Source organism: Enterococcus sp. AMC1623 (assembly GCF_058216495.1).
The window spans coordinates 1629801-1732500 of the sequence record NZ_CM177096.1 but is presented as its reverse complement, the minus strand read 5'-3'; the positions used below and the strand labels follow the sequence as shown (position 1 = coordinate 1732500).

97 protein-coding genes, 3 tRNA genes, 2 pseudogenes, 1 riboswitch and 1 other annotated feature (1 of these 104 running past the window's edge) are annotated in these 102700 nt (G+C 35.5%); of the genes and pseudogenes, 51 read left to right on the top strand and 51 right to left on the bottom strand.

Features of this window, described 5'->3' with window-relative positions; translation table 11 throughout:
- The 8 genes from AC4BC7_RS08510 to AC4BC7_RS08475 all read left to right on the top strand — a co-directional run.
- Positions 1–703: the 3' portion of an HAD-IIB family hydrolase gene (locus AC4BC7_RS08510; RefSeq protein WP_490502616.1), read on the top strand. Its footprint begins 53 nt before the window's first position; the window shows 703 of its 756 coding nt (coding positions 54–756); its start codon lies off the left edge, out of view; its stop codon occupies positions 701–703.
- Positions 704–787: 84 nt separating this feature from the next.
- Positions 788–860, top strand: a tRNA-Thr gene (locus AC4BC7_RS08505).
- A gap of 356 nt (positions 861–1216) precedes the next feature.
- The gene (locus AC4BC7_RS08500) at positions 1217–1663 is read left to right on the top strand and encodes an organic hydroperoxide resistance protein (protein WP_490502615.1); all 447 of its coding nucleotides are present in this window, start codon (positions 1217–1219) and stop codon (positions 1661–1663) included.
- A gap of 96 nt (positions 1664–1759) precedes the next feature.
- Positions 1760–2461 (top strand): Crp/Fnr family transcriptional regulator, encoded by a 702-nt coding sequence (locus AC4BC7_RS08495; RefSeq protein WP_490502614.1) that lies wholly within the window; start codon positions 1760–1762, stop codon positions 2459–2461.
- 251 nt (positions 2462–2712) lie between these two features.
- Positions 2713–3387 carry a C39 family peptidase gene (locus AC4BC7_RS08490; RefSeq protein WP_490504422.1) on the top strand — a complete coding sequence of 225 codons (675 nt, stop codon included), beginning with the start codon at positions 2713–2715 and terminating at the stop codon, positions 3385–3387.
- A gap of 307 nt (positions 3388–3694) precedes the next feature.
- A tRNA-Asn gene (locus AC4BC7_RS08485) sits at positions 3695–3768 on the top strand.
- 153 nt (positions 3769–3921) lie between these two features.
- Positions 3922–4161, top strand: coding sequence for an AbrB/MazE/SpoVT family DNA-binding domain-containing protein (locus AC4BC7_RS08480; RefSeq protein ID WP_207941450.1), 240 nt, complete (start codon positions 3922–3924; stop codon positions 4159–4161).
- The gene (locus AC4BC7_RS08475; RefSeq protein WP_490502613.1) at positions 4158–4571 is read left to right on the top strand and encodes a type II toxin-antitoxin system death-on-curing family toxin; all 414 of its coding nucleotides are present in this window, start codon (positions 4158–4160) and stop codon (positions 4569–4571) included. Before AC4BC7_RS08480 ends, AC4BC7_RS08475 begins: the two co-directional genes overlap by 4 nt.
- 403 nt (positions 4572–4974) lie before the next feature.
- Here AC4BC7_RS08475 and AC4BC7_RS08470 read toward each other — a convergent pair whose 3' ends face one another.
- Positions 4975–6351, bottom strand: coding sequence for a PH domain-containing protein (locus AC4BC7_RS08470; RefSeq protein WP_490504388.1), 1377 nt, complete (start codon positions 6349–6351; stop codon positions 4975–4977).
- A complete protein-coding gene (locus tag AC4BC7_RS08465; protein WP_207941447.1) occupies positions 6348–6737 on the bottom strand; it encodes a GntR family transcriptional regulator in 390 nt (129 codons plus the stop codon). The genes AC4BC7_RS08470 and AC4BC7_RS08465 overlap by 4 nt, the downstream gene beginning before the upstream one ends.
- A gap of 164 nt (positions 6738–6901) precedes the next feature.
- On the opposite strand from AC4BC7_RS08465, the gene AC4BC7_RS08460 reads away from it, so the two are divergent.
- The 4 genes from AC4BC7_RS08460 (at position 6902) to AC4BC7_RS08445 (ending at position 11916) form a co-directional block, all read left to right on the top strand.
- A complete protein-coding gene (locus AC4BC7_RS08460) occupies positions 6902–7906 on the top strand; it encodes an acyltransferase family protein (RefSeq protein ID WP_490504387.1) in 1005 nt (334 codons plus the stop codon).
- A 67-nt stretch (positions 7907–7973) separates the two neighbouring features.
- Entirely contained in the window at positions 7974–9302 is a 1329-nt protein-coding gene (locus AC4BC7_RS08455; RefSeq protein WP_490504385.1) for a C1 family peptidase, read from the top strand.
- A 420-nt stretch (positions 9303–9722) separates the two neighbouring features.
- Positions 9723–11114 carry an L-cystine transporter gene (locus AC4BC7_RS08450; protein WP_207941444.1) on the top strand — a complete coding sequence of 464 codons (1392 nt, stop codon included), beginning with the start codon at positions 9723–9725 and terminating at the stop codon, positions 11112–11114.
- A 64-nt stretch (positions 11115–11178) separates the two neighbouring features.
- The gene (locus AC4BC7_RS08445) at positions 11179–11916 is read left to right on the top strand and encodes an acyl-ACP thioesterase domain-containing protein (RefSeq protein ID WP_490504384.1); all 738 of its coding nucleotides are present in this window, start codon (positions 11179–11181) and stop codon (positions 11914–11916) included.
- A 105-nt stretch (positions 11917–12021) separates the two neighbouring features.
- On the opposite strand, the gene AC4BC7_RS08440 is transcribed toward AC4BC7_RS08445, so the two are convergent.
- Positions 12022–12990 carry an asparaginase gene (locus AC4BC7_RS08440; RefSeq protein ID WP_207941442.1) on the bottom strand — a complete coding sequence of 323 codons (969 nt, stop codon included), beginning with the start codon at positions 12988–12990 and terminating at the stop codon, positions 12022–12024.
- A gap of 144 nt (positions 12991–13134) precedes the next feature.
- Between AC4BC7_RS08440 and AC4BC7_RS08435 the strand changes: the two genes are divergently transcribed.
- Genes AC4BC7_RS08435 through AC4BC7_RS08425 form a run of 3 tightly spaced genes read left to right on the top strand, consistent with a single transcriptional unit; the run spans position 13135 to position 15352 of the window.
- A complete protein-coding gene (locus tag AC4BC7_RS08435) occupies positions 13135–13965 on the top strand; it encodes a DUF72 domain-containing protein (protein WP_207941441.1) in 831 nt (276 codons plus the stop codon).
- Between the two features lie 23 nt (positions 13966–13988).
- On the top strand, positions 13989–14825 hold the full coding sequence (locus AC4BC7_RS08430) for a Cof-type HAD-IIB family hydrolase (RefSeq protein WP_207941440.1): 837 nt from the start codon (positions 13989–13991) through the stop codon (positions 14823–14825).
- Positions 14826–14833: 8 nt separating this feature from the next.
- Complete coding sequence (locus AC4BC7_RS08425; RefSeq protein ID WP_490504383.1) at positions 14834–15352, top strand: pyrophosphohydrolase domain-containing protein; 519 nt, start codon at positions 14834–14836, stop codon at positions 15350–15352.
- Positions 15353–15371: 19 nt separating this feature from the next.
- On the opposite strand, the gene AC4BC7_RS08420 is transcribed toward AC4BC7_RS08425, so the two are convergent.
- Positions 15372–16721: an aspartate kinase gene (locus AC4BC7_RS08420; RefSeq protein ID WP_207941438.1), complete on the bottom strand. Its 1350-nt coding sequence runs from the start codon at positions 16719–16721 to the stop codon at positions 15372–15374.
- Positions 16722–16970: 249 nt separating this feature from the next.
- Between AC4BC7_RS08420 and AC4BC7_RS08415 the strand changes: the two genes are divergently transcribed.
- The 10 genes from AC4BC7_RS08415 (at position 16971) to AC4BC7_RS08370 (ending at position 29218) form a co-directional block, all read left to right on the top strand.
- Positions 16971–18692 (top strand): septation ring formation regulator EzrA, encoded by a 1722-nt coding sequence (locus tag AC4BC7_RS08415; protein ID WP_207941437.1) that lies wholly within the window; start codon positions 16971–16973, stop codon positions 18690–18692.
- A 119-nt stretch (positions 18693–18811) separates the two neighbouring features.
- A complete protein-coding gene (locus AC4BC7_RS08410; RefSeq protein WP_490504382.1) occupies positions 18812–19954 on the top strand; it encodes a cysteine desulfurase family protein in 1143 nt (380 codons plus the stop codon).
- Between the two features lie 11 nt (positions 19955–19965).
- On the top strand, positions 19966–21174 hold the full coding sequence (gene thiI, locus AC4BC7_RS08405) for a tRNA uracil 4-sulfurtransferase ThiI (protein WP_207941435.1): 1209 nt from the start codon (positions 19966–19968) through the stop codon (positions 21172–21174).
- A gap of 127 nt (positions 21175–21301) precedes the next feature.
- On the top strand, positions 21302–21964 hold the full coding sequence (locus AC4BC7_RS08400; protein WP_207941434.1) for a redox-sensing transcriptional repressor Rex: 663 nt from the start codon (positions 21302–21304) through the stop codon (positions 21962–21964).
- A 69-nt stretch (positions 21965–22033) separates the two neighbouring features.
- Positions 22034–22525 carry a thiol peroxidase gene (tpx, locus tag AC4BC7_RS08395; RefSeq protein ID WP_207941433.1) on the top strand — a complete coding sequence of 164 codons (492 nt, stop codon included), beginning with the start codon at positions 22034–22036 and terminating at the stop codon, positions 22523–22525.
- Between the two features lie 32 nt (positions 22526–22557).
- Positions 22558–22772: a binding site (T-box leader), on the top strand.
- 66 nt (positions 22773–22838) lie between these two features.
- Complete coding sequence (locus tag AC4BC7_RS08390; protein WP_490504381.1) at positions 22839–24029, top strand: aminotransferase-like domain-containing protein; 1191 nt, start codon at positions 22839–22841, stop codon at positions 24027–24029.
- A gap of 11 nt (positions 24030–24040) precedes the next feature.
- A complete protein-coding gene (locus tag AC4BC7_RS08385) occupies positions 24041–26680 on the top strand; it encodes a valine--tRNA ligase (protein ID WP_490504380.1) in 2640 nt (879 codons plus the stop codon).
- 57 nt (positions 26681–26737) lie between these two features.
- Positions 26738–27205: a GNAT family N-acetyltransferase gene (locus tag AC4BC7_RS08380; RefSeq protein ID WP_207941430.1), complete on the top strand. Its 468-nt coding sequence runs from the start codon at positions 26738–26740 to the stop codon at positions 27203–27205.
- 38 nt (positions 27206–27243) lie between these two features.
- Complete coding sequence (locus tag AC4BC7_RS08375; RefSeq protein WP_490504379.1) at positions 27244–28563, top strand: bifunctional folylpolyglutamate synthase/dihydrofolate synthase; 1320 nt, start codon at positions 27244–27246, stop codon at positions 28561–28563.
- Positions 28556–29218: an HAD family hydrolase gene (locus tag AC4BC7_RS08370; protein WP_207941428.1), complete on the top strand. Its 663-nt coding sequence runs from the start codon at positions 28556–28558 to the stop codon at positions 29216–29218. Before AC4BC7_RS08375 ends, AC4BC7_RS08370 begins: the two co-directional genes overlap by 8 nt.
- A 43-nt stretch (positions 29219–29261) precedes the next feature.
- Here AC4BC7_RS08370 and AC4BC7_RS08365 read toward each other — a convergent pair whose 3' ends face one another.
- The 4 genes from AC4BC7_RS08365 to AC4BC7_RS08350 form a co-directional block, all read right to left on the bottom strand.
- The gene (locus AC4BC7_RS08365; protein WP_016174378.1) at positions 29262–29462 is read right to left on the bottom strand and encodes a cold-shock protein; all 201 of its coding nucleotides are present in this window, start codon (positions 29460–29462) and stop codon (positions 29262–29264) included.
- A 155-nt stretch (positions 29463–29617) separates the two neighbouring features.
- The gene (gene radC / locus AC4BC7_RS08360) at positions 29618–30304 is read right to left on the bottom strand and encodes a RadC family protein (RefSeq protein WP_207941427.1); all 687 of its coding nucleotides are present in this window, start codon (positions 30302–30304) and stop codon (positions 29618–29620) included.
- A 53-nt stretch (positions 30305–30357) separates the two neighbouring features.
- Positions 30358–32037 (bottom strand): ribonuclease J1, encoded by a 1680-nt coding sequence (rnjA, locus tag AC4BC7_RS08355; RefSeq protein WP_490504378.1) that lies wholly within the window; start codon positions 32035–32037, stop codon positions 30358–30360.
- A 1-nt stretch (position 32038) separates the two neighbouring features.
- Positions 32039–32251 (bottom strand): DNA-directed RNA polymerase subunit epsilon, encoded by a 213-nt coding sequence (locus AC4BC7_RS08350; protein WP_207941425.1) that lies wholly within the window; start codon positions 32249–32251, stop codon positions 32039–32041.
- A 453-nt stretch (positions 32252–32704) separates the two neighbouring features.
- On the opposite strand from AC4BC7_RS08350, the gene AC4BC7_RS08345 reads away from it, so the two are divergent.
- The 3 genes from AC4BC7_RS08345 (at position 32705) to AC4BC7_RS08335 (ending at position 37741) form a co-directional block, all read left to right on the top strand.
- Positions 32705–34438 (top strand): ABC transporter ATP-binding protein, encoded by a 1734-nt coding sequence (locus AC4BC7_RS08345; RefSeq protein ID WP_490504377.1) that lies wholly within the window; start codon positions 32705–32707, stop codon positions 34436–34438.
- Entirely contained in the window at positions 34435–36192 is a 1758-nt protein-coding gene (locus AC4BC7_RS08340) for an ABC transporter ATP-binding protein (protein WP_490504376.1), read from the top strand. The genes AC4BC7_RS08345 and AC4BC7_RS08340 overlap by 4 nt, the downstream gene beginning before the upstream one ends.
- Before the next feature lie 127 nt (positions 36193–36319).
- The gene (locus tag AC4BC7_RS08335; protein ID WP_490504375.1) at positions 36320–37741 is read left to right on the top strand and encodes a glycoside hydrolase family 73 protein; all 1422 of its coding nucleotides are present in this window, start codon (positions 36320–36322) and stop codon (positions 37739–37741) included.
- A gap of 38 nt (positions 37742–37779) precedes the next feature.
- Here the strand turns inward: AC4BC7_RS08335 and clpP are convergent, their stop codons facing one another.
- Entirely contained in the window at positions 37780–38361 is a 582-nt protein-coding gene (gene clpP, locus AC4BC7_RS08330; RefSeq protein ID WP_207941422.1) for an ATP-dependent Clp endopeptidase proteolytic subunit ClpP, read from the bottom strand.
- Between the two features lie 181 nt (positions 38362–38542).
- Here clpP and AC4BC7_RS08325 point away from each other — a divergent pair, with 181 nt between their 5' ends.
- From AC4BC7_RS08325 to AC4BC7_RS08290, 8 genes are all read left to right on the top strand, one after another.
- Complete coding sequence (locus tag AC4BC7_RS08325) at positions 38543–39061, top strand: hypothetical protein (protein ID WP_207941421.1); 519 nt, start codon at positions 38543–38545, stop codon at positions 39059–39061.
- 95 nt (positions 39062–39156) lie between these two features.
- On the top strand, positions 39157–39891 hold the full coding sequence (locus AC4BC7_RS08320) for a glycerophosphodiester phosphodiesterase (RefSeq protein WP_207941420.1): 735 nt from the start codon (positions 39157–39159) through the stop codon (positions 39889–39891).
- Positions 39888–40811, top strand: coding sequence for a tRNA (adenosine(37)-N6)-dimethylallyltransferase MiaA (gene miaA, locus AC4BC7_RS08315; protein ID WP_490504374.1), 924 nt, complete (start codon positions 39888–39890; stop codon positions 40809–40811). Before AC4BC7_RS08320 ends, miaA begins: the two co-directional genes overlap by 4 nt.
- On the top strand, positions 40808–42040 hold the full coding sequence (gene hflX / locus AC4BC7_RS08310) for a GTPase HflX (protein WP_207941418.1): 1233 nt from the start codon (positions 40808–40810) through the stop codon (positions 42038–42040). Before miaA ends, hflX begins: the two co-directional genes overlap by 4 nt.
- A 191-nt stretch (positions 42041–42231) precedes the next feature.
- Positions 42232–42609: a MerR family transcriptional regulator gene (locus AC4BC7_RS08305; protein WP_207941417.1), complete on the top strand. Its 378-nt coding sequence runs from the start codon at positions 42232–42234 to the stop codon at positions 42607–42609.
- 50 nt (positions 42610–42659) lie between these two features.
- Positions 42660–44000, top strand: a complete 1341-nt coding sequence (glnA, locus tag AC4BC7_RS08300) for a type I glutamate--ammonia ligase (RefSeq protein ID WP_207941416.1) — start codon at positions 42660–42662, stop codon at positions 43998–44000.
- A 239-nt stretch (positions 44001–44239) separates the two neighbouring features.
- Entirely contained in the window at positions 44240–45841 is a 1602-nt protein-coding gene (gene pyrG, locus AC4BC7_RS08295; RefSeq protein WP_490504373.1) for a CTP synthase, read from the top strand.
- Positions 45842–46080: 239 nt separating this feature from the next.
- Entirely contained in the window at positions 46081–46950 is an 870-nt protein-coding gene (locus AC4BC7_RS08290) for a class II fructose-bisphosphate aldolase (RefSeq protein ID WP_207941413.1), read from the top strand.
- A 71-nt stretch (positions 46951–47021) separates the two neighbouring features.
- On the opposite strand, the gene AC4BC7_RS08285 is transcribed toward AC4BC7_RS08290, so the two are convergent.
- Positions 47022–47399, bottom strand: a complete 378-nt coding sequence (locus tag AC4BC7_RS08285) for a hypothetical protein (RefSeq protein ID WP_490504372.1) — start codon at positions 47397–47399, stop codon at positions 47022–47024.
- Between the two features lie 167 nt (positions 47400–47566).
- On the opposite strand from AC4BC7_RS08285, the gene murA reads away from it, so the two are divergent.
- The 3 genes from murA to AC4BC7_RS08270 all read left to right on the top strand — a co-directional run bounded on the left by murA (position 47567) and on the right by AC4BC7_RS08270 (position 50482).
- Positions 47567–48826 (top strand): UDP-N-acetylglucosamine 1-carboxyvinyltransferase, encoded by a 1260-nt coding sequence (gene murA, locus AC4BC7_RS08280; protein ID WP_207941409.1) that lies wholly within the window; start codon positions 47567–47569, stop codon positions 48824–48826.
- 2 nt (positions 48827–48828) lie between these two features.
- Positions 48829–50124, top strand: coding sequence for a transcription termination factor Rho (rho, locus tag AC4BC7_RS08275; protein ID WP_207941406.1), 1296 nt, complete (start codon positions 48829–48831; stop codon positions 50122–50124).
- 94 nt (positions 50125–50218) lie between these two features.
- Positions 50219–50482 carry a type B 50S ribosomal protein L31 gene (locus tag AC4BC7_RS08270; protein ID WP_490496821.1) on the top strand — a complete coding sequence of 88 codons (264 nt, stop codon included), beginning with the start codon at positions 50219–50221 and terminating at the stop codon, positions 50480–50482.
- A gap of 16 nt (positions 50483–50498) precedes the next feature.
- Here AC4BC7_RS08270 and AC4BC7_RS08265 read toward each other — a convergent pair whose 3' ends face one another.
- Positions 50499–51731 (bottom strand): site-specific integrase, encoded by a 1233-nt coding sequence (locus AC4BC7_RS08265; RefSeq protein ID WP_060815585.1) that lies wholly within the window; start codon positions 51729–51731, stop codon positions 50499–50501.
- A gap of 99 nt (positions 51732–51830) precedes the next feature.
- Complete coding sequence (locus tag AC4BC7_RS08260; protein WP_002405442.1) at positions 51831–52106, bottom strand: hypothetical protein; 276 nt, start codon at positions 52104–52106, stop codon at positions 51831–51833.
- Positions 52107–52268: 162 nt separating this feature from the next.
- Between AC4BC7_RS08260 and AC4BC7_RS08255 the strand changes: the two genes are divergently transcribed.
- Positions 52269–52484, top strand: coding sequence for a hypothetical protein (locus tag AC4BC7_RS08255; RefSeq protein WP_002405441.1), 216 nt, complete (start codon positions 52269–52271; stop codon positions 52482–52484).
- 405 nt (positions 52485–52889) lie between these two features.
- On the opposite strand, the gene AC4BC7_RS08250 is transcribed toward AC4BC7_RS08255, so the two are convergent.
- Together AC4BC7_RS08250 and AC4BC7_RS08245 are read right to left on the bottom strand one after the other, a co-directional pair.
- Positions 52890–53117 (bottom strand): helix-turn-helix domain-containing protein, encoded by a 228-nt coding sequence (locus AC4BC7_RS08250; RefSeq protein WP_002405440.1) that lies wholly within the window; start codon positions 53115–53117, stop codon positions 52890–52892.
- Positions 53114–53587, bottom strand: coding sequence for a sigma-70 family RNA polymerase sigma factor (locus AC4BC7_RS08245; RefSeq protein ID WP_002405439.1), 474 nt, complete (start codon positions 53585–53587; stop codon positions 53114–53116). The genes AC4BC7_RS08250 and AC4BC7_RS08245 overlap by 4 nt, the downstream gene beginning before the upstream one ends.
- A 479-nt stretch (positions 53588–54066) precedes the next feature.
- Between AC4BC7_RS08245 and AC4BC7_RS08240 the strand changes: the two genes are divergently transcribed.
- Entirely contained in the window at positions 54067–54423 is a 357-nt protein-coding gene (locus AC4BC7_RS08240; RefSeq protein WP_017370348.1) for a helix-turn-helix domain-containing protein, read from the top strand.
- 514 nt (positions 54424–54937) lie between these two features.
- Here the strand turns inward: AC4BC7_RS08240 and AC4BC7_RS08235 are convergent.
- Positions 54938–55069 carry a cysteine-rich KTR domain-containing protein gene (locus AC4BC7_RS08235; RefSeq protein ID WP_015063314.1) on the bottom strand — a complete coding sequence of 44 codons (132 nt, stop codon included), beginning with the start codon at positions 55067–55069 and terminating at the stop codon, positions 54938–54940.
- A gap of 123 nt (positions 55070–55192) precedes the next feature.
- Positions 55193–57133 (bottom strand): tetracycline resistance ribosomal protection protein Tet(S), encoded by a 1941-nt coding sequence (gene tet(S), locus AC4BC7_RS08230; protein ID WP_002405437.1) that lies wholly within the window; start codon positions 57131–57133, stop codon positions 55193–55195.
- 35 nt (positions 57134–57168) lie between these two features.
- Between tet(S) and AC4BC7_RS08225 the strand changes: the two are divergent.
- A pseudogene (locus tag AC4BC7_RS08225) lies at positions 57169–57243 on the top strand (hypothetical protein); the annotation flags it as partial.
- Positions 57244–57961: 718 nt separating this feature from the next.
- Here AC4BC7_RS08225 and AC4BC7_RS08220 read toward each other — a convergent pair.
- The 19 genes from AC4BC7_RS08220 to AC4BC7_RS08130 form a co-directional block, all read right to left on the bottom strand.
- The gene (locus AC4BC7_RS08220; RefSeq protein WP_002405436.1) at positions 57962–58879 is read right to left on the bottom strand and encodes a conjugal transfer protein; all 918 of its coding nucleotides are present in this window, start codon (positions 58877–58879) and stop codon (positions 57962–57964) included.
- Between the two features lie 16 nt (positions 58880–58895).
- The gene (locus AC4BC7_RS08215) at positions 58896–59915 is read right to left on the bottom strand and encodes a bifunctional lytic transglycosylase/C40 family peptidase (protein WP_002405435.1); all 1020 of its coding nucleotides are present in this window, start codon (positions 59913–59915) and stop codon (positions 58896–58898) included.
- 10 nt (positions 59916–59925) lie between these two features.
- Positions 59926–62142, bottom strand: a complete 2217-nt coding sequence (locus AC4BC7_RS08210) for a CD3337/EF1877 family mobilome membrane protein (protein WP_002405434.1) — start codon at positions 62140–62142, stop codon at positions 59926–59928.
- Between the two features lie 31 nt (positions 62143–62173).
- Complete coding sequence (gene tcpF / locus AC4BC7_RS08205) at positions 62174–64621, bottom strand: conjugal transfer ATPase TcpF (protein ID WP_010774562.1); 2448 nt, start codon at positions 64619–64621, stop codon at positions 62174–62176.
- On the bottom strand, positions 64605–64997 hold the full coding sequence (locus AC4BC7_RS08200; RefSeq protein ID WP_025188218.1) for a conjugal transfer protein: 393 nt from the start codon (positions 64995–64997) through the stop codon (positions 64605–64607). Before AC4BC7_RS08200 ends, tcpF begins: the two co-directional genes overlap by 17 nt.
- 47 nt (positions 64998–65044) lie before the next feature.
- Complete coding sequence (locus tag AC4BC7_RS08195; protein ID WP_005231832.1) at positions 65045–68182, bottom strand: DEAD/DEAH box helicase; 3138 nt, start codon at positions 68180–68182, stop codon at positions 65045–65047.
- Positions 68172–68981 carry a Hachiman antiphage defense system protein HamA gene (locus tag AC4BC7_RS08190; RefSeq protein WP_010774564.1) on the bottom strand — a complete coding sequence of 270 codons (810 nt, stop codon included), beginning with the start codon at positions 68979–68981 and terminating at the stop codon, positions 68172–68174. The genes AC4BC7_RS08195 and AC4BC7_RS08190 overlap by 11 nt, the downstream gene beginning before the upstream one ends.
- 133 nt (positions 68982–69114) lie before the next feature.
- Positions 69115–69615, bottom strand: coding sequence for an antirestriction protein ArdA (locus AC4BC7_RS08185; RefSeq protein WP_002405429.1), 501 nt, complete (start codon positions 69613–69615; stop codon positions 69115–69117).
- A gap of 16 nt (positions 69616–69631) precedes the next feature.
- Positions 69632–69853, bottom strand: coding sequence for a hypothetical protein (locus AC4BC7_RS08180; RefSeq protein ID WP_002405428.1), 222 nt, complete (start codon positions 69851–69853; stop codon positions 69632–69634).
- Positions 69854–69866: 13 nt separating this feature from the next.
- Complete coding sequence (gene mobT, locus AC4BC7_RS08175; RefSeq protein WP_060815082.1) at positions 69867–71057, bottom strand: MobT family relaxase; 1191 nt, start codon at positions 71055–71057, stop codon at positions 69867–69869.
- Between the two features lie 424 nt (positions 71058–71481).
- Positions 71482–71820, bottom strand: coding sequence for a hypothetical protein (locus tag AC4BC7_RS08170; protein ID WP_010774565.1), 339 nt, complete (start codon positions 71818–71820; stop codon positions 71482–71484).
- 68 nt (positions 71821–71888) lie between these two features.
- Positions 71889–72173 carry a hypothetical protein gene (locus AC4BC7_RS08165; protein WP_002405424.1) on the bottom strand — a complete coding sequence of 95 codons (285 nt, stop codon included), beginning with the start codon at positions 72171–72173 and terminating at the stop codon, positions 71889–71891.
- Complete coding sequence (locus AC4BC7_RS08160) at positions 72163–73539, bottom strand: FtsK/SpoIIIE domain-containing protein (RefSeq protein ID WP_002405423.1); 1377 nt, start codon at positions 73537–73539, stop codon at positions 72163–72165. Before AC4BC7_RS08160 ends, AC4BC7_RS08165 begins: the two co-directional genes overlap by 11 nt.
- A 3-nt stretch (positions 73540–73542) precedes the next feature.
- Positions 73543–73908 (bottom strand): YdcP family protein, encoded by a 366-nt coding sequence (locus AC4BC7_RS08155; RefSeq protein ID WP_002405422.1) that lies wholly within the window; start codon positions 73906–73908, stop codon positions 73543–73545.
- Positions 73909–73923: 15 nt separating this feature from the next.
- Positions 73924–74238 carry a YdcP family protein gene (locus AC4BC7_RS08150; RefSeq protein WP_005228395.1) on the bottom strand — a complete coding sequence of 105 codons (315 nt, stop codon included), beginning with the start codon at positions 74236–74238 and terminating at the stop codon, positions 73924–73926.
- A 147-nt stretch (positions 74239–74385) separates the two neighbouring features.
- Positions 74386–74793 (bottom strand): antirestriction protein ArdA, encoded by a 408-nt coding sequence (locus AC4BC7_RS08145; protein ID WP_002405419.1) that lies wholly within the window; start codon positions 74791–74793, stop codon positions 74386–74388.
- 2 nt (positions 74794–74795) lie between these two features.
- The gene (locus AC4BC7_RS08140; RefSeq protein WP_002405418.1) at positions 74796–74945 is read right to left on the bottom strand and encodes a hypothetical protein; all 150 of its coding nucleotides are present in this window, start codon (positions 74943–74945) and stop codon (positions 74796–74798) included.
- A gap of 69 nt (positions 74946–75014) precedes the next feature.
- Positions 75015–76094, bottom strand: a complete 1080-nt coding sequence (locus AC4BC7_RS08135; protein ID WP_172461411.1) for a DNA cytosine methyltransferase — start codon at positions 76092–76094, stop codon at positions 75015–75017.
- 90 nt (positions 76095–76184) lie between these two features.
- The gene (locus tag AC4BC7_RS08130) at positions 76185–77981 is read right to left on the bottom strand and encodes a DUF4209 domain-containing protein (protein ID WP_490504370.1); all 1797 of its coding nucleotides are present in this window, start codon (positions 77979–77981) and stop codon (positions 76185–76187) included.
- Positions 77982–78296: 315 nt separating this feature from the next.
- Between AC4BC7_RS08130 and AC4BC7_RS08125 the strand changes: the two genes are divergently transcribed.
- The gene (locus AC4BC7_RS08125) at positions 78297–79466 is read left to right on the top strand and encodes an IS256 family transposase (protein ID WP_176244453.1); all 1170 of its coding nucleotides are present in this window, start codon (positions 78297–78299) and stop codon (positions 79464–79466) included.
- Between the two features lie 114 nt (positions 79467–79580).
- The gene (locus AC4BC7_RS08120; RefSeq protein WP_002405415.1) at positions 79581–80300 is read left to right on the top strand and encodes a PmeII family type II restriction endonuclease; all 720 of its coding nucleotides are present in this window, start codon (positions 79581–79583) and stop codon (positions 80298–80300) included.
- A gap of 43 nt (positions 80301–80343) precedes the next feature.
- Here AC4BC7_RS08120 and AC4BC7_RS08115 read toward each other — a convergent pair whose 3' ends face one another.
- The 3 genes from AC4BC7_RS08115 to AC4BC7_RS08105 form a co-directional block, all read right to left on the bottom strand.
- Positions 80344–81702: a DNA cytosine methyltransferase gene (locus AC4BC7_RS08115; RefSeq protein ID WP_010783152.1), complete on the bottom strand. Its 1359-nt coding sequence runs from the start codon at positions 81700–81702 to the stop codon at positions 80344–80346.
- An 868-nt stretch (positions 81703–82570) separates the two neighbouring features.
- A complete protein-coding gene (locus AC4BC7_RS08110; protein ID WP_490504369.1) occupies positions 82571–83398 on the bottom strand; it encodes a DUF1129 domain-containing protein in 828 nt (275 codons plus the stop codon).
- 13 nt (positions 83399–83411) lie between these two features.
- Positions 83412–83747, bottom strand: a complete 336-nt coding sequence (locus AC4BC7_RS08105) for a PadR family transcriptional regulator (protein ID WP_490504368.1) — start codon at positions 83745–83747, stop codon at positions 83412–83414.
- A gap of 203 nt (positions 83748–83950) precedes the next feature.
- On the opposite strand from AC4BC7_RS08105, the gene AC4BC7_RS08100 reads away from it, so the two are divergent.
- Positions 83951–84796: a glycosyltransferase family 8 protein gene (locus tag AC4BC7_RS08100; RefSeq protein ID WP_490504367.1), complete on the top strand. Its 846-nt coding sequence runs from the start codon at positions 83951–83953 to the stop codon at positions 84794–84796.
- A gap of 633 nt (positions 84797–85429) precedes the next feature.
- On the opposite strand, the gene eno is transcribed toward AC4BC7_RS08100, so the two are convergent.
- The 3 genes and pseudogenes from eno to AC4BC7_RS08085 form a co-directional block, all read right to left on the bottom strand.
- The gene (gene eno / locus AC4BC7_RS08095; protein ID WP_490504366.1) at positions 85430–86701 is read right to left on the bottom strand and encodes a phosphopyruvate hydratase; all 1272 of its coding nucleotides are present in this window, start codon (positions 86699–86701) and stop codon (positions 85430–85432) included.
- 94 nt (positions 86702–86795) lie between these two features.
- Positions 86796–86857, bottom strand: a riboswitch (Fluoride riboswitch).
- 42 nt (positions 86858–86899) lie between these two features.
- A complete protein-coding gene (locus tag AC4BC7_RS08090) occupies positions 86900–87355 on the bottom strand; it encodes an EamA family transporter (protein WP_490504421.1) in 456 nt (151 codons plus the stop codon).
- Positions 87347–87757, bottom strand: a pseudogene (locus AC4BC7_RS08085) (EamA family transporter); the annotation flags it as partial. The pseudogene AC4BC7_RS08085 and the gene AC4BC7_RS08090, both read right to left, overlap by 9 nt.
- A gap of 122 nt (positions 87758–87879) precedes the next feature.
- Here AC4BC7_RS08085 and AC4BC7_RS08080 point away from each other — a divergent pair.
- Complete coding sequence (locus tag AC4BC7_RS08080) at positions 87880–88536, top strand: NUDIX hydrolase (protein WP_490504365.1); 657 nt, start codon at positions 87880–87882, stop codon at positions 88534–88536.
- Between the two features lie 33 nt (positions 88537–88569).
- Here the strand turns inward: AC4BC7_RS08080 and AC4BC7_RS08075 are convergent, their stop codons facing one another.
- Positions 88570–89739 carry an MFS transporter gene (locus tag AC4BC7_RS08075; RefSeq protein ID WP_490504364.1) on the bottom strand — a complete coding sequence of 390 codons (1170 nt, stop codon included), beginning with the start codon at positions 89737–89739 and terminating at the stop codon, positions 88570–88572.
- 128 nt (positions 89740–89867) lie between these two features.
- Here AC4BC7_RS08075 and AC4BC7_RS08070 point away from each other — a divergent pair, with 128 nt between their 5' ends.
- Positions 89868–90761 (top strand): LysR family transcriptional regulator, encoded by an 894-nt coding sequence (locus tag AC4BC7_RS08070; protein WP_490504363.1) that lies wholly within the window; start codon positions 89868–89870, stop codon positions 90759–90761.
- Positions 90762–90804: 43 nt separating this feature from the next.
- Here the strand turns inward: AC4BC7_RS08070 and AC4BC7_RS08065 are convergent, their stop codons facing one another.
- The 4 genes from AC4BC7_RS08065 to nrdH all read right to left on the bottom strand — a co-directional run bounded on the left by AC4BC7_RS08065 (position 90805) and on the right by nrdH (position 94554).
- Positions 90805–90930: a hypothetical protein gene (locus AC4BC7_RS08065; protein WP_490504361.1), complete on the bottom strand. Its 126-nt coding sequence runs from the start codon at positions 90928–90930 to the stop codon at positions 90805–90807.
- Between the two features lie 142 nt (positions 90931–91072).
- The gene (gene nrdF, locus AC4BC7_RS08060; protein ID WP_207941392.1) at positions 91073–92038 is read right to left on the bottom strand and encodes a class 1b ribonucleoside-diphosphate reductase subunit beta; all 966 of its coding nucleotides are present in this window, start codon (positions 92036–92038) and stop codon (positions 91073–91075) included.
- Positions 92039–92058: 20 nt separating this feature from the next.
- Entirely contained in the window at positions 92059–94218 is a 2160-nt protein-coding gene (nrdE, locus tag AC4BC7_RS08055) for a class 1b ribonucleoside-diphosphate reductase subunit alpha (protein ID WP_207941391.1), read from the bottom strand.
- A 111-nt stretch (positions 94219–94329) separates the two neighbouring features.
- Entirely contained in the window at positions 94330–94554 is a 225-nt protein-coding gene (nrdH, locus tag AC4BC7_RS08050) for a glutaredoxin-like protein NrdH (protein WP_207941390.1), read from the bottom strand.
- A 790-nt stretch (positions 94555–95344) separates the two neighbouring features.
- Between nrdH and AC4BC7_RS08045 the strand changes: the two genes are divergently transcribed.
- Positions 95345–97006, top strand: coding sequence for a peptide ABC transporter substrate-binding protein (locus AC4BC7_RS08045; RefSeq protein WP_490504360.1), 1662 nt, complete (start codon positions 95345–95347; stop codon positions 97004–97006).
- Between the two features lie 31 nt (positions 97007–97037).
- Here AC4BC7_RS08045 and AC4BC7_RS08040 read toward each other — a convergent pair whose 3' ends face one another.
- Positions 97038–97673: a DUF6198 family protein gene (locus tag AC4BC7_RS08040; protein ID WP_490504359.1), complete on the bottom strand. Its 636-nt coding sequence runs from the start codon at positions 97671–97673 to the stop codon at positions 97038–97040.
- 85 nt (positions 97674–97758) lie between these two features.
- Between AC4BC7_RS08040 and yeiL the strand changes: the two genes are divergently transcribed.
- Positions 97759–98412, top strand: coding sequence for a transcriptional regulator YeiL (gene yeiL, locus AC4BC7_RS08035; protein WP_490504358.1), 654 nt, complete (start codon positions 97759–97761; stop codon positions 98410–98412).
- A gap of 336 nt (positions 98413–98748) precedes the next feature.
- Here yeiL and AC4BC7_RS08030 read toward each other — a convergent pair whose 3' ends face one another.
- From AC4BC7_RS08030 to AC4BC7_RS08015, 4 genes are all read right to left on the bottom strand, one after another.
- On the bottom strand, positions 98749–99693 hold the full coding sequence (locus tag AC4BC7_RS08030; protein ID WP_490504395.1) for an IS3 family transposase: 945 nt from the start codon (positions 99691–99693) through the stop codon (positions 98749–98751).
- Positions 99579–100142, bottom strand: coding sequence for a helix-turn-helix domain-containing protein (locus AC4BC7_RS08025; protein WP_311055572.1), 564 nt, complete (start codon positions 100140–100142; stop codon positions 99579–99581). Before AC4BC7_RS08025 ends, AC4BC7_RS08030 begins: the two co-directional genes overlap by 115 nt.
- Before the next feature lie 26 nt (positions 100143–100168).
- Complete coding sequence (locus AC4BC7_RS08020) at positions 100169–101410, bottom strand: tyrosine-type recombinase/integrase (protein WP_490504357.1); 1242 nt, start codon at positions 101408–101410, stop codon at positions 100169–100171.
- Between the two features lie 81 nt (positions 101411–101491).
- Positions 101492–101704, bottom strand: coding sequence for a helix-turn-helix domain-containing protein (locus tag AC4BC7_RS08015; protein ID WP_490504356.1), 213 nt, complete (start codon positions 101702–101704; stop codon positions 101492–101494).
- Positions 101705–101848: 144 nt separating this feature from the next.
- On the opposite strand from AC4BC7_RS08015, the gene AC4BC7_RS08010 reads away from it, so the two are divergent.
- Both AC4BC7_RS08010 and AC4BC7_RS08005 read left to right on the top strand, forming a co-directional pair.
- A tRNA-Lys gene (locus AC4BC7_RS08010) sits at positions 101849–101921 on the top strand.
- Between the two features lie 235 nt (positions 101922–102156).
- Positions 102157–102372, top strand: a complete 216-nt coding sequence (locus AC4BC7_RS08005; protein WP_490504354.1) for a hypothetical protein — start codon at positions 102157–102159, stop codon at positions 102370–102372.
- The last annotated feature ends 328 nt before the right edge of the window (positions 102373–102700 follow it).

The window sequence follows — 102700 nt, the reverse complement described above, 5'->3', positions numbered from 1 at the left end:
TGATGCTACGATTGTTAAAGCATTAGAACAAGTGAAAAAGAGTGGTCATGAGATTATATTTGCTTCTGCTCGACCAATTCGAGATTTATTACCAGTTATTCGAAATATCGAGTATGATGCGTTAATTGGGGGAAATGGCTCGATTATTTCCAAAGATGGGAAAATAAAGGTAACCGGTTCTATCAATAAAAGCAGTTACCAACGAATTCGGCAGCTTATTCAACAGTATCAATTAGATTATATCGTGGATGACAGTTGGAATTATTCTGCAAAGGTTTCTGACGAACAACCAATCTATCGTCAGCTAGACCCCAGTCAGTTAGCTCAAAATATAAATATGATAACCATCGATCAGCCGATTAAAATTATTTTGCTCGCCATTCCAGCACAATTTTATCCTATTATTTATCAAGAACTACAGCTGGATGAAACTGTATCTGTGATTACGCATACCCAAGAAGGAAACATAGATATTACTGCTAAAGGAATCAATAAATTTACCACTTTGCAAAATTATTTTTCAACTGTTGAATATATTGCATTTGGAAATGATAGTAATGATGTAGAACTATTAGTCCATGCTGAAAAAAGTTATTTTATTGGGTCTGAAGTCTTTGCCAATCAATTAAGTTTGACTAGTAGTCAAGTCTTGTCAAAAGATAATAATCAAATTGCTAAATTGATTGAAAAACTGTGCCAGTAAATCTATTTTTACTAGCATTTTTCTTTAAAAAATATTGACAAGTTTTGTTATTTTGGGTATGCTAATACTTGTGTTAAATACTAAGCCGCCTTAGCTCAGTTGGTAGAGCACCACCATGGTAAGGTGGGGGTCGCCGGTTCAAGCCCGGCAGGTGGCTTTCATTTGGACTCATAAAACCTATTTTAATAGGCTTTATGAGTTTTTTTGTGCCAAATTTTATGTTTAAATTACAATTATATGAGCGTAGGTTTTCATCATTACTGATAGGAGTATACAACACTAAAATATATGCCTAATTTATCTTTCTCGCTATTTTTTATCTAAATAATTTTGTTATAACCGCTGAAAGCATACCTTCTTTGATTGATTGGAAACTAGCGATTCTTTGTTTAGTAGTTGTTGGTTATTAGGACACCTATTTTTATGAGATTTTTTCAAGTCTTGACCTAGGTCAAGGAGACATTGATTCAAACTTCGTATACTAAAAGTATCAAAACAGAAGGAGTGTTTTTCATGTCAGAATATGCAAAAATTTATGAAACAGGTGCGATTAATACCGGAGGACGGGATGGAGTAAGCTATTTGTCTGATGGTTCTTATGAGGTGAAAATTGCGACACCTAAAGATATGGGAGGAACTGGAGCTGGGCAAAATCCTGAACAATTATTTGCGTTAGGATATGCGGCATGTTTCCATGGTGCATTGGAGATAGTTAAAGGACAACATAAAATACGCAATAAATCACAAGTTTTTCATACGGTTTCTTTATTCAAAAAAACAGATGCGGCTGATTTTAAATTAGAAGTAGCTATTCAAGTGGGGATTCAGGACTTTTCTTTAGAAGAAACGCAACAACTTGCAGATGAAGCACATGCCATTTGTCCATACTCAAAAGCATTGAACGGAAATATTGACATTTTTGTTCGTGCCACGGATTACGATGCAAGCAAAGAAAAATAAATTACCTGTACCGTTTAAGATGAATGTCATTTTAAACGGTATATTTTTGTTTTATGATATATACTAGAAGAAATAAATTGAAATGTAGGTGTTTGAATGACCGCAAAAATTGATTTTACGAAGTATCATCACTGCATTAGCACAATGCCCTTATTTCAAAATTTGCTGTTACAACAAATTGAATTAATTCAGAGTCATATTACAGAAAAAGAGTTTTCAATAGATGAATTTTTGTATCAAGCAGGAGAAAAATCAGAAGCATTATATTTAATACAAGAAGGACAAGTCAAAATTTATCGCATAGCAGCTTCAGGAAAAGAACAAATGATTCGAGTTTTGGAGCAAGGAGATTTTGTAGGAGAAATGTCGTTATTTAATGATCGTGTTTATGATAATTATGTTCAAGCAATGACGCCCACTAAAGTTTGTGTCATTAATCGTCATGATTTTAAAGAAGTGCTACTGACAAATCCACAAATTGCTTGGGAAATATTGACAGAACTATCAAATCGTTTAACGGATTCAGAGCAACAGACTACGCTAATCACCACTACAAGTGTACTTACTCGGTTAAGTAACTACCTGCTAACTGCTTATCACAAGCAACAAAACACACAGATTCATTTGGAAGCAACAAAGAAAACAATTGCCTCCTATTTAGGGATGTCTGCAGAATCTTTTAGTCGTGGTCTAACCAAATTAACCAAAAAACAAATTGTTTCTCAACCAGCTCCCAACAAAATTGAGCTACTAGCTATCGATGAATTAGAAAAATTAGCCAATGACGACTCGTTGTAATTTCCTAAGTGAAGTTACAACGAGTTTTAATATTTATAGATATCGAAAATTTCAATTCTTCCGAAGTACAATGGATTCAACTTCCAAAAAATAAGTAAAGATTATTAAAGAACATTTACTTTTATTGACAAATAGTAAGTTGAACAGGCATACTTATCGACATAATAATAAAAAATAAAGGGCTGATGACGATTAAAAAGAAAAAATTTTATTTCACAGTTCTTTCAGCAGGTGTCTTGATTGGCAGTACGATATGGATAACGCATACGTTACGTGAGGATCCTACAATTTTGGAAAACTATTCCGAAATGCTCCATCCGACAGCTTATGATGCGTTAGATTTGATTGATGTACCTTTAGAAAATCAATTGAAGAATAATCCATTAGAAAATGGTTGTGAAATTACAAGTCTTTCAATGCTACTACGTTACTATCGTTTTGATACAACTAAGAATCAGTTAGCTGAAATGCTTGATTATGTTCCTCTAGTATCTGAAAATGGTCTTTACGGTAATCCACATAAAGGCTTTGTTGGAAATATTGAAGCAGGATATGAATCAATGGGTGTAGGCGTAGAGCCTTTAGCAAAAGTAGCAGAAGAAGTTGTGGGAAGTGATTATCAGGTAGAAGTAAGTACGACAAAAGACTTTTCTGAGATAGAAGAAAAGGTGAATGCAGGCGTTCCTGTGTTAGTCATTACCACAGTTGACTTTGAAGTACCTACAGAGGAAGATTTATGGGAATGGCAGACAGAAGAGGGGCTGGTAACGGTTAGTCCATTATGTCATGCGGTGGTTATTACTGGTATCGAAGGAGATACAGTTTATGTAAATGATCCCTATGGTTATCGTCATCGAGAAGTTGATCGCGATGATTTTCAAATAATTTACGAAAAAATGGGTCAACAATCGTTGTATCTTGCATAAAGACAGGAGTTCGTAAATGAACTCCTGTCTTTTAAATTTTAGACTGTCCTAAAAGCAACGCATCTGACAACATAATGAAACGATTGTTCTTAATCCTCTGGTGATTTTTGAAGGAACGAGGATGAATTATTTTTAAAGGTGTTATTTTTAACGGAAAAACTTCTTTTTAAATTGTGTAAAGCGCTTTATGTCAACGTGAATCTTTTTTTATTTTAAAAGTTATTTAATAATCGCTAGTTTTTTAAACAAAATGTAAAACAGGGGTTGATTAATCGAAAAAAAATTGCTATTATACATTCATAGTCATTCCGGCATAGCTCAGTTGGTAGTAGCGCATGACTGTTAATCATGATGTCGTAGGTTCGAGTCCTACTGCCGGAGTCAAAAAGAACAAAAGTCATTTCGACTTTTGTTCTTTTTTTATTCCTCTACTCGAATTATTATTAACAATTTGTTTGATAGAATTTTTACTTATTATATTATATATATAAAGATATACTGGATATACAAGGATATCCTAAATGTGGTAATATTATGAGTATTCAAGAAAGAAAATTAAGAAAAGTTGGAAATTCAGTTATGATTGCTTTGTCAAAAGATTTCTTAGATAGTATTGGAGCAACTGTTGCCGATACAGTATATGTTGACGAAGACAAGCTGAAAGAAGCTCTTGTTAAGAAAACACAAAATGAAGAACAAAAAAAACTAGAAATGCTTATAGATAAGTCAATGCAGAAACATGGCGAACTATATAAAGCATTGGTGGACAAATGAGTATATACTACTTAACAGTTGATCAAATATCTCAAATGAATGCTTTTCAGATTTTAAATTATTCTCCAAATGAAAAAATGGGAATCAAGGATTTAAGTGCATTAGAAATGGCAGTGAATCAACCGTCACAAATTGTTTTTGGACAAGAATTATATCCATCAATTGAAGAAAAAGTTGCTATACTAATGATTAATCTAGTGAAAAAGTATCCTTTTTTTAATGGTAATGAGAGAACAGCAGTAATGGCAGCCGATGTATTTTTACAATTTAATGGATATGACATTTCTTTCGAGTTAGAAGAAGGAATTGAGTTGGTTGTTGATATAGCGACTTACGAAGCTGAAGAGTTCAATCATTTAAAGAATATCGTTACTAGAATCTTCAAAAGTAAAATGGATCAACAATTATAGAAATAAAATTTTAAAGATTTTATTTGATTGATAGATTAGCACAAGAAAGAAAAATTGTTTCAACAGTGATACAGTAGTCACTATTGAAACAATTTTTTCTTTCTTCATTTTTAGTTGATACTTTTTGAAATACAGCTCGAATTTTTGTCAGCTGGTCTAATAGGACTTTTACATGTGTTTTCATTATTATAATTCTCTTCCTACTAGGTTTCCTAAATCTTGAAGCTTAACAAATTACTGTGCACTTTGTGTCATCTTTAAACTATTTGTAGTAAAAGAGAAGCAAAATGAACAAAGAGGCTAGCGTTAAAAATCAGATTTTATCTTTATATAATCAAAATAAAGACATAATCACTATTTTTTAGGATTATACATGCTAGTTGACTCCCCTTTTGAAGGGAGGTTATTGCTCAATAATTCGTTGTAACTGTTGATAAGCATCCGCAGTTTTTTGTGGTTGTTTATTTGTATAATAATAATCTCGTGTAGGTGTTACAATGTGTAAAATTTGTTTTGTTTGATGATCGACATATAATGTGGCAGCCTTCCCATCAACGGTGAATTTACCAGTTGCGTAATTATTTGTCGCGCTGCCATATAGTTTTGTTATATTATTCGGTAATTTTTCTAACAATTCCACTTTTTCAATAGTATCTAGTGGGATGTCGGAAGTTGTGACAAAGGGGGCCTTTAGTTCAATGTTAGTCGCGGTTTGCTCATATTGAAATGGATTGGCAGTAAAGTCATACAAATAGGCTGGAACTAATGTAACTACGAAAGCTACGACGATGATAATACCAGTCAAGCCCATCAATAGTTTTCCTACGGGACGACCCAAATTCAGCCCCATGTTCATACCCATTCGGCTAGGAATAAACAAGCGAGGATCATTGGGATTGTAATATACGCCAAAGCGCCAATATTGATCGTCTCCTAGATAACGGTAACTAGGCACTTGTGCAAGCAATTGGTCTTGTTTTTTTCGTAAAGAATAGAGGTACCAAAAAGAAAAAATAGTCCAGCTAATAATTAAGAGGAAAAAGAAGGCCAATAAAATCATTTCCAGTGCAGGTGCAACGCTCAAACTAATTGCTGGGATAAATAATAATGGAATCAATACCCAACTAATGGAAACCATCATCAGCGACCAATGATGTTTAGTTAAATCATTATATTGCTGATTAATTGAACGGTTATCGGTTAAGGCGCGAACTGGTAATTTTCCGACGATTAACCAACTACCAAATGAAAGGAATAAAAAGACGCCACTGAGAATAATCATCAACCAACTAGCTTCAAAACGAGAAAGCACACTATAAATACTTCCTAAAATCCAAACAAGTAATGGTGGGAGTAACCACCAACCTGAAACCATTTTTTGATTTTTAACTAATACGAGTTGTGTATCGACTAATATGGGTTTTACGGGCATCAACCAATCATTTGCAATTAATAATTCTTGCATTTTTCGTACATAATGAACTTTACAAAAAAACAACGCAATCATACTACTGAATAAAAGAATCCAGAAAAAAGTTAAAAAAATTGATTCATAGGAAATAAAGATTAAACCAATACTTAAGAAACTAAAACCAGCTGCAATTTGCATTAAGCGATTTTTGTATTCCTGTGCTAAGTTACGAATTTGTGGAGCTGCTAAGTATTCTGTTGACATAGTATTTTCTAAAATAACTTGATTATGAGGCGTCCCGGATAATCGTAGGGTACAAGCTTGAATAATATTGACTAAGATTAAAATACCGATAAACATATAACTCATGATTCATCACATCCTTTTGAGTAAGTATTGAGATAGGTTTCGACATCGTGGAGAATTTTTTCTTTAGATTGTTGATGAAGATACCCTTCTGCTAACAACAGCGCTAAACGCTGTTCGTATATTTTTTTAGCACGTGCATCAAAGTTGCTTCTTTCTGTGACAATTGTACCGTTGCGGCGGTCAGTAATTAAATAGCCTTCTTCTTTTAAAAGATTGTATGCTTTGGAAACGGTCATGGGATTAACACCTAATTCATCCGCTAACATCCGCACAGAAGGAAGCAAGTCACCAGCTTTCAATTGCTGCTGCGCAATCCCTAAAATAATTTGATCACGTAACTGTTTGTAGATAGGTTCTTCTCCTAATGGATCAATTTCTAAAATCATTTTCCTCACCTCTTTGTATTACATGATATAATACAAATGATATAAAATCAAATTTTATTTATTGAAAAAATTGTTAAGTTATTTTGAACAATTGCAACAAAATTGCAACAATTATCCTGTATACTGAAATAAAGGAAAGAATTTTATAAAGGTAGGTGAAGTATGTGCCGACAAAAAGAAGAGATCCTTTTTTTGATAATGCTAAATTTTTATTAATGATTTTAGTTGTTTTTGGACATTTATTACAGCCCTTTATTGCTGAGGCAAAGTGGAGCAATGATCTGTACTTTACAATTTATACATTCCATATGCCAGCGTTCATTTTCATTTCAGGGTATTTTGCAAAATCGTTCGATTACAAAAAAGGACAACAGGTACGTATTAGTTTTCAAAAATTTATTTTGCCATATATTTTATTTCAATGGCTTTATTCATTATTTTATTGGCTGATTGGTACAAATGATTCCTTTTCGTTTCAATTACATGTACCAAATTGGTCACTGTGGTTTTTAATTAGTTCCTTTTTTTGGCAACTTTCATTGTATTTTTTCCAAAAAGTTTCGCCTAAAGTGGGAATTACCGTCAGCATTTTACTTAGTCTGTTAGTAGGGTATTTACCTTTTATCGGTCGTGAGTTAACGCTACAGCGCACGGTTGTTTTCTTACCATTTTTTGTGATGGGCTACTATTTACAAAATGACAGTGTGGAACGATTTGAAAAAATGAAAAATCGCAAGTGGTTGGCTTTAGCATTTGTAGGTGTTTATGGGTTAATTCATTGGATTGGACCTGTTAATAAATACATTTTCTTTGGTTCGAAACCTTATGAAGATTTCTTGAACTTTCCTGAGTGGGGCGCAATGGTGCGAATTGTGACCTTGGTATTAGGTTGTATAGGTATTTTGGCATTTTTTGCTTGTGTACCAACAAAAGAAACGTTTTATACTTCTTGTGGGAAATACACGATGGTTGCGTACCTCTTGCATGGCTTTTTTGTTCAAGGTGTGCGTGGCATTTCAGGGGATTTTATTCCATTCAACGGTCTAACATTAGTTTTAATTTTCTTAGCAAGTATCGGTTTAACCTACGTCTTGGCGAGTAAACCAGTGGGAGAAGCGTATGCTGGAATTGAACAACGAATGTTAGGAACGAATCGAAAAAGCAGATAGTATGACATCGGTTGTTTTTCTAAAATAGGAGGAGTAGAATAAACAGTAGAGTAAAGGAGATGTTAGTATGTCTGAAATTACCAAAGAATTAACGCAAAAATTTGCGTCAGACTTTAAAGACAATAAGAAACAACAGGCCTTACAACGTGGGGTCGTGAAAAATGGGATTCGTGCATCAGCTGAAAATGTCAGCGCACAAGTCAACAATGTCCCTGTATTTTCTGTAGATGTAAAAACAGGGAAAGTGGCTAATCAAAAACAATCTGGACGTTGTTGGATGTTTGCGGCATTGAATACATTCCGTCATAAAATGTTAAATCAATTTAATTTGAAAGAATTTGAACTCTCTCAAAACTATACTTTTTTCTGGGATAAATATGAGAAAGCCAATTATTTTTATGAAAATATTTTAGCGACTGCCAATCAAGAATTAACTAGTCGAAAAGTTGCTTTTTTATTACAAACGCCTCAACAAGATGGCGGTCAATGGGATATGATTGTTTCGATTTTCCAAAAATATGGTGTCGTGCCAAAAACAGCGATGCCAGAAAGTAACAGTTCGTCTAGTTCACGTGAGTTAAATACGTATTTAAATAAAAAATTACGTAAAGATGCGTCTGTGTTACGTCGTTTGGTGGCTGATGGGAAAACGTCAGAAGAAATTCAAACGATTAAAGCAACCCTGTTACAGGAAGTATATAACTTTTTAGCAATTTCGTTAGGAACACCGCCAGAAACATTCGATTTTGAATATCGCGATGACGAACAAGCCTATCACTTAGATCGTGGTTTAACGCCACAAAGTTTCTATGAAAAATATGTGGGCGTTAATTTAGACGATTATGTCAGCATTATCAATGCACCTACTACAGATAAACCTTACAATCAATCTTATACGGTAGAAATGTTAGGAAATGTCGTTGGTGGCAAAGAAGTAAAATACTTAAATGTCGATATGGAAATGTTTAAAAAACTAGCTATCGCCCAATTAGAACAAGGCGAATCAGTTTGGTTTGGTTGTGATGTCGGTCAATCATCCACACGCGATACAGGCATTATGTCTTTAGATGCGTATGATGTAAATGACTTGTTTGATGTTGACTTTGATATGACAAAAGCTGAACGTCTTGATTATGGTGAAAGTTTAATGACGCATGCGATGGTTTTAACTGGTGTAGACTTAGTTGATGGTCAACCAACTAAATGGAAAGTTGAAAATAGTTGGGGTGAAAAAGTTGGGGACAAAGGATTCTTTGTCGCAAGTGATGCCTGGATGGACGAGTATACGTATCAAATCGTAGTACGTAAAGATTTATTAACGGCAGAGCAACTAGCAGCCTTTGCAGCAGAGCCAACTGTTTTAGCCCCTTGGGATCCAATGGGCGCATTAGCATAAAGAAGAAAAGCAGTCGTGAGAACGGCTGCTTTTTATTTATGATACGAAATAATTTGTAATTTGGATCATGGATTGACTGGTACTAAAACTGCTAAAGGAGATTAAACATAAAAATGAACAATCTATTTGTGCGTGATAAAGTGTAGCAGTTGAGCAGCTTTTTATATAATTTCTTTGATAACTATATGTACTGCTTTTTTACAAAGGAATCAATTTTTCTAAAAAACTATTTGGAAATAATATGAATATAAGTTCATGTATTAGACAATCGTTTCTTGCTTCGATATAATAATAACGTCACTAATGATTCTCTCACACGCATTTTCATTAGAGTGAACTGTTGGAGAATGGTCACTAGGAACCTTTACTTCCGTTGACGGACTTGTCATTTTCGCGTGAAAAAACAAAGGAGGAACACAAATGACAAATCTGCTCACAGTATTAATTATTCTTATTTTTGCTGCTATTTTATATGTCTTTTATCGGATGCAAAAGAAACATGTCAAATTCTCGACTCGAGTATTTACTGGTTTATTTGCCGGAATTATTTTTGGAGGTGCCTTACAATTAATTTGGGGAACAGAAAGCCCGATTGTAACGCAATCACTTGATTGGATTAAATTAGTTGGTAATGGATATGTTGCTTTATTACAAATGTTAATCATGCCCTTAGTTTTTGTTTCAATTGTCAGTGCGTTTACACGCATGAAAGAAAGTGGCAAAATTGGTAAAATTAGCTTTACAGTATTAGCAACGTTATTAGGAACAACTGCTATTTCAGCGTTAATTGGAATTGTCATGGTAATGGTTTTCCAATTAGATGGAGCAACTTTTACAGAAGGTGCAGCTGAAACAGCACGTATTGCGGAAATTACGCAACGTCAAGCTGAAGTTCAAAATTTATCGATTCCACAACAAATTTTATCATTTATTCCACGTAATGTATTTGCTGATTTAGCAGGAACACGTGCAACAAGTACGATTGGCGTAGTTATATTTTCTGCGTTTGTCGGAGTTGCTTATCTAGGAATTAAACGCAAATCACCAAAAGAAGCTGAATTTTTCTTTAACTTAATGGAAAGCTTGTATAAAATTGTCATGCGTATTGTAACCCTAGTGTTACGTTTAACTCCATATGGTGTATTTGCATTAATGACGAACGTTTTAGCAACCAGTGATTTTAAAGCGATTGTTAACTTAGGCGTCTTTATCATTGCTTCGTATGCGGCTTTGATTTTAGTATTAATTGTTCATTCAATTATTTTAGCAAGTGTGAAAGTTAGTCCAATTACGTACTTCAAAAAAGCGTTCCCTGCTTTAAGTTTTGCGTTTACCTCACGTTCAAGTGCAGGTACATTACCAATGAACATTGAAACGCAACGTCGTGCATTAGGTGTGGATGAAGCGACCGCTAACTTTGCTGGAAGTTTTGGGATTTCAATTGGTCAAAATGGTTGTGCCGGTGTGTACCCAGCGATGTTGGCAACTATGGTGGCACCCACTGTCGGGATTAATATTTTTGATTGGCAATTTATCGTTATGTTAATTGCAATCGTGACAATTAGTTCTTTTGGCGTAGCTGGTGTCGGTGGTGGAGCAACCTTTGCTTCATTAATCGTATTAGGTGCAATGAACTTACCAGTAGCAATCGTTGGCTTAGTTATCTCTGTAGAACCATTAATTGATATGGCGCGTACCTTGGTGAACGTAAGTGATAGTATGGTCGCTGGTGTGGTAACAAGCTCTCGAATTAACGAATTAGATCGAAGCGTGTTAAATGATCCAAATGCTGTAATTAGCGGAAACGAATAATCAGAAGAGTGCGTGTGCTCTTCTTTTTTTTGTTAGGATTATGAACAAACAAGGAGGAATTGATTTGGCAACAAAATATATGACACCACATGATGTCGTCGCTTACGAATGTGATGTCAATGGAACTATGAAATTATCCACAATGATTGCTGTAGCGATTAAAGTTTCAGAAGAGCAAAGCAATCAATTAAATCGAGGATCAGATTTCGTTCAACAATTTGGATTGACCTGGATTGTTACAAATTATCAATTTTTTATTACTCGATTACCAAAAGCAGGCGAAAAAATTAATGTAACTACACAAGCACAAGAATACAATAAGTATTTCTGTTATCGACATTTTTGGATTACGACACAAGATGGCGAAGAATTAGTGCGTATAGAAACAATTTTTGCATTAATGAATCTTGAAACAAGAAAAATGAGTAGTGTACCTAGCGAAATTATCGAACCGTATGAAAGCGAGAAAATCACAAAAATTAAACGTTATCCTAAAATCGATAAAGTTGAACATGGAGTGAGTTTACCATTTCGTGTGCGTTTTTTTGATATTGATGGGAATCAGCACGTGAATAATTCGATTTATTTTAATTGGATGATGGATGTGTTGGGCTATGATTTTTTAACGTCGCATGTACCAACATATCTGAATATTCGTTTTGATAAAGAAGTCGAATATGGTAATGAAGTTGAAAGTCATTATGAAATTCTACAAGAAGAAGGCATCAAAAGTCGTCATGAAATTCGGATTGGCGATCAAACTTATTGTGAAGCGCTAATTGAATGGCAAACAAAAGCTTAAAAAACTAGCTGAACGCTAGAGAGTGAAAACCTGCTGGATTGCAGGAGTAGTCACCCTATCGTTCGGCTAGTTTACTTTTATCCAAAATTTGGTCACAATCCCGTTTTAATGTTCCATAAAATAATGGAATTCTTCTGAAGTGAGCTGACTATTTTTAGCAATCAACAATTTAATTCGGGCTTTTTGACTATTAATACTATTGCAAAAGATAACGCCCATCTTTTGTAATTCACTGCCGCCACCTTGGTAATCATAGACTGGTTCAGCAATCCCGTTAAAGCAACGTGATACCAAAACAACAGGGATTTGTTTTGCTAACATTTTTTGAAGAGGAGGTAACGTTTCAGGGGGTAAATTTCCTGCACCTAAGGCCTCGATGACTAGACCGTCAATATCGGTTTGAACAAGTCCTTCAAATAATTCACCATGCATTCCGGCATAGGCTTTTACGATGGGAATTAGCCCATCTACCTTAGAGACATCCCAATGTGGTGTTTCGACAAGTCGTTGCATAAATAAAATTCGATTTTTGCTCACGAGGCCGATGGGACCTAATGTGGGCGTTCGGAAAGTTGCAACATTGGTCGTGTGGGTTTTTGTAACATAACGTGCAGAATGAATTTCATCATTCATTACGACTAATACACCTTGATGAATGGCTTCAGGACAGGCAGCTACACGAATGGCACTTTCAAAATTGTAGAGACCATCACTGCCTAGTTCGTTACTTGAACGCATTGCGCCAGTAATTACGATGGGGAGGTGATTTCCAATAGTTGTATCTAAAAAGAAAGCTGTTTCTTCTAAAGTATCTGTTCCATGCGTAATGACAACACTATCAATTCCTGCCAGTTTAGCCGCTTGAATCCGTTCTTTAATTTTTAACATATGTGTTGGCGTAATGTGTGGACTTGGAAGATTGAAGATATCTTCCACGATTAATTCAACATCCTCAGGAACATTAATTGTAGCGTCCATTAAAGGATTTGCTACATCTGGACTGACACCACCAGTTAAGGCATCTTCTTTCATGGCAATCGTGCCACCAGTATGGAGAACAAGTATTTTTTTCATATAAAAACCTCGCTTTTTTGACATGCAGTCTCAGTGTATCGTAAAGCTTAAAAAAAGGAAATTAAAACCACCAAAGAAAGAACTGTTGCGAAATAAATAAATTCTCTTTATAATTACTTTAACTTTCAAAAAGTAGGTGAGAGCATGATTCGCATCGGTTGTACGAGTTTTAAAGAACATACATATTTAACTGGAAAAAAAGAAACCACCCTTTATGAATACGCCGGCTATTTTCCTTTAGTTGAAATGGATACAGGCTTTTATTTTATTCCTTCGCGTTCCAATATTGAAGGGTGGCTGAAGCAAGTACCTGAACAATTTCGTTTTATTGTAAAAGTACAAAAAGTATTCACAAAGCATCAAGAATTGGAAGAAGGACAGACGCTAACCGAGCTAGCTGAGCAATTGAAAAGCAATATGGCACCGATGCTTGAATCGGGTCGTTTGTTTTGTTTATTAGCACAATTTCCCGCCACTTTTAAATGTACTAGAGAAAATGTGGATTATCTGCGGATTTTACGGCAATTATTTCAAGACTGGCCGATTGCAATTGAGTTTCGAGACCGTAGTTGGTATGAAGAGAAGTATATTGAAGGAACGCGTAATTTTATGAAAAACCATCGTTTCTCGTTAGTTGTTGTTGATGAACCTAAAAAATTATCCACAACAGTTCCACTCGATCCGTATGTAACCAATGAGGACTTTACCTTTTTCCGTTTTCATGGTCGCAATGATATGGGGTGGACTGCTACCGGACCGGATGCTCAAAAAGTTCGGACCAATTATCGTTACAATGCCGAAGAACTGACTGAATTACAACGTGCAGTCGAATCAGCTAAAGAAAAAAGTAAAGAAATAGCTGTGATCTTTAATAATAATGCAGGTGGCGATGCAGCAGAAAATGCCATAGAATTCAAACGTCGCTTAGATTTAGATTATGACGAATTGAATCCCAGTCAGTTAGAGTTATTCTAATGATAGAAGAGGTAGGTGAATAGATGATTAAAGCGATATTTTTTGATATTGATGGTACGTTGATTTCTACTAACGGTACCATATTAGATAGTACGAAACGAGCAATTGCGCAAGCTCAAAAAAATGGTATTTTGTGTGGGGTTTCTACTGGACGTGGACCAGAAAGTGTGGAGCGAATTGTTCGCGAATTGAATTTAGATATGTTTATTACATATAATGGTCAGCTGGTTTATACGAAAGATCAAACGATTTATGCACGCCCTTTTGAAAAAGCGGTGGTTGATGAAATTGTGGCGTATGCCGATAGAAATTCACGTCAATTAATGTTAGGCGGTCGATATCATATGGAAGGCAGTTTGACGATGCGTATCGGCCAATCAGGCTTTGTCCGTCGCATGATTCGTTTTGTCCCACGTTGGTTTCCGATTCGAGGGATGAAACTAGCATTACAGCGATACAGTCCGAATCGCCGTTCAAATCGGTATTCAAAGTTGGCAATTTTGAACGAGCCGATTTACCAATGTGTGATGCTAAGTGGTGAGTATGAGGTAGAAAAATTTCAACAAGCTTTTCCTCATTGTGATTTACAACGTTCTAATCCGTATACAGTAGATATCGTACCCAAGGGGGGATCAAAACTGCGTGGGATTCAATTTTTCTTAGCACATACAGGTATTGAATTGGCAGAAGCGATGGTTTTTGGTGATCATTGGAATGATATTGAGATGATTAAAGGAGTTGGAATTGGCGTTTCTATGGGCAATGGGAAGGAAGAGACGAAACAAGCCGCTGATTTTGTAACAGCGAGTAATAATGAAGATGGTATTGAAAAAGCATTACGTCATTTTCAGTTAATTTAGGAGGAATCATGAAACCATTTGAAATGACAGAAGAATTTCACCGCACATTTGATGCAAGGCAACCAGCTGTTCCTACGGCATTTAGTAAAGAAGATGCATTGCACCGAGCAGGATTTAAAGCAGAAGAGCTGGTTGAATTTTTATATGCAGCTAGTGAGAATAGTCCAGAACTTTTCTCAAACTTAGTGGATGGACTCCATCAAGCAGTGGACCAAGCCCAAGAAAAGGTCTTAAAAAAAGAAAAAATTGTTGAGCCTTTAGTGGATCAAGTGGATGCGTTAATCGATGTATTATACTTCACGTATGGTTCCTTTTCATTGTTAGGTGTCGATCCTGAACCAATTATGGAAATTGTCCATCAAGCTAATATGGGGAAATTATTTCCTGATGGTAAACCTCGTTACGACCCAGTAACCAATAAGGTGTTAAAACCAGATAACTGGGAAGCGGACTATGCACCAGAAGCTAAAATCAAAGCAGAAATCGAACGACAACAGGTAATAAAAGAAAATCAGCGTCCTCAATAAGAAGGCGCTGATTTTTTATTTATTCAAAGAATGTGTAATACAACGTACGAATAGCATCGCGTTCACGATCTTTATGAATCCCAAACATAATACTTACTTCTGAAGAACCTTGGTTAATCATGTCGATACTAATTTTCTTTCTTGCTAAGGCAGCCGCACTTTCAGCCATTGTCCCAACGCGGTGTTTCATTCCTTCACCAACGACGACAACCATTGATAAGTCATGAGTAATGCGTAATTCATCAGGATCGATTTCATAAGCAATTTTACGTAATAATTCTTCTTCTAAATATGGATTTAATTGACTTGCACGTAAGATAACTGAAATATCATCAATTCCTGAAGGCATGTGTTCATAATTCAAACCAAATTCTTTGAAAATTTGTAACACACGTAAAGTGAAACCAACTTCACGGTTCATTAAATATTTACTGATATAAATCATGCTGAAGCCTTCGTCACTAGCAATACCAACCACTGGATTTTCTAAATCGGAACGTTCATTGGTAATTAAGGTTCCTGGATGTGAGGGGTTGTTTGTATTTTTGATGACCACTGGAATTTTTGCACGGTAAGAAGGCATCAAAGCTTCTTCATGGAAGACACTAAAACCAGCGTAAGCTAATTCACGCATTTCGCGATAAGTTAATTGCGTAATTGATTCTGGTTGATGAATATAGCCTGGATGAGCGGCAAAAATACCATCCACATCCGTAAAGTTTTCATATAAATCAACTTTTAATCCTGCGGCAACAATCGCCCCAGAAATATCTGAACCTCCACGAGAGAAGGTACAAACGTCGCCGTTTTCTGTATAACCAAAGAAACCAGGAACGACTAAAATTTCTTCACTATTTCGCCATTGATAAATGGCAGTATAAGATTTTGTCAAAATGCGGGCATTTTGTGGTTCATCAGACACAATCATCCCCAATTCTTTGGGGTTAACATAACGAGCTGCTAAGCCTTCCGCTTGTAAAATACCAGCAATTAATTTTGCATTGTTATCTTCACCACTAGCTAAGACAGTATCATAAAAATGCGGATTGTTTTCAACCGGCATATCAACTAAACTTTCTAAATCTTTATGGATTTGTTTTAACGTTTCTTCATTAATACCAAAGGCAGTCCCGATTTCTTGATAGCGTTCAAAAATGGCTTGAATGACTGCATCTGTATTTTCATCTGCTAGACGTTTTTGATATAACTTAACCAACAAGTCAGTGACCTTAATGTCTTCCGAGTAACGTTTACCCGGTGCTGAAACGACGATAAACCGACGTGCAGAATCAGCTTTAATAATGTTAATAACCTTTTTTAATTGTTCCGACGATGCGAGGGAACTTCCTCCAAATTTTGCTACTTTCATGGCATTACTCCTAAATTCATGTTTTATATAGATTACAGTTTCAAAGAAAAGAAATCAAGCTTTTTTGTTTCAGAAAAAAAGTTGTGATTTTTTTAAGGGTTCTTAGTGATTGCTGTTTGTCTTTATGCTATAATTCAACTTAGATGTCTTTTGGCAAAAGAAAATGGGTGGTTCTTAATATCGTTTATAAATTTTGTGAGTCATCACGAATTGGCAAAAGTGGAACTTGGGAAATTGGAGGAACCTTAAATGGGAAGTAATTTAATCATTGGAATCGTCATTGCCATCATCGTTGTCGCAGCAGGTTTGTATGGAGCCGGTTTCTACATGCGGAAAAAGAATCAAGAAAAACTCGATCAGTTAGAAAAACGGAAAGAGTCCTTATTCGATTTACCGATTATTGAAGAAATCGACGAAATCAAAAAAATGCATTTAGTCGGCCAAAGTCAAAATACTTTTAGAGATTGGAACCAAAAATGGGCGGATATTTCAACACGTTCATTTTCAGAATTAGAGGGACAAATCTTTGAAGTAGAGAACTTGAACGAGACCTTCCGATTTTTTAAAGCACAAGCAGCCGTGTCAGAAGCAGAAGCAACCATGAACATTATGGAACAGGAAGTCCAACGTATCCGTGATGGGTTAAAAGAACTACGTGAGAGTGAAGAACGAAACTCTTTACAAGTTCAAAAAGCCCTAGATGTGTACGAAGAGTTAAAACAAAAACTTCGTGAGAACGGCGAAGCATTTGGTCCTGCTTATCCAGAAGTTCAAAAACAAATCAAAAGCATCGAAAATGAGTTCACGCAATTTGTGACATTAAATACGTCAGGAGATCCTGTAGAGGCCCGTGAAGTATTAGCGTCAGCCGAAAAGAATACGTATGAAGTAGAAGACTTAATGAATCGGGTACCAGTCGTTTTTGAAGAGCTGAACAAAGTATTCCCTTCACAACTGAAGGAAATTTCAGACAGCTACAAAAAAATGATTAACGACCACTATGTTTTCCCAGAAGAAAACTTCCAAGGAGACATCCAACGTGTCGAAAGACGAGTGGAAAATTCATTAGAAGACTTAACAAAAGTTGAAGTAGAAGTTGTTGAAATTGCCAATCGTACAACAGCAGAAGAAATTGATGGTCTATACGATGTATTAGAACGTGAAATCGAAGCAAGAAGATATGTGATGAAGAATGCTAAAGTTCTTACAGATTATATCGAACATGCTACTCGAAATAACCGTCAATTATTAATCGAATTAGATCATACTTCTCAAAGCTATGCGTTAAATCATAATGAATTAGGTCGTGCTCGTGGTTTCCAAACAGAAATCGAAGAAATTGCTCGACGCAATGAAAACATTGCGCCACAATTGGACAAAAACGAGATTCCTTATTCAGAACTACAAAACTTCTACAAAGATGCGTTTAAAATCTTAGATGACGTAGAAAGTCAACAAGTTGAAATTGATGATGCTCTTCGTGAATTACGTAAAGGCGAAAAAATTGCACAGGATAAAATCGACACATTCGAATTTAAATTGCGCAACTTAAAACGTTTTGTTGAAAAACAACGTCTGCCAGGTTTACCAGGAGAATATTTAGAATTCTTCTTCATGGCAACGGATCGTATTGAAGAATTATCAAAAGCGTTGAACAAAATTCGTGTGGATATGGAAGAAGTTAATAAATTAGTTGCTATCTGTGAAGAAGACTTAGAATTGCTTGATGAACGTACGCATGACTTAGTCGATGCTGCAGCCTTAACGGAACAAATGATGCAATACGCAAATCGTTATCGTCATTCACATCCTGAAGTAAAAGCTTCTATCGATCGTTCATTAGAATTATTTACGAACGAATATCGTTACCAAGATGCCTTGGATGAAATTGGCACGGCTTTAGAACGTGTTGAACCAGGCGCTTTCAAACGAATTGAAGATTTTTATTTCAACAATCGAGATTTAGTTTAATCAAAACAGCATTTGATGAAAATCAGATGCTGTTTTTCTTTTACAACCTTTTCAACTTGAAAGCAGAGATAGTAGCCGTTATAATAGGAAAGAATTTCAAATAGAGAGGATCATTGAACATGATTTATTTTGATAATAGTGCCACCACTCCGATTTTCCCTCAAGCATTAGATACATATTTAAAAACAAGCCAGCGAATTATCGGTAATCCATCAAGTTTGCATGATTTAGGGAACCAAGCCAACCGTTTACTGCAACAGGCCCGCAAACAAATTGCCGACCAGCTGAATGTGTCACCCAAAGAAATCTTTTTTACAAGTGGCGGAACAGAAGGAGACAACTGGGTTTTAAAAGGCACAGCTATTGAAAAAAGAGACTTTGGAAATCATTTGATTATTTCAAGTATTGAACATCCTGCGGTGAGTGAAACTGCTGCGCAATTGAAGGAACTGGGATTTGAGGTAAGTATTGCTCCAGTTACGCCAGAAGGTTTTGTTGATGTGGCAGCGTTAGAAAAATTAATTCGTAAAGAAACAATTTTAGTGTCTGTGATTGCTGTCAATAATGAAATTGGCTCAATCCAACCAATTCAAGAAATTAGTACAGTTTTAGAAAACTATCCTAAAATCCATTTCCATGTTGATGCTGTGCAAGCAATTACAAAAGTTGAGCAAAATCAATGGTTTACACCCCGTATCGATTTTGCGACTTTTTCTGCGCATAAATTTCATGGACCTCGTGGTGTCGGTTTTATTTACTGGCGTGAAGGCCGCAAGTTAGCTCCTTTAATGAACGGTGGCGGACAGGAAAGTAATCATCGTAGTGGGACTGAAAATGTTCCAGCAATTGTTGCAATGGCACGAGCATTGCGTTTAGCATTTGAGAAAAAAGTTGAAAAACCAGAACATGTTGCGCGTTTAAAAGGTTATTTATTAGAGGCGTTGCACTCGTATGAAAAAGTAACGGTCTTTTCAAAAGAGATAGACTTCGCCCCGCATATTATTTGTTTTTCATTGAAAGACATCCGTGGGGAAGTTTTAGTTCATGCCTTAGAAGAAAAGCAAATTTATACATCAACCACCAGTGCTTGTTCAAGTAAAAAACATCTAGCTTCCAGCACGCTTCACGCAATGAATGTTCCTAGTTCATTAGCCACTTCAGCGATTCGTATTAGTTTAGATGAAAGCAATACAATGGCAGAAGTGGAACAGTTTTTAATTGTATTTAATCAACTGTATCAAAAATTTTCAAAAATTAATTAAGGAGTTTTAACGTGAAATATACAGAAATTATGGTTCGTTATGGCGAACTTTCAACTAAAGGAAAAAACCGTCATGTTTTTATCGCGCGTTTAGCATCGAACGTAAAAAAAGCATTAATTGACTTTCCTCATGTCCGCGTGCATGCTGATCGTGATCGTATGCATTTACTTTTAAACGGCGAAGATAGTGATATTATTATCCCTAAATTACAAAAAGTATTTGGGATTCAAAATTTTTCGCCAAGTATTCGTGTTGAAAAAGATGTCGAAGTGATAAAAGCGATGGCACAAGATATGATGCGTGAAGTTTATACAGGAAAAGAAACGTTTAAAATCACCGCTAAACGTAGTGATCATGACTTCATCCAAACAAGTGGAGAATTGAATTTAACGCTAGGAAATGCAGTTATTGATGTTTTCCCAGAGATTAAAGCCCAAATGAAAAATCCTGATATCAATTTACGAGTGGAAATTCGTCGGGACGGTGCGTATTTATCATATGAAACGATTCAAGGTGCTGGCGGTTTACCTGTGGGTACAGGTGGTAAAGGTATGTTAATGTTATCTGGAGGAATTGATTCACCAGTTGCTGGTTATTTTGCCATGAAACGTGGTGTTGAAATCGAAGCTGTTCATTTTGCAAGTCCACCATATACGAGTGAGCAAGCATTACAAAAAGCCAAAGATTTAACTGCTAAACTCGCGCCTTATGCAGGTAGTATTCACTTTATTGAAGTTCCATTTACAGAAGTTCAAGAAGAAATTAAGAAAAAGGTTCCTCAAGGGTATTGGATGACGATTACGCGTCGTATGATGCTACGTTTAACCGATGCGGTACGTGAATTGCGTAAAGGATTAATCATTTTAAATGGAGAATCTTTAGGACAGGTCGCTTCACAAACCCTTCAAAGTATGGTTGCTATTAACGAAGTATCAAATACACCAATCATTCGTCCCGTAGCTACGATGGATAAGTTAGAAATTATTGAAGTGGCACAACAAATTGATACCTTTGAATTGGCGATTCAGCCATTTGAAGACTGCTGCACAATTTTCGCTCCACCGCAACCGAAAACACGTCCTCGTTTAGATAAAGTTCATCATTATGAAGAACGATTGGATATTGAAGGAATGATGGAACGTGCGCTAGCTGGCTTGAAGGTGGAAGAGATTACGCCTGAATCTGCTGAACAAGCGGATGAGTTTACTGATTTCTTATAAAATAACTACAAGAGACTTTTCACGAAGTCTCTTGTTTTTTTTAGAAGAACTTGACTAATGCTTGCACAACAACACATTGCATGGTAAACTTTTTATGTGAATACCTTAACAAAAAGGAGTTGGCATAGTGAAAGAGTATAAAAATAAAAAATTACCGCGCGCCACAGCAAAGCGTCTACCGTTGTATTTACGTAATTTAAAAATACTTGAGACAACTGGAGTTACTCGCATTAAATCAAAAGATTTCTCAGAAATTACACAGGTTCCTGCAGCGACAATTCGTCGTGATTTTTCTTATTTAGGAGAGTTAGGAAGAAGTGGTTATGGGTATGATGTTTCTTATCTAATTGATGTATTTAGTGATATTTTAGCAGCAGATGATGAAAAGCGAATTGCTTTAGTTGGTTTTGGAAATTTAGGAAAAGCTTTGGCTAAGAATAACTTTCGTCGCAATGATAATCTTGAAATCACATGTGTATTTGATAACAATCCTGAACTAATTGGTACAACAGTTGATGGTTTCTATATTTATGGAATGGATGAATTTAAGACAATTACTGAAAAAAATGGAGTGACGGTTGCTATTTCAACCGTTCCAAGTCAACATTCACAAGAAGCAATCGATACGATTGTTGAAGCAGGTATTACCGCTATTTTAAACTTCGCACCCGATCGCGTAACGGTGCCTAAAAATGTTAATATGCGCTATATTGACTTAACGACTGAGTTATTAACATTAATTTTCTTTGATAGCCATTATCAAAATCGTCCGTTAGTGGTAACTTCATAGGCAGATATTTTTGTAAAAATTCTATACTCCTTTATACTGAATTAGAAAGTTATTAAAGGAGTGGGAAGAATGAATATTACCCGTAAAGGTGAAGTACTAGAAGTACCTGGCACACAATTAAAGACTGGCGACAAGGCAGCAGATTTTTCATTGAAAGATTTAGGTGACAAGCAATATACCTTACAAAATTTTGCTGGTAAGCCAACGATTCTGTCGGTTGTTCCAGATATCGATACACGTATATGTGCGCTTCAAACAAAACGTTTCAACATCGAAGCAAGTCAAATTGAAGGCATCAATTTTGCGACGATTTCAAACAATACAAAAGAAGAACAAGCCAACTGGTGTGGTCAAGAAGGTGTGGAAATGGTTATGTTACATGATCCTGAAAACACATTTGGAGAAAGCTATAGTATTTTAATCCCAGAATTAAATCGTTATGCGCGTGTGATTTATGTGCTTGATCAAGAAGGCGTTATTCGCTATGAAGAAATTGTTCCTGAAATGGCGCAAGAGCCCGACTACGAAAAAGCACTTGCTGCTGCAAAAGCGTTAGTGTAAGTTGACTTTCAAAAAACTTCATTGTAGAATGAGTCCAGACGTAGAACAAGAGGAGTAGCTAGCGAACTGTTTTTAGAGAGAAAATCGTAGGGTGGAAGATTTTCAACAGCAACTAGTGAAGGTAGCTTGGGAGTTTTTGATTTGAAAGCAGAGTAGAATCAAACGATTAGTGACCGTTAATTCACTGTTGAGAGGTAGAAAATTTTCTACAATTTAGGTGGTACCGCGTAAATTTTACGTCCTAAGATGTGAGACATCTTAGGACGTTTTTATTTTGTAAAAAATTCAATCCACAGAAATGAGTGTGAACATTATGGCATTAAAATTTGCAAAACGTGTAGCAGACATTCAATCTTCAGAGGTCCGTGAATTATTAAAACTAACTGAACAACCAGATTTTATTTCATTTGCGGGTGGTTTGCCAGCACCAGAATTATTCCCTGTGGACGAAATTAAAAAAGTGAATGAAGTATTGCTAGAAAAAGATGGACAAGCTGCCTTGCAATACAGTACAACAGAAGGTTTTGAGCCTTTGCGTGAATGGATTGCTATTCGGATGAACCAACGCTTACAAACTAATTTTAACAAAGGCAACATTTTAATTACGAGTGGTTCGCAACAAGCGATTGATTTAACAGGAAAGATTTTTCTTGATGAGGGAGACATAGTATTTTGCGAAAGCCCTACTTACTTGGCTGCCTTAAATGCGTTTCGAGCGTATGGATGTGAATTTGTTGAAGTTGCTACTGATGAACAAGGGATGATGATGGAAGATTTAGAAGCTAAAATCGAGCAGTATCCACATGCCAAATTAATTTATGTCATTCCGGAATTTCAAAATCCAACGGGGTTAAGTTGGGGATTAGAACGTCGTCAACAATTAGCCAAACTATCTGCAGAACATCAAATCCCAGTTTTAGAAGATAATCCTTATGGTGAGTTACGCTTTGAAGGAGAAGCGTTTCCGTCTATTCGTCATTTTGATCAAGCAGGAACAGTTATCTGTACAGGAACATTTTCTAAAATTTTCTGCCCAGGATATCGGATTGGTTGGTTAGCTGCCGACGAAGAGATTTTACAACGGTACACAATTATGAAACAAGGAACAGATTTACACAGTAACACCAAAGCTCAACGGGAAATTGCCACTTATTTAGAGCTCTATGACATTGACACACACATTCATAAAATCCTTGAATTATATCGTCAACGCCGTGATACGATGCTCAGGAAATTGACGGAAGTCTTTCCGAAAGAAGTGCAATTCACTCGTCCAGAAGGTGGACTATTTGTTTGGGTGACTTTACCGGAACAGTTAGATGTCACACCGATTTTGCAAGATTGTCTAGCAGAAAAGGTTGCTTTTGTTAGTGGTGAAACCTTTTATCCAAACAGCAAAAAACGCAATACCTTCAGATTAAATTTTTCCAATATGCCAGAAGATAAAATCGAACTTGGCCTTGAAAAAATGGGACGCGTTTTACAAAAATATCTAGAAAACTAGGAGGAACATCCATGTCAGAAAAAAATTTATCGACAAAGTATCAACCCCAAGAAGTTGAAGCTGGTCGTTATGAAGAATGGTTAGCAAAAGATTTATTCAAACCAAGTGGGGATAAAAAAGCTCAACCGTATTCAATCGTTATTCCACCACCAAACGTAACTGGAAAATTGCATTTAGGTCATGCGTGGGATACCACATTACAAGATATGATTATTCGCCAAAAGCGAATGCAAGGATTTGACACCTTATGGCTACCAGGAATGGACCATGCCGGAATTGCGACTCAAGCGAAAGTTGAAGAAAAACTACGCGAACAAGGAGTTTCTCGTTATGATTTAGGTCGTGAAAAATTTGTTGAACAAGTTTGGGATTGGAAAGAAGAATATGCTGGACATATTCGTGAACAGTGGTCAAAACTAGGCTTGTCGCTCGATTATAGTCGTGAACGTTTTACATTGGATAGTGGGTTATCTGATGCAGTTCGCAAAGTATTTGTTACGTTATACGAAAAAGAATTAATCTATCGTGGGGAATACATCATTAACTGGGATCCACAAGCACGAACAGCTTTGTCTGATATTGAAGTTATTCATAAAGATGTAGAAGGTGCTTTTTATCATATGACGTATCCGTTAGCTGATGGTTCGGGTGTTGTTGAAATTGCGACCACTCGCCCAGAAACGATGTTAGGTGATACAGCAGTTGCCGTTCATCCTGAAGATGAGCGCTATCAAGCATTGATTGGAAAAACAGTCATTTTACCATTAGTAGATAAAGAAATTCCCATTATTGCGGATGAATACGTAGAGATGGATTTTGGAACAGGAGTTGTAAAAATTACACCTGCTCATGATCCTAATGACTTTGAAGTTGGCAATCGTCATGATTTGCCACGTGTAAATGTGATGAATGATGATGGTTCCATGAACGAACTAGCGGGGAAATATGCTGGTATGGATCGTTTTGCTGCACGTAAACAAATTGTAAAAGATTTAGAAGCGTTAAATCGTCTAGTAAAAATTGAAAAAATGGTTCATAGCGTAGGACATTCTGAACGTACGGGAGTTGTCGTGGAACCACGTTTATCTACACAATGGTTTGTAAAAATGAAACCATTGGCAGAGCAAGCGATTAAAAATCAAGGAACAGAAGATGCAGTAGAATTTTACCCACCACGTTTCAATCAAACATTTTTACGTTGGATGGAAAATATTCACGATTGGGTTATTTCTCGTCAATTATGGTGGGGACATCAAATTCCAGCATGGTATCACAAAGAAACAGGTGAAATGTATGTGGGAATGGAAGCTCCAGCAGACAGCGAAAACTGGATACAAGATGAAGATGTGCTAGATACATGGTTTAGTTCAGCATTATGGCCATTCTCAACATTAGGTTGGCCGGATGAAAACAGTGAAGATTATCAACGTTATTATCCTAATAATACATTGGTTACAGGCTATGACATTATTGCTTTTTGGGTAAGTCGAATGATTTTCCAAGGCTTAGAGTTTACAGGTCAACGTCCATTTAATAACGTGTTAATCCATGGGTTAATTCGTGCAGAAGATGGACGTAAAATGAGTAAATCGCTAGGTAACGGAATTGACCCGATGGAAGTGATTGATCAATACGGTGCCGATGCATTACGTTGGTTCTTATCAAATGGTTCCGCACCTGGCCAAGACATGCGTTTTAGTTATGAGAAAATGGATGCAGCGTGGAATTTCATTAATAAAATTTGGAATGCGTCACGTTTTGTATTGATGAACGTGGAAGGAATGACAGTGGCTGACATTGACTTCTCTGGTGAAAAATCAGTTGCGGATCGCTGGATTTTAACGCGCTTAAATGAAACAATCGAAAAAGTAACCGACTTGTTTGATCGTTTTGAGTTTGGTGAAGCGGGTCGTCAATTGTATAACTTTATCTGGGATGACTTCTGTGACTGGTATATCGAAATGAGTAAAGAAACATTATATGGCGAAAATGAAGCTGCCAAACAAGTCAATAAGAGCGTCTTAGTTTATACATTAGACCAAATCTTACGCTTGTTGCATCCAATTATGCCATTTGTTACTGAAGAAATTTGGAGTCAAATTCCTCACGAAGGAGATTCATTAGTGGTTGCCGCTTATCCAGTTGTTCGTCCAGAGTTAACTGATGATACAGCAGCTAAAGGCATGGAAGTTCTAAAAGAATTAATTCGTTCTGTTCGTAATATCCGCTCAGAAGTGAATACGCCTTTATCTAAACCAATCACCTTGCTAATTCAAACAAGTGATGAGGCAGTGGATACTTTCTTAAAAGCCAATCAAAACTATATTGATCGTTTCTGTAACCCAGAAGAATTGACGATTACTAGTGATTTAGAAGCACCAGAATTAGCAATGTCGGCAGTTTTAACAGGAGCAACGATTTACTTACCGCTTGCCGGATTGATTAATATCGAAGAAGAAATTGCTCGTTTAGAAAAAGAATTGGACAAATGGAACAAAGAAGTGAAACGTGTTCAAGGTAAATTAGCGAATGAACGTTTTGTAGCGAACGCTCCTGAAGAAGTCGTTGCTCAAGAACGTGAAAAAGAAGCAGATTATTTAGAAAAACAAAAAGTCGTAGAAGAACGCATTGCGCAATTGCGTACAATTTAATTCATTAAAAAGAGTGGGATCGTTATTCCACTCTTTTTTACCACAGGGAGAGTGAATATGAAGTTTAGATTTGCAGCTAAAGAAGATGTACCGTTGATTTTAAGCTTTATTAAGGAATTAGCCGATTATGAAAATTTATTAGATGAAGTCGTTGCAACAGAAGCTGATTTAGAAAAATCGTTGTTTGCTCAAAAACGTGCGGAAGTTCTATTTGCACTCGTCGATGAAAAAGAAGTTGGTTTTGCTTTGTTTTTCCATAACTATTCGACTTTTTTAGGGAAAGCAGGTCTGTATTTAGAAGACCTTTATATCAAACCAGATGTTCGCGGACAGGGCATCGGAAAGCAGCTACTTAAAAAATTAGCGCAAATTGCTTTAGAACGTGACTGTGGTCGTTTAGAATGGTGGTGCTTGGATTGGAATCAAACAAGCATTGATTTTTATCTTTCTTTAAATGCGGAACCAATGGATGAATGGACGTCTTATCGATTAACAGGTGAGAACTTAAAGAAACTGGCAGAGTAAAAGAATTATTTGTTATAATAACCATAGAGGTGAGTAGTGTGAGAACAGTAGAAGAAGCAATTGAGTGGATTCATAGTCGATTACCTTTTGGTTCACGACCAGGGTTAGATCGAGTAGAGGCACTTCTAGCATTATTAGACCATCCAGAAAAGAAAGTTCCTGTTGTTCATGTTGCTGGAACTAATGGAAAAGGCTCAACGGTTAGCTATTTACGGGCAATGATTCAAGAAACAGGTTTAACTGTGGGGACATTTACGTCTCCATACATTGAGAATTTTAATGAGCGTATTGCCAAAAATGGTGTAGCGATTTCTGATTCAGAATTAGTTGCTTTAGTGGAGAAAATTAAGCCACTTGTCGCACAATTGGATCAAGAAGAAGCAGTAGCCGGTATTACCGAATTTGAAGTGTTGACAGCTATGGCATTTGACTATTATGTGCAACAAGAAGTGGATATTGCGATTATTGAAGTAGGTCTTGGTGGATTGTTAGATAGTACGAACGTGGTTTCTCCAATGCTAACTGCAATCACGACAATTGGGATGGATCATACTGATATTCTAGGAGATACTTTATCAGAAATTGCTGCCCAAAAAGCAGGAATTATCAAACCTAAGATTCCTGTAGTTACAGGTAATATCCAATCAGAAGCCTTAGCAGTTATTGAACAAATTGCTGCTGAACAAGCAGCAAAAATATATCACTTTGATCAAGATTATCGAGTGGAGTATCGTCATCCGGATGCCCAATGGGGTGAAGTATTTGATTTTTATAACGAAACGGGTAAATTAACTGAATTGAAGACACCTCTATTAGGGAAGCATCAAGTAGAAAATGCGGGTTTGGCCATTCAATTATTTTATTTGTATTGTCAACAAGTCAAATTGCCGCTTAAAGAAAAATACATTCGCGAAGGTTTAAAAAAGACTTTTTGGCCCGCACGAATGGAACGCATTAGTGAACAACCACTTGTGATTTTAGATGGCGCCCATAATGAACATGCGATGAAACGTTTGATTGAAAATATGAACCAAGAATTTAGCAACTATAAAATTCATGTCTTATTTTCAGCATTAGAAACCAAGGAAATTAAAGGGATGATTCAACAATTATTGGAGCTACCAAATGCCGACATTTACATTACTACCTTTGAATATCCTAAAGCTTTACGTTTAGAAAAAAACTATCAACGAATAGATGAAAAACGACTACAAATTGCTTCATTGTGGCAATTTGGTTTAGCGGATATTTTAGAAAAAGCTGACAATGATTCCTTAGTTTTAGTAACAGGCTCTCTTTATTTTGTTTCTCAAGTACGACAACTATTACAGGAAATTCAAGGAGGAAAAAATGCGTAATTTACAAGGTGTTATTTTTGATATGGACGGATTGATTTTTGACACGGAGCATTTGTATTATCGCGCAACAAAAGAAATTGCCGATGAGTTAGCCATTGATTACGATATGGAGATTTATAAACAATATATCGGAGTTGGTGATGATGAAGTATGGGCAGCGTATCATGAGATGTATGATGACCTTCACGGCGAAGAAGTTATCGTAGAATTTATTGATCGATCATTTAATCGAACCATTGAATTATTTGAAGCTGGCGTTGCTGATTTAAAACCTGGTCTAACAGAAATACTCGACTATTTGGCAGAAAAACAAATTCCACGGATTATCGCTTCTAGTAACCAACGTCGTATTATTGATATTTTGTTGGAAAAAAATGGTTTGCAAGATGCGTTTGAACATATTGTTTCGTTTGAAGATGTGACGCGTGCTAAACCCGATCCACAAATTTTTGAAAAAGCACATCAATTTTTTGATGCACCAAAAGAAAATATTCTCATTTTAGAAGACTCTAAAAATGGTATTCTTGCGGCTCACAGTGCTGGAATTGACGTAATTATGATTCCTGATTTACTAGAACCCACTCCTGATTTAGTAGAAAAATCATTGGCAGTGTTAGATACTCTAGCCGATGTTCCTGGATTTTTAGAAAAATAAAAAGACGCTGAATGTGAAGCTCACATTCAGCGTTTTTGAGTTATTATGCTTTAACAACGTTAGTAGCTTGTGGACCACGATCTGATTCTTCAACATCAAATGTTACCGCTTGACCTTCTTCTAAAGTCTTGAAGCCGTCACCTTGAATTGCTGAAAAGTGTACGAATACGTCACTTCCATCTTCGCGAGTAATAAAACCAAACCCTTTTTCTGCGTTAAACCATTTCACTGTTCCTTGTTCCATTTCTAGTAACCTCCTCGTGCATAAGCACTCTTCAATAAATAGTTGTAACATTGCTCGTGTACGTTAGAGGTGTAACAATTTGTTTCAACTTCTACTACCAAACAAGATTACAAATTTATTCTACACTTGCAGTTATTTTTTTGCAAGCGTTGTTATTAAAATTCATTCCAAAAACCTTCTTCACGTAAACTAACATAACTTTCATTGCCAATAATCAAATGGTCTAATAATTCAATACCCATCAGCTCGCCACATTGTTTAAGGCGTTGGGTAAACAGTCGGTCGTTCTCCGACGGTTGTGGTGCGCCACTCGGATGATTATGTGCGCAAATAATTCGTGCAGCGCTGCAACGGACAGCTTCTCGGTAAATTTCACGAGGATGAGCAATACTTTGATTCAGTGATCCGATAAATAAGGTCTTGCGGTGGGTAATTTCATTTTTTGTATTCAGATACAAACAGACTAAATGTTCTTGATGGTAATCTTTATATTCTTCAATTAATTGCTGTGCCAAACCGTAACTTGATTGGACTTTGCCATATTTCGGTTGTCTGGTTTGATGGATTCGGCTGCCTAATTCCATCATCGCTTTTAATTCAATTGCCCGAATTTGTCCAACTCCACGTATCTGTTGTAGCTCATTAAGACTCGCTGATTTTAATTCATACAAATTGGGAAATGCAGCTAAAATTAAGCCTGCTAATTCTAAGACATTGTAAGGTTTCGAACCTGTACGTAATAAAATTGCCAGTAATTCTTGGTCAGATAAAGCCTTCTCTCCAAAATCAAGTAATCGTTCACGTGGTCGTGAACTTTGAGGAACCATTGTGTGTTTCTCCATAAAAAAACTCCTTTGCGTAGTATCATTGATAAATACGCAAAGGAGAGCTTATTTTATTCTTCATCTAAAGTCATAATCATAGATAATATCATTGGATGACGTTCTGTTTTTTCAAATAAGAATGGTTGTAGCGCAGCTGACATGGCTTCGCGCAACTTGTATTCGTTACAATCAGACTGACTTAATGCTTCACGTAAGGCATGGAATAAGATACTTTGCCCTTCACTAATCATTTCACCTGATTCACGCATATAGACAAATCCACGAGACAAGATATCTGGTCCTGCCAAGATTTCTTTTTTCTCAATATCAACTGTCGCGACAGCTAATACTAAACCTTCTTCAGAAAGAATGCGACGGTCGCGTAAAACGACATTTCCAATGTCACCAATACCGCTACCATCTACATAGACATCGCCGGCATTGAAATGACCTGCAAGACGCGCAGTATCTGGTGTTAAAGCGAGCATATCGCCATTTTCCATGATAAAGCAATTTTCTCTAGGAACACCAGTATCTTGAGCTAATTGGGTATGGATTTTTAACATACGAAATTCACCATGAACCGGCATAAAGAATTTTGGTTTCATTAACCGTAACATTAGTTTTTGTTCTTCTTGGCCACCGTGGCCGGAAGTGTGGATATTGTTTAATTTTCCATGAATGACTTTGGCGCCCGCTTCTAGTAACAAGTTAATCAAATGATTGACGCTGGTTGTATTACCTGGAATAGGTGAGCTTGAAAAAATAACTGTATCATCAGGGTGGACTTGAATTTGGCGATGCGTTCCGTTGGCAATACGACTTAATGCCGCCATAGGTTCGCCTTGAGAACCGGTACATAAAATCATCGTTTCATTTGCTGGTAAGCGATTGATTTCGCTTGCATCCACAAAGGTACCCTTAGGAACTTTGATATACCCTAATTTTTGTCCATTGACAATGGCATTTTCCATACTACGCCCAAAAACGGCAATTTTTCTACCTGTTGCTACCGCTGCATCCGCCGCTTGTTGCAAACGGAAGATGTTGGAAGCAAAGCTGGCAAAAATAATTCGTCCTTCGATTTTCTCGAAAATTTTGATAATTGAAGCACCAATGGTTTTCTCTGATTTTGTGAACGTTGGAATCTCGGCATTTGTACTGTCAGATAATAAACAAAGAACGCCTTCTTCACCAATTTTTGCCATTTTATGCAAGTTTGCTGGCTCACCAACTGGCGTAAAATCAAATTTGAAATCCCCAGTTGCCACGATATTACCACACGGCGTTTTAACAACAACGCCTAACGCATCGGGAATACTGTGTGTTGTACGGAAGAAACTCACAGAGGTCTTTCTAAAGCGAATGACTGTATCTTCATGAATTTCGTGTAGGATTGCGTCACGTAGTAAGCCATGTTCGTCTAGCTTGTTGGTAATCAATGCCAACGCTAACGGACCTGCGTAAATAGGAATATTTGCTTGTCTTAATAAGTAAGGAATACCGCCAATATGGTCTTCATGTCCATGTGTGACAATTAATCCTTTGACTTTTTGTAAGTTTTGGACGATATAGCTGTAATCAGAAATCACGTAGTCAATCCCAAGGAGCTCATCTTCGGGGAATTTAATTCCCGCATCAATCAAGATAATCTCGTCTTGAAATTGCACCCCATAACAGTTTTTTCCGATTTCTCCTAATCCTCCAATACCGAAAACACCAGTCTCGTTGTTTTTAAGAGATACTTTCATCTTAAAACTCCGTTAGTTGGAAATCAGCATTCTCTTTTTCATATTCTAAGTGATTTCCATCTAATTCGTAGACAAGTTCGATATTGTATGGGGTATTGTCTTCAACTAGTTGGCGTGCATCTACAGCGCTGTCTGCTTCGATATATAACACGTGCGTTTGTTCTCTTTTTGGATTGCGTTCTTTTGTTTCTTGGTAAAAAACTTTATAAATCATGTATTTATCTCCTTTATCTGCCTAGAGCAGTTTGTTATTATTTTGACGCTTGAATTCTTACGCGCAACAAACTTGCGGACTTCTTAAAAGAAGACCTGCATGCAAAAGAAACCCTTTTGAAATAAGATGCTTTTTTCAGACATAATGTGAGAAAAAAAGAGAAAGCCTCGTCTTTGCTTTCCGAATGTATAACATAAAAATTCAACCGATTCTATCGTTAGCACGATCTTTTCTCCTAGTTTATCACACAACTTCGAATAAGTATAGAAAGTAAGCGAGTTGAAAAGGTTTGTAAAAAGAATTATTCGGGAAGTTTTTTTAAATAAAAAGCTTGAAAAATTAAAAGATGATGAAAAGAGAGCGGAATTTACTGAAAGTTATTAGATCAAAGTTTTTTTAAAAAATAGAGTGTGCTATATTTAAAATAAGTGTTCATTTAAGGAGGGAATTATTTTGAAGCTAATGTTACGTTACACGATGAAAAATAAAAAGCTACTTATCATGAATTTCATCTGTGTCTTTGGATTTATTTTAATAGAGCTTGGTCTGCCAACACTTTTAGCACGTATGATTGATATCGGAATTGTCAATAACGATGCTGATTATGTAAAAAGAATCGGGTTTGCGATGATTGGGATTGTGATTGTCGGAATCATTATGAATATTTTATTAGGATACTTTACCACTCGTATCACGACAAATATGACAGCTGATATCCGTGACGATTTATTTAAAAAAATTCAAACGTATTCGCATAACGAATATGAGCAAGTGGGTGTGTCGTCATTAATTACTCGGGTAACCAATGATGCGTATCAAATCATGTTGTTTATGCAAAATATTTTGCGTATTGGTTTTATGGCACCCATGATGTTTGGAATGAGCTTGTATATGGTTTTACGTACCAGTCGCAGCTTAGGATGGTATGTGTTAGGGGCATTACCATTTCTGTTAATTGGTGTGGTGCTGATCGCACGTATCTCTGAACCCTTATCTACCAAGCAACAAAAAAATCTGGATCGGATTAATGGCATTTTACGAGAAAATCTATCTGGGTTACGGGTTATTCGTGCGTTTGTCAATGAGAAATTTGAAGAAAAACGCTTTGAAAAAGTGAACGAAGCCTATACATCAAGTTCTAAAAGCTTGTTTCGTTTAATGGCGGTCGCTCAACCAGCATTTTTCTTTTTGTTTAATATCGTGATGGTATTAATTATTTGGAGCGGTAGTTTACAAATCGAAGCGGGGCAATTGCAAGTGGGAGATTTGATTGCTTTTATTGAATATATTTTCCATGCGTTATTCTCCTTTATGTTATTTGCAACAGTGTTTATGATGTACCCACGAGCAGCGGTTTCTGCCAATCGTATTCAAGAAGCCTTTGATATTGAACCGATTATCAAAGAAGAAACAGAGGGCGTGAAAGAGACGGCCACCAAAGGCTACATTGAATTTAAAAATGTCACCTTTGCATATCCTGGACCCTCACAAACACCAGTTATTCGTAATATCAATTTTACGGCAGAACCAGGTGAGACAGTAGCTTTTATCGGAAGTACCGGGAGTGGGAAATCTACATTGATTCAGTTGATTCCGCGTTTTTATGATGTGAGTCAAGGACAAGTCTTAATTGATGGTGTAGATGTTCGTAACTATAATTTAGCTACTTTGCGTCAAAAAATTGGTTACATTCCTCAAAGGGCCTTACTGTTTTCTGGAACAATTGCTGACAATTTACGATATGGTAAAGCAGATGCAACAGTTGAAGAAATGGATCGAGCTGTTGAAATTGCGCAAGCGACAGAATTCATTTCCCGTTTGTCAGAAGGTTATGACACACCAATTGCTGAAGGCGGTTCTAATTTTTCTGGTGGACAAAAACAACGTCTGGCAATTGCTCGTGCGATTATTCGCCGTCCGGAAATTTTTATTTTTGATGACAGTTTTTCTGCGTTAGACTATGCCACAGATGCTAAATTACGTGAACGTCTACGCCGAGAAACTACAAAATCAACAACTTTAATTGTGGCGCAACGTGTGGGAACAATTATGCATGCAGACAAAATCATTGTTTTAAATGAAGGGGATGTTGTTGGCATAGGTACACATAAAGAATTGTTGGAAAACTGTTCGATTTATTACGATATTGCAGCTTCACAACTATCAGAGGAGGAATTAGCCAAATGAAATCTTTTGCTTCCTTGAAACGTTTAGGTTACTATATCAAACCATATAAAATTAGTTTTATTCTAGTCTTATTTTTTACTGTAGCAACAGTTGGTTTTAATGCAGCGATGCCTTATGTAACTGGTTTACCGATGACGGAAATTGCTCGAAATATTGCGAATGGTGACTCATTAAACTTCGATTATATTTGGAAGACGTTAGTTTGGTTGATTTTAGTCGGAATTGGTTATACGATTTCGCAATTATTGGCTGGAGTGTTGATTACCAATGTAGTGCAATCTTCTATGAAGGATTTACGTCGGGATATTGATGAAAAAATTAATCGATTACCTGTTTCGTATTTTGATACTCACAAACAAGGCGATGTATTGTCGCGCGTAACAAATGATGTCGATGCGGTTAGTGGTGCGATGCAACAAGCCTTAATTGGTATGGTTAATGCTATTTTAAGTATTATCATGGCAGTCATCATGATGTTTTATATCAATACGTATATGGCATTGTTGGCGATGATTATGATCCCAGCTTCGTTGTTCATTTCTCGTTACATCGTGTCAAAATCACAAAATTATTTCAATAATATGCAAAATGCGTTAGGCAATATGAACGGTTATGTGCAAGAAAATATGACAGGCTTTAGCGTATTGAAAGTCTATGGACGTGAAGAAGAAACGCTAGAAGGCTTTAAAAAAGTCAATCATGAATTGAAAAAATATGGATTTAAAGCGTCCTTTATTTCTGGTCTAATGATGCCTTTAGTTCAATTAACAGCCTATTTGACCTATATTGTTATTGCAGTCTTGGGAAGTTTTTACGTGATGGGCGGCGTGATTGTTGTTGGGCAATTGCAAGCGTTTATTCAATACATTTGGCAAATTAGTCAACCAATGGGGAACATTACTCAATTGTCAGCATTGTTACAAAGTGCTTCAGCAGCCTCAACTCGTGTCTTTGAAATTTTGGATGAGTCTGAAGAACCAATCAATGCGACAGATATTCCACTTCCTGAAAAAATTGAAGGGAATGTTACCTTTGAACATGTGAGTTTCGCTTATACACCGAAAAAACCATTGATTGAAGACTTGAATTTTTCAGTGAAAGCTGGACAAACGGTGGCTGTTGTTGGACCTACAGGAGCGGGGAAAACTACACTAATCAATTTATTGATGCGCTTTTATGATGTGAATGCTGGTGCGATTAAAATTGATGGAATTGACACGAAAAAAATGTCTCGCAGTGATGTTCGCTCCCTTTTTGGAATGGTATTACAAGATGCCTGGTTATATGAAGGAACTATTTCTGATAATATTCGTTTTGGGAAATTAGATGCAACGGATTATGAAGTAGTCGATGCGGCTAAAACAGCGAATGTCGATCATTTTATCCGTACAATGCCTGAAGGATATGATATGATTATCAATGCTGAAGGTGATAACATTTCTCTAGGTCAAAAGCAATTAATGACAATTGCTCGGGCGGTTATTTCTGATCCGAAAATTTTAATTTTAGATGAAGCAACTAGTTCCGTTGATACCCGACTGGAAGCCTTAATTCAAAAAGCGATGGATAAGGTAATGGAAGGACGGACAAGTTTCGTTATTGCCCACCGTTTGTCGACAATTCGTGATGCGGATTTAATTTTAGTGATGGATCAAGGTTCGATTATTGAACAAGGAAACCATGAAACTTTATTAGCGCAAGGCGGATTTTACGCAAACCTATACAACAGTCAATTTTCAGAAGAAGCTGAATAACTATAAGAGCCTAGTGTCTTTTAGATGCTAGGTTTTTTGTATGTAAATAATTCTCGAAAGGGAGTTTCTTTTTGCCCACATTTCCTGTAAAGTAAGGAAGAGACTTAGCAGGGGAAGGGTTACAAAAGTGAAAAAATGTGTGTTGAAATTAGGCGTAGCGATGAGTGTGGGGTTTGGCTTATTTTGGACCGAAGGAGTTAGTCCGCCTTTTGCAGAAATGCAATGGGTCAGTGCCGATGAGAGGGACTATGAATATGTGAGTGTGACTGGCAATAATGTCATCCTCTATAGTGATTATGGAAAAACAATTAGCTCAGCGAAAGTCACTGCCAATCAAACCTTTCACGTCAAAGAAAGTGAAACAAAAGGCATTATTACGTATTTAGGATTATACGATGAAGGTGAATTTGTGGGATATATCGATGCTTCGCAAGTGACGCCAGCAGTTGGCCCAGAAGGAATTGAAAAAATTGTTCGCCAATATGTAGAGGTTGTTGTTAACACGGCTATCTATGAAGATTTTGATTGGACGACTACCAGTGATACTAGTGTTTTAATTGGAAAAACGTACAAAGTTAAAAGTTTGTACCATCATTTGAATGGTGAAATCTATTTATCTGTGTACGATACTGCAGATAATTGGGTGGGTTACGTCGAACAAGGAGCAACTGTTTCAAGTACTCGAGAAACTTTCCAAAAAGATGCGGCAGTCGTGGAAGAAGTCAAAGAAAAACCAACAACTGATAAAACGCAGGAAAGTGCAACAATTGCCTCAAATGAAATAAAAGACACCACACAAGTGCCAGAGACCACTACAACAAGTGCAGAAACAGAGAGTTCAGAAACAACCGATTCAGCAACTGAAGATAGTGTTACTCGTTCACCGGCAGAAGATCGGGGGACAATGGAGGAAGAAATTGCTAGTGTCGCTAAAAATACAGACAAACACTTTATTACAGGGACAAGTATTTTACCTGCATTGACATCACCTGTCAAAAAAGCCAATAATGTGACCGTTAAAGATGACACAAGACGCGTCAATGCTACATCAACTTCGGAAACAATTACGTGGACAGACAATGCTTCGTTTATTAAAGCCATTGCTCCGTCTGCTCAAAAACTAGCCGATCAATATGGCTTATACCCATCAGTTATGATAGCACAAGCAGCTTTAGAATCAGGGTTTGGCGCTAGTAAATTATCAAAAGAGGCTAACAACTTATTTGGAATCAAATTTTCTAGTGGGGATGAAGGAAAGTTCGAGAAATATGATATTCCTTCTGATGAATTTATTAATGGGGTACGTGTGACATTGCCAGCATCGTTTAGAAAATACGCAACGATTTCTGATTCACTATTGGATAATGCTAAATTATTAGCCAATGGCTTAAGTTGGAATGCTAAATTTTATCAAGGAACATGGCGGAAAAATGCTCGTACGTATCAAGAAGCTACCCAGTCCTTAACTGGAAAATACGCAACGGATCCAAACTATCACACGAAATTAAACCAGTTAATTGCGACATGGGATTTAACAAAATACGATTAAAAAAAGCGCTGGGACACTACGTCCAGCGCTTCTAATGATTAACGATTGGTCATTACTTCGTCGATTAAACCATATTCTTTTGCTTCTTCAGCCGACATAAAGTTATCACGATCGGTATCTTTTTCAATTATTTCAATAGGTTGACCCGTGCGTTCAGATAAAATTTTATTTAAGCGTTCACGCGTTTTTAAGATATGACGAGCAGCGATTTCGATTTCTGTTGCTTGTCCTTGTGCACCGCCTAATGGTTGGTGAATCATAATTTCAGCATTTGGTAATGCAAAACGTTTACCTTTAGTACCTGCTGTTAATAAGAAACTTCCCATTGACGCAGCCATCCCCATTACGATTGTTTGTACATCTGCTTTAACAAAGTTCATTGTATCGTAAATTGCTAGACCAGCTGTTACGCTACCTCCAGGAGAATTGATGTATAAGTAAATATCTTTTTCTGAGTCTTGCGCATCCAAGAATAATAATTGAGAGATGATTGAGTTAGCAAGGTCATCGGTTACTTGACCGCTCAACATGATAATACGATCTTTTAATAAACGAGAGTAAATATCATACGCTCTTTCTCCACGAGATGATTGTTCAATAACTGTTGGGATTAAATTCATTTAAAAATCCTCCTTTAATTCTGGCTATTTGATAAAATATTGGGTAGCCTTGCGACATCCTAAGAGTTTTATCTATTAGATATTATACATACAAGGTCAATAAAGGTCAAATGTAAAAACTTGAGTAAAATAATCAAAAATATGTTAAGATTCATCTAAAGAATTTAAAGGAGGAACAAACATGGAAATATTTTTCGTTGGAATGGCTGGCGTAATTGTAGGTGCCATTGTTACAGCGATTGCCTTTAACTTGCAAAGCCGCTATGACGATCGAAAAGAAGAGCGTCGTCGACAATTAGAACATAAAGTAAAAGAAATTGAGATTTTGATTTTACTAAATAAAAAAATCATTGAAATTTTAGAGAAGCGGATTGGCACAATGGATAAATACGTCAGTTTTGATGTATTTGACGATTGTCATATTACCGTAGATGATTATATTTATTTGCAATCATTTGCGGCACAAAATAGCTTTTATTTACCAAATTATTTCTTAGAAGAATTTTTCAAAAAAATTGCGACACGCAGAGTCGTTCTTTCACCAGAACAAGTTGTTGAAGTTGGTGGGTATACATTTAAAGGCGGACGTGTCTTGATGGAAAACTTTTCAGATCAACTAAAAGAAATGGTTTACGAACGCAAAGTTCAATTGCAAAAAATGACAGACAAACCAATGACTTATTTCTCAAACACGTTGTAATCAAAAGAAGAGATTGACCTGTAAAAAGGCTTCTCTTCTTTTTTTGCATCTCCCTTTATTCATGGTACAATATGACTGATTGGAGTGAAGAAATCATGCAAATTTTTGCCCATCGTGGAAGCAGTGGCACACGACCTGAAAATACGTTGCCAGCCTTTGCTGAAGCCGTACGCATTGGTACTGATGGCATTGAATTAGATGTGCAATTAACAAAAGATCAACAACTGATTGTCATGCACGATGAGACAGTCGATCGTACCACTGATGGAAAAGGTGCAATTATTGATAAAACATTAGCAGAGATCAAAAAACTAAATGCCGGTAGTTGGTTTAATGATCACTATTCTTCAACAAAAGTACCGACATTAAAAGAAGTTGTCGATTTATTGGTTGCGCGCAATTACCGAGGAATCTTAGGAATTGAATTAAAAACGGATAAAGAAGCGTATCCAGGAATCGAAGACAAAGTATCTGAGCTAATGACGAGTCAACAGTGGCCATTCACTTATTGGTATAGCAGTTTCAACGTAAGTACCTTAGAGAGAATTCATGTACTGGAACCGACTACACGAATTGATTTTATTATGGATAAATCAGATAGTACGCCAATAACATTGGAGCGACCATTTATTCAAGGCATCCATCCTAATATTGAATGGGTATGGTCACATGATACAGAAATTCCAGAGTTTTCATTAGCCGTTCGACCGTGGACCGTAAATACAGAAGAAGAAATAAAACGTTGCATGGATTGCCAAGTAACAGGAATTTTTACCGATTTTCCTGAAATGGCAATGGCTGTGAAGCGCAGTTATCGGGGAAAAAAATGAAAAAAGTGTTAGTGATTGTAGGGCCGACTGCTGTTGGTAAAACGGCGTTAAGTATTGAATTAGCTAAAAAATACAATGGAGAAATTATTAGTGGGGACTCGATGCAAGTCTATCGAGAACTGTCTATCGGAACAGCTAAAGTAACTGAAGCCGAAAAAGAAGGAATTCCTCATTATTTAATTGATGTTCGTGAGAAAGAAGAGGCTTATTCCGTCTCGGAATTTCAAAAAGAAGCACGTATTTGGATTGAAGATATTCATCAACGAGGCAAGTTGCCCATTGTTGTTGGCGGAACGGGGTTATATATTCAAGCCTTGCTTTATGATTTCCAATTAGGTGGCAAACAAGAGAACGATAATCCGGCTGTTCGTTTGAAATACGAACAATTTGCACAGGATTATGGAAAAGAAGCCTTATGGCAGTTATTACAAGAAACTGATCCTTTAGCAGCCGAAAAAATTCATTTTAATAATCAGCGTAAAGTGATTCGAGCGTTGGAAGTTTTTGAAACAACAGGTGAGAGTATCACTGCGCCTAAAGAAGAACCCCAACGTTTATATGATTATTTTTTAATTGGTCTGACAACTGATCGTGAATTATTATATCAACGTATCAATCAACGTGTGGATCTGATGATGGCCAATGGCTTACCAGAAGAAGCTACAAAAATCAAAGACATTCCAGAAACACAAGCAGCATTAGGAATTGGCTACAAAGAATTTTTCCCTTATTTTCAGGGACAGGCTACGTTAGAAGAAGTCGCAGAAGAGATTAAATTACATTCTCGTCGTTATGCCAAGCGTCAGCTTACTTGGTTTCGTAATCGTTTAGCTCCTTATTGGATTGATTTGGTGCAATATCCAGAGACCTTACCAGAACTAGAAAAAACAATCATACAATGGTTGGAGGTGAAAGAATGACCACAGAACGAGTGATTTTAGTCGGAGTTGAAACGGAAGAAAACTACAAAAATTTTGAAGAATCAATGACGGAATTAAAAAGTCTAACAAAAACAGCTAATGGAGAAGTCGTTTTTTCTTTAACACAACGACGTCCGCAAGTTGATCGTCAAACACTTGTCGGAAAGGGGAAATTGGAGGAGCTAGCTCAACTAGCCGATGCCCATGAAGCAGATTTGATTATCTTTAATCATGAGTTAACGCCACGTCAAAGTCAGTTAATTGGCGATGCAGTAGGCGTTCCTGTAATTGACCGTGTGCAACTAATCTTAGATATTTTTGCAATGCGTGCCCGTTCTAAAGAAGGTAAACTGCAAGTTGAATTGGCGCAATTAGATTATTTATTGCCTCGCCTAGTTGGCCAAGGGAAAAACATGTCACGATTAGGTGGCGGAATTGGTACAAGAGGTCCAGGTGAAACCAAATTAGAAACGGATCGACGACACATTCGTAATAAAATTACGATTATCAAACGCGAATTAAAAGAAGTCGCTGCTCATCGAGAACGGACACGCCAAAAACGAAAAGACAATCAGACGTTTCAAATTGGCTTAATTGGTTATACAAATGCTGGGAAATCGACTATTTTAAATATTTTAACGAGTGCGCAAACCTATGAACAAGATCAATTGTTTGCCACTTTAGATCCATTAACCAAAAAATGGCGATTACCAGAAGGTTTTGAAGTGACTGTAACCGATACAGTTGGTTTCATCCAAGACTTACCTACACAATTAATCGATGCGTTCCATTCAACTTTGGAAGAAAGTCAAGGAATGGATTTGTTGCTTCATGTAGTAGATGCTAGTGCTGATAACCGACAACAGCAAGAAGAGACCGTTTTACAGTTAATGAATCAACTAGACTTAGGGAGTTTGCCCATGTTAACCGTCTATAATAAAGCCGATAAAATTGATGATCATCAATTTGTGCCAACTTTATTTCCTAATGTTTTAATTTCTGCGAAAAGTTCAAAAGGGAAAGAACAGTTGATTCAAGCTATTAAATTAGCCATTATGGAGAGTTTAGAACCATATACGTTATCGTTGCAGCAAGATGAAGGGAAGTTATTAAATCGGTTGAAGCGAGAGACGTTATTACTGTCGTCTGATTATGAAGAAGAGACACAGACATACCTCTTAAAAGGCTTTGCACAGCCTGATTCTTATGCTATTCGTCAGATGAATTAATCCAAGCAATCTAAGAAAGATTCCCTTTCTTAGATTGTTTTTTATTTTGGTCTAGTTCACGGGAGAAGGAAGAAAAAATTGACTTGTTATGTAAGGAAATGTAACATAGAGGGTTGACAGATGAGAGAAGTCTTGCTATATTTACTCTAGATTCATCAGCAATTCATTAAACAGAAGAGAGGAGAGACGCTATGCGAGAAAAAGAACTTCGACGTTCCATGTCAGTTTTTCCAATTGGTACAGTTATGAAACTAACTGATTTGACCGCACGCCAAATTCGTTACTATGAAGAACAAAATTTAATTCATCCAGAACGAAGCGAAGGCAATCGCCGAATGTATTCGTTAAATGATATTGATATTTTGTTAGAAATTAAAGATTATCTCTCTGACGGATTGAATATGGCTGGAATCAAACGAGTTTATGAAATGAAAAAAGCAGAAGAACAAGCAGCTCGAGATAAACAACCGCTGACAGATAAAGATGTTCGCCGTATTTTTTATGATGAGATATTATCTCAAGGTGGATTAAATCATTCACAACATTTTCCGAATGGACCACATTTATAATTATTGACAAGCGCCACACTTAAACAAAAATAAAGGACGGGATTATTATTATGCCAAGAGTGGAATACACTTCAGAACAAATTAAACAAATTGCACAAGAAGAAAATGTACGCTTTTTACGTTTGATGTTTACAGATATCATGGGAACAATCAAAAACGTAGAAGTTCCAATTAGCCAGTTAGACAAAGTTTTAGACAATAAAATGATGTTTGATGGTTCTTCAATCGAAGGATTTGTCCGTATTGAAGAAAGTGATATGTACTTATATCCAGACGTAACGACATGGATGATCTTCCCTTGGGAAACAGACCATGGAAAAGTTGCACGTTTAATTTGTGATGTCTACAATCCAGATGGTACTCCATTTGCAGGCGATCCACGTGGAAATTTGAAACGTTCATTAAAACATATGCACGACTTAGGTTTTACTTCATTTAACTTAGGTCCAGAACCAGAATTCTTCTTATTCAAACTGGATGAAAATGGTGAAATCACAACAGACTTAAATGACAAAGGTGGTTACTTTGACTTCGCTCCAACTGATATGGGTGAGAACTGTCGTCGTGATATCGTATTAGAATTAGAAAGAATGGGCTTTGAAGTAGAAGCGTCTCACCATGAGACAGCTCCTGGTCAACATGAAATTGATTTCAAATACGCTGAAGTTATTGAAGCGTGTGACAATATTCAAACGTTTAAACTAGTTGTAAAAACAATTGCTAGAAAGCATGGTTTACACGCAACGTTCATGCCAAAACCGTTATTTGGTATCGCTGGTTCAGGAATGCACTGTAACATGTCTTTATTTAAAGGTGATGAAAATGTCTTCTATGATAAAGATGGCGAGTTAGAATTGAGTGAAACTGCCTATCAATTTTTAGCAGGTTTAGTTGACCATGCACGTGCTTATACAGCTGTATGTAATCCAACAGTGAACTCTTACAAACGATTAATTCCAGGATTTGAAGCACCTGTATATGTTGCATGGTCTGGACACAACCGTTCCCCATTAATCCGTGTACCAGAATCTCGTGGGTTATCTACGCGTTTAGAATTACGTTCTGTAGATCCATCAGCTAATCCGTATTTAGCAATGGCTGTTTTATTAGAAGCTGGCTTAGATGGCATCCGTCGTGGTTTAACACCACCAGCAGCAGTTGACCGCAACATTTATGTAATGACAGAAGAAGAACGTGAAGCAGCGCAAATTTATGATTTGCCTTCAACACTTCACAATGCGTTAAAACAATTACGCAAAGACCCAACGATTGTGGGCGCATTAGGTGAACATATTTATGGAAACTTTGTAGAAGCGAAACGCATGGAATGGGCAGCGTATCGTCAATCAGTTTCTGAATGGGAAAGAGAACAATATTTAGAGCTTTATTAATAACAGGAAGTTAAAAGAAGTCTATCAATGACTTCTTTTAACTTTTTTCAAGAAAATTTCTGAAAAACAAATATAACGATTGACAAATTGCTCGAAAGTGTTTATCATACTGTTTGGGCACTCTTTTAAAGAGTCGATTCATTCGTTTATACGCTCCCTATTCGAGTTATTACTTGAGTAGGGAGCTTTTTGTATTTTTAGTGCAACCCTTTAAAAAATAACGCGAAGGAGTTTTATTTATGACAAAATATATTTTTGTAACTGGCGGTGTTGTTTCTTCGATTGGGAAAGGAATTGTTGCAGCATCATTAGGGCGTTTACTGAAAAATCGTGGATTGAATGTAACAATTCAAAAATTTGATCCGTATATCAATGTCGATCCAGGAACAATGAGCCCATATCAACATGGAGAAGTTTTTGTAACGGATGATGGAGCAGAAACAGATTTGGATTTAGGTCACTATGAACGGTTTATCGATATTAATTTAAACCAATATTCTAACGTAACAACTGGGAAAGTTTATTCTGAGGTTTTACGCAAAGAACGTAAAGGGGAATATTTAGGTGCAACTGTACAAGTGATTCCTCATATTACAAATGAAATCAAAGATAAAATTATGCGAGCAGCTACCACTACAGATGCCGATATTATTATTACAGAAGTGGGTGGGACTGTTGGCGATATTGAGTCCTTACCATTTTTAGAAGCCTTACGCCAAATGAAAGCTGATGTAGGTAGTGACAATGTCTTATACATTCATACAACCTTAATTCCTTATTTAAAAGCTGCTGGAGAAATGAAAACAAAACCAACGCAACATAGTGTAAAAGAATTACGTAGTTTGGGTATCCAACCAAATATTTTAGTCGTTCGTACAGAACAACCTGTTTCTCAAGGTACAAAAGACAAATTAGCACAATTTTGTGATGTTGCGCCAGAAGCTGTTATTGAATCATTAGATGTTGATACACTTTATTCCATTCCGTTGAATTTACAAAAACAAGGGATGGATCAAATTGTTTGTGACTACTTAAAAATTGATGCGCCAGCAGCAGATATGACTGAATGGCAAGCATTGGAATCAAAAGTATTGAATTTGAAAAAATCAGTTCGAATTGCTTTAGTTGGGAAATATGTTGAATTACCTGATGCGTATTTATCGGTAGTCGAAGCGTTAAAACATGCGGGATTTGCTGATGATGCTGATATTGAAATTGATTGGGTGAATGCTGCTGAATTAACGCATGAAAACGTAACGGATTATCTGCAAGCAGCCGATGGAATCTTAGTACCGGGTGGTTTTGGAGACCGTGGTATCGAAGGGAAAATTGAAGCTATTCGCTATGCTCGTGAAAACGATGTACCATTCTTAGGAATTTGTTTAGGTATGCAACTAGCCTGTGTCGAATTTGCTCGCAATGTTGTTGGTTTAGAAGGCGCACATTCAGCAGAAACAGACCCAGAAACGCCATACAATATTATTGATTTAATGGAAGATCAAGAAAACATTGAAAATCTAGGTGGCACATTACGCTTAGGCTTGTATCCTTGCCAATTAAAACCAGGGACTAAAACAGCAACAGCTTACCATAACGAAGCAGTTGTGCAAGAACGCCATCGCCATCGTTATGAGTTTAACAATGAGTACCGTGAGCAATTTGAAGCTAAGGGATTAGTTTTTTCAGGAGTTTCTCCAGACAATCGCTTAGTGGAAATTGTTGAATTCCCAGAAAATAAATTCTTTGTGGCTTGCCAATTCCATCCTGAATTAATTTCTCGGCCAAATCGTCCACAACGTTTAATTCAAGCTTTTGTCGATGCTTCATTAGAAAATAAATAAAAAATAATGAGAGCTAGAGTGATTTTTTTAGTTATTTAAAAAGAGAGAATTTGTAGTATTAATCACATTCTTTCAGAAAATTTTCTGGTGAGATATCTATTTTAAAAAAATAAAAAGTGAAAAATCCAGAGAAATGCATAGTTTTAGTAGAAAAATCTATAAATATTTGCTAAAATGATAGCGTTGGTTAAGCAAGTCTTAACAAATAAAGTTTTTATAAAACTTAGGAGGAAATTATTATGCCATTAGTATCAGGTACTGAAATCTTTAAGGCAGCTCGTAAAGGCGGATACGCTGTAGGTGCGTACAATACAAACAACTTAGAATGGACTCAAGCTATTCTTGAGGCTGCTCAAGCGAAAAACGCTCCAGTATTAATCCAAACTTCTATGGGTGCTGCTAAATACATGGGTGGTTACAAATTAGTCGTACACATGGTTGAAGATTTAATTGAATCAATGAACATTACTGTACCAGTCGTTTTACACTTAGACCATGGTGAATACGATGATGCATTAGAATGTATCGAAGCTGGTTATACTTCAGTTATGTTTGATGGTTCTCACTTACCATTCGAAGAAAACTTAAAATTAGCTAAAGACGTTGTTGAAAAAGCACATGCTAAAGGTGTTTCTGTAGAATGTGAAGTTGGTTCAATCGGCGGAGAAGAAGATGGAATCATCGGTTCTGGCGAATTAGCTGACATCGACGAGTGTGTACAAATGGTTAACACTGGAATTGATTTCTTAGCATGTGGTATTGGTAACATCCACGGTGCTTACCCAGAAAACTGGTCTGGTTTAGCATTTGACCACTTACAAGCTATCGCTGATGCTGTAGGCCAAGATGTACCATTAGTATTACATGGTGGATCAGGTATCCCTCAAGAACAAATTGAAAAAGCAATCTCAATGGGTGTTTCTAAAATTAACGTTAACACTGAATTCCAATTATCATTTGCTAAAGCAACTCGTGAATACATCGAAGCTGGCAAAGATTTAGAAGGAAAAGGTTTTGACCCTCGTAAATTATTAGCACCAGGTAAAGCTGCTATCGTTAAAGATGCAATCGAACATATCGAATGGTTCGGTTCAGCTGACAAAGCTTAATTAAACGAATGAAACCTCTTAGAATTTCGATTCTAAGAGGTTTTTTTGTCTTTGTATAAAGAAACAACAAATTATGCTAACACTTGAAAAGAAGAATAGGGTGGCAAATTATCAGGTGCACAATAAATTTCAATATAATCTGGATGAATATAAATTTTGTGCTGTTCAGTAAAAAGAGAATCAGGTGGGAAGCTATGGGCAGTTGAATGGATTGTATACTGAAATAGTTTTTGCTCATGAATGATGACCAATAAAAATTCTAAGACTACCCTTGTACCTAATTGTGAAATCAGTTGCGCATTGAGCGGATCGACTACCAATGTTTGTGCATGTTGAAAATGCTGCCGCTTAAGCTCACTTTGTAATTGCGTTAGAGCCTGGCTATTTTTGATAAAAACTGAACAATAAATGTCACCATTTTGTTCTTTTGCGAGACGTCGTCGTGACATAAAGCCCTCCTTTACAAAGAAAAAGTTTATTTTATAGTAACAAATTTTTTGAGCATTGCCTATGCTTCAAGTAAAGAAGAGAGGTATCGCCTTTTTTATTCTTGTGAATTATGGTAAAATCAAAAATGATGTATATATAAATTTGAAAAACAAATAGGTGAAAATATATGAAAAAAATAGTCATTCATGGGAATCGTCCACTATCTGGAGAAGTAACAATTAGCGGGGCAAAAAACAGTGCGGTAGCATTAATTCCAGCGGCGATTTTAGCTGATTCTCCAGTAACTTTGGAAGGTGTACCAGATATTCAAGATGTTCATTCATTAATTGAAATTTTAGAAATTATGGGTGTCAAAACAAAATTTGCGAACAATGAATTAGAAATTGATCCAACAGGTATTGTGTCGATTCCAATGCCAAGTGGGAAAATTAATAGCTTACGTGCTTCGTATTATTTCATGGGAGCATTACTTGGTAAATTTGGCGAAGGTGTCGTAGGTCTACCAGGAGGATGTTACTTAGGTCCTCGTCCAATTAATTTGCATGTAAAAGGTTTTGAAGCTTTAGGTGCAGAAGTAACAAATGAACATGGTGCAATGTATTTGCGTGCACCTGAAGAAGGTTTACAAGGCGACCGTATTTTCTTAGATATGGTATCGATTGGCGCTACTATCAATATTATGTTAGCTGCTGTAAAGGCAGAAGGTCGTACGATTATTGAAAATGCCGCAAGAGAACCAGAAATCATTGACGTAGCAACTTTATTAAATAATATGGGTGCTAAAATTCGTGGTGCTGGTACAGATGAAATCCGCATTGAAGGAGTAAAAGAATTACATGGTTGTCGTCATTCAATTATTCCTGACCGTATAGAAGCAGGTACCTATTTATCTTTAGCCGCAGCTGCTGGCGATGGAATTACTATTAAAAACGTGATTTATGAGCATTTAGATAGTTTCATTTCTAAATTAGAAGAAATTGGTGTCGCAATGGACATCAGTGAAGATAGCATTTATGTTCATCCTTCAAAAAATTTAAAACCAGCTATCGTAAAAACTTATCCATATCCAGGTTTTGCGACTGATTTACAACAACCAATCACACCATTATTGTTAAAAGCCCAAGGGAAATCAGAAATCACGGATACTATTTACCAACAACGTGTCAATCATATTCCTGAATTAGTTCGTATGGGAGCGACGGCTTCAATTGAAGGCAATATGATGTTTGTAGAAGGTCCAAGTGAATTACGCGGGGCAGAAGTAGAAGCCTCTGATTTACGTGCCGGTGCTTGTTTAGTTATTGCTGGATTAATGGCAGAAGGAACAACAAAAATTAGCAAAGTAGAATACATTTTACGTGGTTATGACAATATTATTGAGAAACTAACGGCTTTAGGTGCCGAAGTCGAGATGGTAGAGGAGTAAGTATGAGCGACTATTTAACAATGGCGGAGTTAGATCATAAAACATTAAAAGAAATCTATACGTACGCAAAAGAATTTAAAATTCCTTATTATAGTCAAATGAACAAAAAAGAATTATCCCTAGCAGTTATTCGTGCGCAAGCCGAAAAGCAAGGTTTTTTCTACATGGAAGGAATTCTAGATATTGTTGGTCAAGAAGGTTATGGCTTTTTACGACCAATTAACTATGGTCCAAGTGCTGAAGATATTTATATTTCTAGCTCACAAATTCGTCGTTTTGGCTTACGAAATGGAGATAAGGTTGCTGGAAAAGCTAGACCACCCAAAGAATCGGAACGTTATTATGGTTTGATGCACGTTGAAAGCGTCAATGGGAAAAATCCTGAAGAAGCCAAAGAGCGTCCTCATTTTCCAGCACTGACTCCATTATATCCAGAAAAACAAATTAAATTAGAAACGACTAAAGGGCGTCTCTCTACGCGGATGATTGATATGTTTTCACCAGTAGGGTTTGGACAACGTGGATTAATCGTTGCACCACCTAAAGCAGGGAAAACTAGTATTTTGAAAGAAATCGCTAACGGTATTACAGAAAATTATCCTGATGTTGAATTAATTGTTTTACTAATTGATGAACGTCCTGAAGAAGTAACCGACTTAGAACGTAGCGTGAAAGGCGATGTGGTTTCATCTACATTTGATTTACAACCAAGTAATCATACTCGTGTTGCTGAATTAGTTTTAGAGCGTGCGATGCGTTTAGTAGAAGACAAACGTGATGTTGTTATTTTGATGGATAGCATTACACGTTTAGCCCGTGCCTATAACTTAGTTGTACCGCCAAGTGGTCGGACATTAAGTGGTGGGATTGATCCAGCTGCGCTGTATAAACCAAAAAAATTCTTTGGAGCAGCCCGAAATATTGAAGAAGGCGGTAGCTTAACCATTCTAGCAACTGCTTTAGTTGATACAGGTAGTCGTATGGACGATGTGATTTATGAAGAGTTTAAAGGAACAGGAAATATGGAGCTGCAATTATCACGAAATCTAGCAGAACGTCGTATTTTCCCTGCCATTGACTTGAAGAAATCAAGTACACGTAAAGAAGAACTACTTATGTCTAGCGAACAGTTAGAAGAAACATGGCGTTTACGTAATCACATGACAGGTGATTCATTAGAATATACCGATCAATTCATTCAATTCTTGAAGAAAACCAAAAATAATCAAGAATTTCTTGAAGCATTTCATGATGTGACATTTAATGAAAAAAGAGTCAAAAGAAATGTGAAAAGATAATTGCAAATGATTTTAACTCATGTTAAGATAGTAACGTTGTAAACAAATCAACTCTGTTTCAGCAAATGACTCAGGGCAAAGGAGAGAAAACGAAATGAAAGAAAGCATCCATCCAGATTACCATCCAGTAGTGTTTTTAGACTCAACAACAGGTTTTAAATTCTTGTCAGGATCAACTAAATCTTCACAAGAAACAATCGAATGGGAAGACGGCAATACTTACCCAGTAATCCGTGTCGAAGTTACTTCTGACTCACATCCATTCTACACTGGACGTCAAAAATTCACTCAAGCAGACGGACGCGTGGACCGTTTCAACAAAAAATACGGTCTCAAAGACGCAAACGCTGCGGAATAAGAAAAACGCTGATTTATCAGCTTTTAGCAGACTTCATTATAGGTGGAGTCTGCTCTTTTTTCGTTTTGACCATCCTTTTGACCATCCCATCTTCTTCCTCGTGCAACTTATTCATGTAATCAGCAAAACGATCTGCCGTTTCTTCTTTTTTCTGTTCACTCACATGGGCGTAAATATCCATGGTAGTTCGAACATCCGTATGACCCAAACGAACTTGTACTTCTTTGATAGAAGCTCCTGATTCAAACAATAAACTACAATGCGTATGACGAAAACCATGAACAGTCATATGCTTTAACTTATTTTCTTTCAGTATTTTAGTTAAATTATGATTTAAGAAATCTAGGTAATGCGGTTTATTTTCTTCTGTCGTGAAAAGAAGTTGTGCGCCATTTTCCACAGGTTTTCTACCTGTTTTTAAAAAAAAGGCTTTTTGTTTAAGAATACATTGTCGAAAGATTGATAAAGTTTGATTATCAATCGAAATAGTTCGCAAACTTTTTTCTGTTTTCGGGGTTTGGAAAGCTAATTTCCAATCTTCAACAGTCGTTAATGTTTGCTTAACAGAAAGGGTTCCTCGTTTGAAATCAATGTCTTTCCATCGTAAAGCTAGTAATTCACCTTTACGTAAGCCTGTAAAAGTTAAAATATGAAACATTGGGTACAATGGATCAGGATATTTTTTAGCAATTTGCAAGAAGTATAGAACTTCTGCTTTCGTATAGAAGGGAGCCGTATATTTTTCTTCATCAATTTGTTTTTGTCTCTTTGGTCGAATAACGCCTTCCATTGGATTTCTACGAATCAGTCGTAAGCTTTTGGCGTATTGAAAAATGGAGTTTGTCATACCAATCAGATTAGAATACTTTTTGTAATAGGAATACCAATGATTGACTTGTTTCTGACAATACGGAATGGAGATTTTAGAAATTCTCCGTTCACCAAATAGTGGAAGAATATGTTTGTTTAATGCGACTCTTTGAACAACATAGGTACTTTCTTTGACCGTATTTTTATATTGTTCAAACCACTCTAAAGCGATATCCGAAAACAATCGGTTAGACTCGATGACAAGATCATATTCTTGTGCGAGTAACTGTAAACGTGCTACTTCTTGTTTGGCTGCTTTTTGGGTTTTGAACCCTCGCTTGGTTGTTGTTTTCTTCTTTCCAGTAAGCGGATCAACGCCTAAATAGACTTTAACCAGATAAGCAGTAGACCCATTCTTTTTTGTATATTTTTTAATCATGGGAGTTCTCCTTTGAATGATTCGCCAGTATATCAAAGGGAAATCGTTTTTCCTCCTTCCATACTGGTATCATAGGCGGATTGGCGTAAATCGTCAAACTTAAACTTTTAAGTGGTGTAAGAAATCTTTGATATCATCGCGATCAAAACGAGCTTCTTTTCCAAAAGGGATGACTTTTAATCCTGAGGCAATCCACTGATTTAATCGGTCATCTCCAATACGTAATCTTTTTTTGACTTGCTTACGATTCGGATAGGGTGGTAAGTCATTGACAGAAGAAAATTTTGTTGATTGTTCTTCAATTCGCTGCAGTATCTGTTCGGTTAAAACTTCGATTATTTCACTATTGTCTTCTAATGAAATTTCAATTTTCATTTCATCACCTCGTTTAAGAAAGTTTAAAAACCTATCTATTTTTGTATTTTTGGCTCTCTCCTATCAAAAATTCCGCCAGACCACTATAGTACCCTTGAAATAAGCTTGAAAACCACTACAGTGGCATGGTAAAATTTTCTATGAAAAGGAGGCTAATCCCTTATGAAACAAGGTATCGCAGACATTCATTTAATTCGTAAAATTTTGAAAGAAAAACCAGCAAAAGAACTTTCTGACCACACAGGTATCAGTTTAAGTTCCATCAAAAAATGGAAAAGCGGCGAGCGATCCATTGAAAAAATGAATCTGGGCGATGCCATTAAACTAACAGATTTTGCATCTAACAATTCAAAGGCAGAAATCAGTATCTGGTCTTAGTAACAGGTGTATAAATCCTTGTAACAATCGGTAGTACTCATAATTAGACGGTCTGGGAAGACCCACAGAAGTTTCATCTCTTCTCATACGCGGAGAGCTACCTAATGCGGTGAGGCGTTCAAGGTAGGTGTATCATTATCCAGCTTAGAGATTCTCGCACTTCCATTTTCCCAAAATGAAAGCTGTAACCAAAGTGTGTATCGCTCCTTTCAAATGAAAATCATCGCGCACTTTCTTACACCGCTTCTTCTAAAACTGAACGTATCTAATTATGCTATTTAGTTGTCAAGGAGCAAGTGGCTTACTAGCCCATGAAAATTTGCTTAAACCAGTAAACTTTCATGGAATAATAAACAATCGAGGAAGTGTGAGAGGTTGACCACACCTCCACGAAGGATGAAGCTATCAAATCTTAAATGCTAAGATTTTTGTAAGCAAACGTGTTTCAAGACGAGCAGATAATACTTCATCTACCACCAGATGTTTTTGCCCTACTTCATCTTTCAGAAACCGGAGAGAGCGTTGCATCATATACGGACGAAAATGTTCTTTGATTTGATTAATTGCCACCACATCACCATCAATTGCCTGTACAATCACGTCAAAGGGGACTCTGGAATAGGTTGTCTTCATTGCGCATCCTCCTTCATGAATTTTCGAATCAAATGTAACGCTTTGTGTCGATGCTCATTTACCGTTGAGCGACTCAATCCCATCAAATTTGCAATTTCTGCGTCATTCATTTCAATAAAGTAATAAAACAAGATAATGTTTCTTTTTTTCTTTGGCAAACGCTCTAATGCTTCTCCTAGAGACATACTTTTAACAGCAATTTCTGCACCCTCCAATTCAAAGTAACTGAAATCGGATGGATACTGGTCAATACTAGCAAACTGTTCCACTACATAATCATCTAGTTCTGAAAAAGCGACTTCTTTTTTTGATATCCGACTGAGAGACTTTAAATAATCCTTACGTTCGTCATCAATGGATCGTTTACAAATATAGTCAAATTGCATTTCAATGGCAGCTTGGAACAGGGAAGAACTCATGTCATTCACACCTCCTTTCCCGTTGAGAAAGAAGATGATTCCAATGAACATTTATCTCCTTTCGTAATATAACCCGACGTAAAGAGAGGAAATGACGGAATTTTTGAAAAAAACTTTTAGAAAAACACAAAAAAGTCCATATCCGACGATATGGACAAAGTAATTCACACAAATAGTTCCCTTTTAATAGAACCAGGAAACTACATTTTAATCCGAAAGGATTCTTTGAAATAGAAAAAATTTTTTTGATAAATTTAGTAAATAAATCCAATGGATGCTGTCATGAGTCATGGTTTATTCTCCCAAAAACATCGTCTTTAGCTTTACACATAAAAAAATGACGATTCAGAAATCGTCGTTTAGTGTACTCAGATATATTTTTGTGCATAGGAAAGAAATCGCTAAAAGACTGATTTTTTTTTTCTTTTAGCAATTTGAAAAAAATAGGATTTATTTAAGCTATATACTGCTTTATATAAGGCCTGTTTACATTTAGATAGGAACAGTATAATGCCGATAGGTGATATATGATGGACAGAAAAAAACATAGAACTTTTGATTTCAAACCATTGGGTCTTGCGATTAAAGAAGCCCGTCTTAGTAAAGGATTGACTCGTGAGCAGGTAGGATCAATGATCCAGATTGCGCCACGCTATTTGACGAACATTGAAAATAAAGGACAACAGCCAAGTTTTCATGTTGTATATGATTTAGTGACTTTGCTAAATATTTCTTTGGATGGATTTATTTTAGGGGAAGAAAACAGTCATAAAAGCTCCAAACGTCTTCAAGTAGAAGCACAGTTGGATTGTCTGGATGAAGATGAATTAGTGACGATTGGGAAAGTGATTCAAGCAATTTACGGAGAAAAATGTAAATTTAACTAGTTCAATAATACACAATGGATTAATTAATACTATCAGGAAAGATTGATTACAAAGATGTAATGAATTTTTTCTGATTTTTGTTAATCATAAATAGAAAATGAATTTATCTTTGTTACACTTAGGAACTAGAGCGAATGATAAATAGTTCTTTGGTTACTCTTATCGCTGCAAAGTACAGTTCATTTTTTTGTTGTTGGGAAAATTTTCTGGATTTATTGCATATCACTTCATCCGACTAAAAATTTTTGATTCCCATAGCGAAGTTCGTTTTTGTTCCTTAGGAAAAACTTGACTGATATACTAGTTTTGAAATGACGAGTAACTCTGTACTTCATCAATAATCAAGTATTGAATTTTAATTGTATACTTTTTATGCTTGAGGGATGTCTACTGTAATACAGCTACTGCAAAAAAAATCAGTACACTTATTTTCTTATAAAGGATATCAAGAACTAAGCTCAATGGTATGCATAGAAAAGAAAAAGCCGATAAAATGAGATTTTGATATCTCGAATTATCGGCTCTGCGTCTTTGCGTCTGGCTCTGTAATTACAGTTATTCTAAACTTCGTTATTTCAATTAAAATTTCTTGTCTGCATTTAGGACAAAATAGAGGGAAATTTTTTAATTCAGTATCTTCCCTCATTTTTAAACGGGTCTTATTGCCACATATAGGGCACAGTATCCACCTAGTATTTACAATATCTATATCCTCCTGTTCTAATTAACAACTCAATATTCATTTTAAAAATTTCTCTTTAGTTCACTATCAATGTAAGTTGATTTTATTAAACATATGCCTTACTTTGTCTATTCTATTATTTGGACGACGTGGTTGGAAAGCAGACTTAATGTTAGTAACCTGATAACCTTTTAACTCTGTTAAACAGACACTGCGTCCATTTGTAAAGAAAGTTAAACTGTTTCGATACTCTTGAATACAACGGGCTGGAATTTCACCAATGAGAATGACCTCGTTACCTTTTAACTTAGTATTTAAAATATTTGCACAATATTTGGAAGCATCATTATATGCTCTCGAAAGATATTCTTGTGGTACATAAATTTCGAAGCTAAGATATGGCTCTAATAACTCTGTACCACTCTTTCTAAAAGCCTGCTCTAGTACAATAGGCGCAAGCATTCGGAAATCTGCTGGCGTACTGACAGGGCTGTAATATAGACCATACTTAAAACAGATCTTACAGTCTGTTAATTTCCAACCGTACAATCCTTGTTCACACCCATAGCGTATACCTTCCATAACTGCATTTTGAAATGATTGATTTAAATAACCTAGAGAAACCAGGCTCTCATACTGAATGCCACTACCCAAAGGAAGTGGTGTTACAGATAAACCAATAGAAGCCCAGAAAGGATTTGGAGGTACTTCGATATCAATGGTAAATTCAGATTTTTTTAATGGTCTTTCCATATAAATGACAGTTGGTTTTCTTGTTTCTATCTCAATATGATATTTTTCTTGAATCAGAGTACAAGTTACCTCCATTTGGACCTCACCTAAAAAAGATAGCACAATTTCGTGAGTTACTGTATCTACATAATATTGTAGAAGGGGATCACTATCGGATATTTCAAAAAGTGCATCTAGTAACTTTTCTCTTTGTACTGATTTACATGGTTCAATTGTTGTTTGTAACATAGGAAGAGGATTCTCAAGAATTTCTCTATGTGGTAATCTTTTTTTATCTCCAAGTACGTTATTTAGTTTTAAAAGCTCATTTTTTAAAATAATAATCTCACCAGGCTCTGCCTTATCTATCTGGCGTAATTCTCCATTTATTGAAGTATACATTTCTGTAACTTTTATTTTTTCCTTTTCTGATATATTGACTGAGTCTCGCAAATGTAGCGTTCCACTATAAAGACGTACATAGACAAGCCGTTGACCATCATCTGAATATTCTACTTTAAAAACATTTCCACAAAGTTTATCTGAATTGAGTTGTGTGGGTGAAAATAATTTGCTAGTAATTACCTCTATAAGTTGTTTAATTCCAATATTATTCTTTGCACTTCCGTGATAAACAGGATATAAGGAGCAACTTTGAATTCTTTCGTTTTCCTCCTTTTCAAGTTCTGCAATATTCAATGTTTTCCCAATGGTATATTTTTCTAATAAATAATCATTTCCCACAATTACTGTCTCCCATTGTTCTGGTTCAGTATAATCTATTACATAAGGTTTCAAATTTAGATTCACAGTCTGCTTAATTATGATGTCGTCAGAAAGTTTGTCCTTAATATCTTGATAAACATCTGGCAAATTTATTCCATTTTGATCAATTTTGTTAATAAAAAATATTATAGGTATGTTCATCTTTCTAAGTGCATGGAATAGTATACGAGTTTGTGACTGTACTCCATCTTTTGCAGAGATTAGCAAAATAGCTCCATCCAAAACAGATAATGAACGGTATACATCTGCCAAAAAATCCATGTGTCCAGGAGTATCTACAATATTTACTTTAACATTTTCCCGTTGAAAAGATGTTATTGCGGTCTGAATAGTAATACCTCTCTGGCGTTCCAAAAACATAGTATCCGTTTTCGTTGTACCGCTATCTACACTTCCTAACTCTTTAATTGCTCCGCTACTGTATAGTAAGCTTTCTGTCAAAGTAGTTTTTCCTGCATCAACATGTGCTAAGATACCGATATTAATAATTTTCAATTTTATTTCCTCCATTCAAAAGCTCAAAAAGCAGAAAAAATCCCAGTGATAAATACTCTTATCACTGGGATTTTAATACAAAAATAGCTGTATACTACACACTGATAGCCACAGATGCTTTATGATAAAATGATAAAAGTATTCTTAAACTGGGCACAAAAAACCAGTCCTTATTTTAAATAAGGATGCTTAATTAATTATTCCCGCTATCTAATTGACAGTTTATTTAAGAATACCTTGCCGCATTTTTATTATCTCCTTTTGAATGTTATCTTAATTCTATCATATGATAGAATGCTTGTAAAGCCAACCATATTTTTTGAACGAAAGGGAAATTAATGAGAAATTAATGGAAGTTAGTGTAGTAGTTGAAGATAACTCTTCAGAATGGCTATCAAAATTCAGCGATTTAATAACGATTTACAAGTTCATAAGGGATTCTTTATTCATCCAGCTATTATATTACTTTTCAGGTCAATAGGACAACTGTCCACAACCTTTCTACAAATATATTACGTATAATTTTTGAAATATATACTGCTTAACAAAATATTTTGCAGTGGTTCCAATAGTTTTGAATTGTTAATATTAAGTTTGACTTGGAAAATATCATTAAAAGTTATACTGTTTATTTGGAAAAAATTGGAGAGACCTTTTTAAGTAATGTAATGAAAATAGTTATAAGTTAGAATAAAGGTGAATTTGCTTATACTTCTCATAGAAGGTTGATTTCACGCTATATTTTGGATTATTTATGCTAAATCATTATAAGTTTGCTATAGTGACATACAATTTTTTTTGCTTATACTAAATATTCAAGTATTGTTTTCATCTTAATATTCTTTATTCATTCATTATTATTTTCCAGTTATCCTTCTTCTCTAAAGTTAATTGGTATTGGGAAATATTTTCAATCTTTGTTTCATTGTCTAAATATCGAACGGCTATTTTTACTAGATACTGTTTCTCTTTCTTCTGAATAATTGGATTCACCAACTCAGAGTAAATAAAGTTTTGACTGATTATTGGTAAAACATCTTCCATCATATAATAATCCAATTCATTCTTAGTAGCATTGGGATACAACTTAAAGAAAGTTTCTAAAAAATCGAGAATTTCTAGCTTCGTTTGTTCATCAATATTATTATCGTTTACAAGTGTATCTGGTTGAAATTCAGAGGGATTCGGTGCTGCCCAGACGGTTGGATTACTTGTAATAACTAGATTGTTATTCTTATCTTGATGAATCGTGATTCGATAGGTAGAAGCCACATTTTTCGTTTCTTCGCCTTCTTTAATTTGTTGCTTGACCGTATAAACTACTACAAAATTCTGTTCATCAATGGATTGTATCTGCCAAATTTTACAATCACTGACAGAAGAGCTCGTGGGAATATCGGTCCGAATTGTATCTACATTCAATTCTTGTAATTCCGAAGTCAGGTAACGATTGATTCGTTCAGGTCGTTGCTCAATGGCTTCTTTGTTATTTTCCCAAGAATAATATTCTTGAATGAAATTAAGAGTAAAACTCTCAATCGCATGGGTATCCACAAGCACAGGTTCAATGACTGTTGTCTCATGAATCGTGTGTGTATCAATAGCGGTAAAGTTTTTATACAGGCCAAAACTAAAGCTACCAATCAATAACAGCCACAAGAAAAGGACACTCTTTTTGTGAGTGCCCAAGTGGATGGTTTTGACTTTCTTTTGTCTGTTTGCTTTTTCTTTTTTAGGTTTGTGTTCAATATGAATTTTCATGAATTGTCCTCATTTCTTATTGTTTTATTCGTCCAGCACCAATTAAATGTTGCTGCCAATAGTTTTCATTTAAGTCGGTGTAACCAATCGGATCACCAGCGTGGTACATTCTCATATCTCCTACATAAATGCCGACATGTGTCACATAATCGGCAGTTGCATAGGTCGAGTGAAAGAAAATTAAATCTCCTGGTTCAGCTTGTGACAAAGGCAAATGATCCATCACCTCGTATTGTGCTTGGGCAGTACGAGGCAAAATGATGCCAGCTTTCTGAAAGGTCCATTGGGTAATGCCGCTACAGTCAAAAGAGGTATTTGGATTGGAACCGCCAAAAACATAGGGATAGCCTTGATATTTCAACGCTTCATCCATAATTATCTGAACGGTTTGATTATCAAACTTTTGCGAAGCTGTCTCTAAATATTGGATAACTAATAGCACATAAAACATATTGCCATAGTTATAACGCCAGCCGCCATTTTTAGGAATAGAAAGTGCATTTTTATAAGTCACTCGTTGACCTTTGGCTTGTTCATTAGAAAAGCTTTCCGCTAACTCAAAGGAATAAGTTTTCCCATTCTTCGCGACATAATTTAAAAAGCTCCCACCGTAATTGTACGCTTGGATCACGCTTTGTTGGTCAACACCTAACGATTCCGCAGAACGTACCAGTCCTGCAAAATAAGAAACACCTTGTTTTATTGATTCTTCGGGATCAGTAATCGTATTTGGAGGTAAGCCTTTTGATTCTGACGATTGCATGACATCTTTTAGAGTGCCGCCACTTTCAACTTGAATAATCGCTAAGAGAATATGGATATAGTCCTCAATATTCTCTTGTTTTGCGTATTTTTCTACTAAGGAGCGATACTTTAGGACCTCTGGTGAAACAGACAAACCACTTCCTTGAATAACAATGGAATCAGAAGAATTACCTTGAGGTTCATCTGCCACAAAAATTGCCACAAAAGATAATAAGCCAAAGAAGGACAGAAAGAGCGTTAAAGCCACCATTATTTTTAGTTTCCATTTCATAGCGATTGACCTACTTTCTTTTCATTGGACGTGTGAAACGGACATTTTTCTTTTGACGGTTATTTTGAGAATAACGGACAGTTGACGTTGTTTGTTTCTGATTTGTCATGTACCTTGTTGGTTGCTTGCGAGAAATAGGAGCTTGTTGCTTGATAGAAGGTTGTTGTTTTATCGAGCGGTTCCTTTGTTTGGTTATTCGCTCTTGTACTTTGGAAGCTGTCTGTCCTTGTGGTACTTCTTGCGATACTGTTTGGATCTTATTCGATGGTCTGTGTTGTACAGGTGGACGAGTAACAGTAGAACGAATTGGTTTCATTTCTCGATTTGTTTTTCGAGATTGAATAACCGGTCTATTTTTTCTCGATACTGAATCTATTCGTTTGTTTGACGTACTTGCTTGTTGTATCTTATTCACTGCTTGAACCGAATCAACAGCTGGTCGTTGATGGTTTTTGTCAGTCGTAGGATTTGTTGTTCCTCGCTTTTTTTCTTGTTTTGTTTTTCGAGATTGTACAACCGGTCTGTTTTTACTTGTTACTGATTCCGTTCGTTCATCTGACATCCCTTGTTTAAAATCAGAAATGGTTTGATGAAGATTCCCTGTAACTGTTTTAGGTAACTCTTTGACTTGTTGTTTCTTTTGAGCCACAAAATTGCTCGCTCGATTTTTACTATCCAAGACTTTCCCAATTTGTTGCCCAGTCTGATAACTTCGAGTGGTTGGTCGTTGTGTGCGATCATTTTTTTGTTGATTGGAAGGGACAGACGCACGAGCATTGGAAGGCGTTGTACCTGCAATTGAAGGAAGTTGCTTGGCATTTTTTCTTCCTTTGGTTTTGCCTGCCAAATACCCAAGAGAACCACCGATCATGGTTCGACTAATGGTTCGTTGAAGTCGTCGTGCTCCTCGGTGCATATATTGTTTTGGTCGTCTCATAACCCCTCGACTAATTTGTTGGGAATCGTTGGCTTGAAGATTAAACAAACTCATAATATCGCCCATCTTTAAGTAGATACCCGCAAAAGTCACAATCTGTAAAAAGGCAACTAGGAAAAAGGGATAACTGGTGGTTAGGCTATACAACATGGTGGATAAACTAAACGCCACCGTAATAATCAACGTGATTCCAGCTCGCAACATAATGGTATTAAAGAGTTTCATCAATGCCGCTTTTCCCATGCCACTAAAGGTTGGCAACATAGCCAACAAGAAAATAATAGGCAAGAACATTGCATAGAGAATAAACAGAATTTGACTGAAAATCATAATGCCAGTCAATAAGAAAACGAAAATGGAAATCCCAATGTTAAACAAGACTAAAAAACTAACCGTCCCTAATCGATTGACCGTTTTTGTTAAGGTTAGTTGTTGGTTGTCGTGTTCTTCAATTTCATTTTTTACTGCTTCCTCACGATCTTTCCCATTATTGGTATCAGGATTGATTGCCAACAGGTCATTGACCCGACTTTCGCCAATTTCTTCTTTATTAGAGTTATCAAATTGTAGTAAAAGCCAAGGTTGTTCGACTTGTACCGAAAACAAGGTATCTCGAATACTGTCTACACTATCTGTTCCTTGTGAAGAGGAATGAGGAAAAATAATTTGCCCCCCTAAATCCAAACTGGCTTGCGAAATATCGGCAGAAAATTCATTAATTCGTTGAATGTACGAAGGGGCAAAAGCAATAAAGCCGGCCGACAAAACAAACACCACAAGAAAATTCGTGACTGCTTGAATTGCTTTGGATGTCTCTCGTTTGAGCAAGCCGACATAGGCAACATAGGCCCCTACAATCAGAATAAACAACAACAGAAAGCCAACATAAAAGCCAGAAGTCGAAAAGCCATTTTCTGATATGCCTGCTAATATTTGAATATTTTCACCAATTTGATTCGCTGTGTCTGAGATGAAATCCAGTTTGTAAGCTTGTTTGATCAAGTAACCCGTCGCATTGGAGAGGTACAAACTAATGGTCCAAATAAAATCAGACATAGCATATAAGCCATATTGCACTTGATTGCCAATGCCATCTTTCCAATTCCAAGGCAACCAGTCCCAATCGGTATCAACGTAGAAATCCAATTGATAATGAGACAAAGGATATTGTGAATACAAATTTTGTACGTCCACGGTATCATCAACTAGTCCAATCGCCTGAGCGACAGTACCAAAAAGTAAGAGAAATAAAAAAGTCATTCCTCCAATTAGAAGAATGACACCTAGCATTTTTTTCAATTTTGGTTTCAATGTATACACCTCACTCTTCTTGATGGACGGGGGGACGAGTATCAAAGGCATGGAATAAATCTTCAAAGACTGGATGGACTTGAATTGTACCAACACGCCCATATAAATCTTGAATCAAGCATTGGCCATTTTCTAATTCTCGCAACCGTTTTTGATTGTCCTCGTCGTTGGGATCCACACCAAAGAAAGTCAATGTTTTTTTGATTTCCTGACTATCCGTTGAACGAAAGGCAAACTTTAAGCCAATATTGTTTTTCAATTTTTCATCGATTAAGTCGTCCGCATTTTGCGTGACAAAATAAACACCCGCATTCATTGCACGTCCTGCACGAACTAAGCGATTCGACAAGGTTTTTCCTTGAGCTACTTGTAAAAACGACCACGCTTCGTCCAAATCCACAATTTTAAATTTGGTTCGATCAGAATGAATGAAATCCAAAGCAAAAGTCGAAATGACAATTAACATAGCCACACTCAATAATTCAAGAGTGGTGTAATCTGAAAAATTAGATTGGGCGTCTGGTAAAACCAAATCTGCCACTTGAATAATATTTAACTGTTTCTCTAAACTAATCGAGTTTTCCGTTGTCCCATCACTAAATAGTAAATGGGCAAAGTCATAATCGGTAAAACTTTCAATGTGATCCGCAATCGAATGCGATAGTGGGTTGTCATCTTCTCGTAATTCATCAATGACTAACCACAAACCACGAATCTCTTTTTGAGTGACGGATCGAATCGCTTTTCGTAAAAGAGGGAAACGTTCCCCATCTCGACTAGAAATTCCAGTTAGAAAAGTGAGAATATCAATCGCTAAACTTTCAGCGTCTTTCTTCCGTTTCATGAGAACATAGGGATCAAGCAAGCCTTGATTTTTCTCTTCACTGGTTAAATTGACAATATTAATTTCATCGGCCATGTCTGGCAAGGTTTCTTTCCAATTGCCACGTTCGGCCTTTGGATCAACAATTAACGCTTGTGCCCCAAATAAAACCGAGTAATACACCAACAAGTTATTAGAGAAGGATTTTCCACCACCTAAAGAACCAAGAAAAGCCGAAGCCAGAGCATTCGTCACCGAACCTTTGACACCTTGACTAGCTAAACTAGGTTTAAGATACACATTTTTTCCAGTCTCGATGTTGTAGCCAATGTAAATTCCTTCTGTTTCTCCTAACATTTGGGAAGCACCAAAACCTAAGCCAGCTAGAAAGTCAGAAGTCACATATTGCACATAGTCGTTGATGTATCGTTTGCTTGAAGGAAGAAATTCATAATGTAAGCCCAACATATCGCCAAAGGGACGAACCAATTTAATACTCCAATCGTCATAGAAATCTTTGATCTCATTGCAACGACGTTTTAATTCTTCATAGGAAGAAGCTGCCACTCGAATAACATAGCTTAGTTTGTACATGGCTTCTTTGGTCTGGTCTAATTCAGCTTCTAACTCATTGACATCTTCTAAGGCTTCCAAAACGTTGTTTCCTGTTTCATTGTCACTATTCCACGCATGATCGTCCAAGTCTTTGAGTTCTTTTTTCTTGTTCCGAACAGTAGACAAGGCTTTTTTATTGGCAACAATTTCAATGTTCATATTGGTATCAATGGGGAAGTCGAATTGTTGTTGCTGGTAATAGAAAATCTCATTGGAAGGAAAATCCAATTCGCCCACAATCGAATCAATCGTAAAGTAAGCAACATAAGACGTCGTTTCTTCATTTTGAATTTTCAAATAGCGTTGGTTTTCTTCAATCAAGGAACGAGTGGGTTTCAGTAAATCATATCGTTTTACGAGTGTTTGGTGTTTCAATTTTTTGAGAGGTAAAGGGAATTCGTATTCCTCAAAAGAACTTGTTTCTTTGCCATACAGATGTTCAATCAAATAGCCAAAATCATTTTTATCTAAGGGTCTGATATGGAAACGTCGTTCAATCTTTGCTTGTAAGAGGTCAGCCATTTTTGTGTAACGACGGACCTCATCTTGTGGCATCACGACAAAATCACCCATCCATTTTTGATTCACTTCTCTAAAAAATGTAGTGAGTGTATTTTTGGCAGATTTTTTCAAATTCTTTAAGGAAACTTCCTCTTCATTGACCAGTAATTTAAAGCCAATAAAAAAGCGATAGTCCACTTGATTGTCACCAATCATGTTTACTAACGCTTCGGTTTGTTCATCAATCCGCTGAAAAGCAATGTCTTTCAACCGACCAGTGACCGTTTCTTTACTTTTTTCTTGAATCGAACGAATCGATCGTTCGGTACTTATTTGTAAGGCATGAATCTTACCTTCACGATTTTGTGCAATGAGTTGTCGAAAATTCGTGTGGACTTGAAGTTTCTGTTCAGGGGTCAAAAAGGAATAGTTATAGGGCAACAATTCAAAATAGGCAAAACATTCGCCTTCGTGATTGAATACGAGGTTGTTTTCAATGTATTTAATCGGATAATTCAATGTATTCACTCCTTACAATTGTGGCAGTTTCATCCATTTTCTCTTTTTCAAAGGTTACTTTTTTTCCAGCATAGGTTCGTTTGGGACGGAAGGCATAAGTGACAACGGTTTGAATAAAACGATAGGGTTTCTTCCCATCGAACGTCTTTTGACTCATGAACCAAGTCAAGCCAACAGGAATGCCGACATATTTCAATAACGCCCCCTCAATCAATGAAAGAGGAGGGATATCAGCCAGTAGAATCACCGTAAACAGACTACAAACAAACCAAGCCATCTGACTAAAACTAATTGGAAAGGGAAGTTTAAAGTCGTTGATGGCATAAATCACTTTTTCAACGGACCAAATACTGGTATAGCTTTTTAGTTTTTTCAGTTTAAACACCTCCAAAAAAGAACACCTATAAAGGTGCTCTCAATAGTTTATATTTTTCTCAATATATCCAGAAAATATTGAGGAAAAACTTTTAGTGCTTCTTCAATCTCTCGTTTATTTTGTCTAAGTAATTCTTTAGTTATCCTTTTACTAATTGAAGTAATTGTAAAAGAAGAAGAATTTTCAATAATTCGAGCCAAAATTTGAGCAATTACTCGATCAGAAAAACCAAGCTCGAAAATATTTATTGATAGATTGCTAGGAAGTCCATAACGTATTTTCTTTTGTAGACTTTTAATCAAATGAAGTGTTGAATCATTTTCGGAATTTTCCATAAATGTTGCAACTCCATTTAGAGGTAATATAGTGCTGTAAGCTAGTATGTTATCACATATTTCAATGATATCTTGTAATATGAGCGGAACTAGCTGATTACGCTTACTAATTTGGAATTGATTGCTTTGACAATAGTTTAAAATATCAGAATAGCTTTGTCCTTGAGTCCATAATTCACATATCTGAGTAAAAATAGAAGTATCATCAATCCTATTTATAATATTATTTTCTGAGAATAATATTAACTGAGGAAAGATTATGTCAATCAATTCAAATTCTGACCTTGCTTGAGTAATGTTTTCAATTTTCTCTGAAATCCATTGAGACAAGACTTTAGAGTTATCAAATCCTAAAGAGGATATTGAATAAAGAGATAGTTCAGCTTCAGTGAAAGAAAGAGAATAAGTCTTAATTACCTCAAACAGTTCAACTAATTTTTCTTTTTCGCTATCGCTAGCCAAATGATAACCTAAAGTTTGCTGAGTTACCATATTAGTAAAATTTGGATTTGAATCTTTAAAGTATTTCACAAAGTACATTACATAGTTTTCGACATCTTTTAAAATATCTAAAATTATCTTTAATTCGAAGTTGAAGTCTGATATTTTATTCGGAAAATTTGAGTTGCTAATTACGGTTTTTATCTTATTGATTACATCATTAAACTGTTCTTGATTAGTATACTTTTGTGGCAGTACATTCCAAAGATTAATAGGGGGGAATTTATCAATTATAATAGGCCTAACAAGCTTTAATAAATTACTCTCACTGTCTTCTGAATTATCAATATCTAGCATATTTTTGTATCTGTTCCATTTCCAATTTGATTTGTTAGAATGAATAAAAGGTTCTGATAATATAACCGTTCCTTCAATATGCTTACCTGCTCTACCCACTCTACCTAATAAATTGTGAAAATCACGAACCTTCATTTGACTTTTTCCTTGATAGAGACTTGAAATAATAAGGTATTTAATTGGTAAATTCACTCCTTGAGCTAAGGTGGAAGTACAAACTACAAAATTGATTAAATTCTGCGACATTGCATATTCAACTGATAATCGAATTCCTAGAGGAATATTACCATGATGAATAAATATGCCCTTCAAGGCTGAAATATAATATTCAGTATCACTTCCTAAGTTCATATTAATAAGACTTGCTATTTTTGTATTCTCATTTTGACTAACTTCATTTGAAAAGGCTGATATATCTAGTCCTCTTTCTTCAAGTTCAAGTAGTCTTTCGATGGTCTTATCAGCAGTTTTTTTTGTTCCAGAGAATATAGCTGTTGCTCCATTGTGAACCATTTTTAATGCATAATAAATTTGCATATCGTAAGGTTTATTGAGTTTTCTTTTACGAAAATCCACGTCAGGAAAATACCTTTTTGCTCTTTCTCTATCAAGTCTATTTATTTCACGTATATCAACAATTCTTGGGACATAAAAATCATCTATGTCAGGATTATCTTGATTTAGAAAATATAACTGTCCAGTTTGTCCCATCCAATCACCTATTGCTATTGATCGTTGGGAAGAAATAATATTGTTGTTAGAAATAACTTCTCCATCAGTACCATTTAACCATTCATTGATTACTTCACTATTCGCAATAACCGCTGAGATCAGTATTTTTTGTGAAGATTCATTTAAGTAATATCTGATTGTTGAAACAAGCAATTCATAATTAGTACCTCGCGAGCTATCATCGAATAAGTGAGCTTCATCAAAAATAATCAAGTTAAGTTCTTCCAAAATTTCACTATTATTTCTAATTAAGAACAGTAATTTTTCAGGAGTGAGTATAATCAATGTGTTTGTAGCGATATCATTATCAAAGAACGCAATATCATCTTTTTCTGCAATATCCGACAGTTCGTTTATGATTACCTCATCATTTGAAAAGAATTCTATTAAATTTAGAGTTATTTCTTTGCAGAGAGCTTTAAATGGAGCCACAACAACGGCAAGTTTTGTTCGATGGGTAATAAAAGCTGATCTAATTATTAAACCAATTGAAGTTGTTTTGCCAGAACTCGTAGGCATTTGAATGACTCCAGATTTACCTTTAAAAATATTCTTTTCTCCTAGCAAAATTTGACTAGGCCACAATTCTTTTATTGTATGATTGTTTAACAATAAATCTTCCCAATCTTGTATTGTCGTATCAGAATAATTGGGCAAAAGATTCAAAGCAGAATTTTTATACTTTTTAATAAAAACTGCCAATAATGAATCTCCAAAAAGAATCTCTCGTGGATTTTGAGATAGATATATTTCTTGTTTTAAGTCATTTAATTTTTCAAAATCAATGGGTGTACCATCTAAGTAAAATTGAGATAAGTCATATATTAGATAATAGAAGAGATTACCATATTGACTGGAAAACTCGTACCCCTTTAATTCGTCCAATCTGTCTGCTAATAGATATAAAAGAAAAGTATCAATTTCATTAATTTCTAAATCCATTGCCCAATCTATCTTGTTTATCATTACTTTTGTACTTCCAAGTGCATCCGAAAGATAGAAAGAAATTGCCCCTAATAATCCAAAATAATCATTATAACTTGCTTCACCAATCTCTGAAGTAAGTAGTGAATCAAAGTAAATTGATGTGAAATTTAAATTTTCAAATAGTTCATTATTTAATTTTGAAGAAAATTCAGTATATCTATTATCCCAAATAAAATTAGATGCATCACCAATTGTCGCTATTGCAAGGACTATTAATTCTTGTGCCATATATTCTACTTGGATATGCTCTTCAAGAGGAACATTGTATTCAAACATTTTTGATTTTGCTTGAACTTTTTTTAAGTAATATTTTGAATTATTTTCAATTAACATTGGCAGCCCTCACATACATTTGTTTAATAAATTCTAAAAATTTAGGAGAGTGTACAGCTATTAACTGAACATCTGGACTAGGATGTTCTGAAGTATCGATTTCTTTTAATAACTCTCTAGAAAAAGCTTTATCCGAACTAACAGCTGCTGCAGCAAAAGTTCTCTTATGAGGTCTGTCTGTAGGATTTTGAAATCTTCTTACTAAACGCATACCTTCCTCTTCATTATAGTTCTTTAACATTCTGTAAGAGGCATTTAAAGATTCAGCTATTCTAACAAGGTCTTTTGCAGAATGATCTACAGCATTTTGTAGAGTTGCTTCTGGATTTGATTCACTATTTCTAGCTTTTACTTCAACAATTAACATTTCATCATTGATACTATTAGTTTCAATAGACTCTACTTTGTACCCAATTAAGTCACTTCCTTGTGTGGAAGTATTTCGATTGAATTTTTGTCTGTAGCGTACTCTTGGAACTATATAATTCAAGATGTATTCAATGTAATCTGCAATTAATATTTCTGAAAAATCACCGGACATTGTTGCTGAACCCAATCCAAAATTTGGATTGGGAAACTTCATATCTCTAAGGAATTCAGCTCTAGAAAGACCAGTACCTTCTCTTAGTTCATCCAATTCTTCAAGTGAACAATAATGCTCTCTAAGATGTCTTGCCCATTGTTCGAAAACGGTCAGATCATCATTTATTTCAATTTTTATAACAGAGATATCTTTTCCTTTGTCAGTGATAACGATTTCTTCATGAATAAAGTAATCAATGAATTTCGGAATATCCATAAAACTCAACCCCTTTTAAAATTAATAACATTATATCATTAATTTTAAAAGGGTATTAATTGTTTTATAACAGAAAGAAATTGTTTATATAAAAGATTAGTAAATATTAGGATGTATGCTAGATTTTTCTATGCTATCCTAAATATTCAAACACCCCATTACTCGTAACTAAAAAGTTCCCTTCCAACTCCATATCTCGTCCAAGTGATTGATAGTCAATATAATTTTGAAGGTTAGAAGGAACTTCACCAAGTTGGCCTGTTTCCTCCACATAATAAGTCGCTACATCTTCCATTGAATCACAATCTGAATAACAGATAATATCGTCTTTGTGTTCAATCAAGTCTTCTAAACTAGAAAACCACATGCTCTGAATTTCTTTTAATTCTTTCAAAATTTCTGTGTCCTCAATCTCTTCAATTAAGGCACATAATCGATTAATTTCTGAAATGGGTGTGTATTCACCAATTTCAAAAGGCAACTCATAATCATGAATTGCATATTCTTCGTATTGATCATTCAATCCAATTTTTTCTTTGACCTCTTCCATATCAATAGGTGGTTGGAACCAAGCACCGACTATTTCGCCTTCGTTGTATTTTCCTAAGTTGGAGATATAAACTTGCATATCCATTTGGTTTCATTCCCTTCTAAGCACCGATAATACGATTGAAAAGATTCAATAAGACATCTTTTACACCAGCAGCATTAAATACCAAGCCAACCGCAATTAAGGCAATGATCAAGAAGCCAATCAATTTAGAAAATTCTCTTTTAAAACCTAAATACACACCAATCACAACAATTGCCATTAATACTAATGATTCCGCATTGGAAAGAAACCAATTATATAAATTTTGTCCAAAGTTCATCACACATTCTCCTTTAATTAATAATAACTTCCTCTACAGGAAGGGTTTGTTGTTGTAAAATCTTTTTCTGACGATCCGATAATTCCGCATAATCAATCATATTTTGGATGACACTCGTTTGATTGAGTTTGTCGATTTTCATTGCTAATTTTAAGGTAGGAATGACTTGTCGTGACAACCAATTCAAGGTTCGGTCAAACGAATAGGGTTCAGGTTCTGAAGTTAGTTTTAGTTTTCGCTGATTTTCTCCTAGGAAAAATGCCCAATCCGCATTAATTTTCCATTGACTACGACGTTTGTTGGAATCTTTATCCACAAACCGAATATATCGGTTGATAATGGAGAAGGTCGTTTCGCCAACGTTTCCATTGTTTAATAAATCAATCACTGCGTGTAAGGCACGTTCATTTTTCAAACGAATCTCAAAACGATTTTTGACTGGATTCTCTTCTAATGGAATCCCAAGTTTTACATATTGCTCATAATCTTTTTGATAGATACAAAAATAGACTTCTGATTTTAGCGAACCAATATACAACGTATCACCCATATCAGCTTTTTCATGTTGGCGAACCAATTCACCTGAACGATAATTTTTAAAGCTACGAAAGACAGAAATACATTCTTCGTTCTGACATTTACGCGTGAGTTCTGGAATATTTAATAAGCCGACTTTATCGTTAATCGCTAAATCCAAACGTTTATAAACACCATTTACTGCAAAGACATCTAGGAAGAAGTCTACCCACGTTCTTCGTTGTGCCAACAAAAAATGTTCAAATTGCCGACAGCCTTTGCCTTTCATTTCTACGAGAATACCTTTTTCAATATCATGAGATACCATGACCGCGATATCACCAAAAACATATTGTTCCTCATACGAGTAAAAAGCGTATTCCTCATGTAACATATACTTCATTTTTAGTTTTAAGATATTCTCGATCACTCCTTCTGGATTAGTGGTTGGAAATCGAATCCGTACATAGTCGAATAGCATTTCCAAGGGTAACTCTGGATTGAAACGTTCGAGCAGAACATCTAATTCTGAAAGTAACTCACTGGAAGGAACGACTTTTTCTGTTTCAATTTCACTAAGGTATTGTCTTGAGATACCAACTGCAGTAGCTAGTTTATTTTGCGATACACCATAGTTTTTTCTCCGTTCTTTTAGTTCTAATACTTGTTGTTTGAGGTTTATCAACACAACTTCTCCTTTCTTTTTTGAGTGAACAAAAAAGATGTCAACTATTCAAAAAAAGTTGACACCTCATAAAGCGATAGAAAGTTTGTTGTATCAAAGTTCCTAAGCCTTTATTGCTTATTATTTTTGTATTTCTACCCCCCTGTTAGAATGGGGGGGTTAATCAAGGTGGGCGTGGCAAGCCACACCCACCAGATAAGAAAAAGCCATGACTTATGCGCTGCCGTCATGACTTTTTCTGTCTGTGTTCCGTTTATTACGTTGTTCTTTCCACTAATGGGCAGTGAAATTGTTGATATTCTTGATTTTATACATTCGACTACGCTCATGTTTCCCCTCTAAAAGATATAAAGTATCAGTCACAGGCTCCTTCGATCCTTCACATCTTTTCTACGGGACGAATGGAAGACCTTTATAATCTAATTCTCTAACGATTTGTAAAATACAGAATAAGGATGCCAATTGGCGCAATCAAAACACTAAAGAAGTAAATTAATAAAATTTTGATGAAGCCCCAAATGAAGGCAAAAATGCCACTGGTAATCCACACATTATTCCCCATTAAAAGAGAGACAATCGAATCATAAACAAACATAGCAAATGGATAGAGAAGAAAGTTTAATCCTAAAAAGACATAAAATGAAGTAGGGGCAGTATCAGGACTTGAAAAATAGAAAAACGCAGTGACAATACCACTAAAGATATACTGACGGATCAAATAGGCTGGATGCAAACTGGTAAAAACAGTACGGGTAAAGTGAGACATGGCAATTCCTCCCATCTTGTTACATTAACTATACCGCAGTTTGTTTAAAAATTCCGCTTCTATCCGTGCTATTTCGTATAGCCATCGATACCTTCTGAAAGTAAGTCATTATACAAGGCTTCAATTTTTGTCCGGTCAAAAGGAGAGGTGGCTAGTTCTAACCCTGATTGTAAGATAGATAGAACCACAGTGAGTGGAACGCCATCTGTAATGCCGCCTTCTTCGATAGGGACTAAACCAGTAATCCCATTTTTACTGACATCAGAAGCTAGAGAGTGAAAACGTTGTTGTAATTCTTCATTCTCAGTTCTTGAAAGTTCATACAAACGATAAATGCAATCATCAAACTCCATCTTCAGATTCCTCCTTTTTTACTAATGGTTTCGAGTGACACAAGGCACCAATCGTTTCTAAAAAATCATGTCCTTTAGGAACAAGTGGTGTGTAGAATTCGCTAATGACATTGGTTCCAACATCTACATATCCTCGGCCTTTAATTTGTTTTAAAAAGAAATCTTTATCGACATCTCCAAACATCATGGAATACCCAAGCTCACTCATACGCCCAAGTGCCACACGAAAATTAAACTGATCACGAATCCCATCTTGTAAGTATTTTGCATCCGGTCGCTGACAAGCCAAGATAATAAAGAATCCCGCTTGCCGACCTAACATGACGATTTGTTTTAATTTATTCATGACTGCCATATTTTCTTTAGCACTCAACATTTCCATATACGCCACATACTCATCAAAAATAAGGAAGTTTGGTTCTAGGTTTAGATAAGCGTAATTTTCGCCTGTTTTATAATGAGGCATTTTCTTCATATCGAGACTACGCGCCATCATGCGAGCATAAAAATCATCGATACATGCAGATATTTCTTCTTTTTGGTAATAGACATTATCCATCACTGTTCCTAAGTCCGCTAAATCGGCATTTTTGGGATCAAGGATAAACAGCTTGGCGTTGGTTTGAAGAAGGGACTCAATAATCGTAAGAATGAAATACGTTTTCCCACCACCGGTTCCACCTGCAATCAACATATGAGGCAAAGAATCGAAAGCCCACGCCAAATTTTTCATCAATTGCATAGCCCCATCTTTCACAGAAACCTCTTCAATTGAAACTCGATTGGCAATCGTGTCATAGAGTAGGGTGTATTCCACAAAAGAGTCTTTGAGTTCTTTATCGACTAGCTCACAGTACAAGCCTGATTCCAATTTCTTCTCTAAGCGTAACAATTGATCTTGGTATTTACCTAATGTGATTTCAACAGTAATAACAATCAGTCCGTTGTGCATTCGATAGTAGAACTTAGCAAAGTAGCTGATTTTTTCTTTCTTTTTAGCAGGGGAATCTTCAAAGAGTTGAAATTCTTCCACTTGTTTTGTTTCTAACCATCCGTTTTCTAGAATCATTCGAGCGAGTTTTTGACGATGGGTTAAACTCTTGTAATAATCGAACCCATACCGATACAGTAAATAGAGGAGAAAACCAACAGTAAGAAGTGAGAAGACGAGTGATAGACTACCATAGGGACTGAAAAAGTGTTGTTTAAATTCCTCTAGTTGCCAAGTAGTTCGACTGAAAAAAGCCAGATGAAAGGGAAAAAATGCAAGTAACCAACAACTTAATATAGCACCAAAGAAAAACTGAAAGACCAAGTGTTTATCGCTTGGTCTGATTCGTTTTCCTTTTCTTTGTAAGAGTTTCATGGGCTATCCCTGTTTATTCTTTGGCTCAATTTTCGGTGTGGTTTTATTCTTTAGAACCAAATCATCGGCCTTAATGTACCAATCAACATCCGCCCCACGATAAGTCGCATTGGCTACGGTGTCTGCGATTGGGTTGATTAATTCCACTTCAGCATTGTAATCAAATTCTCGTAATGGAATTGAAGCGGGAATACTGACTTGAATCATTCGTCCTTGTTCACGTGATTTTAAATCATAGGTTCGTTCTTTGACTTCAGTTGATACACTGCCATCTTCATTGTTTAGAAAAACTTCCCGACGTAGTGCAGAAAATTTCAACCGTCCAAACGTTTTTTCTTTGTCGATAATAATTCCTTGTGCTAATCTCATGTGTATTTTCCTCCTTTAGGCTTTGACCATATCGTCTGCATGTAAAATGTAATTCGTGAATCCTCGTTCGCCAATCTTATAACCTTCTGCGATAATGCGTGGGTTAATCAATTTGACCGATTCTTCCACTTCAAAGAATTTTTCTCCGGCTGTATGAGGTAAAATCACCTCAATATCATCAGCACGTTGTATATCTGAATATAGGTTATAGCTACGAGAAACAGTAGCTAAACGACCATTGATGCGTCGTTGTTCAACATTTCCTTCGCCCGCAAATTCTAAGTGTCCAAATGTGTCTTTCATAATCGGTACTACGTGTTTTAATTCCATTGTTTTTCCTCTTTTCATTCAAAATTTTGTATTGAAATAAGCTTAAAAATTGTTGTTGTGATCGGCGGGGAACGTGAGATTTTCCTCATTGATACACTTCCTTTCCAAACAAAAAAGCAGCTCAACTATTGGATTAGTCAAACTGCTTTAAATGGTAAAATAGGTGCCATCGGATAACTCAAAGGTATCTTCCAAAATATCTGGATCAGTTGGCTTTTCTTCAAAGTGCTCGAAATGATTTAATCGCTTTAAGCCATCCTCATGAGATTCAAAGACATCTAAGTCAATCAATTCATCTAAATAAGGAAATAAGTCATAGTGACAGTTTTCCTCGATTAAAAGCGCTAAACGATTGAGTGTGAGAATATCCCCATCGTCTGTTAATCGGAAAGGGGCTTCCCAATCTTCAATTTCATAACTTTCATCTGTTTCCAATTGTAGCTTTTCTCTTAGTTCATCCAAAGAAACAGGTAGGGTGAACCAAGCGGCAATAATTAGTCCGTCATACTCAAATCGACTAAGGTTGGTGACGTATACTTGAATTGTGTTATCCATTTTTATTTCTCCTTGTATAAATTCCGAATAGTTTGTATTTGATTTTTAACAATCAGTAGGTATTCTTCGACTTCCATCAATTGTTCTGCGATTGCTTGACGTCCACGCACTTCTCGGCCGTCAATATGTTGTAAAAATTGGAAGTTATGCATCGCCGCAGACAACTGATTGATTGAATTGGTACATAATAATTGTTGGGCAGCGTTTAAGCGTTCGCGTGTTTAACCATACGATTCTCCTTTACCATAGACCTTTGCGACATTCGACAAAATAAATTCCGCACAGGGAACAACGATAGAGTTTCCTAGTGCTTTGTATCGGGCAGAGTCACTGATTAATTGATTATCAAATCCATATTGTGTCCAATTTTCAGGCAAACCCATGATTCGCTCACATTCAAGTGGAATGAGCTTCCGAACAAACCCTTCAGTTTCAAATCCTTCTTGCCAATAAGCAAAGGTATCAACAGTACCTGCTAAGAGAGTGGGAAAAGGGTCAGTTGATTGTCCGAAACTGGAGACGAATCCTTTGGTATTTTTTTCTTTTGCATACGTACGCATTCGGCGCTCTTGGAAGGGATAGAGGAATAGTTGCCGCCCTGCTTTAGTAGTAAGGCTTCGATTGTCTTTGGGGGACGACAACCTGTTCTGGTCGCAAGTTTCAAGATGCGACTGCATTCCTTGGGTGTCAAATAATATTTCTCTGGCACGGAAGTCTCTAAAATCTGCGACGAGAAAGATTCTTCGGCGTCGTTGGGGGACACCCCAATATTGACTATCAAGGACTCGCCAACACACATCAACATTTCTCCCTCGCACCATACCGGCATTTGCCCATTGACGAGAGGGAGGAATTGGAACTTCGGCTTGAACGAAGGCTTCCAAGACGGCCTTAAAATCCATCCGGTCATTCGATGAAAAAGCTCCCATGACGTTTTCCCAAATAGCGAGAGTTGGATACTTTCCATTGGTGGCATCCCTCATTTCTTCAATAATTCTGATAGCTTCATAAAATAAATTGGATTTTTTGCCAGCTAATCCTTCACGATTTCCAATGGTTGAGAGGTTCTGACAAGGGGATCCAAACGTGACAATATCAACCGGTGGAATTTTTCCACCATGTAGTTTGGTTAAATCTCCTAAATGAATCATATGGGGAAACTGTTTCTTTGTAATACGAATCGGTGCTTTTTCGATTTCACCTGCCCATGATAGTGTAATGCCCTGTTTTTGAGCGGCAAGAGGGAAGACACCGATACCGTCAAAGAGGCTTCCTAAAGTAAGATTTGTTATTCTTATCATCTCCTTGTAAATAAAAAAGACACCCCAATATGAAGTGTCCAAAAAAATGTTGTGATTTCTATTTGATTATAAGGGTGAAATATAAAAAGATTACTCTTTATTATCATCGTATCTTGTTAAAATTAAAAATAGATAAATAACTAAGATACATTTTGATTTCGTAATGTCAGATTGTTTAATTAGACCATGTGCAATTTCATTTCGTAGATTAAGACCCATTGGTTCAACCATAATTATTTGAATTAAAGTATGAATATCCTCTCCTAGAAAAGTTTTAATGTAATCTTTAACTAAAAATTCGTTAAATGTTATTTCATACTGAACCATATCTTTTTTGAGTGATGTAGTTGCGAATCCCAATTTAGCAAGAAACCGTCTAAATGTAGATTCAAATTGAGGAACTAAAATATGAATAGAGCTAACATAGTCTTCTTTAAAAAAATTTTCAATTCCTGCTTTTACAAGAGGGTAGTTTCTCTCATCAAGCATTTTCCATGAATCAAATTTTTCCATAAGATGATCGGCAGAAAGGCTATGTTCTTCTATCAATTTTTCAAAAATAGCCTTTAAAAAAATCTCTAAATTTAGTGTCAATTCTTGTACATAACTAGTAATGAAAATGAACTTTTTTGACTCTTCTTTAGTTTCTGCGTTTACGATTTTGTTTCCACCATGAATTATACTTTTTGAGACAAGATTAAAAAAATTATTATCTGCTTCTTGAAGTGATTGTTGCTGCTTAATTATACTGACATTTGGAATAAATTCGTCACTTTTTGCAAGCTTATCAAGAGATTCATGAATGTTAGAAATAATATAAGGTGAAATACAATTATCGATATAGTCTGTAGGAATTGTAAAAGGAATTTTTATTGTTGCCATTTCATCACTTTGTTGATATGTTTCATAAGTTTGCTTTATTAAAACTTTTAAGTCATTAATTTTTTCTGTTTCTCCCATATTCTTATAGTATTCAAGTGCTTGTTCTAAGTTAAAAGCTTTTGTTAATGAGCTTTTTTGTTGTCTCCCGCCTTGATACTCAGCCTCTAATTCATAGCTTTTTCCAATATCCAGACGGAGGTTTTGTATTTGTTCTGTATTGTATGCCTCAAACTTTCCAAGAGCTATAGATTCCTCAATAAATAATCTATAAAAATGATACTCATGATTTTCAAAACATTTGTTTTTAAGATTTGTCAATATTGTTAATGTACAGGTGTAAAGTTCTTCTGAAATGTAACCTTTAAATTTAGAATCTAAAATGATTCTTACTAATTGAGAAAGATTACAAGCCCATATCGAATTATCTATATCCTTCGATTCAATTAATTGTGAATGTATTAGTTGAATAGCTTGTTGCAGGTATTTTTTATTATTCATAGAAAGCGAAACCTCAACTAATCTTGATATAGATAAAATAAAATTACTATCCTCATGTACAGTCTGATATTTTCTACAACTTTCTACAAGTGATGCAAGTAAAAATTGTGAAATTTGATATTTTTTTCTCGTTACTTTTTCACTCCCATACTCAAAAAGAAAATCTGAATATCTTACTTTTAAAAAAATATTATCAGTTTCAATCATTCTTCTTTCATAATATAAAAATTGTTCATCAGTGAAAGCTGTAATTTCAGGAACATTTCCAATGCCTGTAATACTGTATTCGGGGACAAATCTAGTGTCGCTTTTATTATTCGAAAGAATTGGTTTTTTTTCGATAAGTGAACAAATATCAATTTCATATTTTGCTAATTTTGCTTCATTTAAAAATCCTTCCGATTTTGCCCAATCATGGATTTCTTTAAAACCATCTCTAAATTCTGTATAATACTTGGTAATTTCTATTCTTTCTAGTTCATTAATTTTATCTATAAATTTCGTCATCTAGTTATCTCCGATATACCTAATTTTAAATTTAATTATACCCTCTCAAATGCTATGAAGGAATATAAGTATATAAAAAATAATTTTTAACTGGATGAAGCAAGTGAATAAAAGAGATTCAAAAAGATAGTTAATCATTTATTAGAATGTATAACTGACAAGAATGAAAGAGTGTTTTACTATATTTATGCACATGGAAACCTATACGATAGCGTAAAATATCTTGTGTAAATAGATATTTAGGGTAGAAAAAAAGAAAGTCCATTCTGTAAAATTAAAGTTACCACAACCGAAATTTTATAGGAGGACTTTCTCATGCCCAATTTTACTACAGAAATTATGGAAACACTAATCAATAAAGGTGATTTAGATGAATTATTTCGATGTCATTTAGAATTAGCTGTTAATTCATTATTGCAGGCTGAATTAACAGCTTTTCTTGATTATGAAAAATATGATCGTGCTGGGTTCAATTCAGGTAATTCCCGTAATGGGAATTATTCACGTTCATTCAGAACAGAGTATGGAGAATTAAATTTGGTGATTCCTAGAGATAGAAATGGTAAGTTTTCTCAACAAACTTTACCTGCTTATAAAAGAACCAATGACTCTTTAGAAACCACTATTATTCAGCTATTTCAAAAAGGAATTACTATGTCTGAAATCTCTGAATTGATTGAAAAAATGTACGGGCATCACTATACGCCACAAACCATTTCAAATATGACTAAAATAGTTTCTGAAGATATTATTGCCTTTAAAGAAAGGTCCCTAGAATCCAGATACTCTGTCATTTTTATGGATGCTACTCACATTCCTTTAAAAAGACAAACTGTTTCAAAAGAAGCAGTTTATATTGTAATTGGCATTCGATTAGATGGAACCAAAGAGGTTCTTGGGTTTAGTCTTGCTCCAACTGAATCTGCTTATGTTTGGAAAGAGATTCTTCAAGACCTAAAATACCGTGGTTTAAAAGAGGTTTTATTAGTCGTAACTGATGGTTTAAGTGGCATTAACGATAGTATTCATAGTGTTTATCCAAATGCTCAATTTCAACAATGTTGTGTCCATATATCTAGAAATATCGCTCATAAGGTTCGTGTTAGTGATCGACAAGAAATTTGTAGCGATTTCAAATTAGTTTATCAAGCAAGTTCAAAAGAAGAAGCAAATAATCAAATAAGGTTTATGATAGATAAATGGAAAAAGCAGTATCCACGAGTGGTTAAATTGCTCATGAATCCTGCTATATTAACCTTTTATAATTTTCCTCCGTCAATCAGAAGAACTATTTATTCAACTAATTTGATTGAAGGTTTTAACAAACAATTAAAGAAATATACCAAAAGAAAAGAGCAATTTCCTAATGAAGAATCTCTGGAGAGATTTCTAGTATCTCAATTCAACAACTATAATCAAAAGTTTCTATGCCGAGTTCATAAAGGTTTTAAAGAAATACATGATACATTAGAATCAATGTTTTAACTTGATCAACAGAATGGGCTTTTCCATTTACACATAATTCTTGACGCAACCACCTATACATGAAATAACCAAAAGGGTATACTCAAATTATAAGAAAATAACGAGGTGAAGAAAATGACTGAAAAAGCACAAAACAATGATGAAATCATTGAAAAGGCGAAAGACTTTTTTAGAGAAGTAATTGCTAAGAATCATATTAAAAATACAGAAAAGTTAAAAAACATAAACAACTTTAACGTGAATCCATTTCTGAACAAGTATTTAGCAAATTATTTAACAGGGAACGATGATCCTGAAAGTGTTTCGAAGGCATTAATATATCCAAGAGTTTTAGGTACTTCAATTAATACTTCATTCGGTTCCAACCTTCAAAAATTTATCAATAAAACTCTGGAAGGATATGGCTCTACTACGACTGGAATGGACATAGAATTTATTGATAAAATAGATGGAAGAAAAAAATACTGTCAAATTAAAGCTGGCCCTCAAACAATTAATTATGATGATGTGACTACAATTCAAAATCATTTTAAATCAGCGATTAATTTAGCTCGTACTAATAATATTCCTATTGCAAATATGGATTGTGTCGTAGGTGTTTTTTATGGCGAAGACAGCGAATTAAGTGCGTTTTATAGAACGTTAGCAGAGGACTATACAGTCTTAGCTGGAAAAGATTTTTGGTATCATTTAACAGGAGATGAAGATTTTTATCAAAAGCTAACTGATGGTATTGGAGATATAGCTAATGAATTTGATAGTACTGAGCTTCTTGACGAAACAATCAAAGCTTTGGCTGAACAACTAAAAAATATTGAAGGAATTGAAGAGTAGTTAAAAAAACTAGTACCTTTTTAGTGTACTAGTTTTTGATATTTTAAAATTGATTCAGATAATTTACTACAGATTTTCCAATAGCTTCCGCAAGATTTACCGGGACAGCATTTCCAATTTGTTTATATTGATTGTTTGTGCTTCCAGCAAACTCCCAATCATCTGGGAAACTTTGTATTCTTGCATATTCTCGAACAGTAAATGGACGAGTTTCATCAGGATGGCAACGTTCTGTTTGTTTCTGCGCGGGTGATGTAGTTAACGTTAGAGAAGGCTCATTCCAAGATAAGCGTCTAGCCATTCCTCTTCGACCACCACCAGAATGATAGGATGCACCCATGTAACTTTTAGCAACATTTTCAGGCAAGTTAACCCAACATCCTCCAGGAGGGACTAAGTTAAGGACTTCTATTTTAGACGCTGGATAAGAAGCACCTTCACTTTTCGGAACATCTTTTAATACATCCCTTAGAACAGGTTGATAGGTATATTCTTTAGGAAATTTAAAAGAATATTGTTGTTGTTCAAAAAGGTCGTTTCTAATGCCAATAATGACAATCCGCTCTCTTTTTTGTGCAACTCCATAATTCCAAGCATTCAGTATATTCCAAAATACTTGGTAACCTGAATCCTCGAAAATTTCTATCATAGTTTCTAATGTACGGCCATTATCATGATTCAAAAGACCTTTTACATTTTCTGCTATAAACATTTTAGGTTGCAGTTGTACTAATAATTGTGAATAAGGATGAAATAGAGTACCTCTAGTATCATTCAGTCCTTGACGTAAGCCAGCATAACTAAAACTTTGACAAGGATAACCGCCAGACAATACGTCTAGTTCTCCTCTAAAAGTAAACTGATCATGATTAAAGATACCATTTTGAGCAATAGTATTAATATCTCCTTCAATCACATTCCAATTAGGGCGATTTAATTTTAAAGTACTACATGCTGTAGAGTCTATTTCAATATCTGCAACAGAATTGAATCCAGCTTTTTCCAAACCTAAGGATAGACCTCCTGCACCAGCAAATGTTTCTACAAGCGTGTAATCGCGTTTTGGAGTAGTATTTTGAATATCAATAAACTCATCTAGCTTGTATTTAAATCTGTCTAATGAATCATCGTTAAATAATTCTAGCTGTTTATTATTAGTTGCATGTTTTTTTACTATAGTTGTAGTCATTGTATCACTCAATTCTTCTTTAAGTATTTCTGCATAGGATAGTCCTAACTCATTAGTGAGTTTGACAACATTAGTTTTTAAAGGAGAAAAACCTTCGGATAACATTTGAGACAATTGACTTTTACTCATTTGTAGTCGTTCCGCTAGTTCTGTTTGGGTTTTTATATTCTTTTGTTTCATGGCTGATAGAACTATTTCTTTATCAATAATCAAAGTACCCTCCTCCTTGTTTAAAATATTTTGAACAACCCAATTATAGCGAACCATGTTTTTCTAGTCAATACAAATATACGCAATAATTAAATAATATTTTTTAGAAGAATGATTTTTATTGTAGTATCAAAAGATGTAATTCTAATTAACTTATTTTTTGAATTTTTCTTTTATGAGGGTTAGTTCTTTTTCGTATTTAACAGAATTCCTATGTTTATTCAAAAAAGACACCTCAACTTTGGAAGTGTCTAAAACCTTTTGATTTTTGGAAGTACCATTCACTTATTAAACATACTGATAAAACAATATTCCTTAATATACTGGCGAAGTTTTTTAGTCATAAAAATGACCATCCTTTTGACCTTCCTTAGTCGTATGAAAGGGGACGCATCAGAGTGTGTTAGTGAACGAACAAAGAAATAAAGTTCGATTAAAGACTACCAGAAATCATATCAATATTGAGTATGGTCTCAAAGACACAAACGCTGCAGAATAAGAAAAGCGCTGATTTATCAGTTTTTAGAGAGTATCCTGAGCATAGGATGTTTTCTTTTTTTTGTCCTTGACCATCCTTTTGACCCTCTCTTTTAAGTAGTACAAAAATACATCAGAAGTTCTTGTAAATCTCAAAAATCCGATAATTTTAACTAGGTTTCACTAGGAATCATTGAAACATCCAATACGGTCTCAAAGACGAAAACGCTGCGGAATAAGAAAAACATTGATATATCAAAGTTTAGCGACTTTCTTTTCGAAGAAAGTCGTTTTTTTGTTCAATTTTATATTTTTGATGAGAAGACCCAAGAGAACCAAAAGCATGACTTTGATATGCTTTTGGTTCTCTTTTCGTTATGGCATGTATCTAGAACTAGGGTATATTTTTCATTTTCTTAGTTTGTAAATAAACTATCAGATATTGAAAAATAGCTGATAGTAGTAGGATTGCAACAACGATATATTTACCCATTGTAGTTTCAAAGTATTCGGAAAAATAACTGATTCTTGAGAGAATACCGATTGTTGCGCAAACCAAAATGAGGGGTATAAAAGTTGACCACATTTGTTTATCTTCATTATTTTGTGTGAAGAATAATATGGACATTACAATCAACAGTGTAAGGATTGTCAATATTCCAACCGGACCTGGTAATTCGACTGTTAAAGGAGTTTTAATAAAAATTGCTAGAAGTATGCCCCCAAAGAATAATAAGGTTCCTAGTATGCCTAGTAGCATATTGGATTGTTTCTTCTTTTTCGCATAGACGCCTTTACTGATGAGCCAAAATAAAGTAATTGCAGAAATAAATGAATATAGTCCGACAACCATAAATGACCCAAAATCAATATCATTCTCTGGGAAGATAAGGGCTGGAAGTATACTAAATAAACTATAAGAGCCTAAAGCAATCAAGGCTAACTTTAGAAAATCCATCAAACTTATGGGTGAGAAGGATAATAGGTCATTCGCAATTTCTTGCGGCTCCTTACCAAAATAGGTTTCAGCGCTAATACCATCTCTTTGGGCATCTAAAATATCAGTTAAAATCTCTAATGCTTTTTCTTCGATAACTGCTTCTTTTTTCATCGCTCCTCTTGCACGTAGATAAACGAGGAGGTCACCATAATAAGCATTATTTTCTTCAGTTAATTGTTGCTGTAGTTTTCGGTTGGTTTTGATTATGTCATTTGTTTTCATTTTCCTCAGCCTCCTAGCTGAATCTATCTAAAAGGGTACTGACATTGAGTTGTAATTGTTGCCACTCGGTCATAAAGTGCGCTTTTTCATTTTTACCACTATTAGTTAGATGATAATATTTACGGCTTGGTCCATCAGGTGAAGGGACCAAAGTGCTAGCAATGAAGCCTTTCTTTTCTAAACTCAATAATAAAGGATAAATCGTTCCCTTAGGTATCTGGTCAAAACCGATTTCCTCGAGTTTCAAACTTAAGGTGTAACCATATAGCGTTTCGTAATCTAACAATACAAGGATACATCCGGAAAGAATTCCTTTTAACATCTGAGAAGATCTGTTTTTATCTGTCATATACGACTTCCTTTACATAGCTATATTGTATTGCATACTAGTATACAATGAGTATAACCTATGTCGAGCTAGTTTGCAATACATAATAGTGTTTTAATTAAATCTATCGTGACAAAATTTCAAATATATTTTATGATTGGTTTGATAGAATAACAAAGACGTTAGAATAATCTTTCAATAAACTAAATAATAAGGAGAAAAAAATGAACCAAAAAATGGAACTGCTTTTTACTTTAGATGAAGGGTATTTACGTCCTCTTAAAGTGGCGTTGCTTTCAATTCATGCTAATAATCCCAATCAATCATTTCGAATATGGTTAGTACATGAACGTATCTCACAAGAAAGTTTATTATCATTACAAGCATTTAGTGAACATCTAGGATTTGAGTTTCGTGAAATGAAAGTTGATGGCAGTAATTGGAAGAATGCTCCGACTGTAGCTCGATATCCGAAAGAAATGTATTTTCGTCTGTTAGCGGGTGAAATACTACCTGAGGAAATCACAAAAGTTTTGTATCTAGATCCAGATATTTTAGTCATTAATTCGTTAAATGAACTATGGAATATTGATTTAACGAATCATTTGTTGGCGGCTGCAACGCACATTGGCTTGCTTGATTTAACAACACCTTTGAATAAAGTTCGCCTAGATTTAGATCATGAATATTATAATTCAGGAATTATGCTGATAAACTTAGAGCAAGCAAGAGAAAAGATCAAATGGGAGGATATCAGTCAGGTGCTGCAAAAACATGCCAATTATTTGTTATTGCCGGATCAGGATATTTTGAATTATTTATACGGAAAATATGCAATGACGATTCCAGAAGAAAAATGGAATTATGATGCGCGTATGTATACGAAATATCTTGCTAAAAGTTTGAATAAACATGATATTCATTGGGTACTGCGTAATACGGCAATTCTTCATTTTTGTGGTAAGCCAAAACCTTGGAGTAAAAAGCATGATAATCGCTTTACTGCCTTGTATTTGAACTATCAACAACGAGCAGACATCATTGAAGAAAGTATTCAAGAAAAATTGTAACAACAATTAGCCTAATCTAAAAGTAAACTCCCTGTCAGACATTATTTGACAGGGAGTTGTTGTTTTTGGAGAAAAAATTACCAAATAAACGGAAAAATTTGGTACCGTACCTTATAGATATAGTCATGATAGCTAGCGAGTTCTTGTAGTAAGAGTACTTCTTCATTTGATTATTAGTAAAAGATAACTTAAAAAATCAGAAATGCGTAAATGAACCCAAGACGAAAAGCATAGATAAAAATAAAAGAATAGTCGCCAAATACATGAGGTGGCGGATAATACCATATAAACCAGTGTCAACTACTTGTTGGTTTTCTTGGACGTCTACTGTTCTGGAGAGATAGGCATTTTCACGGATTACTTCAGCGTATAGTCCATACGCAATTAACAGAATAAAAGAAGAACAACTACACTTACGGGAAGCTAGCGCCAATTATAGCGAAAATCAAGTCCTACGATGACAAAACTATCTAAAAAACAAACCTATCGTATATGCAAAAATTGCATATACGATAGGTCTGTATTCTAGTTCAAATTACTGACTTGAACACTTTAAAAAGTGTGAACTGCCCCGTCCTATAGTATTAATTATTGAAGCTGATTTTATCTTAGAAATCGTTTAGCTTATCAATTTTATTTATTAGGAAAACGAGCCAATATCCCATTACCAGCTAATTCTTCTTCAATACGTAAAAATTGATTGTATTTTTCAACTCGTTCACTACGTGCCATTGAACCAGTTTTGATTTGTCCAGCATTCATAGCAACGGCAAAGTCAGCAATAAAAGTATCGCCTGTTTCACCTGAACGATGGGAAATCATCGTTGTATAACCATTGGCGCGAGCTAGCTTAATTGCATTGATAGATTCTGATACTGTGCCAATTTGATTTAATTTAATCAAAATAGAATTAGCAACACCTTTTTCAATTCCTTCTTTAAAAATCGTTGGATTGGTTACAAAAATATCGTCACCTACGAGTTGAACCGTAGCTCCCATTGCATCGGTTTGTTTTTTAAAGCCATCCCAATCATGCTCAGAGAAACCATCTTCAATCGAAATAATTGCTGGATATTTTTTAACTAGCGCTTGGTAATAAGCAAGCATTTCATCAGAAGAGAGTTCTTGGTCTTCAAAATGATAGTGTTGCGTTTCAGTAGAATAAAATTCGCTAGAAGCAGGGTCTAAAGCAATTGCAATTTCTTCTCCAGGGACATAACCAGCTTCTTGAATCGCGCGATATAACATCTCAATAGCAGCTTCCGTATTAGCTAATTTAGGTGCGAATCCACCTTCATCGCCAATCGCTGTTTCAAAACCTTCTTTGGCTAAAACGTTCTTTAGTGTGTGATACGTATTAGCTACTTTTTCAACACCATCACGAAAAGTCTCTCTTTTCACTGGTGTAATCATGAATTCTTGAACATCAATTCCAGAATCTGCATGCGCACCACCATTAATAACATTAAAGAATGGTTGTGGCAACTCTAAGTCAACACCACCTAAATAGCGATACAAAGGAACGCCTTGACTAACTGCAGCAGCCCGAGCAACTGCCATTGAAACACCTAAAATTGCATTGGCACCTAGACGACTTTTATTTGGTGTTCCATCTAAATCAATCATTAGTTGGTCGATTTTAGCTTGGTCAAAAGGAGGTTTTCCTTTTAATGCTTGATGAATTTCTGTTGCCACATTATTGACTGCGCGACTGACACCTTTTCCTTGTAGGCGTTTGCCACCATCACGTAACTCTACAGCTTCTCGGTCACCTGTAGAAGCACCACTCGGAACAGCTGCTCTACCTAAAGAGCCATCAGAAAGTAAAACATCGACTTCGACTGTAGGGTTACCTCGTGAATCAAATACTTCTCTTGCTTTGACATTTTCAATTACGATTGACATAATTTTCTCCTCCTTTTAAATGCAAAAAAGCCTGTTACACACAAGAGTCTACTTTAAGGCATACAAGTAACATGTATGACAAAATAAACTTTTGTATATAACAGGCGCCATCAGCCATTATTGGCGGTTATAGGGAGCACCATCCCTATGACCAAATAGTAGCACGATTTTTGAGTATCATCAATTAAGAACACTTGATTATATCAGTAATAATAAGGTGCCTACTACCAAGACGAATAAGCCTAGTATGGCTTTTTTCTTTAGCGATTCATGTAAGACGGTTACGCTAAAAAGTACGGTGACAACAATACTTAATTTATCAATAGGAACGACAATACTAGCAGGCCCCATTTGTAACGCTTTGTAATAACATAGCCAAGATAATCCAGTCGCACATCCTGAAAGAATCAAAAATAACCAATTGCGTTTCGTAATATTTTTAATAGTAGTTTGTTTTTTCTGATAAATGACAATCAACCAAGAAATAAGTAAAATAACCACTGTTCGAATCGCTGTTCCAAGATTCGATTCAACATTTTCTATGCCAATTTTACTTAGGATGGCTGTTAGACTAGCAAAAAAAGCTGAAAAACTAGCATATACTAACCAGCGACTGTCCGTAGTTTGTTTCGCCGTTGTTTTATGTTCAATCATACTATACGTTCCAAAACCAATCAAAAGCATAGCAAGTAGTTTAAGCAAAGAAAGGGATTCTCCTAAAAAAACCATCGATAAAATCATTGTTAAGAGTACGCTACTTTTATCAATGGAAACGACTTTATTCACATCACCAATTTGCAACGCTTTGAAATAACATAGCCAAGAAGCCCCAGTTGCTATTCCTGATAAAATTAAAAACAACATACTTCTGTGATCGATGGCAGAAATTAATGTTTGAGAATGAACCATAAAGACAATGCTCCACGAGAGTATAGCCACTACACAAGTTCGAATCGCAGTTGCTAGATTTGAATCGACATCCTCAATGCCAATTTTAGCTAAAATCGACATAACTCCAGCAAAAAAAGCTGATAAAAAAGCAAATAACACCCACATTAACCGATTCCTCCAGTCTAAATAAATAACCATCGAATTGAATTTATTTTAGCATGCGCTTTGCTTTTTTAAAAGGAACATTCAGGGTATAGTTAAAGAGTAAATGAAGTGAGGGAAGTCGCATGGAAAAATTAACAGAAGAACGGCTAAAAAAGCAAATCATCTTTCGAACGCATCAAAGCCACTTAATTGATTATTTTCAATCATCAGTATTTGTGCCGCTAGTAGAAATTGATGGTGAATATCACCTTGTATTTGAAAAACGAGCAGAAACTATCCGTCAAGGTGGGGAAATTTGTTTTCCAGGAGGCAAAATTGATCCGAATGATGAATCACCTCAGCTTGCAGCAATTCGAGAAACATGTGAAGAATTAGGTTGTCGTCCAGAAGGAATTGAAATTTTGGGTAATTTAGATACCTTAATCATGCCCACAGGAATGTTAGTGCATACTTATGTAGGATTATTACAGACTCCTTTAGAAGAATTAACTATTTCAGCTGATGAGGTAGAAAAAGTATTCACAGTTCCGGTAGCATTTTTCCTAGAGAACAAACCAAAAGAATACCAGTGCCAGGTATTGGTTCATCCTTATATTGTTGATCCAAAAACAGGAGAAAAAGAAATTCTGTTGCCAGTAGAAGAATTAGGCTTACCACAACATTATCAAGAACCGTGGGGAGCAGGGCAACATCAACTGCTCTTTTATCAAACTGAAGAATTAATTTGGGGTTTAACAGCAAAAATTGTGGCTAATTTTATTCATGAAATTAAACAATAAACGACTTTCTTGCAAAGGAAAGTCGTTTTTTTATTAAGTATTCAAGATTTTTTTATTAAAGATTAAATAAAAAATACCTGCCACCATAGCTAAAATTGCCATACTAATATAAACGCCACGATACGCAATAATTGGTACAAATGCGCCTAAAATCGAAGGACCAATCCCCACTCCAAAGTCGACAATTGCTAAGAACGTCGAAGTTGCTAAGCCAATTCGGTGCTCAGATGCGACTTTAATGGCAATGGTTTGTCCACTAGATAAAAACGTACCAAATCCAGCACCAATAAAAAGCGCAGCTAACAATAACATCCAACTATTTACAGTAGTACCCATTAACAATAAACCAATCGCAAAGGCAATAAATGACGGGTACATGACAAAGTTTTCTCCTTTTGTATCTATCCAACGTCCAGCAATTGGTCGAGAAAATAAAATGGCGATGGAATAGGCAATAAAAAAGAAGCTACCAGCAGCAACCAAATTAATTTCAGCTGTATAAGAAGTTAGGAAACTAACAATGCTAGAGTAACCAATTCCTAATAACATACCAATCAATGAAATCGGTACGGCTTTTTTTTCTAAGAAATGATGAATGGAAATTTTTTGCTGTGAATTAGTTGGTACGACTTTTTTTGTTTTAGGCATACGTAAAATGAATCCACCAAACATCCCAAGCACTAATAAAATAATCGATAGCGTAATAATTGTGTTAAAAGATAGCTGACGGACTAAAAACATCCCTAACATTGGACCTGTAGCAGAAGCTAACGTGGTACTTAATGAATAATAGCCGATACCTTCTCCGCGACGTTCTATTGGAATAATTTGTGCGGCGACAGTACTTGTTACCACTGAAGTTACACCAAAACCAATCCCATGAATAAAACGAACGACCATTAAGAGCATTAAATTGTTAAGAGGGTAATAAAAGAATGAGGAAATAAAATAAATTCCTAGACCAATAAAAAGCATTCGCTTATAACCAATCTGTTCAATGATGCTACCTGTAATAATTCGAGCAATTAAAGCTCCAATGATAAAAATCCCCACGGCACTACCTGCTTGACTAGGTGATGCACCTAATGATTTCATTGCAAATTCAGCAATAATAATCATTAATAAGTAATACACTAAATAAGTAATGAAATTAATAAGTGCGACTAATACGAAATCTTTTGTCCATAACTTTGATTTACCCAAAGAAATACCTCCTAATATGTTGTGTTTTCATAAAATTTCTAAAGCTTTTTCATTATAGCATCGACTATTTATTAGTTGAAATATATAATAAATTATATATTTATTACTTTTAGCTATAAGGAGAAAATATGGAATTAAAACAATTAAGGTATTTTCAAGTGGTTGCTCGCTTAGAGAATATGACGGCAGCAGCTGAAGAATTACATATCGCTCAACCTTCACTAAGCAAATCGATTGCCCATTTAGAAGCAGAATTAGGGGTGAAATTGTTTGATCGAGTAGGGAAACGGATTAAATTAAACGAATACGGCACCATTTTTTTAGTTTCAGTTGAACGTATCTTTCGTGAACTAGATTATAGTAAATATCAGCTCACACATTTAATTGAAACCAAAGAAAACAGTGTGACGATTGGGGCATCTTCTTCAAAGTTTTTACAAGAGTTATTCCAAGAATTTTTTTTACAGCATCCCACAAGACGATTTAAAATTGCACACATTACACAGCAACAAGAATTAGCAGCGAAATTATTAGATGGAGAAGTAGATTTAGGTATTTTTTATACCCCCATTCGTCACCCTGAGATAGCTTGCCAGCCGTTATTAACGGAAGAAATTTATTTAGCGGTGCCACCGAATCATGCATTAGCCCATCGAAAAAATATTCATCTAAGTGAAGTAGCGGAAGAACCGTTTATTAGTGTGACAAGTGATTATGCATTTGGAGAAATGACGAAATTATTTTGTCGAGAAGCTGGTTTTGACCCAGATGTTGCCTTTGAAATTGAAAGTTTTGACTTTATTATTCAGCTAGTTCATGCTGGTTTTGGAGTCACGTTTGTACCGCAATCTTGGACTGAAAACAAACATCAAAAATCGTTACCACTTTTGACGATTGATTCACCCACTTGTCAGCGAACAATTTGGCTATCTTGGTTGAAAAATCGTTATCAAACACCGATTACGCAAGGCTTTAAAAAATTTGCCACCAATTATTTCGAACAAAAAAAGAGCCAAACATAAAAAATTTGGCTCTTTTTGGTGTATATTGCTAAAAACGGCGTAATTATTTGTATAAGAGGATTTCTTGGGTGGCTTCTTCATTGAGTGGCTGCATCACGTTGTTATAAACAAAATAAGCAACTCCGAAACATAGGGAACCAGCAATAAAGATCTTTGTCATTTTTTTCATCAAGCGACACTTCCTTATCATTTATTCTACGAATAGTTTATCGCGAATAAAAAGAGTCAACCATCGAAAGAAGTGAATCTAAACGAACAAAATTGTTAGATAAAAAAACACTGAAGTCAAACGACCTCAGTGTCTAAAATAATTAATCCATTCCGATTAAATAATCATCGTCTTGCATAGCTTCAACTGTTCCTAATAGATAACCATTTCCTACTTGTGAGAAGAAGTCATGGTTACTTGTCCCTGTAGAAATACCATTCATGACAATTGGATTGACATCATTTGCTGTATCAGGGAAGAGAGGGTCTTGTCCTAAATTCATCAAAGCTTTATTGGCATTGTAGCGTAAGAAAGTTTTTACTTCATCTGCCCAACCAATTTCAGCATATAATTGATCGGTATATCTTTCTTCGTTTTCATATAATTCGAAGAGCAGTTCATACATCCAATCTTTTAATGTTTGTTGTTGGTCTTCAGGCAATTGATTAAAGCCTAATTGGAATTTGTAACCAATATATGTTCCATGAACAGATTCATCACGGATAATTAATTTAATGATTTCTGCCACATTGGGAAGTTTGTTATTTCCTAGATAATAAAGCGGTGTGTAAAAACCAGAATAGAATAAGAAAGTCTCTAGATAAACACTCGCCACTTTTTTCTCTAAAGCAGTCCCATTTTTATAGATTTCATTGATTTTTTCTGCTTTTTTTTGTAAAAATTCGTTGGTATTTGTCCATTCAAAAATTTCTTCAATTTCTTTTTTGGTATTTAAAGTACTGAAAATTGATGAATAGCTTTTCGCATGAACAGATTCCATAAATTGAATATTATTTAAAACTGCTTCTTCATGAGTTGTACGGACATCTTTTTTTAATTGATCCATGCCACTTTCCGATTGGATTGTATCTAATAAAGTTAAACCACCGAAAACATGTCCAACCATTTCTTTTTCTTGATCGGAAAGACTACGCCAGTCGTCTAAATCATTAGATAGAGGAATACGTGTGTCTAACCAGAATTGCTCGGTTAATTTTTCCCAAGTGGACTTATCGATAACGTCTTCGATTTCATTCCAGTTAATTGCTTTATAATAAGTGTTTGCCATGAAAAGGCCTCCTCTTTGAACTAGATTGAACAGCTTTCACATTGATTGCTGCCGATTTCTTCTGCATCGTCAGTAAATGTACGAATATAATAAATAGATTTAATCCCTTTATGGAAAGCATAATGACGTAAAATATTTAAGTCACGAGTTGTTTGTTTACTTGTGTCTTTCCATTCGTACAAACCTTCAGGAATTTCAGAACGCATGAATAAAGTTAAGCTCATGCCTTGATCGATGTGTTTTTGTGCTGTTGCGTAGATATCAATAACTTTACGCATATCCATGTCATAAGCTGATTTGTAATAGCTAATTGTATCATTTGATAAGTGCGCAGCAGGATAATAGATTTTCCCAATTTTCTTCTCTTGACGTTCTTCAATTAAACGAGTGATTGGATGTAAGCTAGCACTTGTATCGTTAATATAAGAAATAGAGCCGTTTGGTGCTACTGCTAAACGATTTTGATGATAAAGACCATCTTTTTTAACCGCATCAGCTAAAGCTTGCCAATCTGCACTAGTTGGAATTTGAATTCCTTCAAAAAGGGCGGCAATTTTTTCTGATTTTGGTTGATAATCCGCTTGAATGTAGCTTTCGAAATAACGACCATTTGCATAATCTGATTTTTCAAAGTTATGGAAGACTTCACCACGTTCTTTGGCAATGACATTACTTTCCATTAATGTCCAGTAATTTAATAGCATGAAATAAATATCTGTAAATGCAATTGATTCTGGAGAACCATATTCCATTTGATTTTTAGCGAAATAAGTGTGTAGTCCCATCGCACCTAAACCAATTGTATGGTTTAAACGATTTCCATTTTGAATAGAAGGGACAACATCAATATCAGATGCATCTGTTACATAAGTTAATGCACGTGTCATTGTACGAACCGATTTACCAAAATCAGGGCTCTCCATCAAGTTAACGATATTTGATGAACCTAAGTTACAGCTAATATCTGTACCTAGTTCTTCATATTCTTGTTTCCCATTTAGGACAGAAGGCTCTTGGACTTGTAAAATTTCAGAACATAAATTACTCATGACGATTTTACCGTATACGGGATTTGCACGGTTCGCAGTATCTGTATTGATGATATAAGGATAACCAGATTCTTGTTGCAATTTAGAGATTTCATTTTCTAAATCGCGTGCACGTATTTTTGTTTTACGGATACGTGGATTAGCAACTAAATTATCGTATTCTTCTGTAATATCAACATAAGAGAAAGGGACACCGTATTCTTTTTCAACGCTATATGGACTGAATAAGTACATATCTTCATTTTTACGTGTTAATTCATAAAACTTATCGGGAACAAGGACGCCTAATGATAATGTTTTTACACGAATTTTCTCATCTGCATTTTCTTTTTTAGCAGATAAAAAGCTAATAATATCTGGATGGAAAACATTTAAATAAACAACCCCAGCACCTTGACGTTGACCTAATTGATTTGAATAACTAAAACTATCTTCAAATAATTTCATAACGGGCATAACGCCGCTTGCAGCACCTTCATAACCTTTAATAGGAGCACTTGCTTCACGTAAGTTAGATAAAGTAATCCCTACACCGCCGCCAATACGAGATAATTGCAACGCAGAGTTAATTCCACGACCAATAGAATTCATATCATCTGTTAACTGAATTAAGAAACAAGAAACAAGTTCACCGCGACGCTTTCTTCCAGCATTTAAGAAAGAAGGCGTTGCTGGTTGGTAACGTTGATGAATCATTTCGTCCGCTAAAGAAAGGGCTAATTCTTCATTGCCATCTGCAAAGTACAAGGCATTAAACGCAACACGGTCTTCATAGCTTTCTAGGTATTCCGTACCATCATTGGTTTTTAAAGCATATTGTGAGTAGAATTTATAGGCAGCCATAAATGACTTGAAATGAAATTCTTGGTCATCTAAAAAGGCGTATAATTTTTCGATGAAATCAGGCGTATACTTATTTATAAACGCTTCTTCCAAATAATCATTAGCAATCAGATACTCAATTTTCTCTGTGACTGAAGCAAACTTTTTGGTATTTGGTTCGACATTTTCTTTGAAGAAGGCTACGAGAGCTTCTTGATCTTTGTGTAATGGAATCTGTCCATTAACTGGACGGTTGATTTCATTATTTAACTTGAAGTAAGTGACGTCTTTTAACGTTTTTAAACTCATTCATATACACAACCTTATCTCTATATTTTTAATATTTCATAAAAAAATGGACTTGTTAGTCACAGGTGACGGACAAATCCAAGGTAAATCTGATTTTCTTTGGAACGAAAATTAGCTTGCTAATTGGCGTAATTGATCTGGACGGAAACCGACAACAGTTGTCGCATCAGATGTAATTACAGGAACGCTTTGGAAACCTTGTTCTTTTAACCAATCAATAGCATTAGGCTCGTTGTCGATATTGATTTCTTCAAAGCTAATATTGTTATCTGCTAAAAAGCGTTTAGCCATTTTGCATTGCATGCAGTTGTTTTTTGAGAATAATTTGATGTTCATATATATTTCCTCCTCGTTGCTTGAACTAATTAATGTATATAAATAGTATAATGAACTGAGAAAGAAGTCAAATGAAAAAATACTATATATTGTGTTTGTGAATATTGGAAACACTATTTGTTGTGGTTTTTTAAAAGTCTTTTTATAATTAAGTGTGATGAATAGTGGGGTTTAAAGAGAAACACGCTTTATATATTGTAGCTGAAAAAAAGTAAAAAGTAAAAAGAATTTCTCTAAAGTTTTTAAATTCACAAGTGAAATAAAAAAGAGTCATCTGTTGGCCATCTTTTTTGCTTAGTGCCGACTAGCGATAGCATTTATTTTTAGTAAAAGAATTTTTGTCTCTGGTTCTGCTTCAGATAATGGATTGTTTCTATTGTAGCTAACGACAACCTGAATCTAATAAAAATTTTTTTAGAAAAATAAAATCTTCTAAACACGATGATTGGTAGAGAAATAATTTAGTCAATTACATGAATGGAGAACTGTTTTGTGGAACAGTGTCTTCAGAGTATTCAACAATTAGTGGGGCTCAAAATTTACGCGAGACTTAGGTGTTTAATCTGTGACTCGTTTGTATTAAAGCGGAACTTATATGAGGGAGATTTAATCATTTAATCCATTATTTTAATAAAATGAAAAATAATTTTATGAGTTGAAATGTTGTTATAATAGCATTTTTCTAATTTAATTTTTAAAAAATGGCGTTTTTGGTTAAAAAAAGATTGTAATTTTCAGTATATTCTAATAAAATTAACATCAAGTTAGAAATAGATTAGGGGGACGATTTATGAAAAAGAAAAAATTATTAGGAACATTATTGGTGAGTGCTATTTTATTAGGCGCTTGTACAACAGGTGGAACGTCTAAAACAGATGACAGTGCTAAGACAGGAACAGGAGAAGCAGAACAAGTATTTAACTTAGCTGTTTTACAAGAAATGCCTACCGCTGATTTATCAATTGCGACCGATACAATTAGTTTCACTGCTTTAAACAATGTATATGAAGGATTATATCGTTTAGATAATGAAAATAAGCCACAACCAGCCGCAGCTGCAGAGTTAGCAGAAGTTAGTGAAGACGGTTTAACTTATAAATTAAAATTAAGAGAAGATGCTAAATGGTCAAATGGTGATCCAGTAACTGCTGCAGATTTTGTTTATGGTTGGCAACGTACAGTCGATCCTGAAACAGGTTCTCAATATGCGTATCTTTATGAAGTAGTAGACAACGCGACAGATATTATTAATGGGAAGAAACCAGCAACAGACTTAGGAATTAAAGCTGTGGGAGATTATGAATTAGAAATTACGTTAGCTGTAGCAACACCGTATTTTGATTATCTATTAGCATTCCCATCATTCTTCCCACAACATGAAGCAACAGTAGAAGAATTTGGTGCAGATTATGCGAAGAAGAGCGATACTGCTGTTTATAATGGACCATTTACATTAAGCGATTTTGATGGACCTGGTGTAGATACAGAATGGTCATATGAAAAAAATCCAGAATATTGGGATGTAGAAAATGTTAAGTTAGAAACAATTAATGTCTCTGTCGTTAAAGAATCTTCAACTGGTTTGAATTTATTCCAAGATGGACAGTTAGATGATGTTATCTTAACAGGTGAATTAGCACAACAAAATACAAATAGTCCAGAATTTGTTACATTAAAAGAGTCACGTACAAGCTATATTGAAATGAACCAAAGAGAGAAAGACTCTCCATTTAACAATGAAAACTTACGTAAAGCATTGTCTTATTCAATTGATCGTGAAGCATTAGTTAAACAAGTATTAGGTGATGGTTCGGAAGCTTCAACTGGTTTGATTCCGCAAAACATGTCATTTAATCCAGATACAGGCAAAGATTTTGTTGAAGAAACAACAAATAATACAGAATATGATGTTGAAAAAGCGAAAGAATATTGGGAAAAAGCCAAACAAGAATTAGGAATTGATTCATTAAGCTTTGAATTACTTTCAGATGATACGGATTCTGTGAAGAAAGCGGCTGAATATGTTCAAGGTGTTTGGAATGAGACTTTGGATGGTGTAGATGTTAGTATGACTAACGTACCATTTAGTGTTCGTTTAGACCGTTCAAATGCTGGTGACTTTGAAGTTGTTTTTGGTGGTTGGGGAGCTGACTATGCAGACCCAAGTAGCTTCACTGATTTATTTGTAACAGGAAATGCTTATAACCGTGGCCGTTGGAGCAACGAAGACTATGACAAAGCAGTTAAAGATGCTGCAACAACTTATGCAACGCAACCAGCCGAGCGTTGGCAAGCATTGTTAGATGCAGAAAATATTTTAATTGAAGATATGGGAACTATTCCAGTATATCAACGTGCAGAAGCACATTTACGCGCTGAAAAAGTGAAAAATATTGTTTCTCACGGTGCAGGCGCTTCTCATGATTACAAATGGGCTTATATTGAAGAGTAAAAAAATAAATCGCTCACCAAAGCTAGATTGTCTAGTTTTGGGGGCGATTTTTTTGTGGGATGAGAGAAAGATTGCGTGACCAACCAATCGAACCTGAAAGTAAAAATAAACTAATAATCGTCCCTTCACGAACAAATAATGGTAAGTAAAACAAGTAGGAAAGGAGGAGTGAGAGTATCACACAACTCACATCAATACTATAGCGATAAAAAGCAAAACTATTTTTTGTACGCTCCGAAATGAGTAAACAAAAATTCTCAATTGGAAATTTTAACAAATCTAATCGTAAGACTTGTCCAGTGCCAATCCCGCCAATAATGGTTCCTAAAACAAAGAAAAATAAACGCCAACCATAAGAAATTAAAGTAATATCTGAAAATAAATAATACAACATAAAATTAATCACTTCACCAAAGCTGATTAAAGAAAATAGCATAAGAAGATATTGTTTTTTATCTTTTTGTGTATCCATTCCCCAGCAAACCAATAAAAAACCAATGTTGATGAGTGAGGTTATCGTGCCAATTTTTAATGATAAGACACCAGATAACGCCGTGTTGAGCGAATTAAAGCTACTCACGCCAATCGTTGCCTTGATGGTCATACTGATACCTAAAGCACTAATAAAATAGAAAATAAGCGATTGCGAAACGGTTTTAAACTTCATTGTATTCCTCCTTTGTTGTGTTGTAGTCATTATATGCTAAACTGAAGAAGAACTATATGAGATATCTCATGTTTAGGAGAAAAAGATGAAAAAATTATTGTATACGAATCAATCAAATGTTAATTTACCGGAATGTTTTCCAGAGGGGATTAAAAAACATGCTTATATTTTTCAATTTGAATCAAACGAGTTTATTCAAAAAGAAGAAGAGGATGTTTACTATTTATTTTATATTTTAGAAGGAAAAGCAAAAATTTTGAAAAGTCAGGAGAATGGTCGACATATGATTGTTCAATTTTTAGAAACGGAGGACTTTATTGGTGAACTAACGTTAATTCAAGCAGAAGAACATACCAAAAATGTCATCGCGAGAAATACAGTCAACTGCTTAGCAATCCCTATCTCTGCTGCGCGTAAAATATTAATGAATGACACAATCTTTTTACAAGAAATCAGTCGTTATATCGGATTGAAGTTATTATTGCGAGTAGAACATTTTACTGAAAATCAAATGTATCCTTTGATGGTACGTCTCATTGATTTATTGTTGCGAATTTCCATTGACGATTGTTACGAAGAAAAACAAACGGAAATTGCTGAATATCTCGGTGTGAGCTATCGTCATTTGTTATATACGATGCAACAGCTAAGAGAAATGGGCTATATTGATAAAAAGCAGGGCTATTATTATCTGCATCGAGAAGCATTAGTTAACTATCGTACACAACTTGTTCAGTAAAAATGATTTTCTCTAAAAGAAATAATGAAAAACCGTTGCATTTTAAAATAAGCAGGTGTAAGATAGTAAAGTATTAAATGAATGTTGATTACTTTTAAGCAATCCATTGTCATTTTACGGGGGTATAGCTCAGTTGGTAGAGCAGCAGACTCTTAATCGCATGACCTACTGAATTGGAGTGTTACTAAAACCCTTGATATCAAAGGATTCTAGTTGATGAAAATTGGTCGGAATAAAAATGCCAACAATTTGCCAACAAATTATTAATCCAGTTAGTTACAAAAGAGTTCACTTTTCGGAGGAGTGGGTGGCGACCCCTAAAAGTTAGAGTTTTTATTATGCAGCTGATTGGCTGGATTGAATTCGGTATTCGACCGGACTCAGTCCAGCCAATTTTACTTTTGATCGTACGTGGTTATACCAGTAGATGTATTCTTTAATTCGTCGTTTTAATTCTTCATAACTGACTAGTTTCTCTCCATAATACATTTCTTGTTTTAATATGCCAAAGAAATTCTCCATCGAAGCATTGTCTGCACACGTTGCTTTACGTGACATACTCTGGAATACATTGTTTTTATTTAATGTTTTTACCCATTTATTATGTTGGTAATGCCAACCTTGATCCGAATGGATAGTTGTACGGTAGGTTGCGTGATTCTTTATTATCTCTATTGTTTCATTTAGTGGCTCCATGACTAAATCTAATGTTGGGCGTTTCTTAATTCCAAACGCAATCACTTCTCCATTATATAGGTCAAGAATAGGGTTTAAATACAACTTTTCTTCCCCTAGACATTTGAATTCCGTAATGTCAGTTACTAGTTTCTGAAATGGGATAGGTGTACTAAACCGACGTGACAATCGATTCTTCACTATTTTTCCAGTAGTTCCTTTATATGAATTGTATTTACGGGATTTTCGCATGAATTTTACACACTTTAATCCTAGCTCTCGCATAATGCGATACACCTTTTTATGATTAATACAGTATCCTAATTTCTTTAACTCGTCTGTAATCCGTTTATATCCATAACGTTCATAAAACGCCTTAAATAGGTGAGTAATGCGTTCTTTTAGTTCGATATCCAGATCTTCTTTTCCGAAGTTCTTGACATGATAGTGATAGGTTGCTTCGGGAATTCCCACAACTAGGATAATATCCTTTAATCGGAACCCTTCTTCTTTAAGTTCGAATGCCCATTTTGCTTGCGCTTTTCGAGTAAGACATTCGGATTTTCCCGAAAAGCTCTCAGCTTTTTTAAATAGGCAATTTCTAATCTCAGTAGTTCATTCTCTCGTTCTAACTCCGTTTCACGTGTGAACTTGTTTTCTTCCTTTTTCGTTTGTTTATTTAGTTTCTTAGTCATAGAAGGTCGCTCCTTTGATTTTGGTTTCAAGCCTTCTATCCCTTGAGAATTAAAATCTTTCATCCAACGATAAATTAATGAAGGATTATTTAATCCGAATTGTTCAGTCGTTTCCTGATAAGAAGCACCTGTGTCTAACATAAATTGTATCGTATTTAATTTAAATTGAACAGGATATACTTCCTTCCTTTTTCTTCGTTTTAATCCCTCCATCCCTTGTGTTTTATAAGCTCTTACCCAATTTTGTAATGGTGTTGCAGAAGGCATATTGTATTTCTTCGCCAATAATTTATAACCAATATTTCCATCCAAATACTCCGTAACAAGCTTTATTTTAAATTCTTCACTATATTTAGCCATAAAAATACCCCCGAAAGTTAGATTTATTACTCTAACTTTCGGGGGTCGGTACCGTGGGGCTCTTTTTTTGTATCCTTTTGATCAAAACCAAATACCTTTTCGAGGGAACTTGCTGCCTCTTTTTTGAATCCAGGTGTCAAATGGGCATATAAATTGGCAGTAGTTGTGAATGAAGCATGTCCTAGCCATTCTTGAATTCGTTTCATATCTTGCCCGTTGTCCAACATGATGGATGCATTAGAATGTCGTAAATCGTGAAAGCGAATGACACGTAACTTATGCCTCCTCATGAGAACTTTAGTTCGTCTGGAGAGATAGGAAGGTGTCATTAAACGACCATCTTCCATAGTGAAGATATATTCGTTGTCTTCTTCCTTGTACTTGTCGCCAAAAAGCTCTTTATTTTTTTGCTGCCATTCAGCTTGATTCATTAATTCTTGCTCAATGTGAGAGACAAGAGGCATGGAACGGTAACTAGGATCATTTTTGGTCTGATCTTTTTTTATCAGTACAGCATAATTATAGGGATCTTCCAAAACTACGTGGTTGATTTTAAATTTCTTATTGATAAAATCAATTGCACTCCATTTCAATCCTAAAACCTCACTTCGACGCAGCCCATAAAAAGCAGTTATTAGAAGCACCAAGCGAATTTTTTCACCTTCACACACTTTCAAGAGTCCTTCCACTTCTTCGCTGGAATAAAACTTTGGAATAAATTGTTTCTTCTTAGGTCTTTCAACCCTGTCAGCAATGTTACTAGGTATATATTCCATATTAACTGCGTGTTGCAAGGCTTTGCGGATATAGGCATGATAATGAATCGCTGTATTCGCACTGCAACCATCATCTAAAATAGATTGATAAAACATTTGAAGGTGAATTGGTCGTAAATCTTTTAAAGGTAGACGACTGGGCTGGAAGAATGCTTTGATTCGTGTATTGACTTCTTTTTCATACCCTATAAATGTTAGAATAGAAACATTTTGTTTGGCAATTTTCAAATAATCCTTCAAGTAATCAAAGAAAGACATATCCGCTTTTTTCTCCCAATCAAAGTGATTCGTGGGTTCTTGCTCTTTTTCAAGCAATTCCTTTTCTACTTCAATCAAAAACACATCTTTAATTTTTTCTGCCCGCTTTTTATTGCCTTTTTTCTTAAGCTTGGTATCCCGCCATCTTTGTCTAGAAACACCAAATACATCCTTATAAGTAATTACGACTTGCAATGTACCACGTTTTTCAACAATATTTGCTCGTAAGTCCAATTTAATTCCTCCTAAATTGAAAAAGAGAGCAATGAAGAACACCTTTTGATAACTTTATTATATCATCAATAGTGTTTAACATCAGCCCTGAGAATCAATGAGAATCAAGTAATCAATGACGGCTTTCTTTGGAATTTTATATTGTCGACCAATTCTTACATGTCGAATGGTGTTACTTTTTAAAAGTTCATAGGCTTTATTCTTTCCGATATTGCCTAATACATTTCGTAAATCATCAACACTCAATAAATTAGAATAATCTGCTACCAAAGAATCATAATAATTTGGTTTCATGAGAATCTCCTTTCAAAAATAAATCATGAAAAGATGTTGCATTTTATAATAGGTGGGTGTAAGATAATATAGTGTTAATTGACTAATAATTAGATTTAGTTGAATGCAAGATTGTTATTCTAATTCTAATCATTTGTTATTTACGGGGGTATAACTCAGTTGGTAGAGTAGCAGACTCTTAATCTGCGAGTCTAGGGTTCGAGTCCCTATGCCCCCATGGGTGCCAAACCCACGAAGCCGGAGAATTGTTGGTGCGAAAGCATTTCGAAAACGATTCTCGCGGCTTCTTTTTTTGTTATAAAAAGATAAATATTTTGTTACCTTATACTTTATTTTTGTTTTACTCTCCCCTCTTCAAAAATCCAAAAAAACCACTAGAGTACCCTCTCAAATTGCAAGAAGCCCACTGTAGTGGTATAATAGATTCTGTAATAGAGGGAGGTTGAAACCCTATGGATAAAGGGATTGCTGATATTGAATTGATTCGCAAAATTCTTACTGAAAGCACGGCAAAAGTCATTTCTGAAGCAACAAATATTAGTTTAAGTTCAATTAAAAAATTAAAAAGCGGGGAACGATCTGTCGAAAAAATGAATCTAGCAGATGCCATAAAATTAACAGATTTTGCTAAAAAGAACATATCTGCTGAAATCAATATCTGGAAATAAGAGATACAAGAGTTTCTACATAATTAGACGGTCTAGGAAGACCCACAGAAATTTCATCTCTTCTCATACTTGGAGAGCTACCCAATGCGGTGAAGCGTTCAAGGTAGGTGTATCATTATCTCAATTTACATATCTTCGCACTTTCAAAATCCTAAGTTGAAAGTTGTAACTCAAATAGAATCGCTTATTCTTAAAAGAAATCATGGCGTATTTGTTTAGCTAGCTCCATATAAACTGAACGTATCTAATTATGGTATTTAGTTTTCAATGAACAGTAGGCTTATTAGCCTATCAAAACTATTTATCTGAATAAAGTAGCTTAGATAGA

What these genes read in the sequence shown, in the direction of transcription:
- AC4BC7_RS08500 (WP_490502615.1), top strand. Translation starts at nt 1,217, where the DNA reads ATGTCAGAATATGCAAAAATTTATGAAACAGGTGCGATTAATACCGGA.
- AC4BC7_RS08495 (WP_490502614.1), top strand. Translation starts at nt 1,760, where the DNA reads ATGACCGCAAAAATTGATTTTACGAAGTATCATCACTGCATTAGCACA.
- AC4BC7_RS08480 (WP_207941450.1), top strand. Translation starts at nt 3,922, where the DNA reads ATGAGTATTCAAGAAAGAAAATTAAGAAAAGTTGGAAATTCAGTTATG.
- AC4BC7_RS08475 (WP_490502613.1), top strand. Translation starts at nt 4,158, where the DNA reads ATGAGTATATACTACTTAACAGTTGATCAAATATCTCAAATGAATGCT.
- AC4BC7_RS08470 (WP_490504388.1), bottom strand. Translation starts at nt 6,351, where the DNA reads ATGAGTTATATGTTTATCGGTATTTTAATCTTAGTCAATATTATTCAA.
- AC4BC7_RS08465 (WP_207941447.1), bottom strand. Translation starts at nt 6,737, where the DNA reads ATGATTTTAGAAATTGATCCATTAGGAGAAGAACCTATCTACAAACAG.
- AC4BC7_RS08455 (WP_490504385.1), top strand. Translation starts at nt 7,974, where the DNA reads ATGTCTGAAATTACCAAAGAATTAACGCAAAAATTTGCGTCAGACTTT.
- AC4BC7_RS08450 (WP_207941444.1), top strand. Translation starts at nt 9,723, where the DNA reads ATGACAAATCTGCTCACAGTATTAATTATTCTTATTTTTGCTGCTATT.
- AC4BC7_RS08440 (WP_207941442.1), bottom strand. Translation starts at nt 12,990, where the DNA reads ATGAAAAAAATACTTGTTCTCCATACTGGTGGCACGATTGCCATGAAA.
- AC4BC7_RS08435 (WP_207941441.1), top strand. Translation starts at nt 13,135, where the DNA reads ATGATTCGCATCGGTTGTACGAGTTTTAAAGAACATACATATTTAACT.
- AC4BC7_RS08430 (WP_207941440.1), top strand. Translation starts at nt 13,989, where the DNA reads ATGATTAAAGCGATATTTTTTGATATTGATGGTACGTTGATTTCTACT.
- AC4BC7_RS08425 (WP_490504383.1), top strand. Translation starts at nt 14,834, where the DNA reads ATGAAACCATTTGAAATGACAGAAGAATTTCACCGCACATTTGATGCA.
- AC4BC7_RS08420 (WP_207941438.1), bottom strand. Translation starts at nt 16,721, where the DNA reads ATGAAAGTAGCAAAATTTGGAGGAAGTTCCCTCGCATCGTCGGAACAA.
- AC4BC7_RS08415 (WP_207941437.1), top strand. Translation starts at nt 16,971, where the DNA reads ATGGGAAGTAATTTAATCATTGGAATCGTCATTGCCATCATCGTTGTC.
- AC4BC7_RS08410 (WP_490504382.1), top strand. Translation starts at nt 18,812, where the DNA reads ATGATTTATTTTGATAATAGTGCCACCACTCCGATTTTCCCTCAAGCA.
- tpx (WP_207941433.1), top strand. Translation starts at nt 22,034, where the DNA reads ATGAATATTACCCGTAAAGGTGAAGTACTAGAAGTACCTGGCACACAA.
- AC4BC7_RS08390 (WP_490504381.1), top strand. Translation starts at nt 22,839, where the DNA reads ATGGCATTAAAATTTGCAAAACGTGTAGCAGACATTCAATCTTCAGAG.
- AC4BC7_RS08385 (WP_490504380.1), top strand. Translation starts at nt 24,041, where the DNA reads ATGTCAGAAAAAAATTTATCGACAAAGTATCAACCCCAAGAAGTTGAA.
- AC4BC7_RS08380 (WP_207941430.1), top strand. Translation starts at nt 26,738, where the DNA reads ATGAAGTTTAGATTTGCAGCTAAAGAAGATGTACCGTTGATTTTAAGC.
- AC4BC7_RS08370 (WP_207941428.1), top strand. Translation starts at nt 28,556, where the DNA reads ATGCGTAATTTACAAGGTGTTATTTTTGATATGGACGGATTGATTTTT.
- AC4BC7_RS08365 (WP_016174378.1), bottom strand. Translation starts at nt 29,462, where the DNA reads ATGGAACAAGGAACAGTGAAATGGTTTAACGCAGAAAAAGGGTTTGGT.
- radC (WP_207941427.1), bottom strand. Translation starts at nt 30,304, where the DNA reads ATGGAGAAACACACAATGGTTCCTCAAAGTTCACGACCACGTGAACGA.
- rnjA (WP_490504378.1), bottom strand. Translation starts at nt 32,037, where the DNA reads ATGAAAGTATCTCTTAAAAACAACGAGACTGGTGTTTTCGGTATTGGA.
- AC4BC7_RS08350 (WP_207941425.1), bottom strand. Translation starts at nt 32,251, where the DNA reads ATGATTTATAAAGTTTTTTACCAAGAAACAAAAGAACGCAATCCAAAA.
- AC4BC7_RS08340 (WP_490504376.1), top strand. Translation starts at nt 34,435, where the DNA reads ATGAAATCTTTTGCTTCCTTGAAACGTTTAGGTTACTATATCAAACCA.
- clpP (WP_207941422.1), bottom strand. Translation starts at nt 38,361, where the DNA reads ATGAATTTAATCCCAACAGTTATTGAACAATCATCTCGTGGAGAAAGA.
- AC4BC7_RS08325 (WP_207941421.1), top strand. Translation starts at nt 38,543, where the DNA reads ATGGAAATATTTTTCGTTGGAATGGCTGGCGTAATTGTAGGTGCCATT.
- AC4BC7_RS08320 (WP_207941420.1), top strand. Translation starts at nt 39,157, where the DNA reads ATGCAAATTTTTGCCCATCGTGGAAGCAGTGGCACACGACCTGAAAAT.
- miaA (WP_490504374.1), top strand. Translation starts at nt 39,888, where the DNA reads ATGAAAAAAGTGTTAGTGATTGTAGGGCCGACTGCTGTTGGTAAAACG.
- hflX (WP_207941418.1), top strand. Translation starts at nt 40,808, where the DNA reads ATGACCACAGAACGAGTGATTTTAGTCGGAGTTGAAACGGAAGAAAAC.
- AC4BC7_RS08305 (WP_207941417.1), top strand. Translation starts at nt 42,232, where the DNA reads ATGCGAGAAAAAGAACTTCGACGTTCCATGTCAGTTTTTCCAATTGGT.
- glnA (WP_207941416.1), top strand. Translation starts at nt 42,660, where the DNA reads ATGCCAAGAGTGGAATACACTTCAGAACAAATTAAACAAATTGCACAA.
- pyrG (WP_490504373.1), top strand. Translation starts at nt 44,240, where the DNA reads ATGACAAAATATATTTTTGTAACTGGCGGTGTTGTTTCTTCGATTGGG.
- AC4BC7_RS08290 (WP_207941413.1), top strand. Translation starts at nt 46,081, where the DNA reads ATGCCATTAGTATCAGGTACTGAAATCTTTAAGGCAGCTCGTAAAGGC.
- AC4BC7_RS08285 (WP_490504372.1), bottom strand. Translation starts at nt 47,399, where the DNA reads ATGTCACGACGACGTCTCGCAAAAGAACAAAATGGTGACATTTATTGT.
- murA (WP_207941409.1), top strand. Translation starts at nt 47,567, where the DNA reads ATGAAAAAAATAGTCATTCATGGGAATCGTCCACTATCTGGAGAAGTA.
- rho (WP_207941406.1), top strand. Translation starts at nt 48,829, where the DNA reads ATGAGCGACTATTTAACAATGGCGGAGTTAGATCATAAAACATTAAAA.
- AC4BC7_RS08270 (WP_490496821.1), top strand. Translation starts at nt 50,219, where the DNA reads ATGAAAGAAAGCATCCATCCAGATTACCATCCAGTAGTGTTTTTAGAC.
- AC4BC7_RS08265 (WP_060815585.1), bottom strand. Translation starts at nt 51,731, where the DNA reads ATGATTAAAAAATATACAAAAAAGAATGGGTCTACTGCTTATCTGGTT.
- AC4BC7_RS08260 (WP_002405442.1), bottom strand. Translation starts at nt 52,106, where the DNA reads ATGAAAATTGAAATTTCATTAGAAGACAATAGTGAAATAATCGAAGTT.
- AC4BC7_RS08255 (WP_002405441.1), top strand. Translation starts at nt 52,269, where the DNA reads ATGAAACAAGGTATCGCAGACATTCATTTAATTCGTAAAATTTTGAAA.
- AC4BC7_RS08250 (WP_002405440.1), bottom strand. Translation starts at nt 53,117, where the DNA reads ATGAAGACAACCTATTCCAGAGTCCCCTTTGACGTGATTGTACAGGCA.
- AC4BC7_RS08245 (WP_002405439.1), bottom strand. Translation starts at nt 53,587, where the DNA reads ATGTTCATTGGAATCATCTTCTTTCTCAACGGGAAAGGAGGTGTGAAT.
- AC4BC7_RS08240 (WP_017370348.1), top strand. Translation starts at nt 54,067, where the DNA reads ATGGACAGAAAAAAACATAGAACTTTTGATTTCAAACCATTGGGTCTT.
- AC4BC7_RS08235 (WP_015063314.1), bottom strand. Translation starts at nt 55,069, where the DNA reads ATGAGGGAAGATACTGAATTAAAAAATTTCCCTCTATTTTGTCCTAAA.
- AC4BC7_RS08220 (WP_002405436.1), bottom strand. Translation starts at nt 58,879, where the DNA reads ATGAAAATTCATATTGAACACAAACCTAAAAAAGAAAAAGCAAACAGA.
- AC4BC7_RS08215 (WP_002405435.1), bottom strand. Translation starts at nt 59,915, where the DNA reads ATGAAATGGAAACTAAAAATAATGGTGGCTTTAACGCTCTTTCTGTCC.
- AC4BC7_RS08210 (WP_002405434.1), bottom strand. Translation starts at nt 62,142, where the DNA reads ATGCTAGGTGTCATTCTTCTAATTGGAGGAATGACTTTTTTATTTCTC.
- AC4BC7_RS08195 (WP_005231832.1), bottom strand. Translation starts at nt 68,182, where the DNA reads ATGTTAATTGAAAATAATTCAAAATATTACTTAAAAAAAGTTCAAGCA.
- AC4BC7_RS08190 (WP_010774564.1), bottom strand. Translation starts at nt 68,981, where the DNA reads ATGGATATTCCGAAATTCATTGATTACTTTATTCATGAAGAAATCGTT.
- AC4BC7_RS08185 (WP_002405429.1), bottom strand. Translation starts at nt 69,615, where the DNA reads ATGGATATGCAAGTTTATATCTCCAACTTAGGAAAATACAACGAAGGC.
- AC4BC7_RS08180 (WP_002405428.1), bottom strand. Translation starts at nt 69,853, where the DNA reads ATGAACTTTGGACAAAATTTATATAATTGGTTTCTTTCCAATGCGGAA.
- AC4BC7_RS08170 (WP_010774565.1), bottom strand. Translation starts at nt 71,820, where the DNA reads ATGTCTCACTTTACCCGTACTGTTTTTACCAGTTTGCATCCAGCCTAT.
- AC4BC7_RS08165 (WP_002405424.1), bottom strand. Translation starts at nt 72,173, where the DNA reads ATGGAGTTTGATGATTGCATTTATCGTTTGTATGAACTTTCAAGAACT.
- AC4BC7_RS08160 (WP_002405423.1), bottom strand. Translation starts at nt 73,539, where the DNA reads ATGAAACTCTTACAAAGAAAAGGAAAACGAATCAGACCAAGCGATAAA.
- AC4BC7_RS08155 (WP_002405422.1), bottom strand. Translation starts at nt 73,908, where the DNA reads ATGAGATTAGCACAAGGAATTATTATCGACAAAGAAAAAACGTTTGGA.
- AC4BC7_RS08150 (WP_005228395.1), bottom strand. Translation starts at nt 74,238, where the DNA reads ATGGAATTAAAACACGTAGTACCGATTATGAAAGACACATTTGGACAC.
- AC4BC7_RS08145 (WP_002405419.1), bottom strand. Translation starts at nt 74,793, where the DNA reads ATGGATAACACAATTCAAGTATACGTCACCAACCTTAGTCGATTTGAG.
- AC4BC7_RS08140 (WP_002405418.1), bottom strand. Translation starts at nt 74,945, where the DNA reads ATGCATAACTTCCAATTTTTACAACATATTGACGGCCGAGAAGTGCGT.
- AC4BC7_RS08135 (WP_172461411.1), bottom strand. Translation starts at nt 76,094, where the DNA reads ATGATAAGAATAACAAATCTTACTTTAGGAAGCCTCTTTGACGGTATC.
- AC4BC7_RS08130 (WP_490504370.1), bottom strand. Translation starts at nt 77,981, where the DNA reads ATGACGAAATTTATAGATAAAATTAATGAACTAGAAAGAATAGAAATT.
- AC4BC7_RS08125 (WP_176244453.1), top strand. Translation starts at nt 78,297, where the DNA reads ATGCCCAATTTTACTACAGAAATTATGGAAACACTAATCAATAAAGGT.
- AC4BC7_RS08120 (WP_002405415.1), top strand. Translation starts at nt 79,581, where the DNA reads ATGACTGAAAAAGCACAAAACAATGATGAAATCATTGAAAAGGCGAAA.
- AC4BC7_RS08110 (WP_490504369.1), bottom strand. Translation starts at nt 83,398, where the DNA reads ATGAAAACAAATGACATAATCAAAACCAACCGAAAACTACAGCAACAA.
- AC4BC7_RS08105 (WP_490504368.1), bottom strand. Translation starts at nt 83,747, where the DNA reads ATGACAGATAAAAACAGATCTTCTCAGATGTTAAAAGGAATTCTTTCC.
- AC4BC7_RS08100 (WP_490504367.1), top strand. Translation starts at nt 83,951, where the DNA reads ATGAACCAAAAAATGGAACTGCTTTTTACTTTAGATGAAGGGTATTTA.
- eno (WP_490504366.1), bottom strand. Translation starts at nt 86,701, where the DNA reads ATGTCAATCGTAATTGAAAATGTCAAAGCAAGAGAAGTATTTGATTCA.
- AC4BC7_RS08090 (WP_490504421.1), bottom strand. Translation starts at nt 87,355, where the DNA reads ATGATTGAACATAAAACAACGGCGAAACAAACTACGGACAGTCGCTGG.
- AC4BC7_RS08080 (WP_490504365.1), top strand. Translation starts at nt 87,880, where the DNA reads ATGGAAAAATTAACAGAAGAACGGCTAAAAAAGCAAATCATCTTTCGA.
- AC4BC7_RS08070 (WP_490504363.1), top strand. Translation starts at nt 89,868, where the DNA reads ATGGAATTAAAACAATTAAGGTATTTTCAAGTGGTTGCTCGCTTAGAG.
- AC4BC7_RS08065 (WP_490504361.1), bottom strand. Translation starts at nt 90,930, where the DNA reads ATGAAAAAAATGACAAAGATCTTTATTGCTGGTTCCCTATGTTTCGGA.
- nrdF (WP_207941392.1), bottom strand. Translation starts at nt 92,038, where the DNA reads ATGGCAAACACTTATTATAAAGCAATTAACTGGAATGAAATCGAAGAC.
- nrdE (WP_207941391.1), bottom strand. Translation starts at nt 94,218, where the DNA reads ATGAGTTTAAAAACGTTAAAAGACGTCACTTACTTCAAGTTAAATAAT.
- nrdH (WP_207941390.1), bottom strand. Translation starts at nt 94,554, where the DNA reads ATGAACATCAAATTATTCTCAAAAAACAACTGCATGCAATGCAAAATG.
- AC4BC7_RS08045 (WP_490504360.1), top strand. Translation starts at nt 95,345, where the DNA reads ATGAAAAAGAAAAAATTATTAGGAACATTATTGGTGAGTGCTATTTTA.
- AC4BC7_RS08040 (WP_490504359.1), bottom strand. Translation starts at nt 97,673, where the DNA reads ATGAAGTTTAAAACCGTTTCGCAATCGCTTATTTTCTATTTTATTAGT.
- yeiL (WP_490504358.1), top strand. Translation starts at nt 97,759, where the DNA reads ATGAAAAAATTATTGTATACGAATCAATCAAATGTTAATTTACCGGAA.
- AC4BC7_RS08025 (WP_311055572.1), bottom strand. Translation starts at nt 100,142, where the DNA reads ATGGCTAAATATAGTGAAGAATTTAAAATAAAGCTTGTTACGGAGTAT.
- AC4BC7_RS08015 (WP_490504356.1), bottom strand. Translation starts at nt 101,704, where the DNA reads ATGAAACCAAATTATTATGATTCTTTGGTAGCAGATTATTCTAATTTA.
- AC4BC7_RS08005 (WP_490504354.1), top strand. Translation starts at nt 102,157, where the DNA reads ATGGATAAAGGGATTGCTGATATTGAATTGATTCGCAAAATTCTTACT.